The organism is Geodermatophilus sp. URMC 61, assembly GCF_052931555.1.
Genome location: NZ_JBRFHZ010000002.1, coordinates 1,029,580 through 1,144,922, shown reverse-complemented (window position 1 = coordinate 1,144,922; position 115,343 = coordinate 1,029,580). Strand labels below are relative to the sequence as shown.

At 75.3% G+C, this 115,343-nt stretch carries 99 protein-coding genes (2 of these 99 only partly in view); 43 read left to right on the top strand and 56 right to left on the bottom strand.

From position 1 onward, the window contains the following. From argC to ACU610_RS05325, 3 genes are all read right to left on the bottom strand, one after another. On the bottom strand, nt 1–301 hold the start of the coding sequence (gene argC, locus ACU610_RS05335; RefSeq protein ID WP_446766680.1) for an N-acetyl-gamma-glutamyl-phosphate reductase. Its footprint begins 740 nt before the window's first position; only the first 301 of its 1,041 coding nucleotides appear in the window; it begins with the start codon at nt 299–301; its stop codon lies off the left edge, out of view. Nucleotides 302–401: 100 nt separating this feature from the next. Further along, a complete protein-coding gene (locus ACU610_RS05330; RefSeq protein ID WP_446766679.1) occupies nt 402–2,546 on the bottom strand; it encodes a hypothetical protein in 2,145 nt (714 codons plus the stop codon). Next, entirely contained in the window at nt 2,539–4,203 is a 1,665-nt protein-coding gene (locus tag ACU610_RS05325; protein ID WP_446766678.1) for a P-loop ATPase, Sll1717 family, read from the bottom strand. The genes ACU610_RS05330 and ACU610_RS05325 overlap by 8 nt, the downstream gene beginning before the upstream one ends. Nucleotides 4,204–4,467: 264 nt before the next feature. Here ACU610_RS05325 and ACU610_RS05320 point away from each other — a divergent pair, with 264 nt between their 5' ends. After that, nucleotides 4,468–5,349, top strand: a complete 882-nt coding sequence (locus ACU610_RS05320) for a diacylglycerol/lipid kinase family protein (RefSeq protein ID WP_446766677.1) — start codon at nt 4,468–4,470, stop codon at nt 5,347–5,349. 14 nt (nt 5,350–5,363) lie between these two features. Here the strand turns inward: ACU610_RS05320 and ACU610_RS05315 are convergent, their stop codons facing one another. The 3 genes from ACU610_RS05315 to pheS all read right to left on the bottom strand — a co-directional run bounded on the left by ACU610_RS05315 (nt 5,364) and on the right by pheS (nt 9,943). Next, nucleotides 5,364–6,257 carry an SDR family NAD(P)-dependent oxidoreductase gene (locus ACU610_RS05315; RefSeq protein WP_446766676.1) on the bottom strand — a complete coding sequence of 298 codons (894 nt, stop codon included), beginning with the start codon at nt 6,255–6,257 and terminating at the stop codon, nt 5,364–5,366. Next, a complete protein-coding gene (pheT, locus tag ACU610_RS05310) occupies nt 6,250–8,730 on the bottom strand; it encodes a phenylalanine--tRNA ligase subunit beta (protein WP_446766675.1) in 2,481 nt (826 codons plus the stop codon). Before pheT ends, ACU610_RS05315 begins: the two co-directional genes overlap by 8 nt. Before the next feature lie 145 nt (nt 8,731–8,875). Continuing rightward, nucleotides 8,876–9,943 carry a phenylalanine--tRNA ligase subunit alpha gene (gene pheS, locus ACU610_RS05305; RefSeq protein ID WP_446766674.1) on the bottom strand — a complete coding sequence of 356 codons (1,068 nt, stop codon included), beginning with the start codon at nt 9,941–9,943 and terminating at the stop codon, nt 8,876–8,878. A 241-nt stretch (nt 9,944–10,184) separates the two neighbouring features. Between pheS and ACU610_RS05300 the strand changes: the two genes are divergently transcribed. Then, nucleotides 10,185–11,024, top strand: coding sequence for an EamA family transporter (locus tag ACU610_RS05300; protein WP_446766673.1), 840 nt, complete (start codon nt 10,185–10,187; stop codon nt 11,022–11,024). A 70-nt stretch (nt 11,025–11,094) separates the two neighbouring features. After that, nucleotides 11,095–13,374 carry a diguanylate cyclase domain-containing protein gene (locus ACU610_RS05295; protein WP_446766672.1) on the top strand — a complete coding sequence of 760 codons (2,280 nt, stop codon included), beginning with the start codon at nt 11,095–11,097 and terminating at the stop codon, nt 13,372–13,374. Between the two features lie 64 nt (nt 13,375–13,438). Here ACU610_RS05295 and ACU610_RS05290 read toward each other — a convergent pair whose 3' ends face one another. From ACU610_RS05290 to ACU610_RS05270, 5 genes are all read right to left on the bottom strand, one after another. Next, nucleotides 13,439–14,224 carry a TrmH family RNA methyltransferase gene (locus tag ACU610_RS05290; protein WP_446766671.1) on the bottom strand — a complete coding sequence of 262 codons (786 nt, stop codon included), beginning with the start codon at nt 14,222–14,224 and terminating at the stop codon, nt 13,439–13,441. A 179-nt stretch (nt 14,225–14,403) separates the two neighbouring features. After that, nucleotides 14,404–14,787 (bottom strand): 50S ribosomal protein L20, encoded by a 384-nt coding sequence (gene rplT / locus ACU610_RS05285; RefSeq protein ID WP_446766670.1) that lies wholly within the window; start codon nt 14,785–14,787, stop codon nt 14,404–14,406. Between the two features lie 32 nt (nt 14,788–14,819). Next, the gene (rpmI, locus tag ACU610_RS05280) at nt 14,820–15,014 is read right to left on the bottom strand and encodes a 50S ribosomal protein L35 (protein ID WP_012949078.1); all 195 of its coding nucleotides are present in this window, start codon (nt 15,012–15,014) and stop codon (nt 14,820–14,822) included. A gap of 127 nt (nt 15,015–15,141) precedes the next feature. Next, nucleotides 15,142–15,765 carry a translation initiation factor IF-3 gene (gene infC / locus ACU610_RS05275; RefSeq protein WP_446766669.1) on the bottom strand — a complete coding sequence of 208 codons (624 nt, stop codon included), beginning with the start codon at nt 15,763–15,765 and terminating at the stop codon, nt 15,142–15,144. A 355-nt stretch (nt 15,766–16,120) separates the two neighbouring features. Further along, nucleotides 16,121–16,606 carry a PH domain-containing protein gene (locus tag ACU610_RS05270; protein ID WP_446766668.1) on the bottom strand — a complete coding sequence of 162 codons (486 nt, stop codon included), beginning with the start codon at nt 16,604–16,606 and terminating at the stop codon, nt 16,121–16,123. A 126-nt stretch (nt 16,607–16,732) separates the two neighbouring features. Between ACU610_RS05270 and ACU610_RS05265 the strand changes: the two genes are divergently transcribed. The 3 genes from ACU610_RS05265 (at nt 16,733) to ACU610_RS05255 (ending at nt 20,204) form a co-directional block, all read left to right on the top strand. Further along, complete coding sequence (locus ACU610_RS05265) at nt 16,733–17,518, top strand: GAF domain-containing protein (RefSeq protein ID WP_446766667.1); 786 nt, start codon at nt 16,733–16,735, stop codon at nt 17,516–17,518. Continuing rightward, on the top strand, nt 17,515–18,993 hold the full coding sequence (locus tag ACU610_RS05260; RefSeq protein WP_446766666.1) for a PP2C family protein-serine/threonine phosphatase: 1,479 nt from the start codon (nt 17,515–17,517) through the stop codon (nt 18,991–18,993). Before ACU610_RS05265 ends, ACU610_RS05260 begins: the two co-directional genes overlap by 4 nt. 80 nt (nt 18,994–19,073) lie before the next feature. Further along, nucleotides 19,074–20,204, top strand: coding sequence for a uroporphyrinogen-III synthase (locus tag ACU610_RS05255; RefSeq protein ID WP_446766665.1), 1,131 nt, complete (start codon nt 19,074–19,076; stop codon nt 20,202–20,204). A 77-nt stretch (nt 20,205–20,281) separates the two neighbouring features. Here the strand turns inward: ACU610_RS05255 and ACU610_RS05250 are convergent, their stop codons facing one another. Next, nucleotides 20,282–21,667, bottom strand: coding sequence for a nitrate/nitrite transporter (locus ACU610_RS05250; RefSeq protein WP_446766664.1), 1,386 nt, complete (start codon nt 21,665–21,667; stop codon nt 20,282–20,284). 149 nt (nt 21,668–21,816) lie between these two features. Between ACU610_RS05250 and ACU610_RS05245 the strand changes: the two genes are divergently transcribed. Then, nucleotides 21,817–22,614, top strand: coding sequence for a hypothetical protein (locus ACU610_RS05245; RefSeq protein ID WP_446766663.1), 798 nt, complete (start codon nt 21,817–21,819; stop codon nt 22,612–22,614). A gap of 7 nt (nt 22,615–22,621) precedes the next feature. Here ACU610_RS05245 and ACU610_RS05240 read toward each other — a convergent pair whose 3' ends face one another. Then, complete coding sequence (locus tag ACU610_RS05240) at nt 22,622–23,287, bottom strand: cyclase family protein (protein WP_446766662.1); 666 nt, start codon at nt 23,285–23,287, stop codon at nt 22,622–22,624. Between the two features lie 93 nt (nt 23,288–23,380). Here ACU610_RS05240 and ACU610_RS05235 point away from each other — a divergent pair, with 93 nt between their 5' ends. Next, nucleotides 23,381–23,881: a SigE family RNA polymerase sigma factor gene (locus tag ACU610_RS05235; protein WP_446766661.1), complete on the top strand. Its 501-nt coding sequence runs from the start codon at nt 23,381–23,383 to the stop codon at nt 23,879–23,881. Further along, nucleotides 23,878–24,687, top strand: a complete 810-nt coding sequence (locus ACU610_RS05230) for a hypothetical protein (protein WP_446766660.1) — start codon at nt 23,878–23,880, stop codon at nt 24,685–24,687. The genes ACU610_RS05235 and ACU610_RS05230 overlap by 4 nt, the downstream gene beginning before the upstream one ends. A gap of 168 nt (nt 24,688–24,855) precedes the next feature. Here the strand turns inward: ACU610_RS05230 and ACU610_RS05225 are convergent, their stop codons facing one another. Continuing rightward, on the bottom strand, nt 24,856–25,488 hold the full coding sequence (locus tag ACU610_RS05225; protein ID WP_446766659.1) for a class I SAM-dependent methyltransferase: 633 nt from the start codon (nt 25,486–25,488) through the stop codon (nt 24,856–24,858). Between the two features lie 57 nt (nt 25,489–25,545). Here ACU610_RS05225 and ACU610_RS05220 point away from each other — a divergent pair, with 57 nt between their 5' ends. Together ACU610_RS05220 and ACU610_RS05215 are read left to right on the top strand one after the other, a co-directional pair. Then, nucleotides 25,546–26,145, top strand: a complete 600-nt coding sequence (locus tag ACU610_RS05220) for a helix-turn-helix domain-containing protein (protein ID WP_446766658.1) — start codon at nt 25,546–25,548, stop codon at nt 26,143–26,145. Nucleotides 26,146–26,186: 41 nt separating this feature from the next. Then, complete coding sequence (locus ACU610_RS05215; RefSeq protein ID WP_446766657.1) at nt 26,187–27,161, top strand: methyltransferase; 975 nt, start codon at nt 26,187–26,189, stop codon at nt 27,159–27,161. A gap of 141 nt (nt 27,162–27,302) precedes the next feature. Here the strand turns inward: ACU610_RS05215 and ACU610_RS05210 are convergent, their stop codons facing one another. From ACU610_RS05210 to ACU610_RS05200, 3 genes are read right to left on the bottom strand one after another with little or no spacing between them, the layout of a single operon-like run. Continuing rightward, complete coding sequence (locus ACU610_RS05210) at nt 27,303–27,722, bottom strand: Rieske (2Fe-2S) protein (protein ID WP_446766656.1); 420 nt, start codon at nt 27,720–27,722, stop codon at nt 27,303–27,305. Beyond that, nucleotides 27,719–30,244: a nitrite reductase large subunit NirB gene (gene nirB, locus ACU610_RS05205; RefSeq protein WP_446766655.1), complete on the bottom strand. Its 2,526-nt coding sequence runs from the start codon at nt 30,242–30,244 to the stop codon at nt 27,719–27,721. Before nirB ends, ACU610_RS05210 begins: the two co-directional genes overlap by 4 nt. Then, nucleotides 30,244–32,841 carry a molybdopterin oxidoreductase family protein gene (locus tag ACU610_RS05200; RefSeq protein ID WP_446766654.1) on the bottom strand — a complete coding sequence of 866 codons (2,598 nt, stop codon included), beginning with the start codon at nt 32,839–32,841 and terminating at the stop codon, nt 30,244–30,246. Before ACU610_RS05200 ends, nirB begins: the two co-directional genes overlap by 1 nt. Nucleotides 32,842–32,956: 115 nt before the next feature. Here ACU610_RS05200 and ACU610_RS05195 point away from each other — a divergent pair, with 115 nt between their 5' ends. From ACU610_RS05195 to ACU610_RS05185, 3 genes are all read left to right on the top strand, one after another. Next, nucleotides 32,957–33,595: a GNAT family N-acetyltransferase gene (locus ACU610_RS05195; protein WP_446766653.1), complete on the top strand. Its 639-nt coding sequence runs from the start codon at nt 32,957–32,959 to the stop codon at nt 33,593–33,595. Between the two features lie 96 nt (nt 33,596–33,691). Beyond that, nucleotides 33,692–34,042 carry a YciI family protein gene (locus tag ACU610_RS05190; protein WP_446766652.1) on the top strand — a complete coding sequence of 117 codons (351 nt, stop codon included), beginning with the start codon at nt 33,692–33,694 and terminating at the stop codon, nt 34,040–34,042. 4 nt (nt 34,043–34,046) lie between these two features. Then, on the top strand, nt 34,047–35,267 hold the full coding sequence (locus ACU610_RS05185; protein WP_446766651.1) for an RNA polymerase sigma factor: 1,221 nt from the start codon (nt 34,047–34,049) through the stop codon (nt 35,265–35,267). 215 nt (nt 35,268–35,482) lie between these two features. Here the strand turns inward: ACU610_RS05185 and arfB are convergent, their stop codons facing one another. Together arfB and yidD are read right to left on the bottom strand one after the other, a co-directional pair. Continuing rightward, nucleotides 35,483–35,923, bottom strand: a complete 441-nt coding sequence (gene arfB, locus ACU610_RS05180) for an alternative ribosome rescue aminoacyl-tRNA hydrolase ArfB (RefSeq protein ID WP_446766650.1) — start codon at nt 35,921–35,923, stop codon at nt 35,483–35,485. 23 nt (nt 35,924–35,946) lie between these two features. After that, the gene (gene yidD, locus ACU610_RS05175) at nt 35,947–36,462 is read right to left on the bottom strand and encodes a membrane protein insertion efficiency factor YidD (protein ID WP_446766649.1); all 516 of its coding nucleotides are present in this window, start codon (nt 36,460–36,462) and stop codon (nt 35,947–35,949) included. Nucleotides 36,463–36,527: 65 nt separating this feature from the next. Here yidD and mmuM point away from each other — a divergent pair, with 65 nt between their 5' ends. The 3 genes from mmuM to ACU610_RS05160 all read left to right on the top strand — a co-directional run bounded on the left by mmuM (nt 36,528) and on the right by ACU610_RS05160 (nt 39,335). Further along, on the top strand, nt 36,528–37,427 hold the full coding sequence (gene mmuM, locus ACU610_RS05170) for a homocysteine S-methyltransferase (RefSeq protein WP_446766648.1): 900 nt from the start codon (nt 36,528–36,530) through the stop codon (nt 37,425–37,427). 133 nt (nt 37,428–37,560) lie between these two features. After that, nucleotides 37,561–38,847, top strand: a complete 1,287-nt coding sequence (locus ACU610_RS05165) for a hypothetical protein (RefSeq protein ID WP_446766647.1) — start codon at nt 37,561–37,563, stop codon at nt 38,845–38,847. Then, complete coding sequence (locus ACU610_RS05160) at nt 38,844–39,335, top strand: hypothetical protein (protein ID WP_446766646.1); 492 nt, start codon at nt 38,844–38,846, stop codon at nt 39,333–39,335. Before ACU610_RS05165 ends, ACU610_RS05160 begins: the two co-directional genes overlap by 4 nt. Nucleotides 39,336–39,460: 125 nt before the next feature. On the opposite strand, the gene ACU610_RS05155 is transcribed toward ACU610_RS05160, so the two are convergent. Then, nucleotides 39,461–40,318, bottom strand: a complete 858-nt coding sequence (locus ACU610_RS05155) for an SDR family oxidoreductase (protein ID WP_446766645.1) — start codon at nt 40,316–40,318, stop codon at nt 39,461–39,463. Nucleotides 40,319–40,435: 117 nt separating this feature from the next. On the opposite strand from ACU610_RS05155, the gene ACU610_RS05150 reads away from it, so the two are divergent. Then, nucleotides 40,436–42,982 (top strand): DEAD/DEAH box helicase, encoded by a 2,547-nt coding sequence (locus ACU610_RS05150; protein ID WP_446766644.1) that lies wholly within the window; start codon nt 40,436–40,438, stop codon nt 42,980–42,982. A 356-nt stretch (nt 42,983–43,338) separates the two neighbouring features. Beyond that, complete coding sequence (locus ACU610_RS05145) at nt 43,339–43,839, top strand: hypothetical protein (protein WP_446766643.1); 501 nt, start codon at nt 43,339–43,341, stop codon at nt 43,837–43,839. 78 nt (nt 43,840–43,917) lie between these two features. On the opposite strand, the gene ACU610_RS05140 is transcribed toward ACU610_RS05145, so the two are convergent. Continuing rightward, on the bottom strand, nt 43,918–45,375 hold the full coding sequence (locus ACU610_RS05140; RefSeq protein ID WP_446766642.1) for a histidine kinase dimerization/phospho-acceptor domain-containing protein: 1,458 nt from the start codon (nt 45,373–45,375) through the stop codon (nt 43,918–43,920). Between the two features lie 121 nt (nt 45,376–45,496). Between ACU610_RS05140 and ACU610_RS05135 the strand changes: the two genes are divergently transcribed. From ACU610_RS05135 to ACU610_RS05125, 3 genes are read left to right on the top strand one after another with little or no spacing between them, the layout of a single operon-like run. Then, nucleotides 45,497–46,276 (top strand): sulfite exporter TauE/SafE family protein, encoded by a 780-nt coding sequence (locus tag ACU610_RS05135; protein WP_446766641.1) that lies wholly within the window; start codon nt 45,497–45,499, stop codon nt 46,274–46,276. Between the two features lie 55 nt (nt 46,277–46,331). Beyond that, on the top strand, nt 46,332–47,078 hold the full coding sequence (locus ACU610_RS05130; protein WP_446766640.1) for a hypothetical protein: 747 nt from the start codon (nt 46,332–46,334) through the stop codon (nt 47,076–47,078). After that, nucleotides 47,075–47,842 (top strand): sulfite exporter TauE/SafE family protein, encoded by a 768-nt coding sequence (locus ACU610_RS05125; protein ID WP_446766639.1) that lies wholly within the window; start codon nt 47,075–47,077, stop codon nt 47,840–47,842. The genes ACU610_RS05130 and ACU610_RS05125 overlap by 4 nt, the downstream gene beginning before the upstream one ends. A gap of 40 nt (nt 47,843–47,882) precedes the next feature. Here the strand turns inward: ACU610_RS05125 and ACU610_RS05120 are convergent, their stop codons facing one another. Next, nucleotides 47,883–48,530, bottom strand: a complete 648-nt coding sequence (locus ACU610_RS05120; RefSeq protein WP_446766638.1) for a hypothetical protein — start codon at nt 48,528–48,530, stop codon at nt 47,883–47,885. A gap of 473 nt (nt 48,531–49,003) precedes the next feature. Between ACU610_RS05120 and sbnA the strand changes: the two genes are divergently transcribed. From sbnA to ACU610_RS05080, 8 genes are all read left to right on the top strand, one after another. Beyond that, the gene (gene sbnA, locus ACU610_RS05115) at nt 49,004–50,095 is read left to right on the top strand and encodes a 2,3-diaminopropionate biosynthesis protein SbnA (protein ID WP_446766637.1); all 1,092 of its coding nucleotides are present in this window, start codon (nt 49,004–49,006) and stop codon (nt 50,093–50,095) included. A gap of 16 nt (nt 50,096–50,111) precedes the next feature. Continuing rightward, on the top strand, nt 50,112–53,279 hold the full coding sequence (locus ACU610_RS05110) for a Pls/PosA family non-ribosomal peptide synthetase (RefSeq protein ID WP_446766636.1): 3,168 nt from the start codon (nt 50,112–50,114) through the stop codon (nt 53,277–53,279). Further along, nucleotides 53,276–55,801 carry a non-ribosomal peptide synthetase gene (locus ACU610_RS05105; RefSeq protein WP_446766635.1) on the top strand — a complete coding sequence of 842 codons (2,526 nt, stop codon included), beginning with the start codon at nt 53,276–53,278 and terminating at the stop codon, nt 55,799–55,801. The genes ACU610_RS05110 and ACU610_RS05105 overlap by 4 nt, the downstream gene beginning before the upstream one ends. After that, entirely contained in the window at nt 55,801–56,790 is a 990-nt protein-coding gene (locus ACU610_RS05100) for a TauD/TfdA family dioxygenase (RefSeq protein WP_446766634.1), read from the top strand. The genes ACU610_RS05105 and ACU610_RS05100 overlap by 1 nt, the downstream gene beginning before the upstream one ends. Nucleotides 56,791–56,817: 27 nt before the next feature. Continuing rightward, nucleotides 56,818–57,852, top strand: coding sequence for a 2,3-diaminopropionate biosynthesis protein SbnB (gene sbnB, locus ACU610_RS05095; RefSeq protein ID WP_446766633.1), 1,035 nt, complete (start codon nt 56,818–56,820; stop codon nt 57,850–57,852). Nucleotides 57,853–57,871: 19 nt separating this feature from the next. Further along, a complete protein-coding gene (locus tag ACU610_RS05090; protein ID WP_446766632.1) occupies nt 57,872–59,029 on the top strand; it encodes a threonine synthase in 1,158 nt (385 codons plus the stop codon). Between the two features lie 68 nt (nt 59,030–59,097). Beyond that, nucleotides 59,098–60,249, top strand: a complete 1,152-nt coding sequence (locus tag ACU610_RS05085; RefSeq protein ID WP_446766631.1) for a heparan-alpha-glucosaminide N-acetyltransferase domain-containing protein — start codon at nt 59,098–59,100, stop codon at nt 60,247–60,249. Between the two features lie 4 nt (nt 60,250–60,253). Continuing rightward, entirely contained in the window at nt 60,254–61,057 is an 804-nt protein-coding gene (locus ACU610_RS05080; protein WP_446766630.1) for a 4'-phosphopantetheinyl transferase family protein, read from the top strand. Here ACU610_RS05080 and ACU610_RS05075 read toward each other — a convergent pair. The 7 genes from ACU610_RS05075 to ACU610_RS05045 all read right to left on the bottom strand — a co-directional run bounded on the left by ACU610_RS05075 (nt 61,009) and on the right by ACU610_RS05045 (nt 72,913). Next, entirely contained in the window at nt 61,009–62,679 is a 1,671-nt protein-coding gene (locus tag ACU610_RS05075; protein ID WP_446766629.1) for an alpha-amylase family protein, read from the bottom strand. The genes ACU610_RS05080 and ACU610_RS05075 overlap by 49 nt on opposite strands. A 90-nt stretch (nt 62,680–62,769) precedes the next feature. Next, the gene (locus tag ACU610_RS05070; RefSeq protein ID WP_446766628.1) at nt 62,770–63,927 is read right to left on the bottom strand and encodes a heparan-alpha-glucosaminide N-acetyltransferase domain-containing protein; all 1,158 of its coding nucleotides are present in this window, start codon (nt 63,925–63,927) and stop codon (nt 62,770–62,772) included. A gap of 379 nt (nt 63,928–64,306) precedes the next feature. Then, nucleotides 64,307–67,186, bottom strand: a complete 2,880-nt coding sequence (locus ACU610_RS05065; protein ID WP_446766627.1) for a Pls/PosA family non-ribosomal peptide synthetase — start codon at nt 67,184–67,186, stop codon at nt 64,307–64,309. Nucleotides 67,187–67,399: 213 nt separating this feature from the next. Continuing rightward, complete coding sequence (locus ACU610_RS05060) at nt 67,400–67,933, bottom strand: GNAT family N-acetyltransferase (RefSeq protein ID WP_446766626.1); 534 nt, start codon at nt 67,931–67,933, stop codon at nt 67,400–67,402. Beyond that, nucleotides 67,930–68,979, bottom strand: coding sequence for a TIGR03885 family FMN-dependent LLM class oxidoreductase (locus ACU610_RS05055; RefSeq protein WP_446766625.1), 1,050 nt, complete (start codon nt 68,977–68,979; stop codon nt 67,930–67,932). Before ACU610_RS05055 ends, ACU610_RS05060 begins: the two co-directional genes overlap by 4 nt. A gap of 519 nt (nt 68,980–69,498) precedes the next feature. Then, nucleotides 69,499–71,049 (bottom strand): putative bifunctional diguanylate cyclase/phosphodiesterase, encoded by a 1,551-nt coding sequence (locus ACU610_RS05050; protein WP_446766624.1) that lies wholly within the window; start codon nt 71,047–71,049, stop codon nt 69,499–69,501. A 196-nt stretch (nt 71,050–71,245) separates the two neighbouring features. Further along, nucleotides 71,246–72,913 (bottom strand): thiamine pyrophosphate-binding protein, encoded by a 1,668-nt coding sequence (locus tag ACU610_RS05045; RefSeq protein ID WP_446766623.1) that lies wholly within the window; start codon nt 72,911–72,913, stop codon nt 71,246–71,248. A gap of 132 nt (nt 72,914–73,045) precedes the next feature. On the opposite strand from ACU610_RS05045, the gene malQ reads away from it, so the two are divergent. Beyond that, nucleotides 73,046–74,878 (top strand): 4-alpha-glucanotransferase, encoded by a 1,833-nt coding sequence (gene malQ / locus ACU610_RS05040; protein ID WP_446766622.1) that lies wholly within the window; start codon nt 73,046–73,048, stop codon nt 74,876–74,878. Nucleotides 74,879–74,980: 102 nt separating this feature from the next. Here malQ and ACU610_RS05035 read toward each other — a convergent pair whose 3' ends face one another. Further along, a complete protein-coding gene (locus ACU610_RS05035) occupies nt 74,981–77,299 on the bottom strand; it encodes an ExeM/NucH family extracellular endonuclease (RefSeq protein WP_446766621.1) in 2,319 nt (772 codons plus the stop codon). A 113-nt stretch (nt 77,300–77,412) separates the two neighbouring features. Here ACU610_RS05035 and ACU610_RS05030 point away from each other — a divergent pair, with 113 nt between their 5' ends. From ACU610_RS05030 to ACU610_RS05015, 4 genes are all read left to right on the top strand, one after another. Next, nucleotides 77,413–77,727: a hypothetical protein gene (locus tag ACU610_RS05030; RefSeq protein WP_446766620.1), complete on the top strand. Its 315-nt coding sequence runs from the start codon at nt 77,413–77,415 to the stop codon at nt 77,725–77,727. Nucleotides 77,728–77,800: 73 nt separating this feature from the next. Further along, nucleotides 77,801–78,001 (top strand): hypothetical protein, encoded by a 201-nt coding sequence (locus ACU610_RS05025; protein ID WP_446766619.1) that lies wholly within the window; start codon nt 77,801–77,803, stop codon nt 77,999–78,001. A 173-nt stretch (nt 78,002–78,174) separates the two neighbouring features. Then, nucleotides 78,175–78,624 (top strand): hypothetical protein, encoded by a 450-nt coding sequence (locus ACU610_RS05020; RefSeq protein WP_446766618.1) that lies wholly within the window; start codon nt 78,175–78,177, stop codon nt 78,622–78,624. Continuing rightward, complete coding sequence (locus ACU610_RS05015; RefSeq protein ID WP_446766617.1) at nt 78,612–79,409, top strand: DUF998 domain-containing protein; 798 nt, start codon at nt 78,612–78,614, stop codon at nt 79,407–79,409. Before ACU610_RS05020 ends, ACU610_RS05015 begins: the two co-directional genes overlap by 13 nt. A 99-nt stretch (nt 79,410–79,508) precedes the next feature. On the opposite strand, the gene ACU610_RS05010 is transcribed toward ACU610_RS05015, so the two are convergent. Further along, nucleotides 79,509–80,516, bottom strand: a complete 1,008-nt coding sequence (locus ACU610_RS05010) for an Acg family FMN-binding oxidoreductase (protein ID WP_446766616.1) — start codon at nt 80,514–80,516, stop codon at nt 79,509–79,511. A gap of 122 nt (nt 80,517–80,638) precedes the next feature. On the opposite strand from ACU610_RS05010, the gene ACU610_RS05005 reads away from it, so the two are divergent. Continuing rightward, nucleotides 80,639–81,517 (top strand): universal stress protein, encoded by an 879-nt coding sequence (locus ACU610_RS05005; RefSeq protein ID WP_446766615.1) that lies wholly within the window; start codon nt 80,639–80,641, stop codon nt 81,515–81,517. Between the two features lie 390 nt (nt 81,518–81,907). Here the strand turns inward: ACU610_RS05005 and ACU610_RS05000 are convergent, their stop codons facing one another. Together ACU610_RS05000 and ACU610_RS04995 are read right to left on the bottom strand one after the other, a co-directional pair. Further along, on the bottom strand, nt 81,908–82,828 hold the full coding sequence (locus ACU610_RS05000; RefSeq protein ID WP_446766614.1) for a DMT family transporter: 921 nt from the start codon (nt 82,826–82,828) through the stop codon (nt 81,908–81,910). Nucleotides 82,829–82,944: 116 nt separating this feature from the next. Beyond that, the gene (locus ACU610_RS04995) at nt 82,945–83,691 is read right to left on the bottom strand and encodes an SDR family oxidoreductase (protein ID WP_446766613.1); all 747 of its coding nucleotides are present in this window, start codon (nt 83,689–83,691) and stop codon (nt 82,945–82,947) included. Nucleotides 83,692–83,770: 79 nt separating this feature from the next. Between ACU610_RS04995 and ACU610_RS04990 the strand changes: the two genes are divergently transcribed. Both ACU610_RS04990 and ACU610_RS04985 read left to right on the top strand, forming a co-directional pair. Further along, nucleotides 83,771–85,417 (top strand): helix-turn-helix domain-containing protein, encoded by a 1,647-nt coding sequence (locus ACU610_RS04990; protein ID WP_446766612.1) that lies wholly within the window; start codon nt 83,771–83,773, stop codon nt 85,415–85,417. Nucleotides 85,418–85,426: 9 nt separating this feature from the next. Continuing rightward, on the top strand, nt 85,427–86,155 hold the full coding sequence (locus tag ACU610_RS04985) for a GNAT family N-acetyltransferase (protein WP_446766611.1): 729 nt from the start codon (nt 85,427–85,429) through the stop codon (nt 86,153–86,155). 157 nt (nt 86,156–86,312) lie between these two features. Here the strand turns inward: ACU610_RS04985 and ACU610_RS04980 are convergent, their stop codons facing one another. The 3 genes from ACU610_RS04980 to ACU610_RS04970 form a co-directional block, all read right to left on the bottom strand. Further along, complete coding sequence (locus tag ACU610_RS04980; RefSeq protein ID WP_446766610.1) at nt 86,313–87,071, bottom strand: SDR family NAD(P)-dependent oxidoreductase; 759 nt, start codon at nt 87,069–87,071, stop codon at nt 86,313–86,315. A 173-nt stretch (nt 87,072–87,244) separates the two neighbouring features. Further along, nucleotides 87,245–87,982 carry a DUF5995 family protein gene (locus ACU610_RS04975; protein WP_446766609.1) on the bottom strand — a complete coding sequence of 246 codons (738 nt, stop codon included), beginning with the start codon at nt 87,980–87,982 and terminating at the stop codon, nt 87,245–87,247. Nucleotides 87,983–88,103: 121 nt separating this feature from the next. Beyond that, nucleotides 88,104–90,050 (bottom strand): PucR family transcriptional regulator, encoded by a 1,947-nt coding sequence (locus tag ACU610_RS04970; protein WP_446766608.1) that lies wholly within the window; start codon nt 90,048–90,050, stop codon nt 88,104–88,106. Nucleotides 90,051–90,324: 274 nt separating this feature from the next. Here ACU610_RS04970 and ACU610_RS04965 point away from each other — a divergent pair, with 274 nt between their 5' ends. Beyond that, nucleotides 90,325–91,335: a DUF2877 domain-containing protein gene (locus ACU610_RS04965; RefSeq protein ID WP_446766607.1), complete on the top strand. Its 1,011-nt coding sequence runs from the start codon at nt 90,325–90,327 to the stop codon at nt 91,333–91,335. Between the two features lie 217 nt (nt 91,336–91,552). Here the strand turns inward: ACU610_RS04965 and hisG are convergent, their stop codons facing one another. From hisG to ACU610_RS04925, 8 genes are all read right to left on the bottom strand, one after another. After that, on the bottom strand, nt 91,553–92,419 hold the full coding sequence (gene hisG / locus ACU610_RS04960; RefSeq protein WP_446766606.1) for an ATP phosphoribosyltransferase: 867 nt from the start codon (nt 92,417–92,419) through the stop codon (nt 91,553–91,555). Nucleotides 92,420–92,471: 52 nt separating this feature from the next. Continuing rightward, the gene (locus tag ACU610_RS04955) at nt 92,472–92,735 is read right to left on the bottom strand and encodes a phosphoribosyl-ATP diphosphatase (RefSeq protein ID WP_446766605.1); all 264 of its coding nucleotides are present in this window, start codon (nt 92,733–92,735) and stop codon (nt 92,472–92,474) included. Continuing rightward, entirely contained in the window at nt 92,732–93,256 is a 525-nt protein-coding gene (ribH, locus tag ACU610_RS04950; protein ID WP_446766604.1) for a 6,7-dimethyl-8-ribityllumazine synthase, read from the bottom strand. The genes ACU610_RS04955 and ribH overlap by 4 nt, the downstream gene beginning before the upstream one ends. 76 nt (nt 93,257–93,332) lie before the next feature. Then, nucleotides 93,333–94,640: a bifunctional 3,4-dihydroxy-2-butanone-4-phosphate synthase/GTP cyclohydrolase II gene (locus tag ACU610_RS04945; protein WP_446766603.1), complete on the bottom strand. Its 1,308-nt coding sequence runs from the start codon at nt 94,638–94,640 to the stop codon at nt 93,333–93,335. Then, nucleotides 94,637–95,263, bottom strand: a complete 627-nt coding sequence (locus ACU610_RS04940) for a riboflavin synthase (protein ID WP_446766602.1) — start codon at nt 95,261–95,263, stop codon at nt 94,637–94,639. Before ACU610_RS04940 ends, ACU610_RS04945 begins: the two co-directional genes overlap by 4 nt. A 2-nt stretch (nt 95,264–95,265) precedes the next feature. Further along, complete coding sequence (gene ribD, locus ACU610_RS04935; RefSeq protein WP_446766601.1) at nt 95,266–96,342, bottom strand: bifunctional diaminohydroxyphosphoribosylaminopyrimidine deaminase/5-amino-6-(5-phosphoribosylamino)uracil reductase RibD; 1,077 nt, start codon at nt 96,340–96,342, stop codon at nt 95,266–95,268. Continuing rightward, entirely contained in the window at nt 96,339–97,013 is a 675-nt protein-coding gene (gene rpe / locus ACU610_RS04930) for a ribulose-phosphate 3-epimerase (RefSeq protein WP_446766600.1), read from the bottom strand. The genes ribD and rpe overlap by 4 nt, the downstream gene beginning before the upstream one ends. 25 nt (nt 97,014–97,038) lie before the next feature. Continuing rightward, a complete protein-coding gene (locus tag ACU610_RS04925) occupies nt 97,039–97,740 on the bottom strand; it encodes a DUF1775 domain-containing protein (RefSeq protein WP_446766599.1) in 702 nt (233 codons plus the stop codon). 266 nt (nt 97,741–98,006) lie between these two features. On the opposite strand from ACU610_RS04925, the gene ACU610_RS04920 reads away from it, so the two are divergent. From ACU610_RS04920 to ACU610_RS04910, 3 genes are read left to right on the top strand one after another with little or no spacing between them, the layout of a single operon-like run. After that, a complete protein-coding gene (locus ACU610_RS04920; protein WP_446766598.1) occupies nt 98,007–99,278 on the top strand; it encodes a sensor histidine kinase in 1,272 nt (423 codons plus the stop codon). Further along, nucleotides 99,275–99,919 (top strand): response regulator, encoded by a 645-nt coding sequence (locus ACU610_RS04915; RefSeq protein WP_446766597.1) that lies wholly within the window; start codon nt 99,275–99,277, stop codon nt 99,917–99,919. Before ACU610_RS04920 ends, ACU610_RS04915 begins: the two co-directional genes overlap by 4 nt. Continuing rightward, nucleotides 99,916–101,040 (top strand): hypothetical protein, encoded by a 1,125-nt coding sequence (locus ACU610_RS04910; RefSeq protein ID WP_446766596.1) that lies wholly within the window; start codon nt 99,916–99,918, stop codon nt 101,038–101,040. Before ACU610_RS04915 ends, ACU610_RS04910 begins: the two co-directional genes overlap by 4 nt. A gap of 9 nt (nt 101,041–101,049) precedes the next feature. Here ACU610_RS04910 and ACU610_RS04905 read toward each other — a convergent pair whose 3' ends face one another. From ACU610_RS04905 to def, 3 genes are read right to left on the bottom strand one after another with little or no spacing between them, the layout of a single operon-like run. Beyond that, nucleotides 101,050–102,438 (bottom strand): RsmB/NOP family class I SAM-dependent RNA methyltransferase, encoded by a 1,389-nt coding sequence (locus ACU610_RS04905; RefSeq protein WP_446766595.1) that lies wholly within the window; start codon nt 102,436–102,438, stop codon nt 101,050–101,052. Then, nucleotides 102,435–103,403 (bottom strand): methionyl-tRNA formyltransferase, encoded by a 969-nt coding sequence (gene fmt / locus ACU610_RS04900; RefSeq protein ID WP_446766594.1) that lies wholly within the window; start codon nt 103,401–103,403, stop codon nt 102,435–102,437. The genes ACU610_RS04905 and fmt overlap by 4 nt, the downstream gene beginning before the upstream one ends. Beyond that, nucleotides 103,370–103,903 (bottom strand): peptide deformylase, encoded by a 534-nt coding sequence (gene def, locus ACU610_RS04895; RefSeq protein ID WP_446766593.1) that lies wholly within the window; start codon nt 103,901–103,903, stop codon nt 103,370–103,372. The genes fmt and def overlap by 34 nt, the downstream gene beginning before the upstream one ends. A 93-nt stretch (nt 103,904–103,996) precedes the next feature. Here def and ACU610_RS04890 point away from each other — a divergent pair, with 93 nt between their 5' ends. Then, entirely contained in the window at nt 103,997–104,488 is a 492-nt protein-coding gene (locus ACU610_RS04890) for a hypothetical protein (protein ID WP_446766592.1), read from the top strand. Nucleotides 104,489–104,599: 111 nt separating this feature from the next. On the opposite strand, the gene ACU610_RS04885 is transcribed toward ACU610_RS04890, so the two are convergent. The 9 genes from ACU610_RS04885 to carB all read right to left on the bottom strand — a co-directional run. Next, nucleotides 104,600–106,663 carry a primosomal protein N' gene (locus ACU610_RS04885; RefSeq protein WP_446766591.1) on the bottom strand — a complete coding sequence of 688 codons (2,064 nt, stop codon included), beginning with the start codon at nt 106,661–106,663 and terminating at the stop codon, nt 104,600–104,602. Nucleotides 106,664–106,807: 144 nt separating this feature from the next. Next, nucleotides 106,808–108,004, bottom strand: a complete 1,197-nt coding sequence (metK, locus tag ACU610_RS04880; RefSeq protein ID WP_446766590.1) for a methionine adenosyltransferase — start codon at nt 108,002–108,004, stop codon at nt 106,808–106,810. Nucleotides 108,005–108,101: 97 nt separating this feature from the next. Continuing rightward, nucleotides 108,102–109,313: a bifunctional phosphopantothenoylcysteine decarboxylase/phosphopantothenate--cysteine ligase CoaBC gene (gene coaBC, locus ACU610_RS04875; RefSeq protein ID WP_446766589.1), complete on the bottom strand. Its 1,212-nt coding sequence runs from the start codon at nt 109,311–109,313 to the stop codon at nt 108,102–108,104. Between the two features lie 128 nt (nt 109,314–109,441). Then, nucleotides 109,442–109,702: a DNA-directed RNA polymerase subunit omega gene (gene rpoZ / locus ACU610_RS04870; RefSeq protein WP_376876187.1), complete on the bottom strand. Its 261-nt coding sequence runs from the start codon at nt 109,700–109,702 to the stop codon at nt 109,442–109,444. A 59-nt stretch (nt 109,703–109,761) separates the two neighbouring features. Then, nucleotides 109,762–110,373, bottom strand: coding sequence for a guanylate kinase (gene gmk / locus ACU610_RS04865; protein WP_446766588.1), 612 nt, complete (start codon nt 110,371–110,373; stop codon nt 109,762–109,764). A 39-nt stretch (nt 110,374–110,412) separates the two neighbouring features. After that, a complete protein-coding gene (gene mihF / locus ACU610_RS04860; protein WP_446766587.1) occupies nt 110,413–110,763 on the bottom strand; it encodes an integration host factor, actinobacterial type in 351 nt (116 codons plus the stop codon). Between the two features lie 382 nt (nt 110,764–111,145). Further along, on the bottom strand, nt 111,146–111,958 hold the full coding sequence (pyrF, locus tag ACU610_RS04855) for an orotidine-5'-phosphate decarboxylase (RefSeq protein ID WP_446766586.1): 813 nt from the start codon (nt 111,956–111,958) through the stop codon (nt 111,146–111,148). 73 nt (nt 111,959–112,031) lie between these two features. Continuing rightward, nucleotides 112,032–113,402, bottom strand: coding sequence for a dihydroorotate oxidase (locus tag ACU610_RS04850; protein WP_446766585.1), 1,371 nt, complete (start codon nt 113,400–113,402; stop codon nt 112,032–112,034). Beyond that, nucleotides 113,399–115,343, bottom strand: partial view of a carbamoyl-phosphate synthase large subunit gene (gene carB, locus ACU610_RS04845; protein ID WP_446766584.1) — the 3' portion only. 1,382 nt of this gene lie beyond the right edge of the window; 1,945 of the gene's 3,327 nt are visible here — the last part of the coding sequence; its start codon lies beyond the right edge, outside the window; it ends in the stop codon at nt 113,399–113,401. Before carB ends, ACU610_RS04850 begins: the two co-directional genes overlap by 4 nt.

Sequence of the window (115,343 nt, the reverse complement as noted above, 5' to 3'; positions counted from 1 at the left end):
AGTCGATGACGAGCGTGTCGTCGGACAACTGTGCGGCGATGGCGGCGGACTCCCCGTGCGGCAGGGCGAGCACCACGACGTCGTAGTCGCCGAGCGAGTCGGCGTCGCTCGGCCGGACCTCGAGGTCGGCGTAGGGCAGCAGGTGCGGCTGCAGCTCACCCAGGCGTCGGCCGGCGCTCGAGTTGGCGTGCACCCCGGCCAGCCGGAGGTCCGGGTGCCCGGCCAGCAGCCGGCACACCTCACCCCCCGCGTACCCGGTGGCGCCGGTGACCCCGACCGTCCACGTCTGCGCTCCGCTCACGATGCATGACCATACACGGCCATGCATGACTGTTCACGACGGGTCCCGGCCGCGCCGCCACGGGAGCACTCCCGCCGGCGTGCACCGGCAGCGCAGCGCCTCACATGACGAGCACCGACTCGGCGTCCTCCTCCTCGCTGTCGCCGGTGCCGGCGTCGAACTGGTCGAGGGGCACGTTGGCGCGCTGCGCCAGCGCGGCGGCGACCTCCCAGCCCAGTGCCCGGTAGGCGTCGAACTGCTCCCCCGAGAACAACTGGTTGGCCGTCGGGTGCTGGGGGAACTGGTGGTCCTCCTCCCGGAACACCGCGAGGTCCATCGGAACGCCGTCCCACAGGACGCAGCGTGCGTAGTAGATGACCCCCATGCTGCCGTCGGGATAGGTCACGCTGCCCACCGCGACCGGCTCCTCGGCCAGGCCGGTCCCGGTCGACGGCAGGGTCGCCGCAGGGTCCAGCCGCACCTCGGCACCGAGGTCCGACCTGGCCAGGGCCGCGGCACGGGCGATGTCCTGCAGCGGGCTGAGACCACCCGCGCTGGCGTCCACGACGATCATGTGCGTGCAGCGGCGCCTGATCAGCTCCACGAGGCCGAGGTTCTCCCAGTGACCGCCGTCCGACACGTGGATGAAGCGCCCTCTGGTCCCCGCCAGCCCCATCGCCTCCTTCAGCACGTACAGCCCTCCCGGCTCGCGCCACCCCGCGGCCATCGCCCGTGCCACCCGGCGCACCCGCGAGCGGCCGCCCGACGGAGGAGCCGCCACGTCGCCGCCCCGTAACGGGTTGGGGATCCACACTCCGAGACGCAGGTTCGCGAGGGCCATCAGCAGCCGCAGGGCGGGGAGGGTGAAGCGCCCCATGGTCGGCGAGATGGCAGCCCCCGAGATCGCCATCATCGACGGCAGCGTGAGGCCGCTGCCGCCCCTCGTGCGCGCCCGCTCCAGCTCGGAGGTCTGCACCAGGGGCGCCAGGTCGACGCTCCCCGACCGGGAGGCGTCGAAGGTGAAGGGGGCCGCCCAGCTCTTGTTGGGCACGTCCCCCTCGCGGGCGGCCACCGCCGCGCACACGATCAGCTCCGGGAACGGCAGACCGGACCTGCGCTTGGCCTCGATCTCCCGACCGAGGTCGCTGAGTCTCACCTCGTCGTCGTAGGGAACGGGGGCCACCCGCACGCCACCGGCCGCACTGGTGCGCTTCAGGACGAACGCGTGACTCAGGCGCTCCCGGTAGTACAGGTGCATGGAGTACCGGCGGTTGTGGATGCAGAACCCGCAGACCGCCAACGTGACGAGCAGGCCCAGCAGCTCCCACCCGTCCCGCGGCGCGTCCCAGCCACTGCGCGCCTCGTCCTCCGCTGCCAGCAGGAAGGGGACGGCGAGGATCCCCCAGCCGCCCAGGAAGGCGAGGACGCCCTGGAACGCACGGGCTCTGCCCAGTCGCATCAGCAGCACCGCGAGGGCCCCGAGCAGCACCACTCCCACGACCATGACCACGGTCACGAGCAGGCGACGGGACCCCAGGTCGTCGGCCCTCCCCGCCCAGAACGGGCCGTCGGCCAGCGCCAGACCGAGGAGGTGCACCAGGAGGGGCAGGCAGACGGCCAGGACGGCGACGACACCCGAGCCCGCGACGAGGGCTGTCGCGGCCCTCCGGAGCGACCGCTCCCCCGGCACGGCGCGGAACCGGCCCCTGTCGAAGAACCGCCGCAGCCCCACCAGCACGATCGCCGCCAGGAACAGGCCGGCCGCGGCGGCGCTCCCCCACGCGACCGCGCCGGCCGGCCGGCCGCGGGCGGTCCCGATGTCGTCGATCACGGCCCCGTACACCAGCCCGACGACCCGGCCGGCGAGAAGGGACCCGACGACGAGCGGCAGGAGGTTCAGCACGAGCCCGTAGACGAAGTTCACGAGCAGCCACAGCCGGCCGGCCAGGCCGGGAGCCAGGTAACTGAGGTGCGTCCGGAGGTACCACTCCTCCGGGCTGCCCCGGGACCAGGGCGCGGCCTCCCCGCGCAGGGCCTCCGCATCGGACTTCCCCTGGGCGACCGTGAGGGCACCGGCGATGTAGCTGCCCCCCGAGACGGCGGACAGGTACCGCGCCCTCTGGAACAGCCCCTGGCGGGACAGGGCCTGGTAGGCACCCAGGCAGAAGGCCGCCGACCTGATGCCGCCGCCGGAGAACGAGATGCCGAGCACGCTGCGGCCCTCGTGGCCGCCGTCGAGGTAGGCCCACCGCCCGCTGCTAGTCACGGTCGAACTGCCCGGTGTCCGAGCCGTACGGGTACACCGGGAGCCTCCCCTGGTCCCGGAGGCGGCGGATCCCGCCCCGGTCGAAGAGCCGGAACATGAAGAGCGGGTGCACGCAGACCTGGTCCTCGTCCTCCACCGGCCGCAGCGTCTCGGTGAACGTGTACGAGAAGCGGCCGACGGTGTACCGCGAGGTGGAGCCGTCGACGATGCCGAGGACACCCACGTCGAGGGCGGCCTCCAGGAAGTCGTTGTAGTCGACGCCGGACCGGGCGACCCCTGCGGCGTTGAAGGCGCGGTGGAGCTCGCTGCACGTGAGCGTGTTCGGGATGTGGTTCTTGAGGTACCCGAGCGCCGCCGCCATGTACGGGTAGTCGTGCGAATAGCTCGACAGGATCCCGTCGACGATGCGCAGCTCCGCCTCCCGGACGCCTTCCAGGACGTCCTGTGGGGTCGCGACGGGAACGCCCTGGCGGTGCCGCGCCGCGCGCGCCAGGATCTCGTTCAGGATCTGGATGAGGTGGCGCGGCAGGAGCTGCGTGTGCCGCATGATGTAGGCCACCGGGTCCTCGTCGGACCCCAGACCCGTGCGGATCCCTCCCCAGGGGAGCAACGACCTCAGGGTGACCTCCGCCGTCTGGTGGTCACGCTCGTCGTGCTGGCGCGGCAGACCCAGGCGCTCGAGCTCGTCCTGGTGGTACAGGTCGAGGAAGCGCCGGAGACGGTTCCCGGCGATGGTCATCAGCTCCGCCGCGGTCCACCGGATGACGAGGTAGTCGAGGAAGTCCTTCTCCGGGTTGGCCGTGAGGTCCCGGAGCCGCTGCACGAGTTCCGCCGGGAAGGCGAAGCGGACCTTGAACGGCTGGGCCCCCGCGGTGCTGGCGAACTCGCGGGTGGCGCGGAAGAGCGCGGACAGGGTCGTCCGCAGCTCGTCCACGTGGACGTGCAGGTCCTCGAGGTTGTCCACGACGACGTACAGGCGCACCCCCTTGCGTCCGATCAGGTCGACGAAGGACCGGTAGGCGACCTCGTAGGTGGCGACGTCCGTCCGCAGGGACGCGCACATCTCCTCGACCGTGAGACCCGGGGCCGATCGGACGAGGACGTCGGACAGCGCACTGCCGACACGGGCGAGCAGTCTCCCCGGTTCCAGGCTCGACGGGTTGCCGTACGAGCTGAGGTAGGACGCGATGAGCCGGCCCTCGTCCGTGTGCCTCAGTCCGGGCACCCGGTACGAGAGCAGCATGGCGGCGTGGGTCAGGAGCACCTGCCACACGTGCGCGAGGTTCTCCGCGAAGAGCGGACCGACCTCCCGCGCGTACCGCATCCGCAGCCGTTCGATCTCGTGGTAGGCGTCCTCGGACTTGATGAGGATGACCTTCGCGCCGTCCACGAAGGCCGTGCCCACCAGGAAGGCCGTCTTGCCGGAGCCCTTGCGGCCGACCACGTAGATCGGGTCGTCGCGCTCCGCACTGCCGTGGCAGCCGTTCGTGCGGTCGTAGAGCTGCTCGAAGATGCCGCGCGGGCTCCTGAGCAGTTCCTCCGTGTACGGCGGGCCCAGGGGCTGGTTCCGCGTGAGGATCCGCATCAGCTCGCCGGGCGCTGCTCCCATGGCGTCCCCCTCGTCCGGGAAGAGCACGAACCCCGCGACGCTCCGCACGGGGACCTGTACTCGGAGGATGCCCGGACCTCTGCGGTAGATACAGCCACCGGCGAGTCGCGGGGCCGGCCCGGGGTCGGGCGGGGCCGCCCCCGCGGCGCTGGCACAGCGGCGTCCAGGTCAGCGGGTCGCCGTCCTCGTGGGACCGGTCGCACGGCGGCCGACCCACGGCGCAGGGTCCGGCGCCCTCGCGAGTGCCCGGGTCGCCCTGCGGGCATGACGGTGCACAGCCGACGGGCGCCCGCCCCCTGGAGGAGCCCCACCGTGAGTCCGTACGACCGGATCGTGGTCATCTTCAACCCGAACAGCACCGGCGACGCGCCCCGGTCCGCGGAGGAGCTGCGGGCCGAGCTGACCCGGCGGCTGCCGGCCGTGCCGGTGGAGCTCTGCCCCACCCGGTACGCGGGGCACGCCCGTGACCTGGCCAGGGAGGCGGCCGGTTCCGGGCGTCCACTGCTGGTCTCGGTGAGCGGCGACGGCGGGTACAACGAGGTCGTCGACGGTGTCATGCAGGCCGGGGACAGCGAGGCCGTGTGCGCGGTGCGGGCCGCCGGCAACGCCAACGACCACCGCCGGGTGACGCGGCAGCGACCGCTGGCCGACGCGATCGTGGCCGGTGAGGTCCGGCGGATCGACCTGCTCCGGCTGACCATCGGCAGCGGGGCCGCCGCGCAGACCCGGTACGCGCACTCCTACATCGGCGTCGGCCTGACCCCCGTCGTCGCCGTCGACCTGGAGGAGGGCGGCAAGGGGTCGTGGCGGGAGATCGTCACCGTGGTGCGGTCCTTCTCCCGGTTCCGGCCGTTCCCGATCGAGCTCGAGGACGGCAGACGGCGCACGATCGACAGCCTGGTCTTCGCCAACATCGACGAGATGGCCAAGTACGCGACGCTCAGTAAGGGTGGCCGCCCCGACGACGGCCGGTTCGAGGTCATCACCCAGCGGCGCACCGGCAAGCTCCGCGTGCTCGGGACGCTCCTCAGGGCGGCGACCCGCGGGCTCGGCCCGCAACCGAGTGTGACCCACTACGCGTTCACGGCGCTCGCCCCCATGCCCCTGCAGCTGGACGGCGAGCTGGTGGAGCTGGACGCGGACACGCCGGTCGCCGTCGACATCGCACCGCGGGCGCTGGCCACCGTCATCTGAGCGGCGGCCGCCGGTCAGGCCAGCGGGTCGCCGTCCCCGTACGGGCGCAGCCGCAGCTGGCGGGCGGCGTCCTCCGGCGTGGTGGCGCGCAGGACGGCGAGGTCGTCGGCGCCCGCCCGCAGGAACCGGCCGGACCACTGGTCGAGCTCCCCGGCGGCGATCGCGGCGACCAGCTCGACGACGCGCTCCGGCGGCGTCCAGTCGGTGAAGCCGCGCCACATCGGCATCGCCCGGGTCATCGGGGTGTCGACGACGCCGGGCGCCACGTCGAAGACCCGCACGCCCGTGCCCTCGAGGGCGCCGGCCAGCGCCTCGGTCATCCGCATCAGTCCGGTCTTGGCCACCGAGTAGGCCGAGTACTCCGGTCGGGCGCGCACGCTCATGCCGCTGGCGAGGTCGACGACGCGGCCGCGGTTGCGCAGGACCATCCACGGGACGACGGCGCGGGCGAGCAGGAACGCGCCGCGGACGTGGCTCTCCACGACCGACCACCACTGGTCGGGGTCGGCCTCCCACAGCGGCTCCTCGGCCGCGTCGATCACCCCGGCGTTGTTGACCAGCAGGTCGACCGGCCCGAGCTCCTCCCGGACCCGCGCGACCGCCTCGTCCACGGCGGCCCGGTCGGTGACGTCGGCGGGCACGGCCAGCGTGCGGGCACCGGTGGCGACGGCGACCTCGTCCATCGCCGCCGCCAGCCGATCCCCGTTGCGAGCCAGGCCGGCCACGGCCATGCCGCGGGCAGCCAGCCCCTGCACCAGGTGCCGGCCGATGCCGGTCGACGCGCCGGTGACCAGCGCGACGCCGGCGAGTGCTGCCGTCCCGTCGGCCCCCTGCAGGGGCCCGCCGCGAGCCTGCGAGTGGTGGGGGGCAGGGGGTCCTTCCAGGGGTCCTTCTCCTCCTTCAGCCACGGAGCTCCGCCTGCTGCGCCTCCTCGACGAAGGCCACCACGCGCTGCCGGAGCTCGGCCGCCTCCGCCGTGGACAGGGTGCGGTCCGGTGCGCGGAGGGTCAGCGAGTACGCCAGCGACCTGCGCCCCGCACCGACCTGCGGCCCGGTGTAGACGTCGAACAGCCGCACCGACTCGAGCAGCTCGCCGGCGGCCTCGCGGATCGACTCTTCGACCGCTGCGGCCGGCACGCCCTCGTCCAGCACGAACGCCAGGTCGACGAAGACCGGCGGGAAGCTCGACAGGTGCGGGCCCACCGGCACCGACGCCGGCGGCAGCGCGTCGACGTCGAGCTCCATCACCGCGGTGCGGGCCGGCAGGTCGAGGGCCGCGCACACCCGCGGGTGCAGCTCGCCCGCGTGCCCGACCACGCGCCCGTCGACCAGCAGCTCCGCGCAGCGGCCCGGGTGCCACGGCGCCCGCTCGCCCGCGCGCACGGTCAGCTCGACGCCCGCGGCCTCGGCGACGCGGCGGGCGGCCTGGACGGCGTCGGCCCAGACGGCCGGCCGGCCCGCGCCCCACCAGCCGCGCGGCTCGCGGTTCCCGGCCAGGGCCACGGCGACGTGCCACGGCTGCTCCGGGACCGCGCCCAGCAGCGCGGCCAGCGTCTCGTCGTCCGGACGCCGGTCCACGCCGGGCAGCGGAGCCGCCGACCGCTCCCCGCCGGGGAAGACCGCGCCGTGCTCGAACAGGGCGACGTCGCGGATGCCGCGGGAGAGGTTGCGCGCCAGCGCCGCGAGCAGCCCCGGCAGCAGCGTCGTCCGCAGCGCCGGCTCCTCCTCCGACAGCGGGTTGCGCACCAGCACGACCTGCCGGCGCGGGTCGTCCTCGGCCAGGCCCAGCGCGTCGAGGACCGCCGTCCCGACGAAGGGGAAGGACGGCGCCTCGACGTAGCCGAACTCCGCCAGGGCGCACCCGACGGCCCGTCGCCGGCGCTGCCGCTCGGTCAGCCCGCGCCCGGGCGGGGCCGTGGGCAGCACCGAGGGGACGTGGTCGTAGCCGGCCAGCCGCACGACCTCCTCGACCAGGTCGGCCGGGTCGGTGAGGTCGGGGCGCCAGGACGGCGGGGTGACCGTGAGCAGGCCGTCCCCCTCGACCGTGCAGCCGACGGCGGCCAGCAGCTCGGTGACCTGCGCCGTCGGGTAGGGCACCCCGGCGACCCGGCCCGGCCGTGCGGCGTCCAGCGCGATCGTCGGGCGGGGACCGCGGGTGTCGACGTCCACCAGCGAGCCGACGACCCGCGCGCCGCCGTACTCGGCCAGCAGCGCGGCGGCGCGGGCCAGCGCGACCACGGTCATCTCCGGGTCGACGCCGCGCTCGAACCGCTTGGCCGCCTCGCTGGGCAGCCGGTGCCGGCGGGCGGTGCGCGCCACACCGGTCGGCTCCCAGTGCGCCGCCTCCAGCAGCACGTTCGAGGTGCCGTCGCCGATCTCGGTCGACGCACCACCCATGACCGCGGCCAGCCCGATCGGGCCGGAGTCGTCGGTGATGAGCAGGTCGTCCGAGGCCAGCCGCCGCTCCACGCCGTCCAGCGTGGTCAACCGCTCGCCCTCGCGCGCCCGGCGGACGACGATCGGCCCGCGCACCCGGTCGCGGTCGAAGGCGTGCATCGGCTGGCCGACCTCGAGCATCACGTAGTTGGTGACGTCGACGGCCAGCGAGATGCTGCGGACACCGGACTGCGCCAGGCGCCGGCGCATCCACCACGGGCTCGGCGCGGTCGGGTCCAGGCCCTCCAGCGCGATCATCGAGAAGCGGTCGCAGCGGTCGGCGTCCTCGACCGTGACCTGCCACGCCGGCTCGCCGGCCCAGGCCGGCGGGGTCAGCGCGCCGGGGTCACGCCACTCGACGCCCAGGCCGGTGCCCATCTCGCGGGCGATGCCGCGGATCGACAGGCAGTAGCCGCGGTCGGGGGTGATGGCCAGCTCGACGACCACGTCGTCGAGGCCCACCAGCGGGCCGGCCGGGGTGCCCGGCGCCGGGGCGTCGTCGCCGAGCACCAGGATGCCGGCGTGGTCGTCCCCGACGCCCAGCTCGCGGACCGAGCAGATCATCCCGTCGGAGACGCGGTCGTAGGTCTTCCGGGAGGCGATCGCGAAGCCGCCGGGCAGCACGGCGCCGGGCAGCGCGACGACGACCGCGTCGCCGACGGCGAAGTTGCGGGCGCCGCAGACGATGCCGCGTACATCCCGCCCACCCTCGGCGCCGGCCTCCTCGCCGACGTCCACCTGGCAGTAGCGGATCGGCTTCTTGAAGCCGGTCAGCTCCTCGATCTCCAGCACCCGGCCGACGACCAGCGGGCCGGTGACCTCAGCGGCCCGGTGGACCTCCTCCACCTCCAGGCCCAGCCGGATGAAGGCGGCGTCGAGGTCCTCGACCGTGGTATCGGCGGGGACGTCGACGTGCTCGGCCAGCCAGCCGATGGGGACCCTCACTGTGCTCCTCCGCTGCTCCGCAGCCCGTTCGCTCCGCTCCTCGTTCGTTCCTCGTCGTCGGGTCGCCTCCGCGCTCGCACCGCTCCTCGCTCGTCCCTCGCTGCGATGCTCACTCGCTGTCGGCTCCCGGCGCGGCGATGCCCGCTCACTGATCGACTCCGAACGCAGAAGTGAAACGGACGTCGCCCTCGGCGAAGTGCCGCATGTCGCCGACGGCGGAGCGGAACTGCAGGGCCCGCTCGATGCCCATGCCGAACGCGAAGCCGGAGTACTCCTCCGGGTCGATGCCGCACGCGACCAGCACCCGCGGGTTGACCATCCCGCAGCCGCCCCACTCGACCCAGCGCGGGCCGTCGCGGTGCTCGGGGAACCACACGTCGAACTCCGCCGACGGCTCGGTGAAGGGAAAGTACGAGGGCCGCCAGCGGGTGACCGCGTCGCCGCCGAACAGCGAGCGGGCGAGGTGGTCCAGCGTGCCGCGCAGGTGCGCCATGGTCAGCCCGCGGTCGACCGCCAGGCCCTCGACCTGGTGGAACACCGGCAGGTGCGTGGCGTCCAGCTCGTCGGTGCGGTACACCCGGCCCGGCGCGACGACGTAGATGGGCGGGGTGCGGGAGAGCATCGTGCGCGCCTGCACCGGGCTGGTGTGCGTGCGCAGCACCAGGCCCGAGTCCTCGGGGGCGACGAAGAAGGTGTCCATCATCGTGCGCGCCGGGTGGTCGCGGCCGATGTTGAGCGCGTCGAAGTTCAGCCACTCGGCCTCGAGCTCCGGGCCCTCGGCGACCTCGTAGCCCATCCCGACGAAGATGTCGGCGATCCGGTCGGTCAGCGTGGTCAGCGGGTGCCGGGCGCCGCGGGGCAGCCGGTCCCACGGCAGCGTGACGTCGACCCGCTCCTCGGCCAGCACGCGGGCGTCGCGCTCGGCCTCCAGCCTGGCCCTGCGGGACTCGTAGGCCTCGGTGACCGCGACCCGGGCGGCGTTGACCCGCTTGCCGGCATCGGCGCGGGCGGCCGGCGGCAGGGCGCCGAGCTCGCGGCGGGCCAGCAGCACCGGCGCGCGGTCCCCGAGGTGGGCCGGGCGGACGGCGGCCAGCTGCTCGAGGTCGCCGGCGTCGGCGAACGCCCGCTGGGCCTCGGCGACCGCGGCGTCGAGGGCCTCGGGTGAGAGGGCGGCGACCTGCTTGGGGTCGTAGGGGTCGTTGGCGCCAGACACGGGAGGCCATTCTGCCCGTGCGCGCGCAGGCGCTGCTGCCGGGTTTGGCTGCCCCTCGGCGAGATCGCGTGATCTCGCACGGTCGGGCGGCGCGGTGGGTGCCAGATCGCGCGATCTCGCCGGTGACGCGACAGACAGCGCAACGGGAGCGCCAATCCGTTCCGGTCGTGGAAGCCGGCCCCTAGCAGTGCGTTGGACGGGCCGGCGGCGCGCACGGGGCGGGCCGGGTGAGGAGGTCGACGTGGCGGTGCTGCTCGCGCTTGCCAGCGCGGTGGTCTACGGCGCAGCCGACTTCTGCGGCGGCCTGGCCACCCGGCGGGCCACCGCGTCCGCCGTCGTCGCCCTCTCCCAGCTCGCCGGCCTGGCCGGGGCGCTGGCGCTGCTGCCCGTGGTCGGCGGCGCCCCCACCGGCACCGACCTCGCCTGGGGCGCCGCGGCCGGCCTGGCGGGCGCCACCGGGCTGGTCCTCTTCTACAGGGCGCTGGCCGAGGGCGTGATGAGCGTCGTCGCGCCGGTGACCGCGGTTTCGGCGGCTGCGCTGCCGGTGCTCGGCGGCCTGCTGCTCGGCGAGCGGATCGGGCCGTGGACGGTCGCAGGCATCCTGCTGGCGCTGGTCGCCGTCGTCCTGGTGGCGGCCGAGGACGGGCTGGGCTCGCTGCGCACCGCCCGGCCGACGACCCTGCTGCCCGCCCTGGCCGCCGGCAGCGGATTCGGTCTGTTCTTCGTGCTGCTCGACCGCACCGGGGAGGACGCCGCGCTCAGCCCGCTCGTGGCCGCGCGCGTGGCCTCCGTGCTGGCGGTGGTCCTCGTCGCTCGGCTGGCATCCCGGCCGCTGTCGGTCCCGCGCGGGGCGCTACCCGTGGTCATGCTGGTCGGGATCGCAGACATGGCGGCCAACGCGCTGTTCCTGCTCGCGGCCCAGCAGGGGCAGTTGGCGGTCACCGGCATCCTCGCCTCGCTGTACCCGGTGAGCACCGTCGTCCTGGCTCAGGTGGTGCTCCGGGAGCGGCTCGTCGCGACGCAGGCGGCCGGACTGGCGGCGGCCGGCGCGGCCGTCGTCCTCATCGCGCTGCCGACCTGAGACTCCCCCGTTGGGGCGAGTGCACCGTCGTCCCCGCTCAACGAGGGCCCCCGGCGTCCGATGGGTGGACGTGACCACCTCCTGCGCGGCCGCCGCGACGACCATCCACGACGTCCTGCGGAACGGGACGGTGCGCAGCGTGTTCCAGCCCATCGTCGAGCTCGACACCGGCCGCGTGGTGGCCTACGAGGCGCTGGCCCGTGGACCGCAGGGCCCGCTCGAGCGCCCCGACCACCTCTTCGCGGCCGCCCGCGAGGCCGGCCGGCTCGCCGAGCTGGACGCCGCCTGCCGCAATGCCGCGCTCACCGGCGCGCTGGCCGCCGGCCTGGCGACGCCGCTGACGCTCTTCGTCAACGTCGAGCCCGAGGTGCTCGACCGCGCGCCCATGGAGGACCTGCTCGCCATCGCACAGGCCGCCCCGGGCGGGCTGCGGGTGGTCCTGGAGATCACCGAGCGGGCGCTGGCCACGCGACCGGCGGAGCTGCTGCGCACGGTCGAGCGGGTCCGCTCGGTCGGGTGGGGCGTCGCGGTGGACGACGTCGGCGCCGAGGCGATGTCGCTGGCGTTCATGCCGGTGCTGCGTCCCGACGTGGTCAAGCTCGACCTGCGGCTGGTGCAGGAGCGCCCCGGGCCCGCGATCGCCGAGATCATGAACGCGGTCAACGCGCACGCCGAGCGCACCGGCTCGGTGGTGCTCGCCGAGGGCATCGAAGACGAAGCCCACCTGGCCATGGCCCGCGCGCTGGGCGCGACGCTCGGCCAGGGCTGGCTGTTCGGCCGCCCCGGCCCCGGTCCGGTCGAGGGTGCGGTCAACGGCTCGCTGGTGCTGCCCTCGCAGCGGCCCGACACCGTGAGCGAGGACGCCGACGTCTCGCCGTTCGCCTGCCTGCCGATCGACGTCCCGCTGCGTGAGGCGCCCAAGGCCCTGCTCATCGAGCTGTCCAAGCAGCTCGAGCGCGAGGCGCTGCGGCTGGGGCCCGCCTCGGTGGTGGCCGCCACCTTCCAGGAGGCCCGGCACTTCACGCCGGCGACGACGCTGCGCTACCGCGACCTGGTGGAGCGCACCGGCTTCGTGTGCGCCCTGGGCGAGGACCTGCCGGTCGAGCCGCTGCCCGGCCTGCGCGGCGCCGCGCTGGACCCGGCGGACCCGGTCCGCGGCGAGTGGGACGTCACCGTGCTCGGCCCGCACTTCTCCGCGGCGCTGCTCGCCCGCGACCTGGGGGACGACGGCCCCGACGCAGAGCGCCGGTTCGCCTACGCCCTCACCTACGACCGCGACACCGTCATCCGGGCGACCGCGGCGCTGCTGGCGCGGGTCGCTCCGCGTCAGGAGGCGCTCCCCTCGGCGCCCGCGGTCGACCGGGGCGCGCAGTCCGGCCCGACCGTGCCCGCGGCCGACCGGTTCGACGTCGGGGTGCTGGTCAGCGCGAGCGGCGACACCCTGGTGCACGGCGCGCTGGCGGCCACCCCGAGCGGCGTGTCGATCGTCGACGTCCGGCTGCCCGACCAGCCGCTGGTGTACGTCAACCCGGCCTTCGAGCGGCTCGCCGGTCTGCCGAAGCGCGAGCTGCTGGGCCGCAACTGCCGGTTCCTGCAGACCCCGGACACTGACCCGGCGGCCGTCGCCGCCGTCCGGCGGGCCATCGACGCCGGTGAGGAGTGCCGCGTGACGATGCTCAACGAGCGCGGCCCCGCGGGGACGACCTGGTGGAACGAGCTGCACCTGGCGCCGGTCACCGGACCCGACGGCACGGTCACGCACTACATCGGCGTCCAGGTCGACGTCACCGCCCGCGTCGAGGCCGAGCGGGCGCTGGTGCAGGAGCGGGACCGCACCCGCAGCTACCTGACCCGCATCGAGGAGCTCGCCTACACCGACCCGCTGACCGGCCTGCCCAACCGGCGGCGCCTGGCCGAGCAGGTCGACACCGCGATCTGGAACGCCCGGGCCAGGGACGAGGCGGTGGCGCTGCTGTTCGTCGACCTGGCCGGCTTCAAGGGCGTCAACGACCGGTTCGGCCACGCGGCCGGCGACGAGCTGCTGGTCGCGGTCGCCGGCCGGCTGCGTGGCCGGCTGCGCCGCGACGACCTGCTGGCCCGGCTGGGCGGCGACGAGTTCCTGGTCGCGCTCACCGGCCTGCCCCAGGCCACGGCGGCGGCCGAGGCGCGGCGCATCGCCGACGAGCTGGCCGCGGTGGTGGCCGGCCCGGTGCCGCTGGGCGACCAGGAGGTCGTCGTCCGGGCCAGCGTGGGGGTCAGCGTCTGGCCCGAGGACGGCGCGGACTTCCCGGCGCTGCTGCACTCGGCCGACATGCGGATGTACGCGACCCGCAGCGGCACCCGGGGCTGAGCGGGGGGCCCGCGTCCCGGGGGCCCGCTCCGGGCCCGCGGAGGCCGGGGAGGACGGGGTCCTCCTACTGGGCGAGCTGGGTGGTGTAGAGGCAGATCGCCGCGGCGGCGGCCAGGTTGAGGCTCTCGGCGCGCCCGCGCATCGGGATGCGCACCCGGGCGTCGGCCAGCGCGGCGAGGTCGGCGGGCACGCCGCGGGCCTCGTTGCCGAACAGCCACAGCACCGGTCCGGCGAGCTCGGGACCCAGCTCGTCGAGGGCCGTCTCTCCCGCGCCGTCGGCGGCGAGCACGGTGACCCCGGCGGCCCGCAGCCGCGGCAGCAGCCCGGGCAGCGGCGCCCCGCGGACGACGTCGACGTGGAACAGGCTGCCGGCGCTGGAGCGCACCGCCTTCCCGCCGTACGGGTCGGCCGAGCCCGCGCCGAAGACCACGGCCCCGGCGCCGCACGCGTCGGCGGTGCGCAGCACGGTGCCGGCGTTGCCCGGGTCGGCCAGCTCGGCGAGCGCCACGGCCAGGGACGGCGGCGCCTGCACCAGGACGTCGGCCGGCACGTCGCGCAGCGCGCAGACCGCGACCAGCCCCTGCGGGGTCACCGTCTCCGACAGCGACGCGGCCGCCCTCTCGGTGACGAGCCGCACCGGCACCGGCGCGGCCGCGAGCAGGTCGCGGTGCGCCGCGGCGGCGGCCTCCGTGGCGAACACCTCGCGGACCCCGGCCGGGTCGGCCAGCGCCTCGGCGACGGCCTGCCTGCCCTCGGCGAGGAACAGCCCCGCGGCGTCGCGGCCGGCCCGCCGGGTCAGCTTGCGGGCGGCCGCCACCCGCGCGGAGCGCTCGGTCAGCGGTTCGGTCACCGGTCGTCGTCCTCCTGCTGCTCCCGCGAGATCTGCACAGTGGTCGTCATCGGGGGTGCGAAGGCCGCGAGTGTGCAGATCTCGCGCCCCGACACACGGGCCCCACACACGACGACGCCGCCGGCGCCGGCCCGTCGTGGGCCGGACGCCGGCGGCGTCTCGGGTGCTGCTGGCCGGGCTCAGGCGGCCTGACCGCCGGCCGGGACGGCGGCGACGGCGGCGCGCGAGGTCTCCACCAGCGCGGTGAAGGCGGCCGGCTCGTTGACGGCCAGCTCCGCGAGCACGCGGCGGTCGAGCTCGATGCCGGCCAGCTTGAGGCCCTGCATGAACCGGTTGTAGGTCATGTCGTTCTGGCGGGCCGCGGCGTTGATGCGGGTGATCCAGAGCTTGCGGAAGTCACCCTTGCGCACCTTGCGGTCGCGGTACTGGTAGGTGGCCGAGTGGAGCAGCTGCTCCTTGGCCTTGCTGTAGAGCCGGGACCGCTGGCCCCGGTAGCCGCTGGCGGCCTCGAGGACCGTCCGACGCTTCTTCTGGGCGTTGACCGCCCGCTTCACGCGTGCCACGTGAGTGCTCCTGTCTTCTCGTCAGTGGGCGCTCAGAGGCCCAGCAGCTTCTTGAGGCTCTTGGTGTCGGCCGGGGAGATGACCTGGTCCTGGTCGAGCCGGCGCTTGCGACGCGAGGACTTGTGCTCGAACTTGTGCTGGTTGTTGGCCTGCTCGCGCATGAGCTTCCCGCTGCCCGTCACGCGCACTCGCTTCGCGGTGCCCTTGTGCGTCTTCTGCTTCGGCATGTCCTCGGTCCTCGTTCGTGTCTGGCGGTGCCGTGGCACGTCGACATCGCGGCAGCGCGGGGCTGCCGCGACGTCGGCGGCGGACGGCGCCGGTACGTCTGGTGGTGCGGTTGTTCGGTGCGGCCGGTCAGGCCGGCGGGGCCTGCCCCCCGGCGGCCTTGTCGGCCTTCGCCTGTCGGCGCGCGCCGTCCGTCGCAGCCTGGTTCCGGTGCGGGGCGATCACCATGACCATGTTGCGGCCGTCCTGCTTCGGGTTGGACTCCACGACGCCCAGCTCGGAGACGTCCTGGGCCAGCCGCTGCAGCAGCCGGTAGCCCATCTCCGGCCGGGACTGCTCGCGGCCGCGGAACATCACGGTGATCTTGACCTTGTCGCCGCTCCGCAGGAAGCGCTCGACGTGGCCCTTCTTGGTCTCGTAGTCGTGCGGGTCGATCTTCAGGCGCAGCCGCATCTCCTTGATGACGGTGAGCGCCTGGTTCCGCCGGGCCTCGCGGGCCTTCTGGGCGGACTCGTACTTGAACTTCCCGTAGTCCATGAGCTTGGCGACCGGCGGCCGGGCCATGGGCGCGACCTCGACGAGGTCGAGCTCGGAGTCCTGGGCCAGGCGCAGCGCCTCGCCGATCGGCACGATGCCGACCTGCTCGCCCTCGGGACCGACCAGGCGGACCTCGGGGACGCGGATACGGTCGTTGATGCGGGGCTCGGTGATGGCCTCTCCTCTGCTGCTGCGTGGGAGGGCTCGCTCGGTCACCGGACGCCGACATGAGAGAGGCCCCACGAGCGACTGCTCGTGGGGCCCACTCGCCGGGTGCGCCGAGCCCGGGGGCTCGTGCACGCCGCGGGCCCGGCGGGTGCCGGGCTCCGCGATCCGGGACCTGGACGCCTCGACGGTGCCAGGTGGGAGCGGGCTCCTCTTGGTCGAGCGGCCCGGGGCGGGGCCGCTCAGTGGTTCGCGCGCCTCGTGTAGCGGGGAGGCACGCAGATACTACAGCGTCGAGGCGGCCCAGGTCATTCCCGGTCCGGCCCCTCCCGGGCGACCCGTCCGGAGGCTCGCCGCGGCCCCGTCCCACGCCGAGCCTGCGGGGCGTGAGGAGGGCGGTCCTCCTTCAGTCGTCGTAGAGCAGCGGCGGGGGCGGCGGCTGGTCCGCCCGGCTGGCCGCCAGCAGCGCCCGCAGCCCCTCGACCGCCTCGACGGCGCGGTCGCCGTCGGCGCCCTGGATGGCCAGCACGGCGAACTCGTCGTCGTTGGTGAGCAGCAGCGTCGCCCAGCGGAACCGGCGGTCGAAGCGGATGGCCTGCACCGCCGTCCACGGCAGGGTCCGCTCACCCGCGAGGTTGCGCACCCGGACGCCCCGCTCGTCGGCGTCCACCCGCGGGCGGCCGAGCGCCAGCAGGCCGCCGCCGAGCACCAGTCCCAGGCCGACGAGGGCGACCTGGTCGGCCGCGTTGAACGAGGCCACGCCGGTCGCGTTCTGCGGCAGGGTCACGCCCACGTAGGTGAGGACGGCGGCGACGACGACGGCGGCCGTCGCGCACAGCGCCCGCCAACGGCGGGGGACGGCGGAGACGGCGGGCGGGCCGGAGGTCGACACGTGTCCATGCTCCCAGGTCGGTGCGAGGGCAGGGCCACGTCGGGGGCACGGACCGGCCGGTCCCCACCCCTGGCGGGGCTACGCTGGCGCCGGCGCTGCCACCCCCGTCCAGAACCGGCGGGGCGGGTGGCCGACCACCGTGAGGCGCACGTGCACCACGACGAGCCGGGTTCGGATCGCTCGGCCTCCCAGGCCGTTCCCGACCTCCCCCTGGCCGACGAGCTGTCGGCCGTCTCCGCTCGGGTGACCGGACTGCTGCTGTCCGAGGAGACGGTGGCGACCGCGCTGGGCCTGGTGTGCTCGATGGCCCTCGACACGGTCCCCGGGGCCGTGGGCGCGGGGGTCTCGATCATCGACGAGCGTGGCCGCCGCAGCTCCGGGTCCAGCGACGCCCGGGTCGAGCGCGCCGACGCCCTCCAGTACGAGCTCGACGAGGGTCCCTGCCTGGCCGCGACCGCCGGCCGCCGGCTCGTCCGTGTCGACGACCTGCAGACCGACCGCCGGTGGTCGCGGTGGGCCGCGGCGGTGGCCCCGCTCGGGCTGCGCGCCGCGATGAGCGCGCCGCTGATCGCCGGCGACACCGCACTCGGCGCGCTCAAGGTCTACGCGGAGCAGCAGGGGTCCTTCGACGACCACACCGAGCGGCGGCTGACGATCGCCTCCGCCCAGGCGGCCATCCTCGTGGCCAACGTGCAGACCCGCGAGCGGGCCCGGCGGCTCAGCGAGGGGCTGCGGCAGGCGGTCCGGAGCCGCGACCTGGTGAGCACCGCCAAGGGCGTCGTCATGGCCCGGCACGGGGTCCCCGAGGACGTCGCCTTCGGCCTGCTGGTGTCCCGTACCGGCGAGGAGGGCGGGACGTTGGCCGACGTCGCACGGGCGGTGGTCGACTCCGCCGTCCGCCGCCGGCGGTGAGCCTCCGACCGGGCCTGCCCGGGCCCGAGGACTCCCTCGAGGAGGAGCAGCGCCGTGCGCTGCGGTCGGCCCTCGAGGCCGCCGACCTCACCCTGGACGAGCTCTGGATGCGGTACTTCGCACTCGGCGGCTCCGCGGACCTCATGGAGGTGGAGGGCCACGTGGCGGGCCTCATGTCGCTGCCGCCCTCGGAGGTCAACGTGCTCGCGCACGCCCTCAACGAGCGGCTCGACGAGCTCCTCACCCGGCACCGGGTCCCCTACAGCCCTCCGCTGCGGCGGGGGCGGGTCAGCGGGCCCTTCGCCGCGCTCCTGCGCCTGGTGGAGTCGGCCCACTCCGCTCCGCCGGATCGGCTGCCGGTCCTGGTCACCGAGGCCGGTGCCGCCCTGGGCGTGGAGGTCACCGTCCACGTCGCCGACCACGAGCAGCGCCGGCTGTGGCCGCTCCTGGCGCCGGGGGGCGCCTCCCCCGGCTCGGTGCCCATCGACGGCTCCCTGCCCGGCCGGGTCTTCCAGACGGTGCGGCCCCTGCCGTCGGAGGCGGGCGGGGTGCACCGGCTGTGGCTGCCCCTGGTCGACGGCGCCGACCGGGTGGGCGTGCTGGAGGTCCGGGTCGACACACCGCCGGAGGTCTACGACCCCGGTCTGCGGGAGCAGTGCGGCTGGCTGGCGGAGCTGATCGCTTCGCTGGTGGTGTCGATGGGCCAGTACGGCGACGGGCTCGAGCGACCGCGGCGGACCCGGTCCCGCAGCCCGTCGGCCGAGCTGCTGTGGCAGCTGCTGCCCCCGCTGACGGCCGGCAGCGGCACCTTCGTGCTGGCCGGGATGCTGGAGCCGGCCTACGAGGCGGGCGGGGACGCGTTCGACTACGCGCTGTCGGAGACCACCGTCTCCCTGGCTGCATTCGACGCGATGGGGCACGGGCTGTCCGCCGCCGTCCTCGTGGCGGCCGCGGTGTCGGCCTACCGCGGTGCCCGCCGCGACGGCCGGGGCGTCCACGAGCAGGCGCGGGCGCTCGACGAGGTCGTGGCGGGCACCTTCCCGGGCAGCTCGTTCGTCACCGGGGTGCTGGCCGAGCTCGACGTCCCCACCGGCCGGCTCCGCTACGTCAACGCCGGGCACCCCGCGCCGCACCTGCTGCGAGGAGGCAAGGTCGTGAAGTCGCTGGCCGGTGGCCGGCGCGTGCCCTTCGGGCTGGGCGCGGGCGTCCGCACCGTGGCCGAGGAGGCGCTGCAGCCCGGGGACTGGCTGGCGGTGCACACCGACGGCGTCACCGAGGCGCGGGACGCCACCGGCGCCTGGTTCGGCGAGGAGCGGCTGCTGGACCTGCTCACCCGCGAGGTCGCCGGCGGGCAGTCCCCGCCGGAGACGGCCCGCCGGCTGATGCACGCCGTCCTCGCCCACCAGGACGGCGTGCTGCAGGACGACGCCAGCGTGCTGCTCGCGCGGTGGGCGCCCGAGTCGCGCGGACTGTGAGCCGCTCGACCCCGGTCCGACACACCTCCGCAACGGGGACGACGCACCATGGTCGCGAGCGCCGTCGACGAGGGGGAACCGTGACCGATGTCCTGCCCGAGGCCCCGCCCGGGACCGAGGCGCCGCTGCCGCTGGCCGGCTACACCGTCGCGGTGACCGCGGCCCGGCGGCGCGAGGAGCTCGGTGCGCTGCTGGCCCGCCGCGGCGCGCGGGTCGTGTACGCGCCGGCCATCCGCATCGTGCCGCTGGCCGACGACGCCGAGCTGGTCGCCGCGACGCGGGAGGTGCTGGCGCGGCCGGTGGACCTGGTCGTGGCCACCACCGGTGTCGGCTTCCGCGGGTGGCTGGAGGCCGCCGACGCCTGGGACCTGCCGCTGGTCGAGCACCTGCGCGATGCACGGGTGCTCGCCCGCGGCCCCAAGGCACGCGGCGCCATCCGCGGCGGCGGGCTGGTCGACGCCTGGTCGCCGGCGTCGGAGTCGTCGGCGGAGGTGCTCGAGCACCTGCTGTCGGGAGCCGAGGGGCCGCTGCAGGGACGCCGCATCGCCGTCCAGCTGCACGGCGACCCGCTGCCGGACTTCGTCGCGGCACTGCGGGCGACCGGCGCCGAGGTGCTCCCCGTGCCGGTCTACCGCTGGGTGCTGCCGGAGGACGTCACGCCGGTGCACCGGCTGGTCCGCTCGGTGGTGGCGGGCACGGTCGACGCGGTCACGTTCACCAGCGCCCCGGCCGCGGCGAGCCTGCTCACCGTCGCCGAGGAGCTGGGCCTGCTCGCCGAGCTGGTCGCCGCGCTGACCTCCGGCGTCCTGCCGGTGGCCGTGGGCCCGGTGACCGCCGGGCCGCTCGACGCCGCGGGCGTCCCGTCGGTGCAGCCCGAGCGCGCCCGGCTCGGCGCCCTGGCCCGCGAGGTGGTGGCGCGGCTGCCCGAGCGCGACCCGGTCCTGCACGTGGGCGGGCGGGAACTGCAGGTGCGCGGGCACGCCGCGCTGCTCGACGGCCGCGTGGTGGAACTGGCGCCGGGCCCGATCGCGGTGCTGCGGGCGCTGACCGCCCGGCCGGGCGCCGTCGTCCCCAAGACCGACCTGGTGACCGGGCTGCCCGGCGGCGGCGACGGGCACGCCGTCGAGATGGCCGTCGCCCGGCTGCGCGCGGCGCTGGGCCCAGGCGTGGTCGAGACGGTGGTGAAGCGGGGCTACCGCCTGGCGGTCTGAGACGAGATCTGCACGGTGGCGGCCATCGGGCTCGCGATCACCACCACTGTGCAGATCCGGCACGGGGCAGCGCCCCCTCACACGCCCGACATGCGGGCCTGGGGGCGCAGGTACACGGCCCAGGTGACGGCCAGGCACACCACGTAGAAGGCGATGAACACCAGGTAGGCCGAGTCGCCGGTGCCGGTGGTCAGGAACGACTGCCGGAAGGCGAGGTTGACCAGCACGCCGCCGAAGGCACCGACCGCGCCGGCGATGCCGATGAGCGCGCCGGACATGCGCAGCGCGTGCCGGTCGGCGGCCGTCGAGTCCTCGCCGGCGGCCACCCGCTGCTGGGCCTGGACGCGGAAGATCGCCGGGATCATCTTGTAGGTCGAGCCGTTGCCGATGCCGCTGAGCACGAACAGCGCCACGAAGCCGACGACGAACAGCGCCAGCGACCCCACCTGGCTCGCGGTCCACACGATCGCGGCGCCGACCGCCATGGCGACGAAGGTCCAGAAGGTGATGCGCGCACCGCCGAAGCGGTCCGCCAGGGAGCCCCCGAGCGGGCGGATCAGCGAGCCCAGCAGCGGGCCGAGCCAGGTCAGCGACGCCGCGGCGAGAGGCGTGGCGAAGTCGGAGGTGAACTGGTTCTGCAGCACCTGGCCGAAGGCGAACCCGAAGCCGATGAACGAGCCGAAGGTGCCGATGTAGAGCAGCGACATGATCCAGGTGTGCGGCTCCCGGGTGGCCTCGCGCATGGCCCGCGGCTGGTTGCGCGCGGTCGACAGGTTGTCCATCAGCAGCGCCGCGCCGACGGCGGCCACGACGATCAGCGGGACGTAGACGAGCAGGACCAGCCGCGGGTGCTCCACGCCCGCGGTGGCCAGCACGAGCAGGCCCACCAGCTGGACGACGGGGACGCCGAGGTTGCCGCCGCCGGCGTTGAGGCCCAGCGCCCAGCCCTTGAGCCGGTTCGGGTAGAAGGCGTTGATGTTGGCCATGGAACTGGCGAAGTTGCCGCCGCCGACGCCGGCCAGGCAGCTGACGACCAGCAGCGTCGTGTAGTCCACGCCGGGCTCCAGGACGACGGCCGTGGCGACGGCGGGCACGAGCAGCAGCGCGGCGCTGACGATCGTCCAGTTGCGCCCGCCGAACGTCGCGACGGCGAAGGTGTAGGGCAGCCGGACGAACGCGCCCAGGGCCGTCGGCAGCGTGGTGAGCAGGAACTTGCCGGCCGGGTCGATGCCGTACACCGACTCGGGCAGGAAGAGCACGAGCACCGACCACAGGCTCCAGATCGAGAAGCCGATGTGCTCGGAGAAGACGGAGAAGAACAGGTTGCGGCGGGCGACCGGCTTGCCCGTGGACTCCCAGAAGGCGGGGTCCTCGGGGCGCCAGTCGTCGATCCAGCGACCGGGGCGCGTCGCGACGGCGACCGGCGCGGTCCGCTGGCTGGTGGTGGGGGTGGGGGCGGCCATGGGCCAGAACGGTGGCGGCCCGTCGTTCCCCCGCCGTTGCTGCCGGGCAGAACTCGTGTTCCGTTGTGCTCACCGGCGCTGACCCGCTGTGGTGAGGCCGTGGTCGACCGGGGTGCGCACCGGCCCGGCCAGTGGGGAGGATCGGCGGCGTGACCGTGACCGAGGACCCTGCGGCTGCCGGCCGCGCCCTGATCGAGGACGGCGCGGCGGTCGCGGGCACCATGAGCCGGAGCGCCGCGACCCTCGTCTACCCCGACCCGGCCGGCCGGGTGGCGGTGCGTCTCGAGGAGCGGCTGGCCCGGTGCCTGCGGACGGCGGCCGACGAGGCGGCGGGGATCGCCGTCCCCCGGGAGCGGGCCCGCGCCGGCGCCGTCCTCGCCTTCGCCGTCGAGCACGGCGTGGCGCTGGCCCGCGGCGGGCGGCCGGTCCGCACCGACGGCTACTTCAGCCCGCGGTCCGGCGGGCGCTCGGCGGCCGACGCGGTCACCGAGGCCGTGGTGGCCGCCGCCCGCGGCTCGCACGAGGAGCGCCGGGTGCGGCACCTGGGCTACCTGCTGGCCGAGGTGGCCTGCTCCCCCGACCTGGACGCCGCGCTGGTCGAGCGGGCACTGACGCTGGCCGCCGGGCTGACCTGGCGGCAGCTGGTGCTGCTGGCCGGCGTCGGCCGCCGCGACCGCCTGCCGCTGCCGATGACCCCGCTGGCCGACGACCCGCGCGGGTGGACGGCGTGGGGCGCGCGGGAGGACGTCGCCGACCTGCAGCGCGCCGGCCTGGTCGACCCGCCGCCGGCCCAGCCGCGGCCGGGCGGCGCGGCACTCCCCCGGCTGCGCCCGGCCGACCTGCGGCCGACCCGCCGCGGTGTGCTCGTGCACCGGCTGCTGGCGCTGGGCTTCGTGCGGGACGACGACGTCGCCGCCGCGCTGGCCGAGCTCGCGCCGCCCGCCTGAGCCGGGGTCAGTCCGGCAGCTGGGCGTAGGCGCGCACTGGGAAGGTGGTGAACCCGGCGAAACGCGGCGGGGCGGCGGTGAAGCGGGCGCCGGTGTCCGGCACCGCGCCCAGCCCGGTGAGGTGCTCGACGATCGGGATCCCCGCCGCCAGCAGCAGGGTGTGCGCCGGCCGCTCGCCGCGCTTGACCATCTCGTCGATGTTCACCGCGTCGATGCCCACCAGCGCCGCGCCCTGGTCGACCAGCCACCGGGCGCCGTCCCCGCTGAGGAAGGGCGCGTCCACGGCGTAGGCCGGCGTCCCGAAGTCGGCGTCCCCACCCGTGTGCAGCAGCACCGCGCACCCGGCGACGTCGTGACCGGCGAGGTCGCCGACACCGACGGCCCGGCGGCCGGAGCCGGCGGTGCGGATCACGACGGCGGGCAGGTCGGCCAGCTTCTCCAGCGGCAGCCCGGCGAGGTCGGCCCCGTCGGCGTGGCGGTGGAGGGGGCTGTCGAGGTACGTGCCGGTGTTGCCGACCATGCGCACCGCGTCGATGGCGAACTCGGTGCCCGGCGCGTAGAGCTCCCGCGACGCCTCGCGGGTCAGGTGCGGGGTCACCTCCGGCCCGGGCAGGCCGGGATAGGTCACCATCCCGGCGGAGATCACGTGACTCAGTTCGACGAACCCGGACATGCCGACCACCCTCCCGCACGAGACCCCGGGGGTGTGGGTCTGCGGCCGGGCCCACCGCGTGGAGAGGTCAGGAGGCCGGCGGAGGAGGCACGGGTGGACGACGGGGACCGGGGCTTCGCGGAGTTCGTGTCCGCGGAGCAGGCCGCTCTGCTGCGCCTGGCCGTCCTGCTCTCCGGCGACCGCGGACACGCGGAGGACCTCGTGCAGACCGCCCTGCTCAAGACCTACCGGCACTGGGACCGGATCAGCCGCTCCGGACCGCCCTCGGCCTACGTGCGCCGGGTGCTGGTGACCACGCACGCGAGCTGGCGGCGCCGGTCGTCCACCACCGAGCAGGTGGTGGAGTCGGTGCCCGACCGGCCCGCGGCACCGCACCAGGACGGCGACGAGGAGCTGCGCGCCGCGCTGCGCGAGCTGCCGGTCCGGATGCGGACCGCGGTGGTGCTGCGCTACTTCGAGGACCTCTCCGAGCAGCAGGCCGCCGAGCTGATGGGCTGCTCGCCCAGCACGGTGAACACCCAGACCGCGCGGGGCCTGGCCCGGCTGCGCGCCGCGCTGACCGCGCTGCAGCCGACCGGTGGGGAGGAGCGGTGAGGGACGACGAGCTGCGGGCGCGCCTGAGCGCGCTCGCCGACGCCACCGCGCCGCCGCCGCGCGCCGACCTGACCGCGGTCGTCGAGCAGCGACACCGCGCCCGCCGGAGGACGCAGCTGCGTCTGGGGGCGGTCGGCCTGGCGGTCGTGGCCGCGGTGGCGGGCGGCCGGCTCCTGGTGCCGGACGGGCCGTCGGCGGAGCCGGCGACCGCCGTCGCCGACGCGCCCGCGTCGGCGCCCCTGGCGGACGCCGGTGCGGGCGGGAGCCGCACCGTCGGCTCGCTGGCCGGCGACGCGGCGTTCGTGGCGGCGGCGCGGCAGCTGTCCTGGGGCGACGCGGGTGCCGGCGCGGCCGGTCCCCCGCAGGACGCGCAGGTGCTCTTCGCCGGCGACGTGCCCGGCGGGCGGTGGGCGCTGGTCTCCCGCCCGCTGACCGTGCCGCCGCCGCTCGTGGACGACGACGAGCTGGAACGGCAGCTGGGCACCGGGTCGGTCGCGCTCGCCTGGTTCGCCGGCCCGCCGGGCGCGGCGCCGGACGAGCTGCGGCTGCGGAGCGCGCCGGTCGTCGTCGAACGGGTGCTGCCCGCCGCGCTGTGGGACCCAGGGACCGGGACGCTCGCCGTCGTCGCGCCGTCCTCGGCCGTCACGGCCCGGGTGGTCGACGACAGCGGCACGCCGCTGGCCGAGGTGCCGCTCACCGACGGGCTGGGCGGGACGGCCGGACCCGCGGCAACGGCGAGGGTCGAGGTCCGGGCCGCGGACGGCACCGTGCTGTCGTCGGTCGAGCCGATCCGGGCGGACCGGTGAGCGGCGGGCGGGCACGGACGAGGCGAACGTCGCCGTGCTCGGGCCGGACGGCGCCGTCCTCGCCGAGCCGACCGCCGGACGGCGGCCTCGAGTGGGTCCGGGTCGGCGGGAGCGAGGACTGCGGCGGACCGCGCGCCGGCCACGGCCACCGTCCCGGCGCCCTGGCGGTCACCCCCGGCGGCGGGCGCGCAGCACGGTGTCGGCGACGGGCAGCTCGCGCCCGGCCGGGCCGGCCGCCGTGCGCGGGCGGTCCTCGCAGACCACGACGTCCCAGTCCGCCGGGTCGAGCGTCGCGGCGACCTGTTCGGCCGCGAAGAACATCTCCGGCATCCCCGTGTGCAGCTCGCTGGGCCGGTGCCCGACGACGAGCAGGCTGCCGCCCGGCGCGACCGCGGCGGCCAGCCGGGCGAACGCGGGGTCGCGGTCGTGGGCCGGCAGGTGGAGGTACTGCGCCGAGACCAGGTCGAAGGCCCCGGCCGGCGGTGTCCAGCGGGTGAGGTCGGCGTGCACCCGGTCGACCTCGACGCCCAGCCGGTCGGCGGCCGCGGCGGCGCGGGCCAGCGCCACTGTGGAGAAGTCGACCGCGGTCACCCGCCAGCCGCGGCCGGCGAGCCACAGCGCGTCGCCGCCCTCTCCGCTGCCGGCGTCCAGCGCCCGGCCCGGCGTCAGCCCGGCGGCCTCGGCCACCAGCTGCGGGTTGGCGCGGCCGCTCCACAGCGCCGGCGCCGTGCGGTACCGCTCCTCCCAGGACGCCTCGTCGAACCGCATCTCCCCGTGCGCCTGGTGTGCTCCGTGCTCCATGCCCGGCAGCCTCCCCGGGTAGCGCCGTCTTGACAAAGGAGATTGCCGGACCGGCAAATGACGGACGTGGCGGACGACCAGGCGACGACCGACGCGGTGCTCACCGCCGTCGGCCCGCGGCTGCGCGCGCTGCGCCAGCGGCGCCGGCTCACCCTGACGCAGCTGTCGGAGGAGACCGGCATCTCGGTGAGCACGCTGTCCCGGCTGGAGTCCGGGCAGCGGCGACCGACCCTCGAGCTGCTGCTGCCGCTGGCGCGGGCCCACCAGGTGCCGCTGGACGAGCTGGTCGGCGCGCCGGAGACCGGGGACCCGCGGGTGCACCTGCGGCCGGTGACCCACCACGGCGTCACGTCCCTGCCGCTGACCCGCCGTCCCGGTGGGGTGCAGGCGTTCAAGCAGGTCTATCCGGCGGGTTGGCCGGGCGGCGAGCCCGAGCAGCAGACCCACGAGGGCTACGACTGGCTCTACGTGCTCTCCGGCCGGCTGCGGTTGGTGCTCGGCGAGCACGACCTGCTCCTCGGCCCCGGGGAGGTCGCCGAGTTCGACACCCGGACGCCGCACTGGTTCGGCAACCCCGGCCCCGGGGTCGCCGAGGTGCTCACCCTCTTCGGCCCGCAGGGCGAGCGGATGCACGTGCGCGCCCGTCCGCGCCGCTGAGTGCGTTGTCCGCCTGCTGATAGTGGTGTCACCATGCCGCCGTGCCCGGCTCCCCAGCCGACCGGCTGGCCCGGCTCGCCGACGGCTACCTGGTCACCCAGCTGCTGCACGTCGCCGTCGCGCTGGGGGTGCCCGACGCGCTGGCCGCCGGCGCGCGCAACGCCCCCGACCTCGCACGGGAGCTCGGCGCCGTGCCCGACGTCCTGCACCGGGTGCTGCGCGGGCTGGCCGCCGAGGAGGTGCTCGAGGAGCTGCCCGACGGCCGCTTCGCGCTGAGCCCGGTCGGCGAGCTGCTGCGGGCCGGGGTGCCGGGGTCGCTGCGGGGTGCGGTGGCCGCCCGCGGCGGGCTCTACTACCGGTCCGCCGCGGAGCTCTTCGCCGCCGTGCGGGACGGTGGGACGCCGTTCGAGCTCGCCGAGGGGCGGCCCTTCTTCGACGCGCTCGCGGCCGAGCCGGCGCGGCTGGCGGCGTTCCGCGCCTCGATGGCCGACCGCTCGGCGCGGGAGGCCGGTGCGGTGGTGGCCGCCTACGACGTCTCCGGCTTCGCCTCGGTGGTCGACGTGGGCGGCGGGTCCGGCGCGCTGCTGCGGGCGGTGCGGGAGCGGGCGCCGTCCGCCGACGTGCTGCTGTTCGACCGGCCGGAGGTCGTCGCCGGCTCGGACCTGCCCGCGGTCGGTGGCGACTTCTTCGCCCAGGTGCCGGCCGGCTCCGACGCCTACCTGCTGTCCCGGGTGCTGCACGACTGGGACGACGACGCCGCCCGCCGGGTGCTCACGGTCTGCCGGGTGGCGATGCGGCCGGACTCGGTGCTGCTGGTGGTGGAGGCGGTGCTGCCCGAGCGCGCCGTCGACGACCCGGCCGCGGTGCGGATGGACCTGCACGTGCTGGTGCTGCTGCGCGGCCGCGAGCGCACCGCCGCGGAGTACGCGGCGCTGTGCGCGGCGGCCGGGCTGCGGCTCACCCGCGACGTCCCGACCGAGGCCGGGGTGCACGTGCTCGAGGTGCGCCCCGCGTAGGCGGCGGGCCCCGTCCGGATCCTCTCCCACCGGGTTGATCATGGGGTCGTCGCCGCCGACACGCGGGGACACGCCGGTGCGGGCGGCCACGACCCCATGATCACCGGAGAGGTGGTGGTGGGCCGGAGCGGGCAGGTGGTCCTACACCTCGACGACGATCTCGCCGCCGGACTCGCGCACCGGGTACACCCGGATCGGCGCGGCCCCCGACGTCGAGGCGCCGTCGCGCCACCGGTAGGCGTGCAGGTGCAGCGGGCAGACCAGCACGTCCACGTCGGTCTGCCCGTCGGCCAGCGGTCCCCCGGCGTGCGGGCAGGCGGCCTGGGTGGCGTGCAGCGAGCCGTCCCGCAGCCGGAAGACGGCGACCTGCACGCCCCCGGCCACGAACGCCCGCCCCTCCCCCGGCGGCACCTCCTCGACCCGCCCGACGGCGTACGCCTCGCCGCGCGGCGGTGCCGCGGGGCCGAGGGTGCGCACGTCGGTCGCCGGGCTGCCGGTCCCGGTGCCCGGGGTGGTGGTCCGGGCGGCCTCGAGGTGCCGCAACCGTGTCGTGGCGCTCATCGGACGGGCACCTTCGGCAGCGCCACCAGCGGCAGCGACGTGCGGAACTGGCCGGGGGTGGCCGGCTCCCTGCCGTCCTGGCCCCACGGATCGGTGTACGCGTCGATCGAGCGCTGCATGTTCGCGTCCAGCTGCGCCACGATCCCCTCGCTGTCCTCGAGCAGCACCGCGCGGATCCGCTCCAGCCCGACCCGCGGCACGAAGTCGTAGGTGCGCTCCAGCCAGTTGGCGTTCTCCCGGTAGTACTGCAGGAACCGGCCGGTGAGCCGGAGCACCTCCTGCGGGGAGTCGACGGTGGCCAGCAGGTCGCCCTTGCGGACGGTGGCCCCGGCGGCCCCGCCGACGTAGACCTCCCACCGCCCGTTGCCGATCGCCACGACGCCGACGTCCTTGACGTAGGCCTCGGCGCAGTTGCGCGGGCAGCCGACGACGGCGAGCTTCATCTTCGCCGGGCTCTCGATGCCCTGGAACCGCGTCTCCAGGTCGATGCCCAACTGGGTGGAGTCCCCCAGGCCGAAGCGGCAGAAGTCGCTGCCCACGCAGGTCTTCACGGTGCGGAAGCTCTTGCCGTAGGCGTACCCCGAGGGCATGCCCAGGTCCGCCCACATCGCCGGCAGGTCCTCCTTGCGGACGCCGAGCAGGTCGATGCGCTGGCCGCCGGTCACCTTGACCATCGGGACCTCGTACTTCTCGGCGACCTCGGCGATGCGGCGCAGCTGGGCCGGGGTGGTGACGCCGCCCTTCATCTGCGGGACGACGGAGAAGGTGCCGTCGCGCTGGATGTTGGCGTGCACCCGGTCGTTGATGAACTCGCCGTCCTTCTCGGGGACGAAGTCCACGCCCCACACCATCTTGAGCAGCGAGGTCAGGCCCATCTTCGACCTGGCGTCCTCCTGCCCGCCCGGGGCGAGCGCGGCGAAGACCGCCGAGACGCTGCGCAGGTCCTGCTCGCGGATGGCGGCCATCAGCTCCGGCTTGGCCAGCGGGACGCCGGGCACGTAGTACGAGGCGGCCGGGTCCTCGGCGACGTCGCCGTCGGCGGCCCACTCGACGATCTGCTTGACGAGGGACTTGCAGGAGCCGCAGCCCTTGCCGGCGCGGGTGGCGTCCATGACGGCGCCGACGCTGCCGCAGCCGCCGGCGACGGCCCCGCAGATGTCGCCCTTCGAGACGCCGTTGCAGTTGCACACCTGGGAGTCGGCCGGCATCTCGGCGACACCGACCTCCTCGGCGCCGTCGGAGAGGTCGACGAGCAGCCGGATCCGCTCCTCCGGCAGCGGCGCGCCGCGGTCGAAGGCCTGGGTCAGGAAGGCGACCTTGCGGGTGTCGCCGAGCAGCGTGGCCCCGATGAGCCGGTCGTCGCGGATCACCACCGACAGGTGCACGCCGCGCTTGGGCTCGGAGATCACGAGGAACTCGTCGTCCTCCCGCTCGGGGGTGTTGACCCCCATGGTGGCGACGTCGACGCCGGCGACCTTGAGCTTGGTCGCCGTCCGGCTGCCGTGGTACTCGGCGTCGGGGTCGGCGCCGGTGAGGACGTCGGCGAGCACGCGGGCGTGCTCCCAGGCCGGCTGCACCAGGCCGTAGACCGAGCCGCGGTGCTGGGCGCACTCGCCGATGGCGTAGACGTCGGGGTCGTCGGTGCGCAGCCGGTCGTCGACGACGATGCCGCGCTCGACCTCCAGCCCCGAGCGGAGCGCGACGTCGGTGTGCGGCCGGACGCCGGCGGCGACGACGAGCAGATCGCAGTCCAGCCGGCGGCCGTCCTTCAGCACGACCCCCTCGACGTGCTCGGTGCCGAGCACCTCGGTGGCCAGGACGTCGAGGTGGACGGCGATCCCGAGCGACTCGACGCTCCTCTTGAGGATGGCGCCGGCCTCGGCGTCGAGCTGGGCGTTCATCAGCCACGGCATGGCGTGCACGAGCTCGACCTGCAGCCCGTGGCTCTGCAGCGCGCGGGCCGCCTCCAGGCCGAGCAGCCCGCCGCCCATGACGACGGCCCTCCGGCAGCGGCCGGTGGCCTCGAGCATGGCGCGGGTCTCGTCGATGGTCCGGAACCCGTACACGCCGGGCAGCAGGCTGCCGTCGTCGCGGCGGACCCCGGCCATCGGCGGGATGAACGAGTAGCTGCCGGTGGCCAGCACCAGGTGGTCGTAGGGGGTGACCGAGCCGTCGGAGCCGAGGACGGTCTTGGCGGCGGTGTCGATGCGCTCGGCCCGGACCCCCGCCCGCAGGTGCACGCCGTTGTCGGCGTACCAGTCGTGGCTGTTGAGGACGATGTCGTCCTCGTGCGACTCCCCGGCCAGCACCGGCGAGAGCATGATCCGGTTATAGTTGCCGTGCGGCTCGTCGCCGAGGACGGTGATGCGGAACTGCTCGGCCCCGCCCCGCTCGAGCACCTCCTCGACCAGGCGGGCGCCGGCCATGCCGTTGCCGACGACGACCAGCCGGGCGCGGGAGTCCAGGTCGTCGTCGAGGGAGAAGGACGTCAGGCCGGTCGGCCGACCACCCAGGATCGTCATCAGACCTCCACCAGCCCGAGGTCGACCACGAGCTCACCGGTGACGCCGATGGGCCCAGCCGCCTGCAGCTCGACGACCGTGCCGCCGGGCAGGTCCTCGACGACGCGCAGCGGGACGTGCACGTCCCCCTTCGCCCCGATCGGGAACCAGCGCACCGGCACCCCGTCGCGGACCAGCAGCACGTAGACCAGGTGGTCGGTGGAGTTGCCGCCGCGGAAGTACAGGGCCTGCGCGGTGGCACCCGAGGGCACCGTGTAGCGCAGGGCCGGGTCGATGGGGCCGGGCTTGTCCAGGCCCTCCCCCGTGAGCGGGTACACGCCTTGCAGGAAACGGGGTGTGCTCTTCACGCGCGGGGTCCTCCTCGGGACGGGGCGGGACGGCAGGAGCGGGGTGCGCGCCGCGGGTTGCTGGTGCGGACGGGTCTGGGGCTGGGTGGCGGCGTCGGGGGCGGGCAGCCGCTCCACCGGGCCGGCGACGCGGGTGACGGCGACCGCGCAGACCTTGAAGGCCGGCATCCTCGACGTCGGGTCGAGCGCGTCGGCGTCGGTGAGCGCGTTGGCGCTGGAACCGCCGCCCCAGTGGAAGGGGGCGAAGACGACGTCGGGGCGGATGTCGTCGGTCAGGTGCGCCGAGAAGCGGGCCCGGCCGCGGCGGGTGGCCAGCTCGACGACGTCGTCCGGGCCGATGCCCAGGCGGCGGGCGAGGTCGGGGTGCAGCTCGGCGCGCGGCAGCGGAGCGACCAGCTGCAGGCTCCTGGTCCGCCGGGTCTGGGTGCCCGACTGGTACTGCGCCAGCACCCGGCCGGTGGTGAGCACGTAGGGGTACGCGGCGTCGGGCCGTTCGGAGGCCTCGACGTGCTCGACGCGGAGGAAGCGGGCCCGCCCGTCCGGGGTGGCGAAGCGGTCGAGGAACAACCGCGGCGTGCCGGGGTGGTCCGGTGCGGGGCAGGGCCAGAAGACGCCCTGCTCCTCGTCGATGCGCCGGTAGGTGATGCCGGAGTAGTCGGCCGCTCCCCCGGCGCTGGCCCGGCCGAGCTCGGCGAAGACCGTCTCCGGGTCGGCGGAGAACAGGTGCCCGGCGCCGAGCCGGTCGGCCAGCTCGGCGAGCAGCTGCAGGTCGTCGCGGACGCCGTCGGGCGGGTCCAGCGCGCGCCGGCGGCGGAGGACCCGCCCCTCGACGTTGGTCATCGTGCCGTCCTCCTCGGCCCACATGGCGCTGGGCAGGACGACGTCGGCGAGCTCGGCGGTCTCGGAGAGGAAGAAGTCGCTGACCGCGAGGAAGTCCAGGTCGCCCAGGCGGCTGATCACCCGGCGGGCGTCCGGTGCGGAGACCGCGACGTTGGAGGCGAGCACCAGCAGGGTGCGCACGCCGCCGTCGGTGCCGAGGGCGTCGAGCAGCTCGAAGGCCGACGGCCCCGGCTGCGGCAGGTCGTCGGGGTCGACGCCCCAGACCGCGGCGACGGAGGCGCGAGCGGCCGGGTCGGCGAGCTGCCGGTAGCCGGGCAGCTGGTCGGCCTTCTGCCCGTGCTCGCGACCGCCCTGCCCGTTGCCCTGGCCGGTGACGGTGGCCCAGCCGCTGCCCTCGCGGCCGGGCAGGCCGAGGGCCAGCGCCAGGTTGATCCACGCCTGGGCGGTGTCGGTGCCGCTGCGGTGCTGCTCGGCACCGCGGGCGGTCAGCACGATCGCCCGCTCCGCGCGGGCGAGGGCGAAGACGGTGCGGCGCTGGTCGGCGACGGGGACGCCGGTCAGCCGCTCCACCCGGTCGGGCCAGTACGCCCCGACCCCCTCCCGGACCTGCTCGAAGCCGGTGGTGCGCGCCGCGACGTACGCCTCGTCGACGAGGCCCTCGGCGATCGCGATGTGCAGCAGCCCGTTGGCCAGCGCCAGGTCGGTACCCGGCAGCGGCTGCAGGTGCAGCGCGGCGTTGCGGGCGGTCGCCGTCCGGCGGGGGTCCACCACGACGTGCTGCGCGCCGCGGGCCCGGCCCTCGTCGAACCACTGCATCGCCGGGGGCATGGTGTCGGCCGGGTTGGACCCGACCAGGACGACGACGTCGGCGGCGGCCACGTCGGAGAGCGGGAACGGCATGCCGCGGTCGAGGCCGAACGCGCGGTTGGCCGCACCCGCGGCCGAGGACATGCAGAAGCGGCCGTTGTAGTCGATCCGTGAGGTGCGCAGCGCGACCCGGGCGAACTTGCCGAACTGGTAGGCCTGCTCGTTGGTCAGCCCGCCGCCGCCGAAGCAGCCGACGGCGTCGCGGCCGTGCGCGGCCTGGGTCCGCTCGATCGCGGCGACGACCCGGTCCAGCGCCTCGTCCCAGGTGCTCTCGACCAGCGCGCTGCTGCGGTCGCCGGGGACGGCGCGCACCAGCGGACGGGTCAGCCGCTCGGGGTGGTCGAGCAGCTCCGGCGCCGACCAGCCCTTGGAGCACAGGCCGCCGCGGTTGGTCGGGAAGTCGGCCGGCTGCAGTGTGGCCGGGCGGTCGCCGGCGGTCATCGTGACGCCGCACTGCAGGGAGCAGTAGGGGCAGTGGGTCTGCGTCGTCCGGGTGCGCGGGCCGGTCCCGGCGAGCACTCCGGGGAGGGCGGTCGCGGTCACGCCGACGAGGGTCGACGGCGCCGGTTTCCCGGCCGCGGCATCGGCGTCAAGCCTGCGTTCCGTCCACCTCACGCCGTCCCGGCGGCCGTTGTTAGGGCGTGCCTACGCTGGCGGGGTGGCCGACCGCGTGATCACCGTGCACCTCGGCGCCCCGTCGGTCCGCCCCGCCGAGCAGCGCGACGTGCCCCGGATCGCCGCCACCCTGACCCTCGTGCAGGCCACCTCGCGCTGGGCGCGCTGGGCGCTGCCGGACGACGGCCGGGTGCAGCGGCTGACCCGCCTCGCCGAGCTCGACGCCGGGCACCGCGCGGTCTCCACCGGCACCGGCTGGGTCACCGAGGACGTCACCGCCGTCGCTGCGTGGCACGCCCCCGTGGGGGCGCCGGGCACCCGGCCGCTGCCCGACGACGTCCGTGCCGCACTCGCCACCGAGCTGCCGCACGTGCACGGCTCTCGTTGGGACGCCGTCCGCCGGACCCGCGAGCTGGTCGACGCCGCCCGCCCGGCCGGACCGCACTGGTGGCTGGCCCACCAGGGCACCCGGCCCAGCAGCCGGCGGCACGGCTTCGGCACGGCGCTGCTGCAGCCGGTGCTCGAGCGCTGCGACGCCGACGGCCTGCCCGCCGCCGCCGTCGTCTCGACCTGGGCCGCGGTCCGCTTCCTGCGGCGGCTCGGCTTCGACGTCGACCAGGCGCTGGAGAACTCCGACGGCACGCTGCCGCTCTGGCTGATGGTGCGCTCCCCGTCGTCCTGAGGACCTCGTCGCGCAGCTGTCGATCTGACCCCGGGTCGTTCGTACAGGGGGTGAGTGGCCGGTACGGTGCCGGCCGCTGACCCCGAGGAGACCGTCATGCCGCAGTACCTGCTCAGCCTGATCCAGCCCGACGGCCCGGTGCCCCCGCCCGAGGTGCTCGAGCCGATCATGCGCGACGTCGCCGCGGTGACCGAGCGGATGCGGGCGTCCGGCGCGTGGGTGTTCTCGGCCGGGCTGCACGCACCCGAGACCGCGACCGTGGTGCGCCCCGCCGGCGAGGAGTTCCTCGTCACCGACGGACCCTACGTGGAGGCCAAGGAGCACGTCGGCGGGTTCACCGTCGTGGAGGCCGAGGACCTCGACGCGGCACTGGCCTGGGGCCGCGAGGTGGCGCGGGCGACGACCCTGCCGGTGGAGGTCCGGCCGATCGCCAACCAGGGCGTCTGACGCGGTGCCCGAGGTCCGTGCGCCCGACGTGGAGGCGGTCTTCCGCGAGTCCTACGGACGCGCGGTCGCCGTCCTCACCCGCCTCCTCGGCGACATCGACGCCGCCGAGGAGGCGGTGCAGGACGCCTTCGTGACCGCCCTGCAGCGCTGGCCGGCCGACGGCGTGCCACCCAGCCCCGCGGGCTGGATCGTCACCACCGCCCGCAACCGGGCCATCGACCGGCTGCGTCGCGAGTCCACGCGCACCGACCGGTACCGGGCCGCGGCGCTGCTGGCCGACCCCGGACCCCCGCCCGAGGAGGGCGCCGTGCGCGACGACCGGCTGCGCATGCTGTTCACCTGCTGCCACCCCGCCCTGGCCCCCGCTGCCCGCGTCGCGCTGACCCTGCGGTTGGTGGGCGGGTTGTCCACCGCGGAGATCGCGCACGCGTTCCTGGTGCCCGAGGCGACGATGGCCCAGCGGCTGGTGCGGGCCAAGCACAAGATCCGCGCGGCCCGCATCCCGTACCGGGTGCCCGCCGAGGCCGACCTGCCCGACCGGCTGTCCGGCGTCCTCGCCGTCGTCTACCTCGTCTACTCGGAGGGGCACACCGCGTCGGCGGGCGAGGGGCTGGTGCGCACCGACCTCTGTGCGGAGGCGGTCCGGCTGGCCCGCGAGCTGGCGGAGCTCATGCCCGACGAGCCGGAAGTGCTCGGCCTGCTGGCGCTGGTCCTGCTGAGCGAGTCGCGCCGGTCCGCCCGGGTCGCGCCCGACGGGTCGCTGGTGCCCCTGCCCGAGCAGGACCGCTCCCGGTGGGACGCCGCGCTGATCGCGGAGGGCCAGGAGCTGGTGCGCCGCTGCCTGCGCCGCGGCGCCCCCGGGCCGTACCAGGTGCAGGCGGCGATCCAGGCGGTGCACAGCGACGCCGCGTCCGCCGCCGAGACCGACTGGTCGCAGGTGCTCGCGCTCTACGACCACCTGGTGGCGCTCGCGCCGAGCCCGGTGGTGGCGCTCAACCGGGCGGTCGCGGTGGCCGAGGTGCACGGCCCGGCGGCGGCGCTGGCGCTGCTCGACGCCCTCGACCTGCCGCGCTCGCACCTGTTGCCGGCCGTGCGGGCCGACCTGCTGCGCCGGATGGGGCGTCGAGCCGAGGCCGCCGCGGCCTACGACGCGGCCCTCGCGCTGGCCGGCAACGCGACCGAACGGGCGTTCCTGGAGCGGCGGCGGGCCGAGGTCGCGGACTGAGCTCCGGCCACCGGTCGTCCTCCCCGAGGACGCCCTCTGCTCACCCCCTCGCGAACCTCCACCCCTGCCCACAGCTGTGGGCAGGGGTGGAGGTTCGGCAGGGGCACTGCCTCCGGGCCGCAGGGCCACCGGTGGTCCCTTCGACGGCCCCGCCCACACGAGTGGGCAGCGGTCGAGGTCCGGCGGGTCGGTCTCCCTCGCAGGGTCGCCGGGGCTCAGTCCCAGCGGCGGCGGGAGCGCTTGAGCTCGCCGCGCTGCTTCTTGGCCTGGATCCGTCGCTCCTGCGACCCGCGCGTCGGCTTGGTACGCCGGCGCGCCGGGGGCGGCGGAGCGAGCGCCGCGCGCAGGACGGCGGCCAGCCGCTCCCGCGCGGCCTGCCGGTTGCGCAGCTGCTGGCGGTGCTCGCCGGCGGCCACGGTCAGGACGCCGTCCACCAGCCGGCCGGCCAGGCGCGCGGCCAGCCGCTCCCGCTGGACGCCGGTCAGCCCGGGCAGCTCCAGCGGCGCGACCGACAGCTCGACCCGCGAGTCGGCGGTGTTGACCCCCTGCCCGCCCGGACCCGAGGACCGGGAGAACCGCCAGTACAGCGCGGCCGCGGGCACGACCAGGGAGCCGGTGACCGGCAGGTCCCCGGAGGCGTCATCGGTGGTCGGCACGCGGCCAGTGTCGCGGAGGCACCTCAGGCCGCAGCGGGTACGGGGTCGGGGCCGCCGGCCGCGCCCGGCCGGCAGCGCAGCAGCCGGCGCAGCGTCAGCCAGCTGCCGCGTCCGGCGCCGTGCCGCTCCAGTGCCTGGACGGCGTAGGCCGAGCAGGTGGGCTCGAAGCGGCAGCACGGCGGTCGCCGGGGGCTGACCTCGCGCTGGTAGACCCGGACGGCGGCCACCAGCCGGTCCCGCACCCGAGTCCTGCGCGGCCCGGTGCCGGCGGCGTGGACGTGCCGCACCGTCGTCGGCACGAGGAACATCCCCTCGACGCCGCAGCCGATCGCGTTGGCCAGGCAGCACCCGGTGTTCAGGAACAGCAGGTCGCGCAGGCACGAGCCGTCGCGGTCGTACCCGCGGCGCCGCCCGTAGCCGTACCGGGGGCCGTAGCCGTACGGGGGGCCGTAGCGGTACCGCGGTCCGTAACGTCGGCCGTACCCCGGTCCGTGCCGGCGCCGCCGCGGCCCCCAGCCGCTGCTCCAGACGAAGACCATGTCCCTGATCCTCCGGGCGCGCGGCGGGCTCCGCAGGCCGAGCCGGAGGCGGGCACCATCGGGACGTGCCCGGAGTGCCCCTCGCCACCGCCCTCGCCGCTGGCCCGGTCGTCCTCGACGGCGGCCTGGCCACGGAGCTGGAGGCGCAGGGGCACGACCTGTCGTCGGCGCTGTGGTCGGCCCGGCTGCTGCTCGACGCCCCCGAGGCGGTGGTGGCCGCGCACGCGGCGTTCGCGGCCGCCGGCGCGCAGGTCGCGACAACGGCCAGCTACCAGGCCTCCGTGGAGGGTCTGGCCCGGGCGGGGGTGGACGCCGCCGGGGCACGCCGGCTCATCGAGCGCTCGGTGGTGCTGGCCCGCCGCGGCGCGCCGGACGCCTGGGTCGCCGGGTCGGTCGGACCCTACGGCGCGGCGCTCGCCGACGGCTCGGAGTACACCGGCGGCTACGCCGACCTGCTGGGCGTCGAGCGGCTGCGGCGCTGGCACCGGCCGCGCATGGAGTGGCTGGCGGAGGCCGGCGCCGACGTCCTGGCCTGCGAGACGGTGCCCGCCGCCGCCGAGGCCGAGGCGCTGCTGGAGGAGGCCGACATGCTGGGGATGCCGGTCTGGCTGTCGCTCACCACGGTGCTGGACGGTGGCGTCGCCCGCACACGCCGCGGCGAGCCGGCCGCGGAGGTGTTCGCGATGGCCTGTGGCAACGACGCCGTGGTGGCCGTCGGCGTCAACTGCACCGACCCGGCCGCCGTCGGCCCGTCGCTGGCCGCCGCGGCGTCGTCGGGCAAGCCGCTGGTCGCCTACCCGAACAGCGGCGAGGGCTGGGACGCCGACGCGCGCCGCTGGACGGGCACCGGGGGCGTGGACCCCGCCCAGGTGCCCACGTGGCTGGCCGCCGGCGCCCGTCTCGTCGGGGGCTGCTGCCGGGTCGGCCCGGCCGACATCGCCCGGATCACCGCCGCCGTGCGCTGAGCCGATCTGCGCACGGCGACGGCTCCACACGGTTGGCCTCGGCAACGGCCGTTGACCCGTGGTGCGGCCAGCTCCATGGTGCCTACAGACGTTCCCCGGCCGGGTGAGCGGCCCCCACGGACGGACACCGCCCATGCGACGCACCGCGCTGATCGGCTCGACGACCGCCCTCCTGGTCGCCGGCGCCTTCGCCCCGACGGCCCTCGCCCCGACCGCCCTCGCCCGCGCCGACTCGCACGGCTGCTCCCCCACCGAGCGCGACCGACCGGTCTGCGCGGCCGGCGCGGCCGCGGGCTCCGCCACCTTCCTCGACCCGACGGCCACGGTCGAGGGCGCCCGGCACGTCACCCTGGGTCCGCGGACCTACGTCGGTCCCTTCGCCGAGCTGCTCGCGTCGGAGGAGGCGCCGATCACCGTCGGCGAGGCCTCGAACGCGCAGGACAACGTCACCGTCGACGCCCGCGGCGGCAGCGGCATCGAGGTCGGCGATCGCGTCATCCTGGCCCACGGGTCCTCGGTGCTCGGCTCGGCCAGCGTCGGCACCGCGGAGAGCGAGCTGCCCGCCGAGGTCGTGGCGGCCGGCGTGGACGTCGGCGCGGGCTCGGTGTTCCTCTCCTTCGGCGCGCAGGTCGACGGCGCGACGATCGAGCGCAACTCCGGCGTCTCGGCCCTCGCCCGGGTCGCCCCGGGAGTGACCCTGCCCAGCGGTTTCCTCGTGCTGCCGGGCAAGGACGTCACCACCGACGCGGAGGCCAGCGACCCGGAGCTGGGCGAGGTCCGCTTCATCAACCAGGGCGACATCGACTTCAACGAGGCCGTCATCCACGTCAACGAGTCACTGGCCCGCGAGTACACCGAGCTGTACCGCGAGGACCCGACCGCGGTGACCGGCGCCAACGTCGACCCCGGCGGCAGCGACTTCAACCCCGACCGCGACCTGCCGAGCTTCGCCGGCGAGGAGCAGGCCCGGCCCGAGTTCCGCAACCGCGTGATCGGGGACGTCGCCCTCGCCGACCCCTTCGCGCGCTTCGCCGAGCGGACCGGTGAGCGGATCGCCGTCCGCGCCGACGAGGGTGAGCCCTTCGTGGTCGGGCACGTGCACCGGATGGGCGACGACGTCACCTTCCACGCCCTCGAGGGCAGCGACCTCCACGTCGGCGACGACGTCCGCTACGGCACCGGCGCGATCGTGCACGGCGGCGGCCGGGTCGTCGTCGCGGGCCGGCCCGAAACGCAGACCGTGGTGGGCGACCGCGTGCGGCTCGGCGACGAGGTGGTCGTCTTCCGCAGCACCATCGGCGACGGCGCGGTGATCGGCGACCACAGCGCGGTCGTCGGCACGGACCTGCCGGCGGACGCCGTCGTCCCGCCGAACACGATCGTCCTCGACGGCGAGGTGTTCGGCACCGTCGAGTGGTGACGTCGTCTCTCCGCTCGCCGGGCCCGGTGGCCGCGCTCCTCGCGCTGGCCGTCGGGCTCGCCGGCTGTTCGGCGGGCGGGGCGGGGACACCGGCCGCCCCGGCGACCGCGGCGGCGGAGACCACCGCCGTCACCGGGGCCGCCCCGGTGCTGGCGTCCGCGACGCTGGTCGACGACGTCGACCCCGCGGCCGGCACCTGGTCGACCACCTGGCAGGCGTGCTTCGCGCCGGCCGGGGACGAGGCCGTGGCGGGCTGGGAGGTGCGGACGGTGACCGCCGAGGGAGTCGCCCCGCGGGTCCGGGAGCTGACCGGCGGCTGCATCGACCTGCAGCTGGCCCAGGGCCGGGGCACGGCACCGGCCGACGATCCCGGGCGGACCGCCGCCCTGGCCGATGCCGGGTCGCTGGCCTACCGGGTGCGCGCCGTGCGGGCCGACGGCTCGGCCACCCCCTGGACCGACCCGGTCGTCGTCGGCACCGTCCGCTGACAGAGGACCCCGTCCTCCCCACCCTTCGTGAAAGGACCCCCTGCCCCCCGCCACTCGCAGGCTCGCGGCGGGCCCCTGCAGGGGGCCAGCGGACCCGGGACGGGGCCGGGGCCGGGGGTCCTTGCTCACAGGATGGGCTTGCCGCCGGTGACCGCGACGCGGGCGCCGGAGACGTAGGACGCCTCGTCGCTGGCCAGCAGCACGTAGACCGGCGCCAGCTCGGCCGGCTGGGCGGCGCGGCCCAGCGGCACCTGCTGGCCGAAGCTCTCCACCTTCTCCTCCGGCATGGTCGCCGGGATGAGCGGCGTCCACACCGGCCCGGGCGCGACGCTGTTGGCGCGGATGCCCTTCTCGGCCAGCATCTGCGCCAGGCTGGCGGTGAAGTTGGCGATGCCGGCCTTGGTCATCGCGTAGGCGATCAGGTTCGGGCTCGGGTTGTCGGAATTCACCGACGACGAGTTGATGATCGACGCGCCCGGCTGCATGTGCGGGATCGCGTCCTTGCACAGCGTGAACATCGCCGTCAGGTTGAGCGCCACGGTGTGGTCCCACTCGTCGTCGGAGATCTCCTCCAGCGAGTCGTGGCTCATCTGGAACGCCGCGTTGTTGACCAGGACGTCGACCTTGCCGAAGGCCTCGACGGCCTTGGGGATGATCGTCTTCTGGTGCGCCCGGTCGGCCAGGTCGCCGGCGACCAGCACGCACTTCCGCCCGGCCTCCTCGACGTAGCGGGCGGTGTCCTTGGCGTCCTCGTGCTCGTTGAGGTACGAGATGAGGACGTCGGCGCCCTCGCGGGCGTAGGCGATCGCGACGGCGCGGCCGATGCCGCTGTCGCCGCCGGTGATGACCGCCGCCTTGCCGGTCAGCCGGCCGGAGCCGCGGTAGCTCTCCTCGCCGTGGTCGGGCTTGGGCGTCATCTCCCCCAGCGTCCCGGGGACGTCCTGCTTCTGAGCGGGCTGGGACTCGGGGCGGGGCTCGGACACGGTCGTCCTCCATCGGGTGCGGCGTCGGTACGGGCGCTCGCCTACCCGTGCTGCGCGCCGCGGAACCGGGTCGCCTCGACGGGAAGCGAACGGGCGTCGGGCACGCTGTCCCTCACGATGACCGCCACCGCCCCTCCCCTCCTCGACGACTCGTCCGACCTCTCCGCGCTCCGGGCGCGCGGCGCCGACCCCGACGAGCTGTTCACGGCCTTCGCCGCCTGGGCCGAGGCGCGGGGCACCGTCCTGTACCCGCACCAGGAGGAGGCGCTGATCGAGCTGGTCAGCGGCGCCAACGTCGTCCTCGCGACGCCGACCGGCTCGGGCAAGTCGCTGGTGGCCACCGGCGCGCAGTACGCGGCGCTGGCCGAGGGACGGCGCAGCTGGTACACCGCGCCGATCAAGGCGCTGGTCAGCGAGAAGTTCTTCGCCCTGTGCGGCGTCTTCGGCGCGGAGAACGTCGGCATGCTCACCGGCGACGCCGCGGTCAACCGGGACGCCCCGATCATCGCCTGCACCGCCGAGGTGCTGGCGAACATCGCGCTGCGCGAGGGCGCCGACGCCGACGTCGGGCTGGTCGTCATGGACGAGTTCCACTTCTACGGCGACCCCGACCGCGGCTGGGCCTGGCAGGTGCCGCTGCTGGAGCTGCCGAAGGCGCAGTTCCTGCTCATGAGCGCCACCCTCGGCGACACCGGCTGGCTGCGCGAGGACCTCACCCGCCGCACCGGCCGGCCCACCGCGCTCGTCGCCGGCGCCGAGCGCCCGGTGCCGCTGCACCACTACTACGCGACGACGCCGATGCACGAGACGATCCAGGAGCTGCTCGACACCCGGCAGGCGCCGGTCTACGTCGTCCACTTCACCCAGGCCTCGGCGCTGGAGCGCGCCCAGGCGCTGATGAGCGTCAACGTGTGCACCAAGGACGAGAAGGCCGCGATCGCCGACATGATCGGCGGCTTCCGGTTCACCACCTCCTTCGGGACGACACTGTCGCGGCTGGTGCGCCACGGGATCGGCGTCCACCACGCCGGCATGCTGCCCAAGTACCGGCGGCTGGTGGAGCAGCTCGCGCAGGCCGGCCTGCTCAAGGTCATCTGCGGCACCGACACCCTCGGCGTCGGCATCAACGTGCCGATCCGCACCGTGGTCTTCTCCGCGCTGTCGAAGTACGACGGCACCCGCACCCGGCTGCTCAACGCCCGGGAGTTCCACCAGATCGCCGGGCGGGCCGGGCGGGCCGGCTACGACACCGCAGGCACCGTCGTCGTCCAGGCGCCCGAGCACGAGGTCGAGAACCTGCGGCAGTTCGCCAAGGTCGCCGACGACCCGAAGAAGCGCCGCAAGCTGGTGCGCAGGAAGGCGCCCGAGGGCATGGTGCCGTGGTCGGAGGGCACCATGCGCCGGCTGGTCGAGGCCGATCCCGAGCCGCTGACGAGCAACATGCGCGTGTCGACGGCGATGGTCCTCGACGTCGTCGACCGGCCCGGCGACCCGTTCGTCGCGATGCGCCGGCTGCTCACGGAGAACCACGAGCCGCGCAAGCGGCAGCTGCGGCACGTCCGCGAGGCGATCGGCGTCGCCCGCTCGCTGCTGCAGGCCGGCGTCCTCGTCCGGCTCGACGAGCCCGAGCCGGACGGACGGCGGTACCGGCTGACCGTCGACCTGCCGCCGGACTTCGCGCTCAACCAGCCGCTGTCGACCTTCGCGCTGGCGGCGATCGAGCTGCTCGACCCCGAGTCGGAGACGTACGCCCTCGACGTGGTCAGCGTCATCGAGGCCACCCTCGACGACCCACGGCAGATCCTGGCCGCGCAGCTGAACAAGGCCAAGGGCGAGGCGGTGGCCCGGATGAAGGCCGAGGGCATCGAGTACGAGGAGCGCATGGACCTGCTCGAGGAGATCAGCTACCCGCAGCCGCTGGCCGAGCTGCTCGAGCACGCGCTGGAGGTCTACACCCGCTCCAACCCGTGGGCGGCCGACGCCCACCTGTCGCCGAAGTCCGTCGTCCGCGACGTGTGGGAGAACGCCTACACCTTCCGCGAGCTGGTCAACGCCTACGGGCTGACCCGCGCGGAGGGCGCGGTGCTCCGCTACCTCTCCGACGCCTACAAGGCGCTGCGCTCCGGCGTCCCCGCCGCCGCCCGCACCGACGAGGTGACCGACCTGGTCGAGTGGCTCGGCGAGCTGGTCCGCCAGGTGGACTCCTCGCTGCTCGACGAGTGGGAGCAGCTGACCAGCCCGGACCAGCCGCTGGACGCGCCGGTCGCCGTCCCGACCCGCCCGCGGCCGCTGACCGGCAACGAGCGGGCGTTCACGGCGATGGTGCGCAACCAGCTGTTCCGCCGGGTGGAGCTCTTCGCCCGCCGCCGCTGGTACGACCTCGGCGAGCTCGACCGCGGCTCCGGGTGGGACGCCGATCGGTGGGGCGAGGTGGTGCAGGCCTACTTCGCCGAGCACGCCGAGCTGAACACCGGCGCCGACGCCCGCGGTCCCGCGCTGCTGATCTGGGACAGGAGCGAGCCCCGGGTCTGGCGGGTCCGGCAGATCCTCGACGACCCGGCCAGCGACCACGACTGGGGCTTCGACGTCGAGGTCGACCTCGAGGCCTCCGACGAGGAGGGCGCCGTGGTGCTGCGCGTCGTCGACGCGGGTCGGAGGGACTGAAGGGGTAGAAGGACCCCCTGCCGCCCACCGCTCGCGAGCTCGCGGCCGGACCCTGCAGAGGGCCGGTCGACGCCCGGCGCTGTTGTCCACGGGGCTCCTGTCGGCGACACGGGCGGAAACGCCGTGGGCACCGGCGGGAACCCCATGATCAACACCGGAGCATGGCCGGGGTGGACCGACCGCCCCCTCGACGGGAACTGCTGGAGCGCATCCCGGCCCTCGCGTGACGGGTCGGCTCGCGCCCACGGTTTAACCGAACTCTTGCCTCCGCCTGGACCGCTGCTCGTCATCGCCTCCCTAACGTTGGGAGCAGACGACGGGCTGCCGTGGCACGGCGGGCACCCAGGGAGGGCTCCGTGGACCTTCGCATCGTGGCGTTCAACCTGATCGCCCGGGACGCCACGCTGAGGACGCTGCTGGCCAACTACGCCCGGCGCCTCGAGTCGGACGGCACCCCGGACGAGCGGACGGCGTCCTGCTTCGTCTCCCTGAGGTGGACGGTCGACGAGCGCAGCTCCGCCCCTGCCGGGTCCGAGCTGCTGACCCTCCAGGTCCACGCCCCCCGGGACGACTCCTGCTCCCTCGCGGAGCTCGACCGGGTCCTGCAGCGGTTGCGCACGGCCCTGACGACCGTCGGACCGAACCCGTGCCTCAGCGCCCGGTGCCTGACGACGTCGGGTGCGGTCCCGGACAGCCGCTTCGGCACGGTCGTCAGGACCAGCACGTGGAGGATCACGCCCGTGTCCACCGAGGCGAGGGCCGCGGCCCCCACCGGACTCGTGCCGTGGTCCGTGTGGAGCGGACCGGGCGGATGCGGCCTCCTCGTGCCCGGCGTCGGTGTCCTCAGCCTGAACTGACCGAGCCTGGACCGACCGCCCTCGAGGTCCGGGCCCACCCGGGGAGCGCCCCCGAGACGGACGGTGCGCCCGCGGGGGTCACCGGTCGCCCGACCCCGCGGCGGCGACCTCGCGCGCGTCCCGGGTCTCGACCGGGACCGCGGGCAGCAGGAGGGTGAAGACCGGGGGCGCCACGCGCGTGAGCTGCAGCCGGCCCCGTTCGGCCTCGGCGAGCCGGTGGGCCAGCGGGAGGCCGATCCCGTGCCCCCTGCGCCGGTCAGCCCGCGGCGCGAACACGGCGCCTCTGTCGTCCTGGACGCCGGAACCCTCGTCCGAGACGTCGACCGCCACGGCGCCCGTGGCCTCCCGGACGGTGACGGTCACGGTGCCCCGGCCGTGGGTGGTGGCGTTGTCGACGAGCACGCCGAGCACCTGGCGGACCGCCGCCGTCGACGCCCGGGCCTCCGGCGCGCCGGGGTCGACCCGCACCGTGAGGTCCCGCCCGTGCAGTGCCAGCCGCGCGCCCCACTCCGGCGACAGCTCACCGACCAGCGTGCCGAGGTCGACCGGCTCCGTGGGAGGGCCCTCCCCGGCGCGGGCCAGCGCCAGGACCTCGTCGATGATCGCTTCCAGGCGGTCGGCGTCGACCAGGCTCGCGGCGATCGCCGGCCGGGGGTCGGCGTCCGCCCGTTCCAGCGCCGCCTCCAGGCGCAGCCGCATCCCGGCCAGCGGCGTCCGGAGCTGGTGGGAGGCGTCGGTGGAGAAGGCCCGCTCCCGGGCGAGCAGCTCGTCCAGGCGGGCCGCGGTCGCCTCGAGCGCGGCGCCGACCGCGTCGATCTCCTCGATCCCTCCCCGACGGGTCCGGACGCTGAAGTCACCCTCCCCCAGCCGACGCGCGCTCTCCTCCAGCTCCTCCAGTGGCTGCGCCAGCCGGCGGGCCTGCCGGCGCCCGACCAACCAGGCGACCGTCACCGCGGCCGTCGCCAGTCCCGCCATCCCCGCCCACATGAGGCCGACCACACCGAGCACGTCCGCGCGGGACTGGGTGACCGCCACCGCGCCGATCACCTCGTCGGAGTGGGTGACGGGGACGGCCACCACCCAGAGGTTCCCGTCGGTCGCGGTCGAGACCTGGCCGTCGAAGGCCCCGGCCAGTACGTCGGCGTCCCACTCCCGGACCGCCCCGGCCAACCGCTGACCGTCTCGGTCGAACACGGCTGCGGTGACCCCCTCGCCGTCGTCCCAGAAGTCGTCGACGGTCTCCGGCTCGATCCGGTCGCCGTGGTACACGTCGCCGGCGACGGTGATCGCCAGGTCGCTGGCGTCGCGCACCAGGTGCCCCCACTGGTGTTGCAGCGCGTACTGGAGCACCGCCACGCCCAGCGGCACGGCGAACAGAACCGTGGCGACGACGGAGGTCAGCACGGCCAGGCTGATGATCCGGGTGCGCACGGACGTCGCCTCCGATCGGCAGTGGTCGAGGCTCAGCGGTGGGCGCGCCGGCACTCCGGCACCCGCGGCCCCGGTGGGCGCCGTGGCCACGGTCGTGTGCCTCATCGGAGGTCCGGAGGCCGCTGCGTGATACCGGCGCCGGGAGAACGCCTCGCGGATCGGTCACCTCGCCCTCCCCCTGGGCCCGGTCGCCCGCGGGCGTGGCACGCTCACGGGCGATGACCCGATGACCCTCCTGGAGATGCTCGCGGTCGCCGCGGCGGGGCTGGCGGCGGGCGCCATCAACGCCGTCGTCGGCTCGGGCACGCTGGTGACCTTCCCGGTGCTGCTCGCCATCGGTCTGCCGCCGGTGACCGCGACGATCAGCAACTCCCTCGGCCTGGTACCGGGCAACCTCGCCGGCTCGCTGGGCTACCGGCGCGAGCTGGCCGGGCAGCGCGGGCTGCTGGTGCGGCTGCTGCCCGCCTCGGTGCTCGGTGCGCTGACCGGCGCGTTCCTGCTGCTGCACCTGCCCGCGAGCAGCTTCGAGGCGATCGTGCCGGTGCTCGTCGGGCTGGCCGTCGTGCTCGTCGTCGTGCAGCCGCTGGTGTCGCGGGCCCTGACGCGCCGGCGGTCGGAGGAGGAGCCGCCGTCCGGGATCGGCCCCGCCCGGCTGGCCGCGCTCCTCGCCGGCGCCTACGCGACCGGCAGCTACGGTGGCTACTTCGCGGCCAGCCAGGGCGTGCTGCAGATCGGCGTCTTCGGCCTGCTGCTGCACGAGTCCCTGCAGCGGCTCAACGCGATCAAGAACGTGCTCACCACCGCGGTCAACGGAGTGGCCGCCGGGGCCTACATCGTGGTGGCGACCGACCGCGTCGACTGGCGCGCCGCCGGGCTGGTCGCGGCCGGCTCACTGCTGGGCGGGTACGTCGGCGCCCGGTTCGGCCGCCGGCTGCCCTCGGCCGTGCTGCGCGGCGCGATCGTCGCGCTCGGGTGCGTCGCCATCGCCGTCCTGCTCACCGGCTGACACCGCCGGACCGGCCGGTGTCGGAGCCCGTCGGGCCACGCGGCAAGCTGGACCCATGACCGGGAGTGCAGCCGAACGCTTCGACCAGGCCCTGACCACCTCACCGGCCGACCTCGACGGACCCGAACTGCTGCCCTCCCGGCTGGCACGGGCCTGCGCCGCCGCGCTCGACGTCGACGGTGCCGGGCTGAGCCTGCACGTGGGTCTGCTCCGGACGCCGATCGGTGCCAGCGACCCGCAGACCGCGCACGCCGAACGCCTGCAGTTCACCGTCGGTGACGGCCCCTGCCTGCGCGCGCAGGACAACGGCACGGCGATCGCCTTCTCCCTCGAGGACATCGCCCGCAACTGGCCGGAGCTGTGGGCCTCCCTGCTCGACGAGACGACCTACCGCGGCGTGCTGTCGGTGCCGCTGCCCCCGCCGATGGGGCCGCTGGTGGTCCTGGACCTGTACGTGCGCGACCCCGCGCGGCTGACCTCCCTCGACCGCGACGACCTGCAGGACGTCGCTCGGGTGACCACGCACGAGCTGGCGGTCACGGTGACCGGGCCGGAGTTCCCGGACGACGGCAGCAGCTGGATGGAGGGGCCGGACGCGCAACGGCGGGCGAGCGTCTGGCAGGCCATGGGTCTGGTCGGCGTCGTCCGCGGACTTGACGCCACCGACGCCATCGCCACGATGCGCGCCTCGGCGATCGCCGCGGGCCGGGTGGTGGACGACGTCGCCGAGGACATCCTGGCCGGCCGCCTGGTGCCGGCCGACCTGCGGGCCGCCCCGGACCGCGACGGCGACCACGGGTGACCCCTGCGGAGTTCGCCCTGCTCGTGCTGGCCGGCGTCGGCGGGGGGCTGACCGGCAGCATCGCGGGGCTGGCCTCCCTGGTGAGCTACCCGGCGCTGCTGGCGGCCGGCCTTCCGCCGGTGGCGGCCAACGTGACCAACACCGTCGCCCTGGTGCTCAACAGCGTGGGCGCGGTGAGCGCCTCCGGGCCGGAGCTGCGGGGACAGGGACGGCGGCTGCTGCGGCTCACGGGCGGTGGGGTGCTGGGCGGCGCGGCCGGTGCGGCCCTGCTGCTGCTCACGCCGTCGGACGCCTTCGAGCGGATCGTGCCGTGGCTGATCGGCGGGGCCGCGGTGGCGCTGCTGGTGCAGCGGCCACCGCGGGAGCTGGCCGCACGGGGGGTCGCCGCGCACCCGACCCACCGTGACCCGTCGTGGCTCCCGCTGGCCGTCGCCGCGATCGCCGTCTACGGCGGCTACTTCGGTGCCGCGGCCGGCGTGATGCTGCTCGCGCTCCTCCTGCTCTCGACCGGCGAGGGCCTGCCGGTCGGCAACGCGCTGCGGAACGTGGTGCTCGGCACGGCCAACCTGGCGGCGGCGATCGGCTTCGCCGTCTTCGCCCCGGTCGCCTGGTCGGCGGCCCTGCCGCTGGCGATCGGCCTGTTCGCCGGTGGGCGCCTCGGCCCGCGGGTGGTGCGCCGCGCGCCGGCGACCCTGCTGCGCCGGCTCATCGCCCTCGCCGGGCTCGGTCTGGCGGTGCACCTCGCCGTCCAGGCCTACTCCTGAGAGGACCTGCAGGGGGCCAGCGGGGCCGGACGCGGCCGGCTCAGGTGCTGACGTAGGCGGCAAGGAAGAGGACGAACGCGCTCGCGAGCAGCAGCAGCCGGGCCGGCGTGAGGCCGTTGATGAGGTTGGCCGTCGCCTCCACCCAGGCCGGCCGGATGCCGGCCTCCCGCGCACCGCGGCGCACCAGGCGGACCTCGTCGGCCAGCAGGGCCCCGGCCGCGCCGAGCATGCCGAGCCCGACGGTGAGGAAGACCAGCGCCAGGCGCTCGGCGAAGGCCTCGGCGACCCCGGCGAGCAGCAGCACGACGACCAGGCCCGCGAGCAGGCCGACCACCGCACCGGCGACGGGGGCCCAGGGGCCCATCCGGGTCAGCGGGAACGGGTTGCGGGCGCCGGTCCGGGGCCGGCCGGCGACCGGACCGGTCGGCTGGGCGCCCTCCGGCGCCGCGGTGGGGGCGGCCGGCTGCGGCGGCGCCGGCGGGGTGCCGACCGGGATCGGGCCGGTCGCCGTCGGGGCGGGTGGGACCGGGCCGGACGGGACCGGCCCCGAGGGCGCGGGGTCGGACGGCGCGGCGCCCGCGGGGGCGGCGCCGGACGGTGTGGCGCCGCCCGGGGTCGCACCGGCGGGCTCGGCCGCGGGCAGCTCGGTGGTCACGGGGGACGACGGGGTGCGGGGTTCCTCGGACATCGCCGTCCACGCTAGGCGGAGGGGCCGACGGGGGCAGGGAGGCCGCTGCCGGTGTCGACCCGTCGGGACCGCGACACGCATCCTGAGCAGGGCCCCTGGTCCAGGGTCCCTGGTCCTGGGCCGTCCGGACTACACCGGATGTCGCATGGAGACGCAACCTTCCCGTAACACAGACTGCCAGGGCCACACCGGCTCGACGTCGCCCGGCGGTGCCGTCGGTCCTCCCGGTCTCGCGAGCGTGCAGGGGAGCCCATGGTGCCGATCCAGTCCGAGCGGGTGCCTCCCGCACGTCTCCACGCCACCAGCTGCGCCGGTCCCGCCGCCCCGTCCTCCCTCGACCGCACGGCCCGCCCTCGGCTGTATCACCGGCCCGACCGCCGCCCTCTGTGTAGGTGCGACGGCTACCCCACCTCCCCCGATGTCCCGGTTCCTGACGAGCAGCCGCGTGCGCTGCCACCCCTGAGGAGACCGTTGTGACCGTCATCTCCGTCCCGCAGGCCTTCAACGAGGACGACCTGTACGTGGACCTGCGGTCGATCGTCGACGCCCCGCTGTACCTGAAGTGCGAGGGCTTCAACTTCGCCGGCTCGATCAAGCTCAAGGCCGCGACCGAGATGGTGGAGGCCGCCGAGCGGGACGGCGTCCTGACGCCGGACTCCGTGCTGATCGAGTCCTCCTCGGGCAACCTCGGCGTCGCGCTGGCCATGATCGCGGCCAGCCGCGGCTACCGGTTCCTGTGCGTGACCGACCCGCGCTGCAACCTGTCGACCCGGCGGTTGATGGAGGCGCTGGGCAGCCAGGTCCACACCATCACCGAGCCCGACCCGGTGGGCGGCTTCCTCGGGGCGCGGATCGACTACGTGGAGGCGATGTGCGCCTCCGACCCGCGCTTCGTCTGGCTGAACCAGTACCGGAACCCCGGCAACTGGCGGGCCCACTTCAAGCGGACCGGGCCGGCGATCGCCCGCGACTTCCCCGACCTCGACGTGCTCTTCGTCGGTGCCGGCACGACCGGGACCCTGATGGGCTGCGCCCGGTTCTTCCGTGAGTGGCACCGTCCGGTGCACGTCGTCGCGGTCGACTCCGTGGGCTCGGTGACCTTTGGCGGACCCCCGGCCCGACGGATGATCCCCGGGCTGGGCAGCGGGGTCCGGCCCGCGCTCCTCGACGAGTCCTACGTCGACGAGGTTGTGCTGGTCGAGGAGGCCGACACCCTCCGCGCCTGCCACCGGCTGGCGCACCGCGGCTTCCTGTTCGGCGGCTCCACCGGCACGGTGGTCAGCGGGGCGGCGAGCTGGCTGGCCCGCCACGGCAGCGCTGACCTCACCGCCGTCGCCATCGCCCCCGACCTGGGCGAGCGGTACCTCGACACCGTCTACCAGACCAACTGGCTCGAGGACCTCTTCGGCAAGGACGTGCTGGACCCGGTCCAGGCCGCCCACCCGTTCCCGGAGAGCCTGCCGCGGCCGGTCGAGTCGGACGCCGACCCGGGTGGTACCAGCCTGGTCACCTCCCCGCCGGACGCCGAGGTCGTCCGGCTGCCCCTGCCGCGGTCGGGGAACTGACGTGCCGGGACACCCCGTGGACCTGGTCTCCGCCGGGTCGGCCGCCCCCGCGCGGCCGGCCGACCCGGTGCTCACCGGTTACGCCGCGGTGCTGGCCGAGGTGCTGCAGGTGGACACCGTGGACCCGGACGCGCACGTCTTCGAGGACCTGGGCGCGGACTCCATGGTCATGGCCCGCTTCTGCGCCCGCGTGCGCAAGCGGGCCGACCTGCCCGCGGTCTCCATCAAGGACGTCTACGCGCACCCGACGCTGCGCGGCCTGGCCGGGGCGCTGGCCCCCGCGCCGGCCGTCGCGCCGGCCGCCGACCCGGTCGCGTCGGGCCTGGCAGAGGTGCTCGCCGAGGTGCTGCAGGTCGACTCCGTGGACCCGGACGCGCACGTCTTCGAGGACCTGGGCGCGGACTCCATGGTCATGGCCCGCTTCTGCGCCCGCGTGCGCAAGCGGGCCGACCTGCCCGCGGTCTCCATCAAGGACGTCTACGCGCACCCGACCCTGCGCGGCCTGGCCGGCGCGCTGGCCCCCGCGCCGGCCGGAAGCCCCGTCCAGGACGGGCTGGCCGCCGTCCTGGCCGAGGTGCTGCAGATGGACACCGTGGACCCGGACGCGCACGTCTTCGAGGACCTGGGCGCGGACTCCATGGTCATGGCCCGCTTCTGCGCCCGCGTGCGCAAGCGGGCCGACCTGCCCGCGGTCTCCATCAAGGACGTCTACGCGCACCCGACCCTGCGCGGGCTGGCCACGGCGCTTGCGCCCACCGCACCGGCGGAGGCCGAGGCCCCGGTCCCGGCCGATGTGTCCGCCGTGGCGGCGAGCGAGCCGGTGGCACGGGCGAGCGCGGCCGAGTACGTGGCCACCGGCGCGATGCAGGTGGCGCTCTTCCTCGCCTACACCCTGGTCATGGGCGCCGTGCTCCAGCGCGGCTTCGACTACATCTGGGCCGGTGGCGGCCTCCTCGAGGACTACCGGCGGGCGGCCCTCGTCGGCGCGGTCACCTTCGTTCTCATGTGCACGCTGCCGATCCTGGTGAAGTGGCTGCTCATCGGCCGGTGGCGGCCCCAGCAGATCCGCATCTGGAGCGCGGGCTACCTCCGGTTCTGGTTCGTCAAGACACTGGTCGCCGCCAACCCGCTGGTCCTGTTCGCCGGCTCGCCGCTCTACAGCCTCTACCTGCGGGCCCTGGGCGCGAAGGTCGGGCGCGGCGTGGTCGTCTTCTCCCGGCACGTGCCCGTCTGCACCGATCTGCTGACGATCGGCGACGGCACGGTCATCGAGAAGGACGGCTTCCTCTGCACCCACCGGGCCGTCGACGGCGTCATCCAGACCGGCCGGGTCACGATCGGCAGGAACGCCTTCATCGGCGAGAAGTCCGTCCTGGACATCGAGACGTCGATGGGCGACGGCGCGCAGCTCGGCCACGCCTCCTCCCTGCAGGCGGGGCAGGCGGTGCCGGCCGGCGAGCACTGGCACGGGTCGCCGGGTGAGCCGACACAGGCGGACTACCGGGGCGTCGCCCCGGCCGACTGCGGGACGTGGCGGCGGGCCCGGTACGCAGGACTGCAGCTGCTGTACCTGTTCGGCCTGTACCTGCCGCTGTCCTTCGGCGTCCTGGCCTACCTCCTCACCAAGATCCCGTGGATGGCCCAACTGCTGGAGGGCGGCCCGCTGGCCTTCACCAGCGCGTCGTTCTACGGCGTCGCGCTGCTGATCTCCCTCGTCCTCTTCTTCGGGGGCATGCTGCTCAGCCTGCTCGTCGTGATGGTCGTCCCACGCCTGCTCGACCTCGTCCTCGAGCCGGACCGGGTCTACCCGCTCTACGGGATCCACTACGTGTTCCACCGGGCGATCTCGCGGCTGACGAACCGGAAGTTCTTCCACGAGGTGTTCGGCGACAGCTCCTACATCGTCCCCTACCTGTCGGCCCTGGGTTACCGGCTCAAGCCGGTCGTGCAGACCGGGTCGAACTTCGGCACCGAGGTCAAGCACGACAGCCCGTACCTGAGCCACATCGGCAGGGGGACGGTGGTCGCCAGCGGGATCTCGATCGTCAACGCCAACTACTCCAGCACGTCGTTCAGCGTGTCCCCGACGCGCATCGGCGGGAACAACTTCCTCGGCAACGACATCGTCTACCCGCCACAGGGCAGGACCGGCGACAACTGTCTGCTGGCCACGAAGGTCCTCGTCCCGATCGACGGGCCGGTCCGCGAGGGCGTCGGGCTGCTCGGCTCCCCCGCCTTCCAGATCCCGCGCTCGGTCGCCCGGGACGACAAGTTCATCCGGATGGCACACGACGAGCAGTTCCCGCAGCGGCTGGCCGCGAAGAACCGGCACAACCTGGTCAGCATCGCGCTGTTCCTGCTGTCGCGGTGGGTCTTCGTCTTCGCCCTCACGCTGATCGGCTTCTCGATGGTCGACCTGTACGACTCGTTGGGCGCGGGGGCGATCGCGCTGGCCAACGTCGCGTGGGTCCTGTTCACCATCTGCTACTTCGCCTTCGTCGAGCGGGCGTCCACCGGGTTCAAGGGTGTGCGGCCGAAGTACTGCTCCATCTACGACGTCGACTTCTGGCGGACGGAGCGCTTCTTCAAGCTCTGCGCGCGGGCGAACGTGCACCGGCTGATGAACGGCACCCCGTTCAAGTCCCTGCTGTGGCGGATGGTCGGCGTCCGGGTCGGGAAGCGGCTCTACGACGAGGGCGCCGGGATGTCCGAGAAGAACATCGTGACCATCGGTGACGACGTGATCCTCAACGCGGGCGCGTACATCCAGTGCCACTCGCAGGAGGACTACGCCTTCAAGTCCGACGCCACCACCATCGGCTCCGGCTGCACGATCGGCGTGGCCACCATGGTCCATTACGGCGTGACCGTGGGGGACGGCGCCGTCATCGGGCCCGAGTCCTTCCTCATGAAGGGCGAGGAGGTCCCGGCCGGCGCCCGCTGGGGAGGCAACCCCGCCGCGGAGCTCGACCCGATCCCCCTCTCCGTCTTCGCTCTCCCCGCGCCGACTCCTCCTGCGGAGCTCGGCACCCCGGACGACGACGCCCTCAACGGGCAGGACACCCAGAACGTGGAGGAGTTCATGGAGCTGTTCGGCAAGGACGGGGACGCCTCGGCCGTCCCGGTCCCGCGCAGGGGCGGCCGGCACCGCGCCACCCAGCGTCACCTGGCGGAGTCCCGGTGACCGCCGTCCACACGGCCACGGACGCCGGCCGCGCGTTCTGGCACGAGACCCTCGCCGCAGGCGGGTCGACGACGATCCCGCGGTGGTCCCAGGCGCCGGCGCCCGGGACGGCGGCCCTCGAGGTGACGGTCGCGGACTCGACCCGGGTCACCCTGCGCCGGCTGGCCGACCGGCTGGCGGTTCCGCTCGGATCGGTGCTCCTGGCCGCCCACGCCCGCGTGCTCTCCGCGCTCTCCGGCGAGCACGAGGTCGTGACCGGCTACGTCGCCGGCGACGGGAACCGGCCCCTGCCGTGCCGGATCTCGACGGACGCCGGCTCGTGGCGGGCGCTGGTCCGGCGCACCGCCGCGGTGGAGGCCCAGGTGCTGGCGCACCGGCACGCCCCCCTCGAGGAGCTGCAGCGCGAGCTGGACACCCGCGGACCGTCGTTCGAGACGGTCTTCGACCCGACCGGCGCCGGCGGCGACCTCCCCGACGGCATCGTGCTGGAGGTCGCGCCGGCGCACCACGGCGACCGGCTGGCCGTGCGGCTGCGGTACCGGACCGACGTCCTGGACGCCGATGCCGCCGCGCGCATCGCCGGCTACCACCACACCGCGCTGGAGCAGCTCGCTGTCGACCCGGACGCCGAGCCGCGTCAGGCCAGCCTGGTCTCCCCCGAGGAGCTGCGCTTCCAGCTCGAGGACCTCGGTGGTCCGCAGCGCGCGCTGCCGGACCGTCCCGTGCACGAGCTCATCGAGGAGCGCGCCGCGGCCCAGCCGGACGCCGTCGCCGTGGTCTGCGGCGACCGGCAGTGGACCTACGCGGAACTCAACGCACGGGCCAACCACCTCGCCCGGGCGCTGCTGGCGCGAGGCGTGCGCCGGGAGGACGTCGTCGCGGTCGTCATGGAGCGCGACCTCGAGTGGGTCGCCGCCGTGCTCGCCGTCTACAAGTCCGGCGGGGCGTACCTCCCCCTCGAGCCGCACTTCCCGGCCGGCCGGATCGGGACGGCGCTCACCCGCGCGGAGTGCCGCCTGGTGCTCACCGAGGAGCGCAGCAGCACCACGCTCGACCAGGCGCTCGAGACCCTGCCCGACGTCGAACGGCTCCCCGTCGACGCGGCCTGGGCCGAGGACCACGCCGACGGCGACCTCGGCGTCCCGGTGGCGCCGGACCAGCTGGCCTACATGCTGTTCACCTCCGGCTCCACCGGTGAGCCCAAGGGCGTCATGTGCGAGCACGCGGGCCTGATCAACCACCTGTTCGCCAAGATCGAGGACCTCGCGATCGCCGAGGGCGAGGTCGTGCCGCAGACCGGGCCGCAGTGCTTCGACATCTCCATCTGGCAGATGGTCGCGGGGCTGGTGCTCGGCGGGCGGACCCTGGTCGTCCCGCAGGACGTGATCCTCGACGTCGAGCGGTTCGTCGACACGATCGTCGACAACCGGGCCGCGGTGCTCCAGGTGGTCCCCTCGTACCTGGACGTGATCGTCTCCTACCTGGAACAGCACCCCCGCGAGCTGCCCGACCTGCACACCGTCTGCCCCACCGGGGACTTCCTGAAGAAGGAGCTCGTCCAGCGCTGGTTCGCCGTCCAGCCCGGCATCCCGGTGGTCAACACCTACGGGTTGACCGAGACCTCCGACGACGCCGTCCACGAGATCATGGCGGAGGTCCCGGCCGAGGAGCGGGTGCCCCTCGGCCGGCCCATCATCAACACGCACGTCGACGTCGTCGACGAGCACGGGACCCCCGTCCCGCTGGGTGCCCCCGGGCTGATCGTCTTCTCCGGGATCTGCGTGGGTCGCGGGTACGTCAACGACCCCGAGCGGACCGCTCGCGTGTTCCGCGACGACCCCAACCGGCCCGGTGAGCGGATCTGCTGGACCGGCGACTACGGCCGCTGGCTGCCGAACGGAAAGCTCGACTTCCTCGGCCGCCGGGACAACCAGGTCAAGATCCGCGGCTTCCGGATCGAGATCGGCGAGGTCGAGAACGGCCTCCTGCGGGTGCCCGGGGTGCGCGACGGCGCCGCGGTGGTCGCCGAGGGCGCCGACCGCAACAAGCGCCTCGTGGCCTTCTACTCCGGTCCCGGGCCGATCGAGGACGACGTCCTGCGGGAGCGGCTGGGCGCGGCGGTGCCCGAGTACATGGTCCCGTCGACCTTCCACTGGCGCGAGGTCATGCCGTTGACGGCCAACGGCAAGATCGACCGGACGACGCTGACCGCCCTCGCCGGGGAGCTCCTCAGCGGGACGCGGGACCTCGACGCACCCGAGACGCCGACCGAGCGGCGGCTGGCGGAGGTCTGGTCGACGGTCCTCGGCGTCCCGGCCGAGCAGATCGGCCGGCGGGACTCCTTCGCCACCCTCGGCGGGACCTCCCTGTCGGCGGTGAAGCTCGTGGTCGCCCTGGGCCGCGCAGTGTCGCTGAAGGAGCTCCAGGCCGTACCCGACCTCGCCGCCCTCGCCGCCCTGCTCGACGAGCGCACCGGCTCCTCCCCCATCCCCTCCCCCCGAGCCCCCGAGAGGACCTCCTGATGTCGTCGTCTTCCCCGGCGTCCCTGCTCGGCGTGGAGCTGCAGCCGGGCAGCCCCCCGGTGCTGCGCACCGACGCCCGGGGCGATGCCACGGCGTGGGCGGCCGGGAACCGGGACGCCCTGCGCGCGGCCGTCGCCGAGCACGGGGCGGTGCTGGTCCGCGGCCTCGGGCTGCGTGACGCGGACGAGGTGGCGAACGTCTTCGGGCAGCTGACCACCGGCCTGATGACCGAGCGCGAGGCATTCGCGCCCCGGGAGCCGAGGGCCGGTGGGGCGTACTCGTCGACCCCGTGGCCGGCCAACCAGCCGATGTGCATGCACAACGAGCTGAGCTACGCGCTGGAGTTCCCGGGCCTGCTGCTCTTCGCCTGCCTCACCGCGCCCACCTCCGGCGGGGTGACCGGCGTGGCCGACGGTCCGACCGTGCTGGAGGCGCTCCCGGCCGACCTGGTCGAGCGCTTCGAGCGGGAGGGCTGGATGCTCGTCCGCAGCTTCAACGACGAGATCGGCGCCTCGGTGGCCGAGGCGTTCGGCACCGACGACCGGGCGGCGGTCGAGGAGTACTGCCGCACGCACGCCATCGAGGCCGCCTGGCAGCCCGACGGCAGCCTCCAGACGAGGCAGCGGCGCAGCGCCGTCGTGCGGCACCCGGTGACCGGCCGGCGCTGCTGGTTCAACCAGGTCGCGTTCCTCAACGAGTGGACGCTCGCGGAGGAGGTCCGCGAGTACCTGGTGGACGTCTACGGCCCGGACGGCCTGCCCTTCAACACGCGGTTCGGCAACGGCGACCCGATCGGCGAGGACGTCGTCGCACTGCTCAACGAGGTCTACGAGGCCCACACCCTGCGCGAGCCCTGGCAGTCCGGCGACCTGCTGGTCGTGGACAACATCCGCACGGCACACAGCCGGGAGCCCTACGAGGGACCCCGCGAGGTCCTCGTCGGGATGGCCGAGCCCACGCGCCTGCCCGACCGCACGACGACCGCCTGATCCCTCCCCCCGCACAACGGAGTACGCATGTCCCAGCAGCTCACGGTGCCCTCGTTCGCCGTGGTCCCCGGCGCCCAGGTCCAGTCCGCCCTGCACGGTCGCGAGAAGGAGATCGTCGAACTGGTCGAGGCGACCTACCGGCTCCACGGCGCGGGTGACTCGGTGAACCCGCCGTCCTACTTCCTGCGCTTCCCCGACCGCCCGTCCTCCCGGATCATCGCGCTGCCGGCCTCGATCGGCGGTCAGCTGCGGGTGGACGGCGTCAAGTGGATCTCCAGCTTCCCGGAGAACGTGGCGGCCGGCATCCCGCGCGCCTCGGCCGTCCTCATCCTCAACGACCACGACACCGGCTACCCGTTCGCCTGCATGGAGGCCTCGGTCATCAGCGCCACCCGGACGGCGGCGTCGGCCGCGGCGGGTGCCGACTGGCTCAGCCGCGGACGCCCGCGGCCGACGCGGGTCGGGTTCTTCGGCGTCGGCCTCATCGCCCGCTACATCCACACCTACCTCGCCGCGACCGGCTGGGCGTTCGACGAGATCGGCGTGCACGACCTCTCCTCCGACAGCGCCGCCGGCTTCGCCGGGTACCTGGAGCAGTCGGGGACGTCGGCCCGCGTCACCGTGCACGAGACCGCGGAGCAGCTGATCCGCTCCAGCGACCTCGTCGTCTTCGCCACGGTCGCCGGCGAGCCGCACGTCACCGACCCGTCCTGGTTCGACCACAACCCCCTGGTGCTGCACGTGTCGCTGCGCGACCTCGCACCGGAGATCCTGCTGCGCTCGGTCAACGTGGTCGACGACGTCGAGCACTGCCTTAAGGCCGACACCTCGCCGCACCTCGTCGAGCAGCTCACGGGCAACCGCGACTTCCTGCTCGGCACGCTCGCCGACGTGATGGCCGGCCGGGTGACCGTCCCGGCGGACCGGCCGGTGGTCTTCTCGCCCTTCGGCCTGGGCGTGCTCGACCTCGCGGTCGGCAAGTCCGTCTACGACGAGCTGGCCCGCACCGGCGAGCTGCACGTCGTCGACGACTTCTTCTCCGAGCTGCGCCGGTACGGGTGAGGACGGCGCGGTGGGGAGCATGACCGGGTCGGCCGTCGTGGCCGGCTGCGAGTGGCTGGAGTACGACTACGGACCGGCGCTGGTGCCGCAGGACCGGCCCGCCTCCTTCACCATGTGGCGGTACCGGGACCTGCTCCCGGTGCCGGACGGCCCGGTGCGGTACCCGCTGCCGATCGGTGGCACGCCGCTGCTGCCCGCCCCGGCCCTGCGGCAGGAGACGGGGACGCCGCGCCTGTGGATCAAGGACGAGACGCGCAACCCGACGACGTCGAACAAGGACCGCGCCACCGCACTGGTGATCGAGGACGGCCTGCGGCGGGGGATCGACACGATCACGACCGCCTCCACCGGCAACGCGGCGGTCTCCACGGCCTTCGGCGCGGCCGCGGCCGGGCTGCGGGCGGTCATCTTCGTGTCCCTCGGCTGCCGGCCGGAGAAGATCGCGATGATGACGCAGGCCGGCGCCTGGGTGTTCCAGGTGCCGGCCGGCTACGCGGCCGCCACGGACCTCTCCCGGGACGCCGCCCAGGCGTTCGGCTGGCTGGACCGCAACACCGGCGCCAACCCGGTCACCCTCGAGGCCAAGAAGACGGTGGCGTTCGAGGTGTGGGAACAGCTGGGTCGGGTGATCCCGGACGTCGTCGTCGCCCCGGTGGGCGACGGTCCGACGCTCGTGGCGCTGGACAAGGGCTTCGACGAGCTCGTCCGCTGCGGCCTGGCTCCCCGGCGGCCCCGCCTGGTCGGGGTGCAGGCCGAGCACTGCCAGCCACTGGTGCGCGCCTGGCTCGGCACGCCGGCCGGCCCGGCGGAGCTGGACCCCGCCGCCACGGCGGCCGACGGCATCGCCGTGCTGCGGCCGGCGATCGGGGACGCCGTGCTGGACGCGGTGCGCCGGGACGACGGGGCGATGGTGGCGGTCTCCGAGGACTCACTCGCCGCTGCGGTGGGGACGCTGGCCCGCCGTGCCGGTGTCGGCGCCGAACCCGCGGGTGCCGCTGCACTGGCCGGGCTGGAGATCGCCGTCGCGCAGGGCATGGTCGACCGGTCGGAGACCGTCGTCCTGCTGGTCACCGGCCGCGGCAAGGCCGCCGCCGGCCCGGCCGACCCACACCGCGTCGCCGTCGTCGAGAGCCTCGACGAGGTCGAGCGCGTCCTGGCCGGCGGGATGGACCGGTGACCTCCTGCGCGTCCCCGTCTCCACCCGCGGCGCCGGAGGCGCCACCCGCGCGGGGTCGGGTGACCGGCGTGGACCTCGCCCGCGGACTCGCGCTGTTCGGGATGATGGCCAAGCACGTCTTCGAGGACGTCACCGCCAACGGCCCCACCGCGACGGGCATCATCGCCTCCGGCCGGTCGGCGACCACGTTCGTGCTGGTGGCCGGGGTGAGCCTCGCCTTCCTGTCCGGCGGACGGCGGATCCTGCACGGGCGCCCCCGTCGGGCGGCCGCGGTGGGGCTGGCGGTCCGTGCCCTGCTGATCGGGACGATCGGCCTGCTGCTGGGGTACGCCGGTTCCGGGCTGGAGGTCATCCTGGCGTACTACGCCGTCTTCTTCCTGCTCGCGATCCCGCTCCTAGGCCTGAGGCCCAGGACGCTGGGGTTCCTCACGGCGGCGATCATCGTGCTGGGCTCAGTCCTGATGTTCGCCACGGACAACGTGGACCTCCCTGATGCGGACATCGGCGATCCGTCCTTCACGACCCTGGTGACCGACCCGCTCGGGCTCCTGGGCGAGATCCTCGCCGGTGGGGACTATCCCGCGGTGGTGTACATGGCCTACCTGTGCGCGGGGCTCGCCATCGGGCGGCTCGACCTGACCTCACGCCGCGTCGCGGGATGGCTGTTCGGCGGCGGCGTCGCGCTCGCAGTGGCCACCCAGGTCGCGTCCCGCGTCATGCTGTACCCGCTCGGCGGCCTGGACCGCTTGATCGCCGCGGACGGGCTCCGGGGCGACCGGGCGCAGATCGCCACCACGCTGCTGTGGGCCCCCGAGGGCTCGTCCTCGTGGTGGTACCTGGCGCTGCCCGCTCCGCACTCGCACACGACGTTCGACGCCCTGAACTCCGTCGGGTCGGCCATGGCGGTGCTGGGTGCCTCGCTCCTCCTGACGCGGATCTCCGCACTCCGACGAGTGCTGGCGCCCGTGGAGGCCGCCGGAGCCATGACGCTCACGTTGTACAGCGCACACGTCCTCCTCGTCGCGGTGGGGGTGTTCGAGGACTCGGAGGCGGTGCAGTACCTCTTCTTCGTCGTCTCCGCGATGGTGTTCGCCGTCCTCTGGCGGCACTGGCGGGCGCAGGGCCCGCTGGAGGAACTGGTCGGCCGTGCCGCGGGACGGGCCCGGCAGGCGGTGCTCAACAGTCCGGCGTCCCCCGCGGGCGCCGTGGACCGGAGGTGACCCGGTGCGCCCCTGCTACGGCCGGCCGCCCTGGCCGCGGTCCGGCCCCGACCTCGCGCCGCTGCCCGGCGTCTGCCAGGTGTGGTGGGCCCGGCCGGGCGACGTCCGCCCGGAGCACGACGCGCTGCTCGGCGAGGCCGACCTGGCCCGCCGGGCGCGGCTGGCCCGGCCGGCCGACCGGCAGCGCATGACGGCGGGCGCGGCGGTCGCCCGGATGGTGCTGGGGACCGCGCTCGGGACCCCGCCGGCCGACCTGCGGATCGACCGGACCTGCACCACCTGCGGCTCGCCGCACGGCCGGCCCCGGCTCGCCGACGCCGACGGCCCGGACTTCTCGATCTCCCACTCGGGCCACTGCGTCGTCGTCGCCGTCCTGCCGGGTGGCCGGGTGGGCGTGGACGTCGAGGAGATCGGCCGGTTCGCGCCCGGTGAGCTCGAGGAGATGGCCTCCTGCGCGCTGTCCGACGCGGAGCGCGAGCACGTGGCCCGGCTGCCGGCCGCCGTGCAACCGCGGGCCTTCACCGTCTGCTGGGTGCGCCGGGAGGCCGTGCTCAAGGCCACCGGTCAGGGGCTGGACGTCCCGCCGGACGGGCTGGTCCTCACCCCGCCGTCCACCCCGCCCCGGGTCCTGTACCGGGACGGGCGGGAGCCGGTGTGGCTGCGCGACCTGCCCGCCCCGCCCGGCTTCGTCGCCGCGCTGGCGGGCCTGGGCACCCCTCCGGACGACGTCGTGCACCGCGACGCCGGGCCGCTGCTGCGTCAGACCAGCCGGCGGTCGTCCGGGCCGACCACGCGCAGCCACCGGTAGCCGTAGCCGTCGAGGGTCAGCTCGACCCCGCCGTCCCCGTCGACCGGTTCCTCGCCGTCGCACAGCAGGTCGACCAGCCGGTGCCCGGCGTCGCAGCCCTCGAGGGTCAGCGGGACGGTGCGCGGCTGCGCGCCGAGGTTGTGGACGGCGACCAGCGCGCCGTCGTCCCAGCTGCACAGGTGGGCCAGCACCTCCGGGTGCGGCTGCTCGAGGACGGTGAAGGCCCCCCAGCCCAGCTCGGGTGACTCGCGGTACCGGCGGATGAGCAGCTTCACGAACGACAGCAGCGACTCGGGGTCGCGGCGCTGGTCGGCGACGTTGACGAAACGCGGGGCGAAGCCGCCGTCGACGACCGGGCCGGGCAGCCGGTCGGGGTCGGCGGTGGAGAAGCCGCCGTTGGGGCCCGACGTCCACTGCATCGGTGTCCGGACGGCGAGCCGGCCCTCAGCCGAGAGGTCCTCCCCCATGCCGATCTCCTCGCCGTAGAAGAGCACCGGGGTGCCGGGGAGGGAGAAGAGCAGGCTGTAGACCATCTGCACCCGGCGCGGGTCCCCGTCCAGCATCGGCGGCAGCCGGCGACGCAGCCCGCGGCCGTAGACCTGCATGCGCTCCTCGGGGCCGAAGGCGGCGAAGACCTCCCGGCGCTCGTCGTCGGTGAGCTTGTCGAGGGTGAGCTCGTCGTGGTTGCGGACGAAGGTCGCCCACTGGCTGTCCGGGCTGACGGCCGGGCGGTCGGTGAGGGCCTTGATCAGCGGACCGGCGTCCCCCCGGGCCAGCGACAGGTACAGCGCCTGCATGCCGACGAAGTCGAAGAGCATCGTCAGCTCGTCGCCGTCGGCGCCGCCGAAGAACTCGACCTGCTGCTCGTGCGGCAGGTTGACCTCACCGAGGAGGATGCCGTCCCCGGTGCGGCGGCCGAGCAGCTGGCGCAGCGCGCGCAGGTACTGGTGCGGGTCGGGGAGGTCCCCGCCGTGGTCCGGCTCCACCTCCAGGAAGAAGGGGACGGCGTCGACGCGGAAGCCGGACAGCCCGAGCTGCAGCCAGAAGCCCATGACCTTGGCGACCTCGTCGCGCACCCGCGGGTCGGCCACGTTGAGGTCGGGCTGCTCCTTGTAGAAGCGGTGCTGGTACCACTCGCCGGTGGGCTCGTTGAAGGTCCAGATGCTCTTCTCCTGGTCGGGGAAGACGACCTGGTCGGAGGTGTCCGGCGGCTCGTCGTCCCGCCAGACGTAGAAGTCGTGGAACGGGTCGTCGCGGCTCTGCCGGGCCCGCTGGAACCACGGGTGCCGGATCGAGGTGTGGTTGACGACCAGGTCGGCGATGACCCGCATGCCGCGGTCGTGGGCGGTGCGGATGACCTCGACCAGGTCACCGTGGGTGCCCAGCCGCGGGTCGACCCCGTAGAAGTCGGTGATGTCGTAGCCGTCGTCCCGCTCGGCGGTCGGGTAGAAGGGCATCAGCCACAGGCAGGTCACGCCGAGGTCGGCCAGGTGGTCGATGCGCTGCGCGAGGCCGGCCAGGTCGCCGCAGCCGTCGCCGTCCCAGTCCAGGTAGGTCTCGACGTCCAGGCAGTAGACGACGGCGTTCTTCCACCACAGGTCCGCGGTGTCGGTGATGCGCATCCCGGCGTCCTCTCCTCGGCGTGCCCCGTCCCTACCGCAGATCGGCCTCGGGTGCGACCTGCGCCTCGGCGGTCAGCGGGGCGAGGACGGCTACGCCTTCGCCGTCCTGGCCGGCGCCGGGGTGTTCGGCAGGACGGCCCGCCGCACGTCACCGGAGATCGTCGCCACCAGCTTCTCCAGCGGCCCCTGGGTCCGGACGCGGCTCCACAGGACGGCGAAGACGATCGAGGAGACGACGAGGAGCAGGTACTGCGCGATCTCCCAGTCCTCGAACACCCCCAGGGCGATGAGCAGGATGTGCGCGCTGTAGAGGGTCAGGGTCATCGTGCCTGCCGCCCGGATCGGGCCGAGCAGGCGCCCGAGGGCGCGGATCCGCGTCAGGAGGAGCGCGGCCCCGAGCACGGCCATGGCCGAGCCCAGCACGTTGGTCACGTCGAGCGTCGTGTGGGCGTGCGGGGCCGGCAGCGCCAGGTACCACCACGACGACGTGTCGGGCGGGTCCCACAGCAGCTGCGTCGCGATCGCCGCGCGGTCCCCGTGCAGGTCGCTCGAGGCGATGAGCCGGTCGAGGCCGCCCAGCGGGTACAGCAGGACGCGGGACGCCACCTGCGAGGCGGCAGCCAGCGCGACCCCGCCGCCGAGCAGCCACCCCGCCACCCGCCGGGACGTCAGGTCGAGCCGGCCGATGGCGAGCCCAGCGCACACGAAGGCCATGTACACCACCGCGGGGTAGTCACCGGTGACGAGGATCTGGACCAGCAGGCCGAGCGGTTCCGTCGCCAGGGTGACGAAGGTCGGCTCGTAGGTGCCCGAGTCGGGCAGGCCCATGCCGTCCGTGGCGAACAGCAGCACGGGGCCCAGCGCGGCGAAGGCGACCGACAGGAGCGCCAGTGTCCTCGGCCGCAGCCCCAGGAGCGGGATGGAGAGCAGGAAGAACACGGCGTAGTAGGCCAGGATCAGCTCGATGTCGGCCCCGGCGAAGCCCAGGAGCAGACCGATCGCCCCGATCATGGCCGCGCGCACGGCCAGGCCGGCGGCCGCGGCGGTGCGGGCCCGGCCGTGCAGGATGCGTCGTCCTCCGGACAGGAAGGCGATGCTGACCCCGGCGACCAGGGCGAAGGTGGTCGCGGCCCGGCCCGAGGCGATCAGCCCCGTGGCCGTGGGGCCGTGCTCGGTGACGTCGTCGAAGACGTGCTTGGCCATCATGCCGAGCAGCGCCAGTCCGCGGGCGAGGTCCACCCCGGTCACCCGGGACGACCGGGCAGCCGGAGCCGCGGGTGGTCGGACGGGGGCGGGAGCAGCCGGTGGTCGGACAGCGACCGGAGCCGCGCTCGGGCGCAAGGTCACGGAGGATCTCCTCGTTCGGGGTGCACGGCGCCGGCCGGCCTGCATCCAGCGGCCCGCGGCTCCCCCATAAGAGGCCGCCGGGGCGGCTCCGGATACACGTCCGCCGCAAGCCGTTCCGGGCCCGGCGGGCCCCGCCGCGGCGGGATCGAGGTCACGCGCCCGGAGACGCCGACGCCGCCGGTGGCCCACCGCGGGATCGCGGTGGGCCACCGGCGGCGAGCACCCCCGTCAGGGGTACCGGTCAGTGTCCGTCAGGACGCCCATGGCACAGGGCCTCCGCTCACCGGTGGTCCGCCCCGGCGCCGACGAGCTCGCCGGCGTCGTCCCCGGCCGGCCGGGGGGCCGGCAGCTGCGGCAGCGCCGCGGGCCGCAGTGCCACGGCCGGCAGGGTCTCGCGCATCTCCCGGGCCGGGTTGCCCCCCCAGTGCTCGTGCGCCGGGACCTCCTCGCCCTTCATGAGGAAGGACTCGGGGGCGAGCGCCGCACCGTCGCCGATCGTCACGCCGTAGTGGACCGTCGTGCCGATGCCGATGGTGCAACCCGAGCCGATCGAGACCCGGTCGGACTTGAACGCGTAGTCCTCCTGCGAGTGGCACTGGATGAACGAGCCGGCGTTGATGGTGACGTCGTCGCCGATCGTGACCAGGGTCTTCTCCGACATGCCGCCGCCGTCGTCGAAGAGCCGCCTGCCGAGCCGGACACCGAGCATCCGCCAGAACCAGGACTGGAACGGGGTGCCGGTGAAGACCGCGTTCAGCCCCGGCCCCGCCTGCATCTTGAAGAAGCGCTCCGACTGCCAGAAGCCGACCTCGTAGATCGAGCAGTGCCTCGGCTCCAGACCACGGAACCCGGTGGACCACCGCTCCACGAACGCCACGTAGAACAGGGTGAAGAGGACGACGGCGACCTCACCGAGGGCCAGTGCGGCCGCCCCCAGGTCGGCGTAGAAGTCCGCGGCCAGGAGGCCCACCAGGGTCAGCCCGAAGGAGTAGCCCCACTTGGCCAGCAGCCAGTACGCCATGGTGAGGAGGTTGTGCCGGTTCTTGGCGGCGAGGCGGCGCGGGAACTCCTCGTCGTGGGCCATGCGGATGAACCTGCTGTCCCGGTCGACGGTGCGCGGGATCTCGAAGCTCGGCGACCCGAGCAGCCCGACGTTCTCCCGGACCTCCCCGTCGATGGGGACGAGGACCTTCGTCGCGAGCAGGCAGTTGTCCCCCGTCCGGCCGCCGGCGGGATAGACGATGTCGTTGCCGAGGAAGTTGTTCCCGCCGATCCTCGCCGGGGAGAGGCGGAACGACGTGCTCGAGTAGTCGGCGTTGACGAAGTGCAGGCCGCTGGCGACCACCGTGCCGCTGCCGGCCGAGCACAGGTACGGGTTCTCGTGCACCAGTTCCGAGGCGAAGTTGGAGCCGGTCTGCACCACCGGCCTGAGCTGGTACCCGAGCCAGCGCAGGTAGTGGACGACGTAGGAGCTGTCGCCGAAGAGCTCCATGAAGAACCGGCGGTTGGTCAGGCGCGTGATCGCCCGGTGCGCCGAGTAGTGGATCCCGTAGATCGGGTAGACCCGGCCCGGCTCCAGAGCCCGGTTGAGCAGTCGGGGGACGGTGCCGGCGACGAGGAGGCTGAGGAGCATCCCGCCGAAGAAGACCACCAGGGACGCCACCAGCACGACGACGATGAAGTTGCCGCCGGCCATCGCCAGCGACCCCGGCTCCAGCAGGGCGGCGAGCCACGGGACCCCCTCGAGCAGCAGGATCGTGCCCCCGGCCGTGACCGGCACGTAGACGAGGAACCACAGCAGCAGCTGCATCGCCGTGTACGTGACCGCCCTGCGGCGGCTGATGCGGAGCGGTTCGACCGTCTGGTAGTTGGACTGGGTCGGCTGCCCCGGGGACCCGTGCCACCGCTCGCCGGCGGGCACGGCCTGGCCGGCGTGGAGCGAGGACGCATGGCCGAGCTGGGCTCCGTCGCCGATCGAGACCTCGATGTCGAGCACCGACTTCTCACCGACGAACGCGTTGCGCCCGAGGGTGACCGCGCCCGTCTGGATGACGCCGGCCCGAGCCCGGTAGCCGGTGAAGTACGTGTGGTTCCGGATGACCGTGCCGTCGCCGATGGTGATGAGGTCGGCGCACACCGGCGCGTGGCGGGTGAGGATCAGGACGTCGCGCCCGACCTTCGCGCCCAGGGCCCGCAGGTAGAGGGAGTAGATCGGCGAGCCGGCGAACAGGACCATCGGGTTCAGGGTGGTCACCGTCTTGACCAGCCAGAAGCGGACGTAGGCGAGCGTCCAGACGCGGATCTCCTGGCGCTTCCACCGCCCGACGAGCGTCCACTTCACCGCGATCGGGAAGAGGCAGGCGGCGATGAAGGCCGCGCTACCGGCCAGCGTCGCCCGCAGGTAGGTGTCGACCAGGCTCCCGCCCGCGGAGATGAAGTCGAAGGTCAGCTGGAAGCCGAGCGCGAGGACGTAGGCGTACCCGCAGATGAGGAGCAGCTGCAGGGCTCCGGTGAGGACGTACGCCGCCGTGGTGGCCGGCGCAGGCGCCTGGAGCGCCACCCCGGACGACGCCTCGTCCGCAGGCGCGACCGATGCGGCGGCGGTCCGCGGTGCCGCGTCGGCGAACGCCGCGGCCAGGTCGCGGATGGTGGGGTGGGCGTAGACGTCCTTGATCGAGACCGAGGGCAGGTCGTCCCGCTTGCGCACCCGGGCGCAGAAGCGGGCCATGACCATCGAGTCGGCGCCCAGGTCCTCGAAGACGTGGGCGTCGACCGCCACGGACTCGACCTGCAGCACCTCCGCCAACACCGCGGCCAGCGCGGTCTCCACCGGGTCGGCGGCCGGCGCCGGCGCGAACGCCGCCGCCAGGTCGCGCATGGTGGGGTGCTGGTAGACGTCCTTGATCGAGACCGAGGGCAGGTCGTCCCGCTTGCGCACCCGGGCGCAGAAGCGGGCCATGACCATCGAGTCGGCGCCCAGGTCCTCGAAGACGTGGGCGTCGACCGCCACGGACTCGACCTGCAGCACCTCCGCCAACACCGCGGCCATGGCCTCGGCCGGGGTCCGCTCGGCGCCGGTCGTGGGACCGGCGTTGCCGGCACCACCGGCGGATGAGGCGATGGGACCAGTTGTCAGGGCGTGGACGTTCTCCACCAGCACGCGGGCTCCTCGGGACAGGGGGACCTCGAGACGTGTTCGGACAACCCGTCGGGGGTCCGTCCACATACAGACGTGGCCCACGTGTTCCCAGATACGTGCGCGTCGAGATCCGCCCGCCGCCGTGGACGTCACGACGGCCCGCCACCCGGTCGGGCCGGGCCGTCCCCGCGCGGCCGACGAGCAGCAGGGCGACGGCCTCCACCCTCGGCGCCCCTATCGCACCCCGGGCTCGTCGAGCAGCTGGAAGAGCAGGTGGTCCTGCCACTCGCCGGCGATGCGCAGGTACCGCGGGGCGACGCCGATCGGCGTGAACCCGTTCTTGCGCAGCACCCGCTGCGAGGCGGCGTTGTGCAGGAGGGTGCCGGCCTGCAGCCGGTGCAGGCCGACCTCGCCGAACGCCCATCGGGTCATCGCGGCGACCGCGGCCGTGGCGACCCCGCGGCCGGTGGCGTGCCCGGAGATCCAGTAGCCGAGGTCGCCGGAGAGGAACGCGCCGCGGACGACGTTGTTCACGGTGATCCGCCCGACCGGCTCGCCGTCCAGGACGACCACCCCGGGCAGGATGCCGCCGAGCCGGTGCAGGTCCAGCAGCCGTGCGGTGTCCTGCCGCTGGAACTCCTCGGTCCAGTACTCCTCCGGGCGGGTGGGGTCCCACGGCGCCAGGTGCTCGCGGTTGGCCGCGACCAGCGCGGTGAGGGCGGGGACGTCGTCCTGGCTGACGAGGCGGACGGTGACGTGCCCGCTCACGGGAGCACGGCCGGCTGCGGTTCCTGGTGAGGACGGCGCGGCTCCGGTGGGCCCTCCGGGTCGATCGCCACCGCCGGCGCCGGCCGGGTGACGTCGAGCTGCGGGAGGACGTGCCGGCCGAAGGCGTCGAGGAAGGGCAGCTGCTCCTTGCCGACGTGGTGCAGGTAGACCTGGTCGAAGCCGAGGTCGACGTACTCGGCGATCCACTCCGCGTGCTGACCGAGGTCGGCCGAGACGCGCACCGCCTGCGTCACGGCCTCCGGCGGCACGTGCGCGCTGGCCTGGTCGAAGGCGCGGGTGGTGTCGAGGTCCCAGCACAGCGGCGGCGGGAAGACGTTGCTGCGCCACTGGTCGTGGGCGATGTCCAGGGCGCGGTCGGGGTCGGGGTCCCAGGAGACGTGCACCTGGATGGTGAGCGTGCCTTGCCCGCCGGCGCCGCGGTAGGCGTCGATCAGCTCGCGGAGGGTGTCGTGCGGCTGGTTGATGGTGACCAGCCCGTCGGCCCACTCGGCGTGCCGGCGGGCGGTCGCGGCGGTGACGGCGGGGGCGATGAGCGCCGGCTGCTGCTCAGGGAGGGTCCAGATGCGGGCGCGGTCGACGGTGACCAGGCCCTCGTGGCTGACCTCCTCGCCGGCGAGCAGCGCGCGGATGACGTCGACGCACTCGCGCAGCCGGGCGTCCCGCAGTTCCTTGCGGGGCCAGACGTGCCCGGTGACGTGCTCGTTCATGGCCTCGCCGGAGCCGAGGGCGACCCAGAAGCGGCCGGGGAACATCGCGCCGAGGGTGGCGACGGCCTGGGCGACGATCACCGGGTGGTAGCGCTGGCCGGGGGCGTTGACCGCACCGAAGGGCAGCCCGGTGGTGGCCAGGGCGGCGCCGAGCCAGGACCAGGCGAAGCCGGAGTGGCCCTGGCGTTCGTTCCACGGCTCGAGGTGGTCGGAGCACATCGCCGCGGTGAAGCCCACCTCCTCGGCGTGCTGGACCGCGCGCAGCAGCTCGGCGGGGTGCACCTGCTCGTGCGAGTTGTGGAACCCGATCACCGTCATGCCGGGCCCCTACCCCGTCGTCGCGGCGGCTACCTGCGGACTCGGCCCGAGCAGCGCCAGGTGACCCGGCCGGTCGGCTGCACACCCGGGCAGCTCGCGCGTTGTCACCCCGCCCGCGACGGGCGTGGTCGCCGCGGGGCTCGGGGCGGTGGGGTCAGAACGGTGGCGGGTCGTCGGCGGGGTCGTGCAGCGGCGGTGGCTGTTCGGGCCGGTCGGGTGGGCGGGTGAGGACCCGAGGGCCGGTGAGTTGCAGGCCCGGTGGCCGGCTGGTGCGGGTCACCCCGCTGGGGCGCGCACGGTGAGGATGCCGTCCGGGGTCGTGGTGCAGGTCCAGCCGGGGGCGTGGGTCTTGAGCCGGTGGTGCCGGCGGCACAGGCAGCACAGGTTGGCGCAGTCGGTGGCCCCACCGAGCCGATCATGGGGTTGCCGCTGGCGACACGCGAAGACGCGCCGCGCGGGACTGCAGCAAGCCCATGATCGACGACGAGGGGACGACGAGGGCAGGCGTGCGGCCGAACGTCAGGCAGGGGCGGCGGTGTCGGTTCCCTCGGTGGGTGTGCTGGCACCGCCGAGCAGCAGCAGCTCGGCGTCCGTGTGCTCGAGCGGCGCGGCGAACAGGTGGCCCTGCGCCAGTGCGACCTGACCGTCGCGGAGGTGGGTGCGCTGACGCTCCTCCTCGATGCCCTCGGCGACGATCTCCAGGTCGAGGGTGTGCCCCAGGTTGATCAGCCCGCGCAGGATGGCCGGCATCGACTCGGCGTCGTCGATGGTGCCGACGAACGACCGGTCGATCTTGAGGATGTCGACGGCGAACTGCCGCAGGTGCGACAGCGACGAGTAGCCGGTGCCGAAGTCGTCGAGCGCCACCCGCACGCCGAGGCCGCGCAGCTCGTGCAGCCGCTCGGCGGCCAGCACCGGGTCACGCACCAGCACCGACTCCGTCAGCTCCAGCACGAGGGCCGACGGCGGCAGCCCGCTGGCCGCCAGCGCCGTCCGCACGTCCTCGAGAAGCCGCGGCGACCCCAGCTGGGACGGCGAGACGTTGACCGCCATGGACAGGTCGGCCGCGGCCGGGTGGTCGCGGCGCCAGGCGGCCGCGGCGACGCACGCCTCGGTGAGGACCCACCGGCCGATGTCGGGGACCAGCCCGATCTCCTCGGCCACCGGCAGGAACCGCTCGGGCAGCACGACGCCGAGGGTCGGGTGCTCCCAGCGGAGCAGCGCCTCGAAGCCCGTGACCCGCTCGCTGCCCAGGTCGACGACGGGCTGGTAGACCAGCCGGAACTCCCCGCCGGCGACCGCGGCCCACAGGTCGGCCTCGAGCTGGCGGCGCTCCGCGGCGGCCGAGCGCATCTGCGGGTTGAACACGACGTAGCGGCCCGGCCCCGAGCCCTTGGCCCAGTACATGGCGTTGTCGGCGTCGCGCAGCAGGGAGGACGCCGTCGCCGCGACGTCCCCGGTGGCGATGCCGATGCTCGCCGAGACGGTGACCCGCTGCCCACCCAGGTCGACGGGTCCGTCGAGCGCGGCGAGCACCCGCTCGGCGATCCGGGTGGCCTCCTCCACGCCGGGCGAGCGCTCGACGAGGATGGCGAACTCGTCGCCGCCGAGCCGGGCGAGCGTGTCCTCGGTGCGGACGGCGGACTGCAGCAGCCGGCCGACCTCGCGGATGAGCCGGTCCCCGGCGGCGTGACCCAGGCTGTCGTTGACGGCCTTGAAGCCGTCGAGGTCGAGGAACACGACGACCACCTCGCCGCCGCTGCGCGCGGTGCGGCGCAGCGCGAGCTCGAGCCGGTCGGTGAACAGCGCCCGGTTGGCCAGGCCGGTCAGGACGTCGGAGAAGGCCAGCCGGGCCAGGTCGGCCTCGGTGCGTCGCACCCGCCGGGCGGCGAGCGCGGCCGCACCCGCGGCCGCGCCGCCGCTGAGCAGCAGGTGCAGCAGCACCTGCTCGGAGCCGGTCGCGAGCCGTGCGGCGGCGAGGTGCGCGGCGGTCAGCGTGGCCGCCAGCACCCCGGAGAGGACCGCGATCTGCAGGCCGCGGGCCGGGGGCCGTGCCGGTGCGTCGTCCACTGCTGGCCTTCCGTCGGGGAGCGTCCCCGTCGGTCTCGGCGCGCCGGCCCCGCCGCTTGAGCGAACCGCCCCGGCCCCACCCCCCAGGGGTGAGCCCGGTCAGCCGAGCAGGTCCGCGACCCGGCCCGGGTCGTCGGCGAGTGCAGCACCGCCGGGCCGAGCAGCGGCGGGTGGACCAGCAGCCGGGTGCTGTCGGTCACGGAGGCGCCTGGCGCCGTCGGTACCAGCGCGGCGAGGTGGACGGCGGCGGGGTGAGCGCGGCCTGCACCACGAGGACGTCGGGGCCGGAGGCGTCGAGGCTCTCCGCCAGCGCGGCCGCGAACTCCTCCCCGAAGCCGTCCACCGCCCGGGCCGGGACGCCGAAGGACCGGGCGAGGGCGACGAAGTCCGGGGTCAGCAGGTCCACGCCGCGCGTCGGGACGCCGGCGTGCACCTGGTCGAACCGCAGCATCCCGTACCCGCCGTCGTCGACGAGGACGGTGGTGACCGGCAGCCGCTCCTGGGCGAGGGTGGCCAGCTCCCCGCAGGCGAACAGGAAGCCACCGTCACCCACGAGGACCAGGGCCCGGCCCCGGCCGGCGACCGCCGCCCCGATGGCGGCGGGGAAGGCGTAGCCCAGCGTCCCCCAGCCCAGCGCGTAGGCCAGCCGGCGCGGCCCCGGCACGCGGGCGAAGGCCGCCGCCCAGTAGCCGGCGATGCACATGTCCGCGAGCAGCACCCCCGTCCGGTCGGACACCCGGTCGAGGGCGTCGAGCAGGGCCTCCGCCTGCGGCTCCTCCGCCCGCACCAGGGCCCGCACCTCGCCGGCCAGGGCGTCGTGGGCCGCGCGGAGAGCGGGGAGGCCGTCCCGCTGGGGCAGGCCGTCGAGCAGCCGGGCGAGCACGGCGGCCACGTCGCCGGTCACCACGACGTCGGCCGGGTAGTTCTTCGCCGCGTCGGCGGGGTCGACGTTGACCGCCAGCAGCGCCGGCGGGGGCGGCATGGCCCAGTTCTGGGTGTTGGTGCCGTCGAGGTCGCTGCCCAGGGAGACCACCAGGTCCGCCTCGTCCCACAGCCGGCCGACGGCGGGGACGTACGGCGGGCCGGGCACCAGGCACGGGTGGTCGGGCGGCAGCAGGCCGCGCCCGCCGAAGGTCGTGACGACGGGAGCGGCCAGGCGCACGGCGAGGTCGCCGACGAGGTCGCCGGCCCCCGACCGGAGCGCCCCGCCGCCGGCCCACACCAGCGGGCGGCGGGCCCGGGCGAGCAGCTCGCGGGCGCGGGCCAGCTCGTCCTCGTCCACCGGCTGCCGGGGGGCGGACGGCAGCGGAGTGCGGACCACGCCGCCCGCCGCTGCGCCGAGGAGGTCGGTGGGCACGCCGAGGTGGACCGGCCCCGTGGGCGCGCGCAGGGCGGCCGAGCCGGCACGGACGGTGTCGGCGTACAGGTCCGGCACCGCCGAGGTGACCACGGTGGCCTTCGTAACGGGCACGAACATGGCCGCCTGGTCCCGGGTCTCGTGCAGGACACCCCGGTACACGCCGGGACGCCGCAGCGTCGACGGGATGTCGGTGGCGACCACGAGCACCGGCGCACCCGACGCCATGGCCTCGCCCGTGGCGCCGAGGGTGTTCGCCGCGCCGGGCCCCGTCGTCACCACGGCCACGCCCAGCCGGCCGGTCGCGCGGGCGTACCCGTCGGCCGCGTAGACGGCGGCCTGCTCGTGCCGGACGCCGACCACGCGGACCCCGGCCGCGGCGGCCGCCTCCCACACGGCGAGGTTGTGCACCCCGGGCAGTCCGAAGACCGTGTCCACGCCGAGGTCCTGCAGGGCCCCGACCAGGTGGTCCGCACCCGTCGTGCCCACGCCGCGCTGGGGTCTCATCGCTCTCCTCGGGGCAGCCGGGACGTCGGGTCGATGCTCTCGGACGCGGCCCGGGCGGCGCGACCGGAGCGAGAGCAGCACCACGCGCGGTGTGCCGTGTGGGCGGCGGGTGGGCTGGGGAGTATCGGAGGCGTGACGCGCACTCCCACCACCGACGAGTGGGGCATCGACGCCAGCTGGCTCGACGCCTCCGACGAGGAACACCAGGTCGCCGAGGCCACCATCGAGCGGCTGCGCGAGGTGATCGGCACCCCGCCGGCCGACCTCGAGGACCGCGCCCCCATCGTCGCCCGCCCCGGCGACGTCCTGGAGGTGGACGAGGCCGAGGTGACCCTCGAGGACGGCTCCACCCGGCACGTCGACGGCGAGCTGCCCGACGACTTCCCGCTCGGCTACCACTGGCTGCAGGCCCCGGGCGGGTCGCGCCGCCGGCTCGTCGTCTCCCCCGGCCGGTGCTGGCTGCCCGACGAGCGCGCCTGGGGCTGGGCGGTGCAGCTGTACGCCACCCGCAGCCGCGGCAGCTGGGGCATCGGCGACCTCGCCGACCTGCGCGCGGTCCGCGAGATGGCCGCGGACCAGGGCGCCGGGTTCGTCCTCATCAACCCCCTGCACGCCGTCGCCCCGACGCCGCAGCAGGAGGCCAGCCCCTACCTGCCGGCCACCCGGCGGTTCCGCAACCCGGTGTACCTGCGGGTCGAGGAGGTGCCCGGCGCGGGCGCCGTCGACCTCGGCAGCGAGGCCGGCCGCGGGCTGGCCGACGGCGAGCTCATCGACCGCGACGCGATCTGGGCGCGCAAGCGCGACGTGCTGCGCCGGGTCTTCGACGCCTCCGGCCGCGACGACCCCGCCTTCCCCGACTGGTGGTGGCACCAGGGCCAGAAGCTGCAGGACTGGGCGACCTGGTGCGCGCTGGCCGACGTCCACGGCCCGGACTGGCACACCTGGCCCGAGGAGCTGCGCGCCCCCCGCAGCGGCGCCGTCGGAGACTTCGTCGCCGAGCACGAACGCGACGTCGCCTTCCACGCCTGGCTGCAGTGGTGCCTGCACCTGCAGCTGGAGCGGGCGACCGAGGGCATGACCGTCATCCAGGACCTGCCGATCGGCGTCGCCGGCGGCGGCGCCGACGCCTGGACCTGGCAGGACGTGCTCGCCCAGGGCGCGACCGTCGGCGCCCCGCCGGACGCCTTCAACTCGCAGGGCCAGGACTGGGGCTCCCCGCCGCTGGTCCCGTGGCAGCTGCGCGCCGCGGACTACGAGCCGTTCATCGAGTCGATCCGCGCCACGATGGCCGGCGCCGGGGGCCTGCGCATCGACCACGTGATGGGCCTGTTCCGGCTGTGGTGGGTGCCCTCCGGTGAGAGCGCCGCGGACGGCGCCTACGTGCGCTACCCGGCCGAGGACCTGCTCGACATCGTCGCGCTGGAGAGCCACCGGGCACAGGCGGTCGTCGTCGGCGAGGACCTGGGCACCGTCGAGGAGGGCGTCCGCGAGGCGATGGCCGAGCACGGCATCCTCAGCTACCGGCTGCTGTGGTTCGAGGACGACGACCCCGCCGAGTGGCCCGGCGAGGCGATGGCCGCCATCACCACCCACGACCTGCCCACCGTGGCCGGGCTGTGGACCGGGGCGGACCTCGAGGAGCAGCGCGAGTACGGCACCGGGACCGACGACGAGCTCGAGCGGGGCCGGACGTCGCTGCTGGAGAAGCTGCCCGGCCTGCGGAAGAACGCCCGGCCCGAGACGGCGGTGAAGCGGGCGCACGAGCTGCTGGCCCGGGCGCCGTCGCTGCTGCTCTCGGCGACCCTCGACGACGCCGTCGGCGAGCGGCGCCGGCCGAACATGCCCGGCACCACCGACCGGCCCAACTGGTCGCTACCGCTGCCGGTGCTCGTGGAGGACCTCCCGGCGCACCCGCTGCTGCAGACGGTCGCGCAGACCCTCGCCGAGGGGATCAAGGGCTCCTGAGCCGCGGCCGGTGCGGACCCGGGGGGTCCGCACCGGCCGAACGACGTGGTGGACCGGCCCTCCCGCAGGAGAAGGACCCCGTGGGGGCAGGAGGGTCCTTCGTCAGGCGGCGGGCCCCTCCTGCTCCCGGGTGCCGCTGCCGCGCCCCTCCTGGAGGAGGTCCTCGCCGGGGCCGCCGACCAGCGTGTCGTCGCCGTTACCGCCGTCGAGGGCGTCGTCGCCCAGGCCGCCGAGCAGGACGTCGGCCCCGTTGTCCCCGGCGACCGTGTCCGTCCCGGCCCCGCCACAGAGGACGTCGTCGCCGTTGCCGCCGCGCAGCTCGTCGTCCCCGCCGAGGCCCATGACGACGTCCCGGCCGTTCGTGCCGTGCAGGACGTCGTCCCCCTCGGTGCCGGTGACGGTCGGCACCAGGCCCTGGCAGCGCTCGTCGAGGTCGATCCCGACGACCAGCGGGTCGTGGTCGCTGGATCGGTACGGGTCGGCGGCGTAGAGCGCCGGGTCGCCGTCGTACTGGTAGGCCGGGGACTCCACCGAGTTGACGTTCCAGTGCACGACGTCGGTGACCTTGGCGGTCAGGGCGGCGGTGGCCAGTGCGTGGTCCAGGGAGCCGGACAGCCCGTCGAAGACGTAGCTGTAGCGGCCGGGGTCGAACCGCTCGCCGAGGTCGGTCCAGCCGGCGGCACGCAGCTCCTCGACCGGGTCCTCCTGGCTGTAGGCGTTGAGGTCGCCCATCAGGACGACGTCCGGGTCGCCGGTGCGCTGCGCCAGCCCGGCGGCGAAGGCCGCGACCGACCGGGCCTGCCGGACGCGGTCGCCGTTCCACTGCCCCTGCCCGTCGCCGTCGTCGACGTTGTCGCCGGTGGCGTCGCCGGGGCTCTTGGACTTGAAGTGGTTGGCCACCACGGTGAAGGCGTCGCCGTCCGCGGCGAACGTCTGCGCCTGCGGCTCGCGGGCGTTGGCCCACACGCTCTCGTCGGCCAGGCCGACCGGGTCGCCGACCGGCTGCACGCGGTCGGTGCGGTAGACGATCCCGTTGCGGATGGCGTCGCGCGGGACCGCGTACAGCTCCTGCGGCAGCGGCACGTACGCCCACACCTCGGCACCCGCGGCCTCGTCGAGCCGCCGGACGAGGTCGGCCAGCGCGGTGTCGGCGTTCCCGGGGGTCAGCCCCGTGGTGTCGGTGTCCTCGATCTCCAGCAGCGTGACGACGTCGGCGCCCAGAGCCCGGATCGCCGGGACGATCTTGCCGGCCTGCTCCTCGAACTCCTCCTGGTTCTCGGCACCGCGCCCCGTGTCGCCGAAGGTGAGGAAGTAGTTGAGCACGTTGAACGTCGCCAGCCGGACGTCGCCGCCGACGGGCCCGGGCGCCTCGGTGCGGGTGTCGTCCGGCTCGAACACGCCGTCCGCCGTGCCGTCGGCCGGCTGCAACCGCCACTCGCCGAAGCCGTAGCCGAGGACCAGCGGCCCGGTGAGGTCCAGGACGTCGCCGACCCGCACCGGGCTGTCCGGGGAGAGGTACGGCCGGTCGGTGAGGGACCTCGAGTCGTCCCGGCCGTCGTCGAGCAGGACCTTACGGGCGGCGTTGCCGGCGACCACCGCGGCGGCCTCGGGGGTGCCCGGGCTGGCGACCTCGGTGGGCTGCACGAGCACGCCGCCCTCGGCGAGGGTCAGCTCGCCGTACCGGGTGAGCGCGAAGACCTCGCTGACGGTCAGCGCGTCGGCAGGCTGCACGAGCATGCCCTCGAGCCGCTCCCGGGCGGCGTCGTCGGCGGGCAGGTCGAGGGACGCCGGCGCCGGCTCGGGCAGCAGGTCGTCGGCGCAGACGGAGACCCCGGTGCTCGCGGTGACCTGCGTCTGGCCGGAGGACTCGCCGGGCACCCCGGTGACCGCGACCTCGTCGCCGAGCGCGACCGGGACGGTGCTGAGCACGAAGACGCCGTCGGACGTGGCCGGGTCGCCGTCCCCCGCGTCCTGCAGGTGGAAGCCCTCGAAGCCGTCGGGTCCCTGCAGGTCGCCCACGACCGTGCCGCGGAGGGTGACCGTCCGCCCGGCCAGGGTCGTCGCCGCGCCGCTGCCCTGGACCGCCCCGATCGGGTGCGTCACCGGGGCCGCGCAGACGTCGACCGGCTCGGGCGCGGGGTCCTCGCCGACGCCGTCGACCACTCCCCTCGTCGCCGCGGCGGGACCGGACCAGACCGGTGCGGCCTGGGTGCGCGACAGGGGCCGGCCCGCCGGGGTGCTCTCGGACCCGACGATCTCGCCCGAGCCGGTGCCGGCGTTGTCGTAGTGGACGTCGGAGACGTGCGGGGCGGGGGGCGCGGCGGTCGCCAGAGCCGGCAGGCCGGCGACCGCGAGTCCGACGGCGGTGACGCCGACGGCGGCACGGCCGGCGCCGCGGCCGGGACGGGTGGGTGGTTGCACGGGACGGACCTCCCGGTGGACGACGGTGACGACCGGACGATCCCCTGGTCACCGTCCGCCGCGACCCGGCGCTCGCGTCGAACAGGCGTTCGACCTCGTGCGACACTCTGCGCGTGGCTGGCGGTATGCACCCCGGGCGGTCCGGTCGCTCCCTCGGCGAGCGCGCGGTGCGTTCGGGCGTCGGCCCGCCCGAGCCCCAGACGCCTCCCCCGCCGTCGGCCGCCACGTCCCGGCACGACCGGGCGCGCGGCCGGCACTGCTGGGTGCACGACCCGCCCGGGGCCCCCGGTGTGTGGCCGGGACTGCTCGTGGAGTGGCGGCAGGACGAGGGCGGCTGGTCCGGCCGGGTCACCTACGCCGTGGCCGGGCCGCAGGGCACCGTGCTCGTCGAGGCGTGGGTCCCCGCCGGCCTGCTCGAGCAACGCTGATCACGGGTTACCACCGTCTCGTGGTGGCTATGGCCTCTCCCGACGCACCGTCCTCGACGAAGTGGAGAGACCCGTGAGCGAGCCCGACCGTCCCAACCTCGACGACGTCATGGAGACGACGGAGTCCGCCCCGCGCGACCGTCAGGAGCACGCCGGGGGCTACGCGCGGCCCAACGACGACGCGCTGCAGCACCGCACCGAGCAGGAGCGGCAGATGGTGGACGCCGACGACGCCGACCCCGCGGGCGCTGAGCAGCACTCCGCCACTGACTGACCTGTCGGCCTCCCGGCCGACACCGCGGCCAGGTGCCGTCCCCGACGGGCGCTGAGCCCTACCGCCGCACCACGCCGGGAGGGCTCCGCCCTCCGCGCCCCGGCACGACCCTCGCGGGCGACCCCGCCCCCGCGACCGCGGCCAGGTGCCGTCCCCTGTCCGAGGAGGTCCGGTTGACCCGCCTGGAACCGGGGGACGTCGCCTGCTGGGTGCTGAAGTCCACCCGCCCGCCGGAGCTGATCGAGCCCGGATGGCGGGTGGGCACGGCGCACGAGCTGACCCGCTGCGTCCGGCGCTCCTACCGGCTGGACCTCGTGCAGGCCGGCCAGCCGTGCCTGCTGTGGGTCAGCGGCCGGGCCGCCCCCGGCGTGCACGCGCTGGGCGAGACGACCGGCGGGGCCGAGGAGCGCGACGGCGGACCGGTCGTCCCCGTCCGGCTCACCCGGCTGCCCTCCCCCGTCGCCCGCGCCGACCTGCTGGCCGACCAGGCCGCCCGCGACGCCGAGGTCCTGCGCATGCCGGCCGGCAGCAACCCCTCCTGGCTGTCCGCGGAGCAGTACGACGCCGTCCTCGCCCACCTGCCCCCGAACCCGGACGCCGCGCTGGGACCATGGCCGGTGTGACTCCCACCCGGTACCGCTGGGGCGCGATCGCCTGGCTGCTGACCCTGCAGTTCTTCGTCGTCGAGACCGTCGTGCAGCTGCAGACCGGCGGCTCGTACAGCCGCGCCGACGACCTCATCAGCGACCTGGGCTCGACGGTCTCCGCGGCGCCGCTGCTGATGAACGCCTCGTTCGTCGTCCAGGGCGTGCTCATCGCCGCCGGCGCGGTCCTGCTGCGCCCGGCGCTGGCCGGCCTCGGCGGCCGGATGGTGCCGGCCTTCCTCACCGCGGCCGCCGTCGGGGTGGTCCTGGTCGGGCTCTTCCCGCTCGGCAGCCAGGAGGACCTGCACCAGGCCGGTGCCGGGCTGCACTTCGTCGGCGGCGGGCTCGGGCTGCTGGCACTGGCCTACGGCGCCCGGCCGCGCTCGGAGGTCCTGGGGACGGCGCTGGCACTGCTGGGCCTGCTGAGCACCGCGATGACGGTCTTCTTCGCCCTCGGCATCACCGAGCTCCTCGGCGAGGGCGGCACCGAGCGGGCCTCGGCCTACCCCATCCCGATCGGGCTCGCGCTGGCCGGCGCCGGGCTGTGGGCGCTCAGCCGGCGCCCGCAGGCCGACTCGCGCCCCTCCCGCCGCGAACTGCGCGCCCGGGAGCGGGCCGAGCGCGCCGAGCGGGCCCGTGAGCGCGACGCGGCCCTGGAGGTCGCCGTCACCCGCCCCGAGCCGGTCCGGACGCAGACCGACGCCGAGCCCGACGACGACTTCGACCCCGAGGACCCCTGGACCGCCTCCCGGCGCCGCGACTGAGGGCGGATCTCCCGCCCCGCCACACGGCCGCCTCCAGCGGCCCGCCGCGAGCGTGCGCGTGGTGGGAGGAGGGGCCCAGCCACCTGCAGGGGCCGCCCGTCACCTCGCCGGCTCGAACCGCAGCACCTCGCTGACCGGACGCCGTCCCGAGACGGGACCGCCGGCCGTCGACGGGTAACCCATCCGCAGCAGCATCTGCGGGTAGCCGACCAGCGAGAGCCGGCTGCGCATCCGGGTGCGGGTGGCCGGCCAGTCCGGCGCCTGGGTCAGCGGCGAGGTGGCCAGCCCCTCGACCGTCGCCGTGAGCAACAGCCGGCCCAGCGCCCGGCCGGCCAGCAGCCACGCCGTCCGGTCGTCGCCTTCGGTCCCCAGCAGGACGACGGTCGGCCGCTCGACCTCCGGCGGGGGTGCCGCCGGGTCACCGGCCGGGAGGAAGGTGCGGGGCGTACGGCTGCTGGCGACGAAGTCGCGGACCAGCCAGTTCGACGGCCGCGTCGCCGGGTCGTCCTCCGGGACGGCGCCGACCGGGATGCCGTCCACCGCAGCCGGGTCGGTGCGCAGCCACCGCTCCAGCTCGGCGAGGTACTCCGGGGAGCTGCGCTCCAGCTCCTCGGCGCGGGAGACGAGAAAGGCGGTCGCGACCTCCTCGTCGGAGCCGGTGACCGTCTTGACCCACACCCCGAGCGGCCCCGCGTCGGCCTCCACCCGCTCCAGCAGCCCCTCGGGGACGGCGCGCGGCAGGAACGGCGACCGCTCGGTGTGCCGCCGGCCGATCGCCTCGGCCAGCGCGGCGTCGGCGGACGTGACCTCGCGCGGCGCCCCGGCTCGCACGGTGGCCAGGTGGTCGGGGTCCTCCGACGCGGGCAGCAGTTCGATCTCGGCCTCGACACCGGCCGCGCGCAGCGCCACGGCGGCGAACTCGGCGGCCACCCCGCAGCTGATGACCTGCTGCCGGCCGGTCGGGTCGAGCACCGGCAGCGCGCGCTCGTGGTCTCGGTGCAGGTCGAGCCGGTCACCGGTGGCGGTGAACCGCCAGGGCTGGGTGTTGTGGATCGACGGTGCCCGGGTGGCAGCTGCCACCACCGCCGTCCACTGCTGCTCGTCCACGCGCGCTCCTCCCCACCCGGGACGACGGCGCCCAGGGACCTCGTGCCTAGCCCATGGGTGGCGCCAGGTCGATGGTCCCGGGACCTTCCCGGGGACGGCCCGCCCGGAGGACGATGCCCGCCATGAGCGCACCCGACACCGGTGTCCGGCGCCCGCGCGTCCTGGTCGGCTACGACGGCTCGCCCAGCGCGGTGAACGCGATCGAGGCGGCTGCGGCGCTGTTGCCCTCGGCCTCCGTCTCGATCCTGAACCTCTGGGAACCGCCGTTCACCTCCCCCGAGCTGCGGCACCGTGTCATGGAGCGCGCCGCCAACGCCGAGGCGCTGGGCCGGCTGCTGGAGACCGAGGGCAGGGCCGAGGCCGAACGGCTGGCCGGCAACGGCGTGAAGCTCGCGCGGGCCGCGGGCTGGGAGGCCGAGGCGCTGGTCAAGCGCACCTTCGGCGGTGACGGCTACCAGTTCGCCCGCACCGCCGAGGAGGTCGATGCCGACCTGATGGTCGTCGGCTCGCGCGGGATGAGCGGCATGCGCGCCTCGATGGGCAGCGTGTCGGAGCTGGTGGTGCACGTCAGCCCGGTGCCGGTGCTCGTCGTACCGCACCCGATGACCACCGTCGAGTGGGCGGCGGTGGAGTCCGGCCCGGTCGTCGTCGGCACCGACGGCTCCGAGCACGCCCAGCGGGCGCTCACCGCGGCCACCACGCTGTTCCCCCACCGGCAGCGGCTGATGGTCGCCGTCGAGGAGTCCCAGGGCTCCCCCGCCCCGTCGCCCGTCGAGGGCATCGAGCTGATCACCGTCCGCTGCTCCGGTCGGGCCGGCCGGCCGCGGGCCACCGCGGCGACCCTGGCCGACGAGGCCGCCCGCCGCCGCGCAGGGGTGGTCGTCGTGGGCAGCCGCGGCCGCGGGGGCGCCCGCGACACCCTGGTCGGCCACGTCACCCGCGCACTGCTGCACTACGCGCACCGGCCGGTGCTCGTCGTCCCCGCCCGCGCGGCCGGCTGACCCGCGTCCCTCCCCTGGACTGGGGGCGCGCACCCCCCACGCGGCGCCTGTCCGCAACCCCCGCTCTGCCACGGAGTCGGCGCATCCCCCCGTTGCCGGTCCGGGCGAGGGGGCTGCCGACGACAACGGGGGTCGACCCGGGCCGACGGCACGGGGCGGGAGCTCCTCGGCACGGCCCAGGTCGACGCCACAGGCGCCCGGGCCGTCCGGGTGGCGAACGGGGTGACCCCGCCGACCGGGTTCACCCGTCTGGCCGCGGAGTCCTCGCAGGGAGGGGTGTCGCCGCTGTTCACCTACACCACGCGGCGGTGACCGGGAGCAGCTGACGACCGGACACGACGAGGGCTCCACTGCTCCGGCAGTGGAGCCCTCGCCCGTCCGTGGTCCGGCTCAGGCGGCGCTGCCCGCCTCCTGGACGACCGCGACCGGCGGGCGGACGCGGCTGCGCCGGCGGGACAGTGCGACGCCGGCCAGGCACACCGCGCCGCCGACGACGGCGAGGGCCGGCGGGACCTCGTCGAGCAGCAGCCAGCCCATGAGCACGACCAGCGGCGGCACGAGGTAGGTGGTCACGCCCAGCCGCCCGGCGTCCGTGCGCGCCAGCGCGTAGGCCCACGTGCTGAAGGCCAGCGCGGTCGGCACCGCGCCCAGGTAGACGAGCCCGACCACCGACCCGGGCGAGGCCGCGCCCAGCTCCGCGACCAGCGACCCGGCCCAGGGCAGGCAGCACAGCGCCCCGACTGCGCACGCCGTGGCCGTGACCTGCAACGGCGGCAGCCGGCGCAGCAGCGGCTTCTGCGCGACGACCCCGGCGGCGTAGGTGATCGCGGCGACCAGGCACAGCACCACACCCAGGCCGTCGATCTCGGCGCCGCGGGTCGCCGTACCGATGAGCAGCACGCCGGCGAAGGCCACCGCCAGGCCGGCGACAAGCCACCGCGGGAAGCCCTCGCCCAACCACAGCCCGGCCAGGACGGCGATGAGGATCGGCCCGACGTTGACCAGCATCGCCGTCGTCCCGGCGTCCAGGTGCTGCTCGGCCGCGTTGAGCGCCAGGTTGTAGACGCCGAACCAGCCGACCCCGCAGACCGCGAGCAGTCCCCACTCCGGGCGGGTGGGTGCCACCCACGGCCGGCCGGCCCCGGCGAGCAGCAGGCCGAGCACCGCGGTACCGACCAGCAGCCGGCCCAGCGCCAGCGGCCCCGGGGAGAGCTCGGCCCCCACGGCGCGGATGCCGACGAACGCCGACGCCCAGGCCAGCACGGTGACGACGACGGCGGCGAGCACGGGGACGGCAGCGCGGCGGGGCACGCAACGACCCTAGGTCGGTGTCCGCGCCCGCCACCGGCGGTTTCCGGACGCCGTCCTCGGCCCCGTCCCGGGTCCCACCCTGAGCCTGCGAAGGGTGGGGAGGACGGGGTCCTTCGTCAGCCGCGCAGGTGCTCGGCGTAGGTGCGCCGCCCACGCGCGCCGCGGGTGGGCAGCGCACCCCCGTCGCGGACCGCCGCCGAGAGCCGGCCGGGCACCGGGGTGGCCACCACGTGGGCGTTCGGCTCCCGGGCCGCCGCCCACGCCCGCGCGACCTCCGCCGCGGTCAGCTCCTCGGGGCCGCCGTACTCGACGACGTCCCCGGCCGGCGCCCCGAGCGCCACCTCCGCGGCGTGCGCGGCGGCCTCCGCCACGTCCACCGGCTGCAGCCGCCAGCCCATCGGCACCGGCAGCACCGGCCCGCGCCGGGCCGTGGTCAGCAACTGGTCGACGAAGTCGTGGAACTGGGTGATCCGCAGCAGCGTCACCGGTAGCCCCGAGGCCAGCAGCACCTGCTCGGCGGCGTACTTGGCGTGGTAGTAGCCGTAGGGGATCCGGTCGACGCCGACGATGGAGACGAACACCAGGTGCCGCAGCCGATCCCGGTCCACCGCCTGCACCAGCCGCCGCGTGCCGGCGACGTCGGCCTCCCAGTAGTCCCCCCGCGCGTCACTCGCCGCGTGCACGACGACCTCCGCGCCGGCCAGCGCCGTCGACAGGTCGCGGCCGGTCGCCAGGTCGCCGCGCACTCCGCCCGGGCCGGTCCCCCGCCGCGACATCTGCCGCACGCGGTGCCCGCCGTCCTGCAGGCGCTCGACGACGAGCCGGCCCAGCCGCCCCGTCCCTCCCGTCACCAGAACGTCCATGCCCCGCAGTCTGGCCGGACCGCTCCACCGCGACGCGGCAGACCCGCCGCATCTCACATACGAGATATCGTGACCACTCGTGACGGCCACCCCACCGACCACCGACACCACCCCCACGCTGCAGGCCGACGCCGGCACCCCCGCGCACGAGGCCAGCGCCGGCACCCCCGCGCACGAGGCCAGCGCCGGCACCCCCGCGCACGAGGCCAGCGCGATGCACCGCATCGGCATGCTCGTCCGCGACGCCCGCCGGCACCGTGGGCTGACCCAGCAGCAGCTCGCCGAGCGCCTGGGCACCAGCCAGAGCGCCGTCGCCCGCATCGAGCAGGGCGGCCAGAACCTCACCCTCGAGCTGCTCGGCCGGCTGTCCGAGGCCCTGGAGCGCGAGCTGTTCAGCGTCGGCCCGTCCGGCCCCACCCACCTGCGGGTCGCCGGCGGCGTGCCGCTACGCGGCAGCGTCGTCGTCAAGTCCTCGAAGAACGCCGCCGTCGCGCTGCTGTGCGCGGCCCTGCTCAACCGCGGCCGGACGACGCTGCGCAACGTCGCCCGCATCGTCGAGGTGGACCGGATCCTCGACGTGCTGCGCTCGATCGGCGTCTCGGCGACCTGGGACGGGACCGGCCGCGACCTCACGCTCCTCGTCCCCGACGAGCTCGACCTGGCCGGCATCGACGCCGACGCCGCCCGCCGCACCCGCAGCATCATCATGTTCCTCGGCCCGCTGCTGCACCGGGCGCCGTCGTTCGACCTGCCCTACGCGGGCGGTTGCGACCTGGGCACCCGCACGGTCGAGCCGCACATGATCGCGCTGCGCCCCTTCGGGCTGGAGGTCGAGGCCCGCGGCGGCCGGTACCACGCCGCGGTCACTCCGCCTGACACGGCGGACCGCACCATCGTGCTGACCGAGCGGGGCGACACCGTCACCGAGAACGCGCTGCTGGCCGCGGCCCGCACCGACGGGACGACGACCATCCGCAACGCCAGCTCCAACTACATGGTCCAGGACCTCTGCCTGTACCTGCAGCTGCTCGGCGTCGGGATCCGGGGGCTGGGCACCACCACCCTCGTCGTCCGCGGGCGGCCGGTGCTCGAGGCCGACGTCGACTACACGATCAGCGAGGACCCGGTGGAGGCGATGAGCCTGCTGACCGCCGGCATCGTCACCGACTCCGAGCTGACCGTGCGCCGGGCGCCGATCGAGTTCCTCGAGGTGGAGCTGGCCACCCTCGCCGAGATGGGGCTGCGCTACCGCCTCTCCCCGGAGTACCTGGCCGACAACGGGCACACACGGCTGGTCGACGTCACCATCTCGCCGTCGCAGCTCAAGGCGCCGATCGACAAGATCCACCCGATGCCGTTCCCCGGCCTCAACATCGACAACCTGCCGTTCTTCGCCGTCATCGCGGCCGCGGCCACCGGCTCGACGCTGATCCACGACTGGGTCTACGACAACCGGGCGATCCACCTCTCCGACCTGACCCGGCTCGGCGCCGACGTCCGGCTGCTCGACCCGCACCGCGTGCTCGTGACCGGCCCGACGCGCTGGTCGAGCGCGGAGGTGGTCTGCCCGCCGGCGCTGCGCCCGGCGGTGTGCATCCTGCTGGCCATGCTCGCGGCCAAGGGCACGTCGGTGCTGCGCAACGTCGACATCATCGCCCGCGGCTACGAGCAGCTCTACGAGCGGCTGGTCGAGATGGGGGCCCGCATCGAGGTCTTCCACGACTAGGCCGCCGACGTGCTCGAGGTCCCCGCAGCCGACGTGGCGGACTTCTTCGCGCCCGAGCGGCCCGGCCCGCTGGTCCAGCAGCACATCGCGCTCACCGGCGTGGGGGTCTGCCGGGTCGACCGGTGGCCCGCACCGCGGACCGTGATGGCCGCGTCCGGCGGCAACGTCGCGCTGCGCGGGGTCCCGCGCCACGTCGACGGCCTGGCCGGGTTCGTCGAGGCGCCACCCGAGTGGCTGCCGACGCTGCGCGCCATCGACCCGGGCACCGCGATCTGGCCGCGCGTGATCGCCCTCCTGCCACCCACGACGCAGACGCCGGCACCGGTCGCCGCGGTCCGGCGGTTGGAGGGAAGCGACGCGCCCGCCCTGGCCGCGCTCTCCCCCTCGATCGCCTGGATCGGCGCGACCTGGGGCGGCGCCGCCGGACTCGCGGCGTCCGGATGGGCCTGGGCCGCGTTCGACGGCGACCGTCCGGTCTCCGTCGCGTGCCCGTTCCTGGTCGGCCGGCGGTTCGAGGACCTCGGCGTCGTCACCGAGCCAGGGGCCCGGGGCCACGGCCTGTCGACCGCGTGCGCCGCCGCGGTGATGGCCGACGTCCGTTCCCGGGGCCGCACGCCGACCTGGACCACGAGCCCCGACAACCGGGCCAGCCTGGCGGTCGCGGCCCGCCTCGGCTTCGTGCACGAGCGCGACGACGTCCTCTACGCCGTCCGCACGCCCATCCCGCCGGTCGACTGAAGGAGGACCCTCCTCCCCGGCGCCTCGCAGGCTCGGCCCAGGACCCGGGGCGGAGCCGCCGTGCCACTCCCGCGCTGTTCCAGCCGCCGCTGCGCCGGTGCACCAGCGCGCACACGCGAGGAACGGCGCGAGAGTGCCGACCGGCCGGTCGGGCCGCTCAGCGCTCCTGGTCGGTGGGGCGCACCAGCACCTCGTTGACCGCCACGTGGGGCGGCTGGGTCACCACGTAGACGATCGCGCGGGCGACGTCCTCGGCGTGCAGGGCGCGCATGCTGGTGTACATCTGCACCGACGCCACCTTGACCTCGGGCTGGGTGATGTGGTCGGTCAGCTCGGTGCTGACGGCGCCGGGCTCGACCAGCGAGACCCGCACACCCTTCGTCGTCACCTCCTGGCGCAGCGACTCGCTGAAGGCGTTCACCGCCCACTTCGAGGCGTTGTAGACCCCGGCGCCCTTGCGGGCCTGGCGGCCGGCGACGCTGGAGATGTTGACGACGTCCCCCGAGCCCTGCTCGACCATGCCCTCGATCGCCGCGTGGGTCATGTACATCAGCCCGAGCACGTTGGTGCCGAGCATGCGCCGCCAGTCCTCGGGATCGGCGCCGACGATCGTGCCGAGCAGCATCACCCCGGCGTTGTTGACCAGGACGTCGAGCCCGCCGAGGTCGCTGCGGGTGCGGGCGACGGCGTCGCGGCAGGACGCCTCGTCGGTGACGTCGAGGTCGAGGGTGGCCACCTTCGCGCCGGCCTCGCCGAGCCGCGCGGCCAGGTCGTCGAGCCGGTCGCGGCGGCGAGCGCCGATCGCCACGGAGGCGCCCGCCTCGGCCAGGGCGACGGCCGTCGCTGCACCGATCCCCGACGACGCGCCGGTGACCAGCGCGACCCTGCCGGACAGGGGACGGGCGACCTCGCTCACTGCTCGACTCCGGGCTCGTTCCGCTCCTCGCTCGCTGGCGCTCGCTGCGATGCTCGCTCGCCCGTCGTCCTCGCGGCGCTCACTGCAGACACCTCCTGGTCGGGCCACCGGGTGCGGCCGTCGTCCCAGCCTCGCCGACGCTCCCCGTCCCGGCAGCGCGGAGCGGGAGCGGATCAGCCCAGCGTGACGCCGAAGCCGCGGACGGCCAGTCGCACCAGCACCGGGCCCGGGCGCAGCAGGTCGTCGACCCGTGCGGCGGCCGCGGCCTCGAGCTCGGCCAGCCGGGCCGCGGCGACCTCCGGTCCGCGGCGGCGGGCGCGGTCGAGTGCGGCCGCATTGGCCCACACCTTGCGCCGGGACTCGCGCAGGAACACCTGGCTGGCCGTGCGGTTGACCGGGGCCAGCAGCCGGTCCAGCCGCGTCCGCCGTCCCCCGGCGCGGTGCAGCTCGCCGTCCTCGGCGGCGACCCGGGAGGCGAGCACCCGGTCGATCCGCTCGTGGTCGCGCCCGCGCATCACCAGCGTCGCGGGCGTGTCGAACTCCAGCGGCGGCACGACCCGCACCAGCGACTGCGGCAGGTCGTAGTTGATGTGCGCGTTCATGCCGAGCAGCACGTGCGCCTCCGGCGGCAGGTCCGGCCGCGCGCCGAAGGCCAGCCGCCACGGCCAGGGGGCCGACGCCGGGTCGCGGCGGTGAGCGGTCAGCGCGTCGAGGTAGAGGCCGGCGAAGTCGACGTCCCACTCCTCGACCCAGGCCGGGTCCTCGAAGGCGCCCGCGTCGATCGCCGCACCGACGGCGACCGTCGTCCGCAGGTACACGCCCAGGAAGAAGCGGGCCGGGTCGCGGTCGGCCTCCAGCGGCGCCAGCAGCTCCCCCATGCGGTCGACCAGCGCCGCGACGGCCTCTGTCACGCTGCGGCCCCGTTGCTGGGGACCGCCGCGAGCGTGCGAGCGGTCGGACGGCCCTGGTGCAGGGTCCCACCGCGAGCGTGCGAGCGGTGGGGGGCAGCGGGGTCCTTCACGGGGTCCTTCGTCAGATCAGCGCGTCGAGGCCGTCGTCCGGGGGCTGCGTCATCGCGGCGTCCACCGGTGGGCGGTGCGGCTGGTCCAGGCCCCGCATGCGGGCCGCGTGCAGCGCGAGCAGCAGGTTCAGCCGCAGCGTCGGGTCGGTGGTGAAGGGTCCGAGCAGCCGCTCGAGCTTGCCGATCCGGTACCGCATCGTGTTGTAGTGGAAGTGCAGCCGGCGCGCGGACTCCGCGACGTTCAGGTTCGTCTCCAGCAGCACCCGCAGGGTCTCCCGCAGGTCGGCGGAGTCCGGGTCGGCGGCGTCGGCCAGCGTCCCCAGCACCTCGTCGACGTAGTTGCGCAGCTCGGTGCTGTCCGGGATCAGCGACAGCAGCCGGAAGACGCCCAGCTGGTCGAAGTGGGTGACCGCCTGGGGCCCGTGGATCTCCTGGCCCACGCCGAGCGCCCGGGACGCCTGCTGGTGGGCCTCGCCCAGCGCCGACAGCGAGCCCGCCGGGCGGCCGATGCCGGTACCGAGCACCCGCCCGACCCGGCGCACCCGCGCGTTGACCCGGCCGGTCACCGCGGCCACCAGGGAGGTGATCTCCTCCGGCGTCCGCCCGTCGAGCGGCAGCACCGTGACGATCTCCGTCGAGAGCCCGGCCACCGCCGCGCCGGAGACCTCGGTCTCCAGCGCGGCGCGCCAGCCGTCGGCCAGCCGGTCGAGGACGTCGAGGGCGCGGGTGGGGTCGGCCTGCGGGTCGGCGGCGGTCTCGGTCGCGGTCACCAGGACGACGACCGGGCCGTCGAGCCGCCAGCCGAAGGACCGGGTCTGGGCCAGTGCGCGCTCGGTGTGCCGCAGCGACCCGGCGACCAGCCGGCGCACCAGGTCGCCCTGGAAGCGCAGCTCCACCGAGTGCACGGCCTGCTGGCGGATCACCGAGAGCGCGGCGACCACCGCGGCCCGCTCGAGCAGCGCGCCGGCGCCGACGAGCAGCGGCCCGGTCCGGTGGACGGCGACCAGCCAGCCGTGCCGCTGGTCGCCGGCCATGATCGGAGCGACCGCGTACTCGCCCACCCCGCCGGGCAGCTCGTGGTGCCCGGGGACGAGCAGGATGCCGTCGGCCGGGGAGAGGTCGGCGTCGGCGAGCACGTCGGCCGGGGTCACGACGGTCTGGTCGGCGCGCAGCCCCGAGAGCCGGCGGGACGGCGCCATCATCGCCATCTCGTCCTCGGCCTCGGCGTCCAGGAGCCACAGCCAGTCGCTGATCTCGGCGACGTCCTCGACCGGGCCGGCGCTGGTGACGATCTCGCGGTCCGGTCCCAGCCCCAGGACGGCGGCGCCCTCGAGGGAGGCCGCGAGCTGCTCGGTCACCTCGGCCAGCCCACCGCCGCTGAGCGCGACGTCGATGAACTGGTCGTGCATGCGGTTGGAGAGCGCCAGCGCCTCGCTCTGCTTGCCGACGACGGCGCCGAGCACCTCGGAGACGACCTCGCCCGTGCGCACCGTCGCGGGCAGGGCGAGCACGGGCAGCGCCCGGCGGTCGGCCTCGCTCAGCACGTCGGCCGGCACCGGCGGCGGCCCCTCGGTCCGGCGGTACGCCAGCGCCGCGGTGCCCATGGACTCCAGCCGCTCCACCAGGGCGCGGCAGTTGGCGGCGTCGGCCGGCGGCAGGCGCGCCCCGAGGACGACGAGGACGTCGGGACCGGCCACGGCCAATGGGTCGGCGGGGTCGTCGACCACCATGTACCGGACGACGCGGTCGAGGCCGCCGCGCCCCGCGACGACCTCCGTCCCCGCGAGGCCGGGCAGCTGCAGCGCCTCGGCCAGGCTCAGGCCCATGCGCTCCTGCCAGCTGGGCCGCTCGCCGCGGCTCTCGGTCACCGGCGCCTCCGCTGCCGACAGGTGACGCCGGGACGACACCATGCCCTCACCCAGCGTGGGGACGATGAGGGAGGCTTCACCCTGGGTCACGACTCCAACTTTCTCAGTTGCCGATGCACACAGCGGCACCGGAGCACCCTGTCAGGAGTGCTCGGACCTGATCATCCATTCTTGGCGACATCCGCCATACTTTGGCGTGCGACGCGCCGCATAGGTTCGAGACCCGGTTCCACTCCGCCCGGTGGATGGTAGGCCGGTTCCCGCCCCAGGGTGCCGCCAGCCCCTCCAGCGGGGCGACGGGCCCGGGCGGGGGGTCCCGAGCCGACGGTGCTCCCCGTGGTCTTCCAGCGTGAAGAGGGTCGCCATGCGCACCATCGACGAGACCGCAGGCCCGGGCGGGAACCGCCCCGGGACTCCGACCTCCCCGCGTGGCCGCGCCGCGCGGGCCGGCCTACCGACCATCCCGCTGCCGCGCGAGTCCGCCCAGGCGACCGCGCGCACCGCTCCCCCTGCCCGTGCCGCCACCGCCGTGCCCGCCTCGGCGAGCACCGGTGTCGCCGACCTGCTGCGCGGTCCGGTCCGCCCGGCGCGCGTCCTCCTCAGCGTCCCGGCCGCCGTCTACCTGCAGGTGCCCACCGAACGCGGCGGCGACGTCGTCGGCGTGCTCACCAGCGACGCCGCCCGGCTGCCGCTGGCCTGCGTGCTGTTCCGTCCCAGCAACGGCCGCCCGCTGGTGGCACTGCCGCCCGACGCCCCGGCCGAGGTCGGCGGCGGGCGCATCGTCGTGGGCGACCTCGCCGTCAGCGCCGCCGCCTGGTGGGACCCGCGGCCCCGGCTGCCGCGCCCCCGCCCGGCGCTGCTGCCCGAGGGTGTCCGCCAGCTGCGCAACGCCCTCTACGGCGAAGGGGTCCCGCACAGCGCCTTCACCCTCCCCGGCCTGCCGGCCGGTCCCGGCGGCCCGCTCGCGGCGCTGCGCGGCGCCGTCCGCCGGGCCGACCTCGACGCCGCCCTCCGCACCGCCACGCGGCTGATCGGCCTCGGCCCGGGGCTGACCCCGGCCGGTGACGACGTCATGGCCGGCACCATGGCCGGGCTCGTGCTGCTGGGCCACCCCGCCGCCGAGCGGTTCGCCGCCGCGGTCTCCGCGCTGGCCGCCGGTCGGACGACCGAGCTGTCCCGGTCGCTGCTGCGGCACGCGGCCGCCGGCCGGGTCAGTGCCGAGTACGCCGCGGTGCTGCACGGACTGGTCGGCGAGCGGCCGCTGGGCCCGGCGATCGACGGCCTGCTGGCCACCGGAACGACCAGCGGCCGGGCGATGGCCCTCGGGCTGTGCACCGCGATCGACCTCGTCGACCGGACCATGCGCGTCCGCTGAACGCCGAGACGCCGAGAGCCCCCGTCCCGTCCGGACGGGGGCTCTCGTACGTGCGGACCGCACCGCGAGCCACACCGGCGCGCGGCCCCGTCCGGAGGCTCGCCGCGGGCCCCGTCCCGGATCCCGCTGGCCTCCCTGCAGGGTCCCGCTGCGAGCCTGCGAGCGGTGGGGGGCAGGGAGGTCCTCTCACGAGGGGTGGGGAGGACGGGGTCCCCTCTCAGATCCGGCAGGCGTGGATGCTGGTGACGAGGATCGCCCGGGCGCCGAGCTCCCAGAGCTCGTCCATCACCCGGTTGGTGTCGTGCTGGGCGACCATCGCGCGCACCGCCGACCAGCCCTCGGTCTGCAGCGGGCTGACCGTCGGCCCCTCGAGGCCCGGAGTCAGGGCGGTGGCCTTCTCCAGCAGCTCGTTGGGGCAGTCGTAGTCGAGCATCACGTACTGCCGGGCCACCAGCACACCGCGCAGCCGACGGCGCAGCTGCGCGACCGCGGGGTCCTCCTCGGCCCCGGCCCGCCGCACCAGGATGGCCTCGCTGCTGAGCACCGGCTCGCCGATGATGTGCAGCCCGGCCGCGCGCAGCGTCGTCCCGGTCTCGACCACGTCGCAGACGGCGTCGGCGACGCCGAGCCGGCAGGCGGTCTCCACCGCGCCGTCGAGCTTGACCACCGAGGCCGCGATGCCTCGCTCGTCGAGGTGGCGCTGCAGCAGCACCGGGTAGGCCGTGGCGATCCGCTTGCCGGCCAGCTGCTCGACGGTCTCAATGCCGGACTCCACCGGCGTGGCGAACCGGAAGGAGGAGCGGCCGAAACCCAGCGGCATGACCTCCACCGCGGCGGCGCCCTCGCCGACGGCCGGCGCGGTCTCCAGCAGCATGTCCCGGCCGGTGATGCCCACGTCCAGCGTGCCGGCGGCCACGTAGACGGCGATGTCACGGGGCCGCAGGTAGAAGAACTCGGTGTCGCTGTCGGGGTCGTAGACGGCGAGGTCCTTGGTGCTGCGGCGCTGCCGGTAGCCGCTCTCGGCGAGCATGGCGGCCGCGGGCTCACTCAGGACGCCTTTGTTCGGCACGGCGATGCGCAGCACGGAGGGACTCCTTCGATCGGTTCGGTCGGGGGTGGCTCAGCGATGAGCAGGGTCAGAGGTGGGCATAGACGTCGTCGAGGGTCAGCCCGCGGGCGAGCATCAGGACCTGCACCCGGTAGAGGAGCTGGCTGACCTCCTCGGCCGTGCGCTCGGTCCCCTCGTGCTCGGCGGCCATCCAGGACTCGGCGGCCTCCTCGACGACCTTCTTGCCCGCGGCGTGCACGCCGTCGCGGACCGCCGAGACCGTCCCCGACGCAGGGTCGCCCGCGGCGACCTTGGCGGAGAGCTCGGCGAACAGCTCGTCGAAGGTCTTCACGCGCGGCTCCCGTCGGCCGGTCGGATCGAGAAGCCGGTGGGCCGGGCGGGCCCGCGCAGGCTGCGCAGGGTCAGCGCCGTCGCGAGAGCGGCCACGGCCGCCTCCCAGCCCTTGTCCTCGCCGGAGCCGGGGAGCCCGGCGCGGTCCCGGGCCTGCTCCTCGGTGTCACAGGTGAGGACGCCGTTGCCGACGGGCTTGCCCGCGTCCAGGGCGACCCGCGTCAGGCCGGCGGTGACCGCGTCGCAGACGTACTCGAAGTGCGGCGTCCCGCCACGGATGACGACACCGAGCGCCACGACGGCGTCGTGCCGCTCGGTGAGCGCCTGGGCGACCACCGGCAGCTCCACCGCCCCCGGCACCCGGACGACGGTCGGCTCGGGCACGCCGCTGGCGACCGCGGCGGCGACCGCGCGGTCCAGCAGTGCCCCCGTGATCTCGGCGTGCCAGGTCGTGGCGACGATGCCGAGCGTCAGCCCGGCCGCGTCGACCGCCGCCGCCTCGGGCGCGCCCTTCCCACTCACGCGACCTCCTCGCCGGCGCTCGTCGGCCACGTTCGCGGGCCCACTGCCGTGCTCATCGGTGAACTCGCGAGCTCGTTCACAGCTGCTGCTCCGTCTGGTGCAGCGGGACGTCGGTACCGGGCACGGTGGCGGCGTCGGCCGGGCCGGACTCGGTCTCCGGCTCGATGATGTCGAGCAGGTGGCCCATCCGGTCGCGCTTGGTGCGCAGGTAGGCCAGGTTCTCCGCGGTGACGTGGCTGGGCAGCGGCACCCGGCCGGTCACCATGAGCCCGTAGCCCTCCAACCCGGCGCGCTTGGCGGGGTTGTTCGTGAGCAGCCGCATGGTGTGCACGCCGAGGTCGACGAGGATCTGCGCCCCGGTGCCGTAGTCGCGGGCGTCGGCCGGCAGGCCGAGGTCGAGGTTGGCGTCGACGGTGTCGATCCCCATGTCCTGCAACTGGTAGGCCTGCAGCTTGTGGAGCAGGCCGATGCCCCGGCCCTCGTGCCCGCGGATGTAGAGCACGATGCCGCGCCCCTCCTGGGCCACCGCGGCCAGCGCGGCCTGCAGCTGGGGGCCACAGTCGCAGCGCAGCGAGCCGAACACGTCGCCGGTCAGGCACTCGGAGTGCACGCGCACCAGCACGTCCTCGCCGTCGCCGATGTCTCCGTAGACGAAGGCGACGTGCTCGCGCTCGTCGTAGGAGCTGCGGTAGCCGACGGCGGTGAAGGTGCCCGGCGCCAGCGGCACGGTGGCCTCGGCGACGCGCTCGACCAGCTTGTCGAAGCGCTTGCGGTAGGCGATGAGGTCGGCGATGGAGATCAGGCAGAGGTCGTGCTCGTCGGCGAAGACGCGCAGCTCCTCGCCGCGGGCCATGCCGGTCGGGTCCTTCTCGCTGACCAGCTCGCACAGCGTCCCGGAGGGGCGCAGCCCGGCGAGCACCGCGAGGTCGACGGCGGCCTCGGTGTGGCCGGGCCGGCGCAGCACGCCGCCGTCCTTGGCGCGCAGCGGCACGATGTGCCCGGGCCGGGCCAGGTCGGTGGAGTCGGTGTCCGGCGAGGCCAGCAACCGGATGGTGTGCGCGCGGTCGGCGGCGGAGATGCCGGTGGTCACGCCCTCGCGCGCGTCCACGGTGACGGTGTAGGCGGTGCCGCGGCGGTCCTGGTTGACCCGGAACATCGGGGGCAGGTCCAGCCGGTCGGCGTCGGCCTCGGTGACGGCCACGCAGATGTAGCCCGAGGTGTAGCGGACCATGAACGCGACGAGCTCCGGGGTGGCCAGCTCGGAGGCGAAGATCAGGTCGCCCTCGTTCTCGCGGTCCTCGTCGTCCATCACGACGACCGGCCGGCCGCTCTTGACGGCCGCGATCGCGTCCTCGACGGTGTCCAGGCGGACCTTGGCACTCACCGGCGTGCTCCCAACAGGCGTTCCACGTACTTGGCGATCACGTCGACCTCCAGGTTGACCGGGCTCCCGGGAGGGACGGCACCCAGCGTGGTCTCGCGCAGGGTGGTGGGGATCAGGCTGACCTCGAACCACGGCTCGGGGTCGTCTGCGGCGCTGACGGCGCTCACGGTCAGCGAGACGCCGTCCACGGTGATCGAGCCCTTCTCGACGACGTAGCGCGCCAGCTCCGGCGGCAGCGCGACCCGCACGACCTCCCAGTGCTCGCCGGGGGTGCGGGTGACGACGGTGCCGACACCGTCGACGTGGCCCTGCACCAGGTGCCCGCCGAGCCGGGTGTGCGGGGTGACCGCGCGCTCGAGGTTGACCGGGTCGCCGGCGCCCAGGGCGCCGAGGGAGCTGCGGCGGAGGGTCTCGGCCATCACGTCGGTGGTCCACTCCTCCCCGTCGCTCCCGGTGACGGTGAGGCAGACGCCGTTGACGGCGATCGAGTCGCCCAGCGCCACGCCCTCGAGCGCCTTGCGCGCCCGGATGCGCAGCCGGGCGGAGTCGGCCTCACGACCCACCCGCCCGACCGGCTCACGAGCCAGCAGGACGCCGACCTCCTCGACGATGCCGGTGAACACGATCAACTCCCTCCGGTCGCGCCGTGGTGGTCCGCGACGCGCCGGTGTCCAGTGTGCCGGTTGGGCCGCAGTCGGATCTCCACGTCCCCGCCCAGGCGGGTGAGGCCGGTGACCGTGAGGGTCAGCGCGTCGCCGATCCCGGTGATTCCCAGGTCACCGACCAGCGGTGCGCCGGCGCCGAGCAGCTTGGGTGCCAGGTGCACGACCGCCTCGTCGACGAGCTCCTCGCGCAGGAAGGCGGCGGCCAGCGTCGGACCGCCCTCCAGCAGCACCCGCCGCACGTCGCGGGCGAAGAGCTCGCTGAGCAGCTCTCCCGGGCCGGTCGCGGCGCTGACCAGGGTGGGCGCGGCGTCGTCGAGCACCCGGGCGGTCCCTGGGAGCCGGCCGCGGCGGTCGAGGACCACGCGCAGCGGCTGCCGTGCGGCGTCCCGCCCGTCGGCGTCGCGGACGGTGAGCTGCGGGTCGTCGGTCAGCGCCGTCCCCGACCCGACGACGACCGCGTCACAGGTGGCCCGCAGCCGGTGGACGGCGGCCCGCGCCTCCGGCCCGGTGACCCAGCGGCTGCTGCCGTCGGCGGCGGCCACCCGGCCGTCGAGGGTGCCGGCGACCTTCCAGACCACGAACGGGCGCTGCTCGCGCACGCCGGTCAGCCACGCGGCCAGCGCGCCCTCCTCGGCGGCCCGCTGCTCCACGCCGAGCTCGACCTCGACGCCGGCGGCACGCAGCCGGGCGGCGCCTCCCCCGGCCAGCGGGGTCGGTTCGGGGACGGCGACCACCACGCGGGCCACCCCGGCGGTGAGCAGCGCCTCGACGCACGGCTCGGTGCGGCCGGTGTGGGCGCACGGCTCGAGGGTGACGACGGCGGTGCCCCCGCGGGCCCGCTCCCCCGCCTGTGCCAGCGCTCGGACCTCGGCGTGCGGACCCCCGGGCGGTGCGGTCGCGCCCTCCCCCACCGGCGTCCCGTCGGCGGCCAGCACCACCGCGCCCACCGGTGGGTTCGGGCTGGTGGTGCCGAGGACGCCCGTGCCCAGCTCGCGCGCCCGCGCCATGGCCGAGAGCTCGGCCGCGGAGACGCTCACCCCTGCCACGCCGCAGCGGCCTGCGCGCGCAGGCCGGCGATGGCGCGCGCCGGGTCGTCGGCGCCGTAGACCGCCGAGCCGGCCACGAACACGTCGGCGCCGGCGGCGGCGGCCTGCTCGATGGTGTCGGCGTTGATGCCGCCGTCGACCTCGACCAGCAGCGTGAGGTGCCCGGTGTCGACCAGTTCCCGGGCGCGGCGCACCTTGGGCAGCGTCTCGGCGATGAACCGCTGACCGCCGAAGCCGGGCTCGACGGTCATGACCAGCAGGGTGTCGAACTCGGGGAGCACGTCGAGGTACTCCTCCAGCGGCGTCCCGGGCTTGAGCGCCAGGCCGGCCAGCGACCCGGCGGCGCGCAGGTCTCGGGCGACGGCCCGCGGGTCGCCGGTGCAGGCCTCGGCGTGCACGGTGACGTTGCGCGCACCCGCCTCGGCGTAGCCCGGCGCCCAGCGCGCCGGGTCCTCGATCATCAGGTGGCAGTCCAGCGGCACCGGGCTGACCGCCTGCACCGCCTGCATGACCGGCAGCCCGAAGGTCAGGTTCGGCACGAAGTGCGCGTCCATGACGTCGAAGTGCAGCCAGTCGGCATCGGCGACCCGCTGCGCCTCCTCGGCCAGCCGCGCGAAGTCCGCCGACAGGAGGCTGGGCGCGATGAGGGGGCTGCGGGGCACGTCCGCCGAGTCTAGGCGGCGGTGATCACCGCCCGGCGCGCGAGCGGCGGTAGAGGAGACCACCGGCCACGGCCGCGAGCGCGGCCACCGCGGCTGCCGCGACCAGCCAGCCGCTGCCGCTCTCCTCGTCGGCCTCGGCGGCGGAGGCCGGTGCCGACGCGGTGGGCGCGGCGGGGGTGGGCTCCACCGTGGGAGCGGGCACGGGCGTCGGAGGCGCAGCCGTCGGAGGAGCCGGCGCGCCCGGGGCGACGACGAGCAGCGGCGCCGGCAGCTCCGGCTCCGGTCCGCCGGGCACCTCCCGCTCGATCCAGGCGTCCTCGGTGCCGTCGGCGTAGACCTGGACCGTCGGGAAGGCCAGCTCGGTCACACCGGCGGGCAGGGTCGCCACGGTCACCGCGTACTCGGCGTCCGCGCCGACGGGCAGTGCGGGCCCGCCCACGTCGAAGCCCTCCGCGGTCGGGGTGAGCACCCACCCGGATGGCCCGGCGGCCAGCGTGACGTCGGCCGGGTCGATGCCCTCGGGCAGCTGGGTGCGCATCGCGGTGATGCCCGAGTCCGCCTCCGACGCGGCGGAGAAGGCGAGCGTCACCGGGCCGGTGCCGGCCACGGCACCCTCCGCGCTGACCTCGACGTGGGCGGCCGCCGTCCCGGTGCCGGCAGCGAGCAGGACGATGGCCATCAGGACGGTGGCGGTGGTCCGGCGCACGGCCGGCGCTCGAGTGGTCACGGTGCAGTGGTCGTCGGCGGGACGCGCCCAGTTCCCGCCGCCTCGCTCCGTGGTCGGGAGGTCGCCCTCCGTAGGACTCCGCGGGCGCGGCGGCATGGGATGTCCGCTCTGAGCTGCACTCGCGTCCCGAGACCCCCAATACGGAACTGCTGCTCCTTAGGGTTCGAGCTGTGGTCCGAGGAAGACGGCGGACGGCGGGGCACCGAGCGACGCGTCGCTCATCGGTGGTCGTTCCCGTCGCCTGGTTCACCTGCGCCGGACTAGCCGTGACCCTCGCGCTGGCCCTGCTCACCGGGGTGCTCGCCCGCCGGGCCGGTCTCGACCAGGGCACCCGGGCCTTCGAGAACCTCGCCCGCGTCACCGCCGCCACGCTGACGCCGGTCCTGGACGGTGACCCCACCCGGCCACCCGCCGCCCAGGGCGACCTGGGCACCCAGGTCCGCGCGCTGGTCACCGCCGGCCCGGTGGTCGCGGTCCGGGTGCGCGCCGGTGACGGTCGGGTGCTCTGGGCCGACGACCGCAGCGTCGTCGGCCGGACCGCCCCGCTGCCGCCCGCCGCGCGGGAGGCCCTGGAGACCGGGTCGGTCGCCTCCCTGGTGGCCGGCCCTGACGAACCGGGCGTGGTCCCGGGCCGCAGCAGCGGCCGGGTGCTGGTGGCCTGGGTGGGGGTGGACGACGTGCACGGCACCCCCCTGCTGGTCGAGTTCCACGAGAGCTACTCCGAGGTCACCGACCTCGCTCGGCGGTCCTGGCAGCGCTTCGCGCCCGCCGCTCTGGGCGCCCTGGCGCTGCTGCAGGTGATCCAGGTGCCGCTGGCCTGGCGGCTGGCGTCGCGGCTGCACCACTCGCAGCAGGCCGAGGACGCGCTGCTGCAGGCCGCCGTGGACGCCTCGGACGCCGAGCGGCGCCGGATCGCCGGTGAGGTGCACGACCACGTCGTCCAGGACCTCACCGGGCTGGCCTACGACCTCGATGCCGCGCAGATGCGCGGCCGCCCGCGCAACCCCGAGGACGCCGAACTGCTGGAGCGGACCGCGTCCTCGGTGCGCCAGACCGTCGAGGACCTCCGCGCCCTGCTCGTCGCGCTGATCCCGGCCCGCGGCGCCTTCCGCGGCGGACTGCTGCCGGCCCTGCAGGTGCTGGCGCAGGAGGTCGGCCGCTCCGGCATCCGCGTCTACGTGCACGCCGACGCCGCCCGCGACCTACCCGGGCCGACGGCCGCACTGCTCTACCGCTGCGCCCAGGAGGCGCTGCGCAACGTCACCACGCACAGCCGGGCGACCTCGGTCGAGGTCGTCGTCACCCGGGACCAAGGAGTGGCCACCATGCGGGTCGAGGACGACGGGCAGGGCTTCGACGAGAGCCGGCTGGGTGAGCGGTTCGCGGCCGGCCACGTCGGGTTGCGGGCACTGGGTGAACTGCTGGTGGACGCCGGGGGCTCGCTCACGCTGACCAGCGCCCCGGGTCAGGGCACCCGGCTGGTCGCGACCGTGCCGCTGTCGACCACCGCGCCCCTGTCCACCGGAGCGGCACGGTGATCCGGGTGTTGGTCGTCGACGACCACGCCGTCGTCCGGCGGGGCATCTCGAGCCTGCTGGACGCCGCCGACGGGCTGGAGTGCGTGGGCGCGGTCGGGGACGGCGACACCGCCCTGGAGCTGGTCGAGCGGCTGGACCCGGACGTCCTGCTGCTGGACCTGTCGATGCCGGGCCGGGACGGCGTGACGGTGATCCGCACGCTGCGCGAGCGCGGCCGCACCACCCCGGTGCTGGTGCTGACCTCCTTCGGCGAGCCCGACCTGGTGCTGCCCGCGCTGATCGCCGGGGCCGACGGCTACCTGCTCAAGTACCAGGACGGGGAGTCCATCCTCGACGCGGTGCGCTGCATCGCCGCCGGCGGGGCGCCGGTCGACCCCATGGTGACCTCCGCGCTCCTCGCCGATCTGCGCGACCGCGGTCAGGGCGACCTGCTCACCGACCGGGAGAAGGAGGTGCTCGAGCTGGTCCGGCAGGGCCTGCCGAACAAGGTGATCGCCCGGCGGCTGCGGATCAGCGAGGCCACCGTGAAGACCCACGTCACGCGCATCCTGCAGCGCATCGGCGCCACCGACCGCACGCAGGCAGCGCTGTGGGCCGAGCGCCGGCTGCGGCCGACACGACCACACCGGACGACGGGATGAGCAGCTCCGGCCGGCACCGCAGCCGGCGCGACGCCGTCCCGCCACCGGACCCGCTGCGGCGCCCGGTCCTGCTGCACTACGCGGCGAGCGGGCGGCCGGTGCGGCGGCGGTGGTCCGAGCGACTGGCGCTGGTGGCCGGCGCCATCGCCGTGCTGGCCGCCATCGGCACGGCTACGCTCACCGGCGCCTGGGCGGGCTTCTCGCTGCTCGGCGGGCCGGCCCAGCCCGCCCGGCCGGCCGCCGAGGAACCCGAGGGCGGTGCGGCGGCCCCCGGCAGCCCGTCCCCGGCGCCGCCCGCCGCACCGTCGGAGGACGAGCCTGCCGACGCGGCACCGCAGCGCAGCGCCGGGCCGAGAGGGGACCGGTGGGGGGAGCCCTCTCCCGCCGCGTCGTCGGCCGAAGCGCTGCGCGAGGGCGAACCGCAGGACGCCGCGCCGCAGGCCGCCGCGCCGAGCACGACCGCGCCACCGCAGCGGCATCCGGCCCCGCTCCCCCCGCCACCGCGCGGAGGAGCGACGCTCCCGGCGGATGCGGCCGGAGCGTCGTCGGCCGGAACACCCGCGTCCGGGATGGCGGACGTGTCGGCGACCCGTTCGCCGGCCGGGACGCCGTCAGCGGACGCCCCGGAGCCCGGGGCCGCACCTGCACCCGAGCCCGACCGGGCACCGACGACGCCGGCGGCTCCCGCGACGCCCTCCGCCCCGGCCCCGCCACGGTCGGGCGACGTCGACCGGCAGCCGCATGACCACGACCGGCACGAGGACGACGAGGGGAAAGGCAAGGGGAAGGGCGAGAAGGGCAAGAAGGGCGAGAAGGGCAAGAAGGGCAAGACGGACGAGGAGGCGGAGAAGGGCGAGGAGGGGGAGCACGGCGGTCACGACGGCGGCACCGCCGACCCGGCGCGGGGGGGCTCCCGCGAGCACGAGGACCACGAGCACGAGACCCGCGAGGACGAGACCCGCGAGGACGAGGGCCGCGAGGACGAGAGCCGCGAGCACGAGGACCGCGAGCACGAGGCCCGGGTGAAGCGGTGGTCCTCCGCCGTCGCGACGACGGAGCCGGCCCCGGCGACGTCTTCGTCGGACGGGACGGCTCCGGCGTCGACCTCGCTGGCCGGGTGAGCGCCCGGCTCAGCGGGTGCGGCGGAGCAGCGCCATGAACATCGCGTCGGTGCCGTGCCGGTGCGGCCACAGCTGTCCGTACGGCCCGCGGGCGAGCCCGGGCACCTCGGGGAACAGCGGCGCGACCGGCAGCACCTCGACGTCGTCCCGGCCGGCCGCGGCGTCGACCACGGCGACGGTCTCGTCGGTGTGCGGGGAGCAGGTCACGTAGGCGACCACCCCGCCGGGACGCACCGAGGCCAGCGCGCTGTCGAGCAGGGCCGTCTGCAGGTCCACCAGCGGCGGGACGTCGTCCGGGGTGCGCCGCCAGCGGACCTCGGGGCGTCGGCGCAGCGCCCCCAGGCCGGTGCACGGCGCGTCGAGCAGCACCCGGTCGAAGGAGCCCGACGGCCACGGCGGTGTACGCCCGTCGGCGACCAGCACCTCGACGTCGTCCTCGTCGCGCAGGGCACGACGGACCAGCTCGGCGCGGTGCGGCGCGCGGTCGGCGGCGGTGAGCCGTACGCCCTCGGGCCGGACGGCGGCGAGCAGCCCGGCCTTGCCGCCGGGTCCGGCGCACACGTCGAGCCAGGCGGCGTCCGGGCCCTCCAGCGGCGCACGGGCGAGGAGCAGGGCGGCCAGCTGGCTGCCCTCGTCCTGCACCGCGGCCCGGCCCTCACGCACCGACGGGACGCGCGCCGGGTCCCCGCCGCCGAGCCGGACGGCGTACGGCGACCACGGCCCGGGCTGCCCGCCGGTCTCCGCGACCAGCTGGTCGCGGGGCACCCGCCGGGCGACCAGGTGCACCTCGGGCGCAGCGTCGTCGGCCAGCAGCGCGGGCTCGACCTCGACCTCGTCACCGAGCGCATCCCGCCAGGCCTCGACGATCCAGCGCGGGTGGTCGGTGGCCAGCGCCAACCGCTGGTCCCCGTCCCCGGCGAGGCGCTCGATCCAGGATGCGCGGTCCCCGCCCCCGGCGACCTTGCGCAGCACCGCGTTGACCAGTCCGGAGGCGCCGGTGCCGACGATCGCCCGGGTGAGCGCCACGGTGGTGTCAACGGCGGCGTGCGCCGGCACCCGCAGGTCCAGCAGCTGGTAGGCGCCCAGGCGCAGCAGGTCGAGCACCCGCGGGTCGAGCTCCGCCAGCGGCCGGGAGACCAGCGGGGCGAGGACCGCGTCGAGGGTGCCAGTGGCGCGCAGGGTGCCGTAGGCCAGCTGGGTGGCGAAGGCGGCGTCGCGCTCGCCGAGGTCGGCGGCGCGCTCGCGCAGCAGCTGGGGCAGCAGCAGGTTGGCGTAGGCGTCGCGGCTGGTGACGCCGTCGAGGACGTCGAAGGCGGTCAGCCGCGCGCCGTCGAGCACCGGGCGGTGGCGGCGGGACGGCGGACGCCGGTCGCCGCGCCGGGGAGCGCGCTCGCTCACGACGCCTCGTCCCCCAGCCGCTCGCCCGGCGCCGGTCGCGCCCCGCGCGCCCAGTCCGGCGCCGGCAGCATCCGCTTCCCGGCCGGCTGCACCTCGCCGAGCCGGACCGCGCCGCGGCCGGTGCCGACCAGTACGCCGGTCGGTCCCACCGACAGCTCGCCGGGCGCCAGCCCCAGGGACGTCGGCAGCGGCTCGACCGGGCCCAGCCGCAGCCGGTCGCCGCGCCACGTCGTCCACGCCCCCGGCGCGGGGGTGACCCCGCGGACCCGCCGGTCGACCACGTGGGCCGGCAGCGACCAGTCGACGCGGGCGTCGGCCGGTTCGATGCGCGGCGCGAGGCTGATCCCCTCGGTCGGCTGCGGCCGGGGCTCGAGCGTGCCGGCCGCGATGCCGTCGAGGGTGGTCCGCAGCAGCCGGGCGCCGCTGATCGACAGGCGGCCCAGCAGGTCGCCGGCGGTGTCCCGCGGGCCGATCGGCTCGGTGACCACCCCGTAGACCGGCCCGGTGTCCAGGCCCGCCTCCAGCTGGAAGGTCGACGCGCCGGTGACCTCGTCGCCGGCCATGATCGCGTGCTGCACCGGCGCGGCGCCCCGCCAGGCCGGCAGCAGCGAGAAGTGGAGGTTGACCCAGCCGTGCCGCGGCAGGCCGAGCGCGGCCTGCGGGACGAGGGCGCCGTAGGCGACGACCGGCGCGCAGTCGACCGCGAGCTCGGTGAGCCGCTCCAGGAACTCCGGCTCGCGCGGGGAGCCGGGTTGCAGCACGGGGACGCCCGCGGCGTCGGCCCGCTCGGCGACCGGGGAGCGGCTCACCTTGCGGCCGCGGCCGGAGCGGGCGTCGGGGCGGGTGAGGACGGCGACGACCTCGTGGTCGGAGGCCAGGAGCAGTTCCAGCGAGGGGACGGCGACGTCCGGCGTCCCGGCGAAGAGGAGCCTCAGTGCGGGCTCACCTCCACCCGCGGCACCCACGCTCCGGCGCCGGCCCACTCGGCCTCGCCGATGGCCGCCAGCGCGACGGCGCGCGCCTCGGCGTCCAGCCGGTCGACGAACAGCACGCCGTCGAGGTGGTCGACCTCGTGCTGCACGGCGCGGGCCAGCAGGTCCGAGCCCTCGACGCGGACCGGCTCGCCGTGCAGGTCGAACCCGGTGGCCGCCACGTAGAGGTGCCGGCGGCAGTCGAAGGTGAAGCCGGGGATGGACAGGCAGCCCTCGGGGCCCTCCTCGGTCTCCTCCCCCACAGGCGTCACCTGCGGGTTCACCAGGTGGCCGACCTCGCCGTCGACGAACCAGGTGAACACCCGCAGCCCGACGCCGATCTGCGGGGCGGCCAGCCCAGCGCCGCCGGCGGCGAACATGGTCTCGGTGAGGTCGGCGACCAGCCGGCGCAGCTCCTGGTCGAAGTCGACGACCGGGGCGGCGGGAGTGCGCAGCACCGGGTCGCCCAGCAGCCGGATGGGGGTCACGCTCACCGGTCGATCCTAGAAGAAGGGCCCCACGGCCCCCGTCCCTGCCGAGGGGCCGTCAGGGCGGGGCCGGGCGCCGCGACCTGGCTACGGTGCAGCATGGCCGCACCGGGGGTCCACCGTGTCCGCGCAGTCGCCAGCGCCGCCGTCGACGGCCTCGTGGTGGGTGCTGGCGAGGCGGCGCGTGACCTGCCTCCGCGCTCCTGGGCCCGTGCCCGGGTGTACGCCGCGATCCTGGCCGCGGTGACGACCGAGACCGTCGTCCGTGAGCTGCCGGCGCTGCGCCGGGCGCTGCGGGGCCTGCCGGTGCTGCCCGACGACCCGGAGGACCGGGCGGCCCGGCTGCACCAGGCGCTCGCGACGACCGGCTGGGGGCTCGCGGTGACGATCGTCGACGGCCCCCTCGCCCGGGCCCTGCGCCGCCGTGGCCTCGCGCGCCCCCACCTGCTGCTCGGGGTGGTGGTCGGCGTGGCCACGGCGGTCTCGACCGCGCCGGTGTGGTGGCACCGGGCCACCGCACGGATCGCCGAGGACCTGTCCGCCGGGCTGGACGACGAGCTCGCCGAGCTGCTGGCGCAGCACCCCGACTGACAGGACGGCCCCGTGCAGGGTCCCGCCGGCCCCGTCCGGAGGCTCACCCGAGCCGCGAGGGGTGAGAGGGACGGGATCCGTCAACGAGCGGTGGGGGCAGGGGGTCCTGCCTCAGACGAGGTCGAGCGGATCGAGCTGGACGCGGACGTGCTCGGCGGCCTTCTTGGCGCTGCGCACGCCCTGCACCTCGGCCAGCGCGGACGCCAGCGCCGCGCCCTCCGACCGCGGCACCCGCACCAGGTAACGCTCCCGCTCGCCCTCCTGACCGGGCCGCGGCGCTTCGGGCACCGGGCCGAGCAGGTCGGCGTCGGCGGGGAGCCGGGCGGCCGCGAGGAACTCCGCCAGCGCCGGCGCCGTCCCGGACAGCGCCGCCATCCGCGTCGCCGGCGGGAAGCCGAGCTCGCGGCGGTCGGCGAGCTCCCGGGCGGCCAGCCAACCCGGGTCCCAGCGCACCAGCGCCTGGACGACGGGGTGCGCGGCGTCGGCGGCGACGACCACCTGGCCGCCCGCCGATCCCGGGCGGACGAGGGCGGCGGCGTTCATCCACCGGCGCAGCGTCTCCTCACCCGCCCGCAGGTCGGCCCGGCCGAGCAACGCCCAGGAGTCCAGCAGGAGCGCAGCGCCGTACCCGCCCTCGGCGACCGGCTCCGCTCCCGGGGTGGCGACGACGAGCGCCGGCCCGCCGGGCACGCTCGGCAGCACTCCGGACCCGCGGCCGGAGACCCGCACCGCGGCACCCGGGAAGGCCCGGCCCAGCTCCTCTGCGGTGCGGGTGGCGCCGACGACCGAGGCGCGCAGCTTCGTGCCGTGGCAGTACGGGCAGTCGAAGGTCGCCGCGGGGCGGGCGCACCAGCGGCAGGCCGGCACGCGTGACCCGCCAGAGCCGGGGGTGGGCGCGACGCCGAGCGGCCCGGAGCAGACCGCACAGCGGGCCGGCGCCCGGCACCGGTCGCAGGCCAGGCCGGGGGCGTAGCCGGCCCGCGGCACCTGCACGAGCACCGGCGCGCCGTCGGCGAGGGCCTGGCGCGCGACGCGGTGGGCGAGGCTGGGCAGCCGGGCGGTGCGGGCGGCGGGGTCGCGGGCCAGCTCGGCATCGGCACCCAGGGGCTGCACGCGCGGCGCGGCGGCGCGCAGGGTGCCGCGGTCGGCGGCCAGCTCGTGCGCCCAGCCGCTCTCCACCAGCAGCTGCGCCTCCGCGGTGCGCGCGGTCGCGGCGACGACGGCCGCGCACGAGGCGAGGTGGGCCCGGTGCACGAGCACGTCCCGGGCGTGCGCGTAGGGCGCGCGGGGCTCGGCGTGCAGGTCGTCGCCGTCGTCCCACACGGCGACCAGCCCGAGGTCGGCGACCGGCGCGTAGACCGCGGCGCGGGTGCCGAGCACCACCTTGGCAGTGCCGCGGACGACGTCGAGGAAGCGGCGGTAGCGGGCGTCGGGGGCGGCGTCGGCACGCAGGACGACGACCGACCCCTGCGGCAGCCGGGCCTCCGCGGCGGCGGCCAGCCGGTCGAGGTCGCGGCCGTCCGGCGCCACGACGAGGGCGCCGCGGCCGCCGGAGAGCGCGGCCTGGCACAGCTCGACCAACCGGGCCGGCCAGTCCTCGTCGGGCAGCGCCGTCCACACCGCGCGAGCCGGACGGCCCTCGGCGACGGCACTGAGCAGTGCCGGGCCGGTCGGGTACCGGGCGAAACCGGCCGGGTCCGGCGGCCCCGGCGACGGCGGCGACTCGGCGGGCGGGCGCTTCTCGGCCGCGGCCCGCCGGGGCGGCACGGCGAGGCGGAGCACGTCGGTCACCGTGCCGCCCCAGCGCTCGGCCACCGCACGGGCCAGCACGACAACCTCCGGGGTGAGCACCGGCTCGCCGGAGACGACCTTGGCCAGCGGCGCCAGCTTGCGCCCCGACTCGCTGACGTCGGTCAGCTCGACGACGAAGCCGTCGACCAGCTGCCCGGCGAAGCGCACCCGGACCCGGCACCCGGCCCGCACCTCGCCGGCCATCGCGTCGGGGACGGCGTAGTCGAAGGGGCGGTCCAGGTGCGCCAGGGGCACGTCGACGACGACCCGGGCCACCCGCGGCGTGCGGGTGCCCGGGTCGGCGTCGGCCGGCTGCGTCGGGGCCGAGGTCAGCGAGGTCTCCGTTCGGCGCGGGAGTGCAGGGTCGCCCCGGAGTGTCCTCACGGGGTCCGACAGGACGGGACCGCGGTGCGCGGCGGTGGCGCGTCCCTGTGGAGGAACGCGCCACCAGCGCGCATCGCTCGGTGCGGGACGGCGGCCGCGCCCGGTGGCCCACCCCGAGCCTGGGGGTGAGGAGGACGGGTCCTCTCAGACCCCTGCGGCCGAGCGCAGCGCCTCGACGCGGTCCAGCCGCTCCCAGGGCAGGTCGACGTCGGTGCGGCCGAAGTGGCCGTAGGCGGCGGTCGGGGCGTAGATCGGGCGCAGCAGGTCCAGGTCGCGCACGATCGCGCCGGGGCGCAGGTCAAAGACCGTGCCGATCGCCTTCTCGAGGACGTCGTCGGCCACCGAGCCGGTGCCGAAGGTCTCGACGAACAGGCCGACCGGGTGCGCGGCGCCGATGGCGTAGGCGACCTGCACCTCGCACCGGCGCGCCAGCCCGGCCGCGACGACGTTCTTGGCCACCCAGCGCATGGCGTAGGCGCCCGAGCGGTCGACCTTCGACGGGTCCTTGCCGGAGAAGGCGCCGCCGCCGTGGCGGGCCATGCCGCCGTAGGTGTCGACGATGATCTTGCGGCCGGTGAGCCCGGCGTCGCCCATCGGGCCGCCGATGACGAACTTGCCGGTCGGGTTGACCAGCAGCCGGTAGCCGTCGGTGGGCAGGCCGAGAGCGGCGAGCTCGGGCTCGACCACCAGCTCCTGCACGTCCGGAGTGAGCAGCTGCTCGATCGAGATGTCCTCGGCGTGCTGCGAGGAGACCACCACGGTGTCGACGCCGACCGGGCGGTCGTCCTCGTAGACCACCGTGACCTGCGTCTTGCCGTCGGGGCGCAGGTAGGGCACCGAGCCGTCCTTGCGGACCGTCGAGAGGCGGCGGGACAGCCGGTGGGCCAGCGCGATCGGCAGCGGCATGAGCTCGGGGGTCTCGTCGGTGGCGTAGCCGAACATCAGGCCCTGGTCGCCGGCGCCCTGGCGCTCGATCTCGTCGTCGGTGACCCCCGCGGTGCGCGCCTCGTAGGCGGTGTCCACGCCCTGGGCGATGTCCGGCGACTGCGCACCGATCGAGACGCTGACCCCGCAGGAGGCGCCGTCGAAGCCCTTGCGGGAGGAGTCGTAGCCGATGCCGAGCACGGTCTTGCGGACGATGTCGGCGATGTCGACGTAGCCCGCGGTGGTGACCTCACCGGCGATGTGGACCTGCCCCGTGGTGATCAGGGTCTCGACGGCGACGCGGCTGCGCGGGTCCTGCTCGAGCATCGCGTCGAGGATGGCGTCGCTGATCTGGTCGGCGATCTTGTCCGGGTGGCCCTCGGTCACCGACTCGGACGTGAAGAGGCGGCGTGACACGCGGTACTCCCTGGGGTCGGGGACGTCGGGTGGACGCCCGGGCGTGGGCGTCTCGTCGGGTGCACGTTACCGGCGCGCGCCGTCGGCGGTGTCGGGCTCAGGCCAGCCGGGGGCCGACGACGTCCCAGATGCCGGCGGCCACGGCGTCCTTGCTGCCCTCGGGCAGCTCGGTGGCGGTGCCGTCGGCGGCCAGGACGACGGCGGCGTTGTCGGCCCGGCCGAACACCCGGCCCTCCGAGACGTCGTTGACCACGAGCAGGTCGCAGCCCTTGCGCGCGAGCTTGGCGCGGCCGTGGGTGAGCACGTCGGCCTCGTCGTCCCCTGTCTCGGCGGCGAAGCCGACGACCAGCTGACCGGCGGGGCGCTTGGTCACCAGCTCGGCCAGGACGTCGGGGTTGCGCACCAGCGGGACGTCCTCGGGCTCGGCACTGCTGCCCTTCTTCAGCTTGGTGAGCGCGACCGTGGCCGGCCGGAAGTCGGCGACCGCGGCGGCCATGACCACGACGTCGGCGTCCTCCGACTCCGCGAGCACCGCCGTGCGCAGCTCCTCGGCCGTGCCGACGCCGACGACGCGGACGCCGAAGGGCGCCGGCAGCTCCACGTTGGCGGCGACCAGCACCACCTCGGCGCCGCGGGCAGCAGCGACCCGGGCCAGCGCCCAGCCCTGCCTGCCCGACGAGCGGTTGCCCAGGAAGCGGACGGGGTCCAGCGGCTCCCGGGTCCCTCCGGCGCTGACCACGACGCGGCGACCGACGAGGTCCGGGGCGAGGGCGGCGGGGCCGGCGGTGAGCACCACCGAGGCGAGCGCGGCGATGTCGGCGGGCTCGGGCAGCCGGCCCGGGCCGGAGTCCGGGCCGGTGAGCCGGCCGACGGCGGGCGGCAGCACGATCGCGCCGCGGCGGCGCAGCGTGGCGACGTTGTCCTGGGTGGCCGGGTGCAGCCACATCTCGGTGTGCATGGCCGGGGCGAACACCACCGGGCAGTGCGCGGTGAGCAGGCTCGCGGTCAGCAGGTCGTCCGCCCGGCCGGCGGCCGCGCGGGCCAGCAGGTCGGCGGTGGCCGGCGCGACGACGACGAGGTCCGCGGTCTGCCCGATGCGGACGTGGGCCACCTCGTCCACGTCGGACCACACGTCGGTGGTGACCGCGTTGCCCGACAGCGCCTCGAAGGTGGCCGCACCGACGAAGCGCAGGGCCGACGGCGTCGGGACGACGCGGACGTCGTGCCCGGACTCGGTGAACGCGCGCACCAGCAGGGCGGCTTTGTAGGCGGCCACGCCCCCGGCGACGCCCAGCACGATGCGGCTCATGCCGTCCATCCTCCACACACGACGAGGCACCCGGCTCGCGCCAGGTGCCTCGTCATCACGCAGGGGACCGTCGTGGCCCCGTCCCGGGCCCCACCCTGAGCTTGCGGGGGGTGGGGAGGACGGGGTCCTTATTCGCCGGCGGTGTGGGTCAGCAGACCCTCGTTGATCTCGCGCAGGGCGATGGAGAGCGGCTTCTCCTGCGGGGCGGTGTCGACCAGCGGGCCGACGTACTCCAGCAGGCCCTCGGAGAGCTGGCTGTAGTAGGCGTTGATCTGGCGCGCGCGCTTGGCGGCGAAGATCACCAGGCCGTACTTGCTGCTGGTGCGCTCGAGCAGCTCGTCGATCGGCGGGTTGGTGATGCCCTCGGGGGCGGGTGCGACTCCGGACACGGGCGGGCGTGCTCCTCAGCTCGTCATCGGGGAGTGGCGGGCGGCGCTGCCAGGCCCCGTCACTCGGACGCGCCGCTGCTCCGGAGGGACCCGGGCGACGGCGCAGTCAGCAAGCCTACCAACTCGTCGGCAGCCCGGGCCACGTCGTCGTTGACCACCACCACGTCGAACTCCCCCGCGGCGTCGAGCTCGGCCTGCGCGATGCGCAGCCGCTCCTCCTGGACGGCCGGCGGCTCCGAGCCCCGTCCGGCCAGCCGACTGACCAGCTCGCCCCAGGACGGCGGGGCCAGGAAGACCAGCTGGGCGTCGGCGTCGCGGGCCCGGACCTGCCGGGCACCCTGGAGCTCGATCTCCAACAGCGCCGGCCGCCCGGTGGCGAGCTGCTCGCGCACGGGGGCAGCCGGCGTGCCGTAGCGGTTGCCGGCGTACTCGGCCCACTCGAGCAGGCCGTCCTCGGCGATCAGCCGGTCGAACTCGGCGTCGCTGACGAAGTGGTAGTGCACCCCGTCGACCTCACCGGGCCGGCGCCGGCGGGTGGTGGCCGACACCGACACCCACACCTCGGGGTGCCGGCGCCGGACCTCCGCCACGACCGTGCCCTTGCCGACCCCCGAGGGGCCGGAGAGCACGGTCAGCCGTGCCGGGGTGTGCTCCGGGGCGGCAGCTGCCACGCGTCGTCGTCCTCGACCTCCGGTGCCTGGTCCTGCGGGTCAACCCTCGACGGGAACCTGCTCGGTCGCGACCTTCTCGCCGCCGAACTCCGTCTCGAGGGCCCGGCGCTGGTTGGCACCCAGACCGCGCACCCGGCGGGTCGGGGAGATCTCGAGCCGCTCCATGATCTTCGCAGCCCGGGCCTTGCCCACTCCGGGCAGGGACTCCAGGACCGCGGAGACGCGCATCTTGCCGATCACCTCGTCGGTCTCGCCCTGGCGCAGGACGTCACCGACCGTGGCGCCCTTGCTCTTGAGCCGCTCGCGCAGCTCGGCCCGGGCCTTGCGGGCGGCCGCCGCCTTCTCGAGAGCCGCGGCACGCTGTTCGGGGGACAGGTCAGGGAGGGGCATGGTGCGACCCAATCTGTCGTCGCCGGCCACCTGTTCGACCGGCGGGGCTCTGACTGTGTCGGGGGGCAGGACTCACTGCTGAGCCTGTCGGCCAACCTAGCTCTCCCTATATGCGCAGGTCACGGGGGTCTGACCCCTCGGTTTCACGCAATCCGTGAAGCGCCCGTGACCCTGCGTCGCCAAATGTGGTGACCCACGGTCATCCGTGCAGGTCAACGACGGTTGTCGCCGCTCCTCGGTGCCGGACGGTTCCGGCCGCAAACCTCCGACACGCCAGTGCGACACGCCGGAGACCTCGGGAAACGCGCTGGTGAACGGCCGCACGACCCGGTTCAGGAGGGGGTCGCGGTCCCCCTCCGGGCGAGCGCGGGCCCGGCTCGCCTCAGCCGGCGAGCTCCCCGGCCCAGCGCTCGGCGGCGGCACGCAGCCGGGCGGGGTCGGGCCCGGCGGCGAGCACGTCCCGTGACACGGTCGGGACGACGGCGGTCCCGCGGCCGAACAGCCGGCGCAGGTCGGCCACCGACCCCCCCTGCGCGCCCAGCCCCGGGGCGAGCACCGGCCCGCCGAGGCCGGTGAGGTCGACGTCCAGCTCGCGCAGCGTGGCCCCGACGACGACGCCGAAGGACCCGGACCCGTCGGCGGCGTTCCAGCCCCGCACGGTGTCGACGACGACCTGCGCGACCGACCGGCTGTCCACGACCGCGTGCTGCAGCGTGCCGGCGTCCGGGTTGGAGGTGCGGGCCAGCACGAACAGCCCGCCGCCGTGCTGCCGGGCGGTGTCGACGGCCGGCTGCAGCGAGCCGGGCCCGAGGTAGGGGCTGACGGTCAGGGCGTCGGCGGCCATCGGGTGGTCCGGGCGGAGGTAGCCGGCGTAGCCGTCCATCGTCGAGCCGATGTCCCCGCGCTTGGCGTCGAGCAGCACGAGCGCACCGGCGGCGCGGGCGCGGGCGACGCCGTCCTCCAGCACGGCCAGGCCACGCGAACCGTGCCGCTCGTAGAAGGCCAGCTGCGGCTTGAGGACGGCGACGGTGCCGGCGAGGGCGTCGATGACGGTGTCGGTGAAGCGGGCCAGGCCCTCGGGGTCGTCGGGCAGGCCCCAGCGCTCGAGCAGGGGTGCGTGCGGGTCGATGCCGACGCACAGCGGCCCGCGGGCGGCGACGGCGTCGGCGAGGCGCCGGCCGAACGGGACCGTCACGTGCCCTCCTCGCCGGCGCTCGTCGGGCCCGTGCCGGACCGTGCTGGGTCCATGGGTGACCTCGCGAGCTCGGTCACCTCGCCACCGCCCGGGGCAGGGTGTCGCCCAGCTCGTCGACGCAGTCCCGGGCGAGGAACGGGTTGGCGAAGGCACCCGACGCCGACTGGACCGCGTCGGCCCCGAGGGCGAACAGCGCCGCGAACGAGGCCGGGTCGGTGACCCCGCCCATGGCCAGGACGTCGAAGTGCCGGCTCCCGGCCTCGCGCAGGGCGACCAGCCGACCGGTGAAGTCCAGTGCGGAGTCGCGCACCGCCGCCCCCGACAGCCCGGCCAGCTCGCGGCCGGGGAAGGTCGGTTCGCCGTCGCTGCGCCGCACCCGGCTCTGCAGCGTGTTGATGCCCGCGACGCCGTCGACCAGCGGAGCGAGCCGCGGCACCAGCGCGGCCAGCCGCGGCTCGTCGAGCCAGGACAGCTTGGCGACCAGCCCGGTGCGGTCGTCCAGCGCGCGGCGCACGCCCTCGACCACCGCGACGGTCGCGTCGGCGTCCAGGCACAGCGGCGACTTCACGCCCGGTGCCCCGGGGTTGAGCGTGTTCGGGCAGGACAGGTTCAGCTCGACGACGGTCGCACCGGCCTCCTGCGCCAGCCGGGCGGTGCGGGCGAAGTCGTCGACCAGGGCCGGGCCGTCGCCCTCCCCCATGACGCTGACCAGCAGCAGCTGGTCGTCGTCGACGGCGGCCAGCGACCGCTCGAGGTCGGCCGTCCACTCCTCGGGCGCCAGCGACGGGACGCCGAAGGAGTTGACCGTGCTGACGTCCGGTGACCCGGGCGGCACCCAGTCCCACGGGTCGGCGGTGACCTCGGCGGCGGCGCCAGGGGGCAGGCTGCGCGTCTCCCGCTGCGCGAACACCCAGTTCGGCTGGGCGTTGGGCTCGTGCGCGCGGCTGCGGACGGTCTTGTAGGTCAGCACGCTGTAGCCGTTGCACGCGAAGTGGCGGACCCACTCCTCGCCGCCGCCCAGCACGCAGGCGGGCACGCCGATGGGGAAGCCGACGTCCCGGCCCAGCACCCGCCAGCGCCGTCCGCCGGCGACCGGGCGCTGCGCCAGCCGCGGCCCGACCGGGGTGGTCAGGTTGACGCGGTAGGAACCGAGGAGGTCGTAGGCCGGGGTCGGCAGGCCGGCGTCGGCGAGCACCGCCGCGTGGCCGGCGGAGAACAGCACGCGGGTCAGCAGCGGCAGGTCCGCGTCGCCGACGTCCCCGGCGGCGAGCCGCGCGGCCAGGCCGCGGGCCGCCGCGGCCAGGGCGTCGAGCTCCGGCTGCGGCGGCCGCGCGAAACGGGTCACCCCCGCGAGGAACGCCGCGGGCAGGCCGTCGACCAGCCCGCGGGCGACCAGGTCCTCCCGTACCCGCCCGACGGCGTCGCCCGACGACGCCGTCGTCACGCGCCGGTCCTCGCAGAGGTGCTCGGCCCGCCGGAGGTGCCGCCGAGCGCCGCGTGGACCTCCTGCAGGCTGCGCACCCCGACGTCCCCGCGGCGCAGCGCCTCCACCGCCTGCACCGCGGCGGCCAGCCCCTGCACCGTGGTGATGCACGGGACGCCCTGGCCCACCGCGGCGGTGCGGATCTCGTAGCCGTCCAGCCGGGGCCCGCTGTTGCCGGGGGCGCCGAACGGGGTGTTGACGACGATGTCGACGTCCCCGGCGGTGATCCGCTCGACGACGTTGCCCGGACCGTCGCTGTACTTGCCGACGACCTCGCAGGCCACCCCGTTGCGGCGCAGCACCTGGGCGGTGCCGATGGTCGCCAGCACGCGGAAGCCGAGGTCGGCCAGCCGCTTGACCGGGAAGATCGCCGAGCGCTTGTCGCGGTTGGCCAGGGAGACGAAGACGGTGCCCTCCGTGGGCAGCACACCGTAGGTCGCCGCCTGCGACTTGGCGAACGCCGTCCCGAAACCGGTGTCGAGGCCCATGACCTCGCCGGTGGACTTCATCTCCGGGCCCAGCACGGTGTCGACGTTCTGCCCGTCGACGGTGCGGAACCGGTGGAAGGGCAGCACCGCCTCCTTGACCGCGATCGGGGCGTCCTCGGGCAGGTCGGCGCCGTCGCCGACGGCCGGCAGCACGCCCGCGGTGCGCAGCTCGGCGATCGACTCCCCCACCGCGATCCGCGCCGCGGCCTTCGCCAGCTGCACCGCCGTCGCCTTGGACACGAACGGCACCGTTCGGCTGGCGCGCGGGTTCGCCTCGAGCACGTACAGGACGTCGTCCTTGAGCGCGTACTGCACGTTGAGCAGCCCGCGCACGCCGATCCGGGCGGCCAGCTTCTCCGTGGCCGACCGGATCTTCAGCAGGTCCGCCGAGCCCAGGGTGATCGGCGGCAGCGCGCACGCCGAGTCGCCGGAGTGGATGCCGGCCTCCTCGATGTGCTCCATGACGCCGCCCAGGTACAGCTCGGAGCCGTCGAAGAGCGCGTCGACGTCGATCTCGACGGCGTCCTCGAGGAACCGGTCGACCAGCACCGGGTGCTCGGGGCTGACGTCGGTGGCCTTGGCGATGTAGGCCTCGAGCGTGGCGTCGTCGTAGACGATCTCCATGCCGCGCCCGCCGAGCACGTACGACGGCCGGACCAGCACGGGGTAGCCGACGCTCGCGGCGATCTCCCGGGCCTCGGTGAAGGTGGTCGCCGTGTCGTGCTTGGGCGCCTGCAGGCCGGTGTCGGCCAGCACCCGCGAGAACGCCCCGCGGTCCTCGGCGGCGTCGATCGACTCCGGCGAGGTGCCCAGCACCGGGACGCCGGCGTCCTTGAGCCGCTGCGCCAGGCCCAGCGGGGTCTGCCCGCCGAGGGTGCAGATGACCCCGGCGACCGGGCCGGCGGCGCGCTCGGCCTCGACCACCTCGAGGACGTCCTCGAAGGTGAGCGGCTCGAAGTACAGCCGGTCGGCGGTGTCGTAGTCGGTCGAGACGGTCTCGGGGTTGCAGTTGACCATCACGGCCTCGTAGCCGGCGTCCTGCAGCGCCATGACGGCGTGCACGCAGGAGTAGTCGAACTCGATCCCCTGCCCGATCCGGTTGGGCCCCGAGCCCAGGATCAGCACCGCCGGCTTCTCCCGCGGCTCGACCTCGGTCTCCTCGTCGTAGGAGGAGTAGTGGTACGGGGTGCGGGCGGCGAACTCGGCGGCGCAGGTGTCGACGGTCTTGTAGACCGGCCGCACGCCCAGGCGCCGGCGCAGCGTCCGGACGCCGTCCTCACCGGCCAGCTCGGGACGCAGCGCGGCGATCTGCCGGTCGGACAGGCCGTGCCGCTTGGCACGGCGCAGCAGCTCCGCGGTGAGCGACGGCGCGTCGCGGACCTCGGCGCCGACCTCGCCGACCAGCGCGATCTGG

Bases quoted from the DNA above. Each gene is read 5' to 3' on its own strand.
- rpmI (WP_012949078.1), bottom strand. From the start codon at position 15,014: ATGCCGAAGCAGAAGACGCACAAGGGCACCGCGAAGCGAGTGCGCGTG.
- ACU610_RS05250 (WP_446766664.1), bottom strand. From the start codon at position 21,667: ATGGCCGCCCCCACCCCCACCACCAGCCAGCGGACCGCGCCGGTCGCC.
- ACU610_RS05240 (WP_446766662.1), bottom strand. From the start codon at position 23,287: ATGTCCGGGTTCGTCGAACTGAGTCACGTGATCTCCGCCGGGATGGTG.
- ACU610_RS05225 (WP_446766659.1), bottom strand. From the start codon at position 25,488: ATGGAGCACGGAGCACACCAGGCGCACGGGGAGATGCGGTTCGACGAG.
- ACU610_RS05220 (WP_446766658.1), top strand. From the start codon at position 25,546: ATGACGGACGTGGCGGACGACCAGGCGACGACCGACGCGGTGCTCACC.
- ACU610_RS05210 (WP_446766656.1), bottom strand. From the start codon at position 27,722: ATGAGCGCCACGACACGGTTGCGGCACCTCGAGGCCGCCCGGACCACC.
- nirB (WP_446766655.1), bottom strand. From the start codon at position 30,244: ATGACGATCCTGGGTGGTCGGCCGACCGGCCTGACGTCCTTCTCCCTC.
- ACU610_RS05190 (WP_446766652.1), top strand. From the start codon at position 33,692: ATGCCGCAGTACCTGCTCAGCCTGATCCAGCCCGACGGCCCGGTGCCC.
- yidD (WP_446766649.1), bottom strand. From the start codon at position 36,462: ATGGTCTTCGTCTGGAGCAGCGGCTGGGGGCCGCGGCGGCGCCGGCAC.
- ACU610_RS05165 (WP_446766647.1), top strand. From the start codon at position 37,561: ATGCGACGCACCGCGCTGATCGGCTCGACGACCGCCCTCCTGGTCGCC.
- ACU610_RS05150 (WP_446766644.1), top strand. From the start codon at position 40,436: ATGACCGCCACCGCCCCTCCCCTCCTCGACGACTCGTCCGACCTCTCC.
- ACU610_RS05140 (WP_446766642.1), bottom strand. From the start codon at position 45,375: ATGAGGCACACGACCGTGGCCACGGCGCCCACCGGGGCCGCGGGTGCC.
- ACU610_RS05135 (WP_446766641.1), top strand. From the start codon at position 45,497: ATGACCCTCCTGGAGATGCTCGCGGTCGCCGCGGCGGGGCTGGCGGCG.
- ACU610_RS05130 (WP_446766640.1), top strand. From the start codon at position 46,332: ATGACCGGGAGTGCAGCCGAACGCTTCGACCAGGCCCTGACCACCTCA.
- ACU610_RS05120 (WP_446766638.1), bottom strand. From the start codon at position 48,530: ATGTCCGAGGAACCCCGCACCCCGTCGTCCCCCGTGACCACCGAGCTG.
- ACU610_RS05100 (WP_446766634.1), top strand. From the start codon at position 55,801: ATGTCGTCGTCTTCCCCGGCGTCCCTGCTCGGCGTGGAGCTGCAGCCG.
- sbnB (WP_446766633.1), top strand. From the start codon at position 56,818: ATGTCCCAGCAGCTCACGGTGCCCTCGTTCGCCGTGGTCCCCGGCGCC.
- ACU610_RS05090 (WP_446766632.1), top strand. From the start codon at position 57,872: ATGACCGGGTCGGCCGTCGTGGCCGGCTGCGAGTGGCTGGAGTACGAC.
- ACU610_RS05075 (WP_446766629.1), bottom strand. From the start codon at position 62,679: ATGCGCATCACCGACACCGCGGACCTGTGGTGGAAGAACGCCGTCGTC.
- ACU610_RS05055 (WP_446766625.1), bottom strand. From the start codon at position 68,979: ATGACGGTGATCGGGTTCCACAACTCGCACGAGCAGGTGCACCCCGCC.
- ACU610_RS05045 (WP_446766623.1), bottom strand. From the start codon at position 72,913: ATGAGACCCCAGCGCGGCGTGGGCACGACGGGTGCGGACCACCTGGTC.
- ACU610_RS05015 (WP_446766617.1), top strand. From the start codon at position 78,612: ATGGCCGGTGTGACTCCCACCCGGTACCGCTGGGGCGCGATCGCCTGG.
- ACU610_RS05005 (WP_446766615.1), top strand. From the start codon at position 80,639: ATGAGCGCACCCGACACCGGTGTCCGGCGCCCGCGCGTCCTGGTCGGC.
- ACU610_RS04995 (WP_446766613.1), bottom strand. From the start codon at position 83,691: ATGGACGTTCTGGTGACGGGAGGGACGGGGCGGCTGGGCCGGCTCGTC.
- ACU610_RS04965 (WP_446766607.1), top strand. From the start codon at position 90,325: ATGCGCACCATCGACGAGACCGCAGGCCCGGGCGGGAACCGCCCCGGG.
- ACU610_RS04910 (WP_446766596.1), top strand. From the start codon at position 99,916: ATGAGCAGCTCCGGCCGGCACCGCAGCCGGCGCGACGCCGTCCCGCCA.
- ACU610_RS04890 (WP_446766592.1), top strand. From the start codon at position 103,997: ATGGCCGCACCGGGGGTCCACCGTGTCCGCGCAGTCGCCAGCGCCGCC.
- coaBC (WP_446766589.1), bottom strand. From the start codon at position 109,313: ATGAGCCGCATCGTGCTGGGCGTCGCCGGGGGCGTGGCCGCCTACAAA.
- mihF (WP_446766587.1), bottom strand. From the start codon at position 110,763: ATGCCCCTCCCTGACCTGTCCCCCGAACAGCGTGCCGCGGCTCTCGAG.